The following is a 115,343-nucleotide window of genomic DNA, read 5'->3' as shown; positions in this document are numbered from 1 at the left end:
CTTGCCGGGCACGGGCGGGACGAACGGATACGAGCCGGTGGCCAGCACGAGCGTGTCGTACGCCACGGTCAGCCCGGAGCGGGCGGTCACGGTGCGGGCGGCGCGGTCGATGGACTCGGCCGGGTCGCCGAGATGCAACTCGATGCCGTGCCGCGCCATGAAGCCGTCCTCGACGAGGGAGAGTTCGTCGGGGGTGCGGCCGGAGAAGTACGAGGTCAACTGGACGCGGTCGTAGGCGTGCCGGGGCTCCTCGCAGAACACGACGACGCGGGCGGCGGTCTCGGTGACGTTCCGCTCGACGAGCGCTTCGAGAAACCGCTGGCCGACCATTCCGTGGCCGACCACCACGATGGTGGGGGCGGCGGCGGTCTCGGGCTTCGGCGTGCTCGTCGTGATCGGTGCGCTCATCGTCAGGAGCCTCCATCGTTGGTCAGCAGGTGGAGCAGGGGGGTGGCCGGGAGCGGCTCATCGCCCTCCCAGGCGCGGGCGAGCGCGCCGACGGTGCCGAGATCGCCGAGAAGGATGCCGCCGAGGAGGCGGTCGCCGCGGACCACGACTTTGCGGTACGTGTTGCGGGTGGCGTCGGTGAGGTGGATGACGTCGTCGCCGGGGGCGGGGGTGGGGTTGCCGAAGGCAGCGAGGTCCAGGGGGCCGGACGTTGACGCGAGCGTCAGGCGGGTGAGGGCACGGGTGCCTGTGTAGCGAAAATCCAGCCCCTCCGGCGATTGAGGAGCGGGGTCCGGGGTGGAGCCCCGGTGGGGGCCAGGGGGCGGAGCCCCCTTGGTTCGGGAAGGGGCGGGGTGGGGGCCAGCAACCGCGCCAGGACGTCTGCTTGCTCCTGGGCGGGGCCCGCCAGGCCGTACACGACGCCGTCGTGTTCCGCGCAGTCGCCGATCGCGAACACCCACGGGTCACTCGTCCGTAGCTCGTCGTCGACGACGATGCCGTGTGCCACCTCCAGTCCGGCCGCCCGGGCCAGCCCGACCCGTGGCCGGACCCCGCACGCGAGCACGACCAGATCGGCCTCCAGGGCGTATCCGTCGGCCAGTTCGACGGCGCGGACTGCCCGCGCCGCCCGCCCGCCGCCCCCCGGCCCCGCGACGCGGGTGCGCAGGCCCCGGACCCGGCATTCGGTGTGGACCTCCACGCCCAGCGCCGCCATATGCCGCCGCAGCAGCCGTGACGCGCCCGGGTCCAGCTGGCGCTCCATCAGATGCTCGCCCTGGTGCGCCAGGACCACCTGGGCACCTCGCTGGGCCAGCGCACGGGCGGCGGAGACGCCGAGGAGTCCGCCGCCGATGACGACGGCCCGCGTCCCGGGCCGTACGGCCGCGCCGAGGGCCAGGCAGTCGTCCATGGTGCGGAAGGCGTGGACGCCTTCCGGGAGGGCATGGAGGTCGTCGCGGCCGTCCGGCTCGAACAGGCCGCGCAGCGGCGGCAGCACCGGGTTGGAGCCGGTGGCCAGCACCAGCGCGTCGTACGGCACGCGGCGGCCGTCGTCGCACAGCACCTCCGCCGTGGGGCGGTCGACGCGGACCACCCGCACCCCGCTGAGCCGCCGCACCTCGGCCCCGGCCCCGGCGGCGGGGACGGGGAGGGCGATGACCTCCGGGGCGTACCGCCCGGCGAGGACCTCGGCGAGCAGCACCCGGTTGTACGCGGGGTGCGGCTCCTCGCCGATGACCGTGACGTCGAGGGCGACCGGGCCAGTACCCACACCCGCACTCGCGACTAGCTGCTGCGCCAGCCTGGTGCCCGCCATCCCGCCGCCGACGATCACCACCCGCCGCTGCTGCGGGCTCCCCGGCTCCCTGTTCGACTCCATGCCAGGAAGCGTGCGGGGTGCCTGTTACCCGACCGCATCCCCGCCGTTTCCCGGAGGCAACGCTGCCCTCAGCGCACCGGCTCAGGCGCTGTGAGCCGCCCCGAGCCGGATGGGGAGCCGCTGCGGGCTGTTGCCGACGAAGCTGGGGTGCGGGACCAGCTCCTCGTCCGGGACGGCCAGATCGAGGCCGGGGAAGCGGGTGAAGAGCGCCTCGAGGGCGACCACGGCCTCCATTCGGGCCAGCGGGGCGCCCAGGCAGAAGTGGGCGCCGTGGCCGAAGGACAGATGGCGGGCGCCCCGGGTGACGTCGAAGCGACCGGCGTCCGGGCCGTACGCCCGCTCGTCGCGCCCGGCGGCGGTGTACGAGACGAGCACGGGCGCGCCCTTGGGGATGACCGTGTCCCCGACCGGGAGGTCCCTGGTGGGGTAGCGGAACGGGAAGTAGCTCACCGGGCCGTCGTACCGCAGCGTCTCCTCGACCACATCGCCCCAGGTCGCGGCACCGGAGCGAACAAGATCCAGTTGGTCGCGGTGGTTGCACAGCGCCCGTACCGCGTTGGTGATCAGGTTGAGCGTGGTCTCGTGTCCGGCGATGATCGTCAGCATCAGGGTGCCGATCAGCTCTTCCTCGGCGAGCCGGTCGCCGTCCTCCTCACGGGCCGCTATCAGCGCGCTGGTCAGATCGTCCCCCGGGTCCTTCGCCCGGGCCGCCGCCACCTGGCCGAGGATCGCGACCATCTCTCGGTTGGCGGCCGGGACCCGCTCCGGGGCCGTGTGGGTGGAGACGATCTCGTTGGACAGCTCGTGCAGCCGGTCCTGGTACTCGTCGTCGACGCCCAGGAGCCGGCAGATCACGCTCATCGGCAGCGGCAGCGCGAAGTGGCGGCGCAGGTCGGCCACCCCGTCCGGATCCGCGGCGGCGGCCCCGGCCAGCCGGTCCAGCAGCGTGCCGGTCAGCTCGCGGACCACCGGGTGCAGCGCCTCCACCCGGCGCGGAGTGAACGCCCGGGTCACCAGGGACCGCAGCCGCTTGTGGTCCTCGCCGTCCGCGGTGATCATGCCCCGGACGGTGGCGAAGGTCCGCATCGGCCAGCCCGGCGGGAGCTCGTCCCGCTGCAGGGCGGCGAAGTGGCAGGCGTTCTTGGCCACGTCGGGGTGGGTGACGAAGTCCTTCAGCTCCTCGTGCCGGGTGATGGCGTACCCCGGTACGTCACCGGGCAGCAGGACCGGGACCGCGGCCCCGCGGGCGCGCAGCTCTTCGTTGACCGCGTGCTGGTGTGCCCCGGTGGGGTCCAGGCGGTGCGGTGCGAGGTCGGCGTGCGACACGGGGCATCGGCCGTCGGTCATCTGCGGTCTCCTGCGGGGGAGTCGGGGGCCGGGGAGGCGGGGGTCGTAGCCGGGGAGTGGGAGGTCGGAGGAGCCGTGGAGCGGGAGGACCGGGCCGCGGAGTGGGAGGTCGGAGGAGCCGTGAAGCCGGAGGCCCGGCCAGTGAAGCCGGAGGCCCGGCCAGTGAAGCCGGAGGCCCGGCCAGTGGAGTCGGAGGCCCGGCCCGGGGTGTCGGCCGCGAGCTGCGGCGCCGAGAACCGCACCGGCAGCTTGGCCAGCCCCTTGGACCACGGCGAGGTGATCCACGGAAGCTGCTCCTCCGGCACCGCGATCTCCATATCGGGCAGCCGGTGGCGCAGGGTGTCCACGGCGGTACGGGTGATCAGCCGGGCCGGATCGCGCGCCGGGCAGGTGTGCGGGCCCGCGCCGAAGGCGAGGTACGAGCGGTTGCCGACCACCGGCCGCCCGTCCTCGGGCAGCACCTCCGGATCGGCGTTGGCGCCCGCGAGGCCCAGGATGAGCATGTCCCCGGTGCGGATGTCCTGGCCGCCGAAGCGCAGATCGCGGGTGGCGTAGCGGCCGGGGAAGTTCTGGGTGGGCGGCTGGCGCCACAGCACCAGGTCCAGGGCGTCGTCGACGGTGAGATGGCCGTGGGTCAGCGAGGAGCGGAACGCGGGGTCGGTGAGCAGGATCTGGATCGTGGAGGCGATCCAGTTCACGGTGGTGTTGTTCCCCGCGACGATGATCACCACGAGGTTGTGCAGCACCTCCTCGTCGCTGAGCCCGACGGGGTGCTCCAGCAGCCAGGACGTCAGATCCGCGCCCGGCCGCCGCTTCTTCCCGGCGATCAGCTCCAGCAGGATCTGGCCCATCCGCTTGTTGGCGCCGGTGGCGGCCACGGTCGGGGCGACGATCGTGGTGAGCGTCTCGACCAGCCGCGCCCCGTTCTCCTCGTCGAGCCCCAGCAGTTCGGTGACGACCTGCAGCGGCAGGAGACGCGCGTAGCTCTCCACCAGATCCGCCGCGTGCCGGTCGGCGAACCCGGTGACCAGCCGCTCCGCGGTGGCCCGCACCGTACGGATCAGCTCATGGCCGTTGACCCGCCCCAGCGCGTCGGCCACCGCCGAGCGCATCCGGCGGTGCGCCGCGCCGTCGGCGAACAGCAGCGCCGGGCGCCAGCCCACCAGCGGCATCAGCGGTGAGTCGGCGGCCACCCGGCCCTCGCGCAGCGGGCTCCAGCGGCGCGGGTCATGGGAGAAGTACTGCTCGTCGCGGGTGAGATGGAGCAGCTCGCGGTGGCCGATGACCAGCCATGCCTCGACCCGGGGCGCGATCTCCACCGGGACCACCGGACCGTGGTCGCGCCGCATCCGCTCGTACAGGTCGGTCAGCGGACCGTCGAGCGCGGTTCCGTACAGCGGCACCCGGGTGCGGGCCGGGGCGGTCATGACGCCTCCGTGAGTGTCTCGATCAGATGCGAGACGAGCGAGATCAGCGCCTTGACCGAGGACTGGTGCTCACGGGCGTCACAGATGACCAGCGGGGTGTGCGGGAGCAGATCGAGCGCGGAGCGCAGATCGTCCTCGCTGTGCTGCTTGCTGTCCGGGAAGGCGTTGACCGCGACGGAGAACGGCACATCCAGGTCCTCCAGATGCCCGATGGCGTCGAAGGACGCCTCCAGATCGCGGGTGTCGACCAGTGCGAGCGCGCCCAGCGCGCCGCGCGCCAGGTCCTTCCAGGCGGGGAGGAATCGCTGCTGGCCGGGGGTGCCGAAGAGATACAGCACCAGCTCGCCGCCCAGCGTGATCCGCCCGAAGTCCAGCGCGACGGTGGTCGTGGTCTTCGACGGCCGCACCTTGGTGTCGAGCCGGGCCCCGGCCTGGCTCATCGTCGCCTCGGTGGAGAGCGGCTTGATCTCCGACACCGTGCCGATCAGCGTGGTCTTGCCGACGCCCATCGGGCCGACCACCAGGATCTTGGCGGCCCCGGCCACGCTGGACTGCACGTACATGACGGGGGTGTCGTCCATGTCGTCCATGTCGTCCGTATCGCCCGTCTCGTCCGTATCGCCTGTCTCGTTGGTGTGGTCTGTGCGGGTCGTGCGGTCCGCGTTGCCCTGGCGGGCCGCGGGGTTCGTCTGCGTTGTGCCGTCCGTACCGGCCATCGAGATCTCAGAGCTTGCTCTCAAGCCCATCGAGCACCTTCCTCAGCAAGTCCAAATCGGCACGTTTTCGCTTGACCACCCGGATCGGCGGACGCGCCACGATGTGCCCCCAGTCGATGAGATCCGCGAGCAGCACCTGCACCACGGCCGGCGGCTGACCGAGATGGGCGGCGACCTCCGCCACCGACAGCAGCCCCTGGCAGTGGTCGGCGATCCGCCGGTACTCGGGCTGCAGATGCGGCGGCAGCGCGCTCCCGGACGCCATGACGAGCGTTTCCAGCGGCAGAGCTTCCCGTGAGGAACCGGCGCGCCCCCGTGTGATCACATAGGGGCGCACCGCGGCCGTTGTGCGTTCCTCGCCGGGCGAGCTCATGACGCCGGGCGGCCCATCGGGTCCCGCGGCTGACTGCTCAGATGGGCACCGATCTTCGCGACCAGTAACTGCATCTGCTGGGCCACCAGGCCGACATCCGTCTCGGTGTCGGTGGCCACCCCCAGCGAGGCGCCCTGACCGGCCGAGGTGAACAGCACGAACCCGCTGTCGGATTCGATCATCAGCTGCCGCACCCCCGCCTCCTCGCCGAACAGCAGCGACACGGTGGACTGGCTGGTCACCGTCAGCGCGGCACAGGCGGCGGCCAGCGACTCGGCCTCGTCCACGCCGAGCCGGGACACCTCGCCGGACAGCCCCTCGGCGGAGTCGTGGCCCATGCGCAGACCGTCCTCCGAGACGACGACGGCATGCCGCACCCCGGGGATCCCTGTCAGCGGACGCAGCATCCATCCAACATCGGGCAATTTGGATATGGTTCCGGCCACTACCAGCCTCCTTCTCGGTCTTCTCGGTCCGGACTCTTTTCTTCCGTCAGTGGTACGGCCCTGTCCTCCGCCTCCGCTTCCACCCGCCCCCGGCGGGTGCCGGAGACGACGCTGGTGATGGAGGCGCGGGCGGCCTCGGGCGTCCAGGCGCCGGCCCGGGGGGTGGGCGCGGCGCGGGCCGGTGCGCCGGAGGCGGTGGCCGTGTCGGCGGTGTCGGCCAGGGCGCTTCCGGAGGCCGGGCGGCGGCGGTTGCGGCGCCGGGGCAGTCCAGTGCCGAGCGGCGCGGGGGCCTCGGGCGCGTCGGGGGTGTCCGCGGACAGGCCGTTGAGCGAGCCGCTCCCGGCCGGGCCCGCGGCGGCCGGGCCGAGGCCGGTGCCGCCCGCGTCGTGGCTCACCGTGCCGACGGTCACGGGCTCCACGACCACCGGCTTGTGGTCCGCCGCCCGGACCGTGCTCGCCGGCTCGGTCAGCAGCCGGTGCGGTACGAAGACCACCACCCGGGTACCGCCGTACGCCGACGCCGTGGACAGCTCCACCCCGAAGCCCAGCTCCCGCGACCAGCGCCCGACACAGGCGAGCCCCAGCCGCGGCACGGCGCCGAGCTGGGCCAGGTCGAGACCGTCCCGCAGTTGGCCCACGGCCTTTTCCAGCACGTCCGGCGGCATGCCGAGCCCCGCGTCGTCGATCTCGATGACCGCACCGGCCGCGACCTCCCGGACGGCGACCGCGACCTGGGTGCGGGAGGGGGAGAAGACCGTGGCGTTCTCCAGGAGTTCGGCCACCGCGTGCATCAGGCCCTCCACGGCGGGTGCCACCGCGTACAGGGTCTGGCCGCCGTGGACGTCCACCCGGCCGAATTCCACGATGCGCGACTGCGCGCCGCGCACACAGTCGAAGAGCGACACCGGCCTGGTCTCCCGCCGGGCCGGCCAGATCCCGCACATCACCAGCAGCGTCTGGGCCTTGCGGGTCATCTGGGCGGCGGCGTGGTCCGCCTTCATCACCTCGCCCATCAGCCGCGAGTCCTCGACATGCTGCTCGAGGCCGTCGAGGACCTGCTGCTGCACCATCGACATGGCGTGCATATTGCGGGCCACGGACTCGAACGACGCCTGGACGGAGTCGCGCAGCCGCCGCTCCCGGCGCGCCGCCTCGTCCAGGTCGGTCTGTACGGCGGCCAGCCGGGCGACCTCTTCGCCGCGCTCGGCCGCCAGCGCGCGCTCGTGCGCGGTATTGGCTCGTTCCCGTTCGGAAACGGCTCGTTCTCGCTCGGTCGCCGCACGCGCGTCAGCAAGCGCGCGACGGAGTCTGACCACCCAGGTGAGGCACAGCGACAGCACCAGTACCAGCACCGCGGACGCGGCCACGACGACGGCCTCCGTCCCCGACAGCACCTTTGACACCTCCATCTGGGACACGGCCAGGAAAGGGCAGATACTACTGACCAACTGATCAGTCTGGTCCGGTAGTTGCCAAACTCTCACGAGTGAGACAGCGCGTCCGCACCGGGGTCAGGGTCGGGCGACGTCCGTTCGCGGCAGACACAACAGCAGGCGAGCCCCGCCCCGCGGGCTGGTGAGCACCGTAAGGGTGCCACCGTGGGCGTGAGCGATGTCATTGGCGATGGCGAGCCCGAGGCCGGTGCCGCCGTCCTGGCGGGCCCGGGCATCATCCAGCCGGGTGAACCGCTCGAACACGCGCTCGCGGTCGGCTTCGGGGATGCCCGGACCGTCGTCGTCCACGGCCAGTTCGACCTGGCCATCGCGGACCGCCACGGTGATCGAGACGGTGGTACTGGTGTGCCGGCGGGCATTGTCGGCGAGGTTGGTGAGCAGCCGGGAAAGCTGCACTCGGCTGCCGGTCACGACGGCCGCCCGCTCCTGCTCCCCGGCCAACGTGAGCGCGCCCGGGTGGCGCCGTACCTCCTCGGCCGCCAGCGCGCCAAGATCCACGGCCGCGGTGCGCGGCGCCTCCTGCGCGTCCAGCCGGGCGAGCAGCAGCAGATCGGAGGCGACGGCCTGCAGCCGGTCGGTGTCCCGCAGCGCCTTGTGCACGGCGGCCGGCCAGTCGGTACGCGACGGGCGGGCCAGGACCAGTTCGAGCTGGGCGCGCACGGCCGCGATGGGGCTGCGCAGCTCATGCGAGGCGTCGGCCACGAACTGCCGCTGCCGGGTCATGGCCCGGTGCAGCCGGTCCAGCGTGGCGTTCATGGTCCGGGCCAGCCGGTGGATCTCGTCCCGCGCCCGGGGCACCGGCACCCGGCGATGCAGATCGCGCTCGGTGATCTCGGTGAACTCCTGCCGCATCGCGGCGACCGGGCGCAGGGCGCGCCCCACGAGCAGCCAGGTGAGCCCCGCCACGAACAGCACCAGACCGGCGGCCGCGGGGGCGGCCTGGCGCAGCAGCAGACCGGTGGCGTTGTCGACGGCGGTGGTCGAGGGGCTCACCTGCACGCTGTACGGCTGCCCGGCCTGGATGGGCTCGACGGGCTCGGCCGGAAGCATCGTGGAACCGGCCGAGTCCTGCGGGGTGGCCTCTGCCTGCCGCGAGCCGGTCTCCGTCGGCATCGTGGGGGTGACCGTCCGGCCGGAGACGTCCTTGATCGTCACCTGGCCGGGGGCGACGATGAACGCCCGCTGCGGCGCGGGGCGGGCCTGCGCCAACTGACCCTTGATCGCCACGGCGGCGTTCCTGGCGTCCGCGTCGGCGCTGGCGCGGAGGTTGTGCTGCAGGGCCAGCACCAGGGCCAGCATGCACAGCCCGATCGCGAAGGCCACGGTTCCGGCTGCCGCCAGCACGGCCTTGGCGCGCACGGTCAACCCGGACGTCAGACGCGGGCGGCGGCGTCCCGTGTCCCCTGGGTCCTCACCGTCGGCCGTGTCCCCTGGGTCCTCACCGTCGGCCGTGTGCCCGATGTCCTGCCGGACGTCCGGCCCGACGTCCTGTCCGATGTCCTGCCCGGCGTCCGCGATATGCCCCGTGTCCGCCGTGCGGCCCGCGCCCGCGCTGATGTGCCCCACCGTCTCACCCTCCGTCGCGGGCCAGCAGATAGCCCGCGCCCCGTATCGTGCGGATCGACTGCCGCCCGTACGGCACGTCGATCTTCCGGCGCAGGCTCCGGATGTAGACCTCGACCAGATTGGCCCCGCCGTCGTACGCGGTGTCCCACACGCTCTGCACGATCTCGGACTTGGAGACCACCTGGCCCGCGCGCCGGGCGAGGTACTCCAGCACGGCGAACTCCTTGGCCGTGAGCGTGACCTCCTCCTTCCCCCGCGCACAGGCCAACGCCGCGGGCTCCAGCCGCAGATCGCCCAGCTCCAGCACGTCGGGCCGGTCCAGCCCGCCGCGCCGCACCAGGGCCCGCACCCGTGCGATCAGGACGACGAAGGAGAACGGCTTGGTCAGATAGTCGTCCGCGCCCACGTCGAGCCCATCGGCCTCGTCGTACTCGCCGTCCTTGGCGGTGAGCATCAGGATCGGCGTCCAGTCGCCCTTCTCGCGCAGCCGCGAGCACAGTTGATAGCCGGAGCACCCGGGAAGCATCACATCCAGCACGATCGCCGCGTATCCGCCGGAGCGGGCGAGCGCCAGGCCGCTGGGCCCGTCCGCCGCCGTCTCGATGGTGAAACCCTCCTGCTCCAGGCCCTCGGTGAGCAGTTCGCGGAGCCGGGCGTCGTCTTCCACCACCAGTATGCGCACGCGGTCAGGATGGCATGGGCAAGCTGAGGCCCCGCTGAACCGGCACCGGTTTCAGCGGGGCCTCAGGCGGTTCAGCGAGGACTCAGCATCGGTGCGCCACGGTGAGTGCGCCGACGGATCAAGGGTCCTTCGGCAGCCGGTTCCACTCCCCGAATGAAGGAGAGCTGTGCCCATGTCTCATTTCCTGCCCCGGGCCACGACCGCGAAGCGGCGCGGTGTCGTGCTCGCCATGGCGGCCGGTGCCCTGGCGCTGGGGGCCGCGGTCCCCGCCTCGGCTTCGTCCTCGTCCCACTCCTCGGCGTCGGCCTCCGCCTCCAATGCGAAGTCGAAGCCCAGCGACACGGCCATCTGCCGGGCGGTGCCGGGCGCCAAGGCCGTCAAGCCGGCCAAGCCCGCCAACTCCGCCAAGTCCGCCAAGGCGGTCGGGCTGACCGAGGTGGGCAAGGCCACCGGGACGGTCAAGGCCGACGACAAGAAGGTCACCGTGGCGCCGAAGGACGGTGCCCGCGGGCACGGCGACGTCTGCGCCATCCCCACCATCCCCGCCTTCCCGGGCAAGCCCGGCAAGGTGTGCACGATCGTCATTATCAAGGGCAAGGCCGGGACCAAGGACGACGACTCCGCCGTTCCCGCCCGCCCCACGACGCCGACCAAGCCGGGCAAGCCGACCAGGCCCGGTGAGCCGGCCAAGCCCGGTAAGCCGTCCAAGACCTGCAAGATCGTGGTGATCAAGGAAGCGCACCGCGCCGACGACCGGTCCGCGGACGCGACGAGCGCGGCGGTCGGGGCGACCCGCTCCTGAACCACCGGCCGGCCCGTGGGGGGATCGGCCGGCGGCCCGGCGCGCATGGCGCGCCGGGCCCTCGCGCGTTCCGTGGGAAGCACACGCCGGGGCACGGTGTTCTCCCGTCATGTCGATCATTCACAAGACCACGATGAGTCCGACCAAGGTGGAGCTGCTCACGGCCTGGCTGCCCGGGCAGCCGTGGTACGCCGCCGCCCAGCGCGCGCCGGAGCTGTCCAAGGCCGGTGGCTTCCGGCTCGACGACCCCGAGGGCGAGGTGGGGATCGAGTTCATGGTGGTGCGGGACGACGCCGGTGATCGGCCCGCCTGGTACCACGTACCGATGACCTACCGCGCGGCGCCGCTCGCCGGAGCCGGGCAGGCCCTCATCGGCACGACCGAGCACGGGGTGCTGGGGCAGCGGTGGGTCTACGACGGGGCGCACGACCCGGTGCTCGTGAGCCAGTTGCTCGCGCTCCTCCAGGGCCGCGCCGAACCGCAGGCGCAGAGCCTGTCCGACACCCCCGACCCCTCCGTCACCGCCGAGGTGACCGGCGCCGGGTTCGAGGTCCCGGCCGGGGTCGCCGAGGCGTCGGCCGTCGCCAACGGGCCGGACGGCACCCGCCTGCTGGTCGGCGACGGGGTCGTTCTCCAGGTGACGCGCGTTCTGCGTCCGGAGTCCGGTGCGGAGACGGCCGGGGTCCGGGGCCATGTCAGCGCGGGCTGGCGGCTGTCGGAGGACGACGAGGTCCGCGGCCGGTTCGCCGTCCTGCACGACACGGTGTCCTGACGCACCGTCGGGCGGTTGGGCGGGGGCGGGAGCGTCGGCGTGGCCGGTGCTCCCGTCGCGCCCATGGGGTCAGCACCAGGCCGATAGATCCAATGAATTGATACCCAAGGGGCGAAGCGAGGCGGATTATGCCGCCTATATTGACGTGTTCCTCTTATAGATCCTACCTTTCCCGGGGCCACTCCACGAGTTCCAGCAGGGTTCCAACAGGGTTCCAGCAAGGTTCCGCAGGGAGGGACATGTCGGAGTACGTACGCTCACGCACCCGGACCGCCCGCAAGGCCCCCAGATTCGCCGCCGTCGCGGCCGTCCTCGCCACCCTCGGCGCCGCCTTCGGCGGCACCGCCGACGCCGTCGCACGGGCGCCTCGCCCCGCCCCCGATGTGTATGTCGCGCCGAACGGCGACGACCGCGCGCCCGGCACCCGCACCGCCCCGGTCCGCACCCCCGAGCGCGCCCGCGACCTCGTACGGCAGCGCACCGACCGGCTCGCCGCCGACCTCACGGTGCACCTCGCGCCGGGTACGTACCGCCTCGCCCGCCCGCTCGTCCTCGACTCCCGTGACTCCGGGGGCAATGGGCACCGCGTCATCTGGCAGGGCAGCAAGGGCACCGTGTTCAGCGGCGGCCGGGCCGTCCAGCACTGGAAGCCGGTCAAAGGCAGGTCCGGGCTGTGGTCGGCGCCCGCGCCCGCCGGGCTGGACAACACCCGGCAGCTGTACGTGAACGGCGTCCGCGCCCAGCGGGCGCGCGGGCCGATACCGGTGACGCTCAAGTCCACCGCCACCGGCTACACCGCGTCCGCCGACACCCTCGCCCGCTGGCGCAATCCGTCGGACATCGAGTTCGTCTACCCCAGCGGTGAGGCGCTGTGGAACATCCAGCAGTACGGCCTCGGCCCCTGGACCGAACCGCGCTGCCCGATCGGCTCGATGACCGGCACCACCGTCACCATGGCCCAGCCGTGCTGGGACAACTCCACCAAGCGCGTGGAGTTCCCCGACATCCCCGGCCGCAGCATCAACATGGTCGGCCCCGGCAAGCTCACCAGTGACGCACTGCCCGGCTATGTCGAGAACGCCTACGAGGTCCTCGACCAGCCCGGAGAGTGGTACCTCGACCGGCACACCCGCACCGTCTACTACCGCCCGCGCTCCGGGGAGAACCCGCGCACCGCGGATGTGGAGGCGCCGGTCCTGGAGAAGCTGGTCGACGGGCGGGGCACCGGAAGCGCGCCGCTGCACGACATCGCCCTGCGAGGCATCCAGTTCTCGTACGCCACCTGGCTCACCCCCTCCTCACCCGAGGGCTTCTCCGAGGTGCAGGCGGGCTACACGGTGACCGGCGCGGAGGGCTGGAAGACCCAGGGGCTGTGCGAATACACCCCGGGCGGCACCTGCCCGTACGCGTCCTGGACCAGGATGCCCGGCAACGTGGCCATCAGCCATGGCCGCGACCTGGAGTTCTCCGACAACGCCTTCGTTCACCTCGGCGCGGCCGGGCTCGAACTCGGCACCGGAACACAGAACACCACCGTGCGCGGCAACGTCTTCACCGACATCTCCGGCAACGGCATGGAGATCGGCGGGGTCGACGCCCCCCGGCCCGGCAGCGACGCCGACCTCACCCGCAAGGTGTCGGTGACGAACAACCACCTCTACGCGCTGCCCCGCGAGTACCACGGCGGTGTCGCCATCCTCAACGGCTACACCCAGAACAACACCATCGCCCACAACCAGATCGACCATGTCGGCTACTCGGCGATCTCCATGGGCTGGGGCGGCTGGCCCGACAAGATCGGCAAACCGGCCACCGCCAATGTGTCGCACGACAACTCGGTGGCCGACAACCTCATCTTCGACTACATGCAGGCCCTCGACGACGGCGCGGGCGTCTACACCCAGGGCCTCACCGGCAGTTCCCTCGACAACGGCGAGAAGATCACCGGCAATGTCATCCACGACGGGTGGGGGCTGGGCCGGACCATCTACACCGATAACGGCTGCACCTACGTCACGGTAGAGGGCAACGTCCTCTACGGCGCCCAGGCCAACGTCCTCAGCGCACATGTCGACTACCGCGACGACCTCGGCAACAACGACCCGACCCGTATCGTCGGCAACTACTGGGAGCAGGGCGACCGCGACGGCAACGACAAGGGCGTGGTGACGTCCGGCAACCACATCCTGGCCGACCCCTCGAAGGCACCGGCCGGCATCGTGGCCGCGGCCGGTCTCGAACCCCGCTACCGAGGGCTGCTCGGCCGCACGTTCGCCACCCGCTCCGTACCCGAAGCACCCACCCGCGTGGGTGACTTCGCGGCGGACGGCTCGGCGTACGTCACCTGGAACCCGTCGTACGTCGATGGCGGGTCCCCGGTCACCTCGTACACCGTCACCGCGACCAACGGCACCCATAGCGTCTCCACCACCGTCCCGGCGGCGCGCTTCAAGCGCACCGCGTACGCGGTGGTCGACGGGCTCACCAACGGCACGCCGTACACGGTGACCGTCACGGCCCGGAACCGGGTGGGGCAGAGCGAGAGGTCGCCGGCCGCCGCCCCCGTCACGCCCACCGGCGACGGCTCCGGCGCCCTGCCCGCCGTCTCCACCGGCGTGAAGGTCAACGCGGAGGCCACGGCCGCCAGGCTGTCCTGGACGCCGCCCAAGACCACCGGCGACACCCCCGTCATCGGCTACCGGATCACCGTCTCCGACGGCCGCACCGTCACCGTGACCGGCCGCGACGTCCTGGTCGCCCAGCCCCGGGCCAAGGGCATGCTGCGGGTGATCGGCAATCTGCGCCCATCCACCGCGTACACCTTCTCGATCGCGGCCCTGACGGCCACCGGCACCGGCCTGTCCGCCGAGGTGTCCGTCACGACCCCGTCCGGATAAGGGCGGGAAAGCTCAAATCCCGCTCTGAAACCACGTCGATCCGGGTTCATCACCGTTCAGAGGGACAAAACTGACGGTAAGTGAGTAGTTCGGATGGACATGGATCGACATGGATGGACGGGGGCATTCCGATGTGGGCCATATTCAGACGCCCCGCCTCGGCGGAGCCACAGGAGGCGGCGGGCCAGGCGCCGGACATCCATGACATCTATGACCTCTATGACACCGCTTATCTGGTGGGCGGGCGGCGGTGGGTGATCCAGACCCTCCTGATAGCGCTTCAGGAGCGGGACGCGATCACCCTCCGGCGCTCCCGGATACACGCCAAGGCGGGGGAGGCCGAGCACCCGGTCGAACGCGCGCTCATCGCGCTGTGCCCCCGCCCGAAGCCGGTGGACCATGTGGTCCCCACGCTGCTCCACGGGCCCGAGCTGGACGCGATCCGGGACCGGCTCGCCTCCGGTGGTCTGCTCACCCGCCTCCGGGGCCGCCCCACCCGCACGGGCCGACGCCGGGTCGAAGCGGCCGTGCGGGCGGGAGCGCTCCCCTCGTACGTCTTCTACGGACCCGTCGTCCTCCCGGAGCCGGTGCGGCGCAAGGCCGTCAGCGCGGCGATACCCATCCCGAACGGCGATCCGGCCTACTGGGAGCGGCACGTCCTCATCGCCTACGACCCCGGCTACCCCGACCACGAGTCCTTCTACGAGACGCACTCGTGGGGCGACGACCATGGCGGAGGCCACGGCGGTGGCCACGGCGGTGGCCACGGTGGTAGCCACGGCGGCGGCCACCACTCCTGCGGCGGCGGTGGTGGCGGCGGGGGAAGCGACTAGGTTGCCGTCAGGCCGTGGCCGCGTCCTCGTAGGGGGTGGGGCAGCCCTGCGTGGCGGTCACGGCGGTCAGCAGCACCACCGAGTCCTCCAAAGCCCGCAACCCGTGCCGCTCATGCGGGATCTCCTGCACCTGGCCCGCGATGAGATCCAACCGGTCACCGCCGCCGGTCAGCCGTACATGCCCGTGCAGCACCTGGAGACTGGCCGCCGGAGGAGCGTTGTGCTCATCGAGCTCGCAGCCGGAGACCATGGCGATCACGCTCTGCCGCAGCGGGCCGTCGTGCAGGAACAGATGTGCGCTGCGCCCGTGCGGATCGGCCTTGGCCTGGTCCAGATGGTGGCGCGCGAGCGTGGTGAGGTCATCCATGAGTGCCCCTCGATCGGTCCGGTCTGATCGTCGGCGGGTTCCCTCAATCCTCACCGGCTAGCGTGGTGGGCGCCAGTTCGCAGCCGCGCCGTACGACCGCGCCGTGGAGAGAGGTACCGCAGCAGTGGCCGACTACCTGACCGTACTGACCACCACCGACACCCCCGAGAAGGCCGAGGCGCTGGCCCGCGGGGCGATCGAGGCCCGGCTGGCGGCCTGTGCGCAGATCAGCCAGCCCGTGACATCCGTGTACCGGTGGGAGGGGGAGGTCGAGACGGCGGCCGAGTGGCAGGTGCTGTTCAAGACGACCGCCGCGCGCTACGACGAGCTGGAGGCGCATATCCGCGAGGCGCACGACTACGAGACGCCAGAGGTCATCGCGATGCCCATCGTGAACGGCAGTGAGGACTATCTGGCGTGGGTGGTGTCGGAGACGACGATCGGCTGACGGCGACCGGCGACCGGCGACCGGCGACCGGCGACCGGTGACAGGGGGCGAGGGCTGGGCCGACCGCTCAGCGGGAGCCGGCGGCTCCCCGCCCCGCCAGCGCCCGCTCGATCCCCCGCTCCCGCGGCCCCAGGAAGCGCGGATCCGGCTCGAACGCCGCGTCCAGGGCCGCCTTGGACGCCGCCACGACCTCCCGCGTCCCACCGAAGTACCAGGTCACATCGTGCGGCTCGTCGACCGCGACCCCGTACGCGTCGATCCCCGCCGCCCCGCACAGCGCCAGCGCCCGCCGCACATGGAACCCCTGGCTCACCAGCACCGCCTTGTGCACCCCGAAGACCCGCCGGGCCCGGCTGCAGGAGTCCCAGGTGTCGAACCCCGCGAAGTCGCTCACGATCCGCCGGTCCGGCACCCCACGCTTGACGAGATACGCGCGCATCGCGTCCGGTTCGTCGTAGTCATGGCGGCTGTTGTCCCCGGTGACCAGCAGCGCACGGACCCTGCCGTCCTTGTAGAGCCGCACGGCGGCGTCCAGCCGGTGCGCCAGATACGGCGATGGCTCCCCGTTCCACAGCCCCGCCCCGAAGACCACCCCCACCGGGGCCGAGGGCACATCGGCGACCGTATGGATCCGGTCGTCCGTGCTCAGCCGCAGCCAGGTCGCGGGGAGCAGGGCCAGTACGCAGACGAGGACGCCCCCCTGCACCAGCCGCCGCCACCCCCGCCGCGTCCGCGGCAACCGCCCCCGCACCCACCCCAGCATGCGCTCCCCCTTCCGCATCACCGATCCGGTCGCGCTGTGGGACGCCGGAGAGGGGGTGGCGGTTGCGTCGGGCTACTCGGCGGTTTCCTCCTGATCCTCTTCGGGCTCATCCACGAAATCGGTCGTCTCGAGCTCGAAATCGAACGGCGCGGGGATGGGCAGCGGCTTGCCGAACGGGACCGTCATACGGGCGAGATAGCCGTGGTCCGAAGGGTCCCAGAAAGCCGTGATCTCTTCGGTCTGCATGTCGAGCACGAGGTAGACCGGCACATGGCGACCGTAGACCTCGAGCTTCTCCTGCCAGTCGACATCCCGGGTGGAGACGGACGTGAGCTCGGCGACGAGGGACAGCGCCGCGCCGTCCACATGGCGTGCGTCACCCACGAAAGCCTTCAGGTCCGCGACGTGAAGATCCGGGCCGTAGGCGCGCTCGGATGTGGGGAAGCTGAAGAGAAGGGGGGAGGTATCGGCGTCATGGCCCTCGGGGACATGGGGCGCGAGCTGCAGGCGCAGTGACCTCATGTGCCGCTTGTAAAACGGCCTCGACCACGGCGACACGACGATCTTCCCCCTGATGAGCTCGGCCTTGTAGCCGTCCGGTGTATCCAGTTCTTCCGTGGTCCGGAGTAGTTCCTCGAACTCAGTGCGGGGCCCCTTTCGGGGCTCCTCGACTGCCGGTGCGTCTTCTGTGGTCATCGGCCGCTCCAATATCGCGGTCACCGTGTCCTCCATCTGCTACGGAGCGTACTGTCTCGCTCACCGTAGCGACGGGCCTCCGGCGGTATCCGTCTTCCGTTCGCATTACCCCCACAAGGGTGATGCATCCGCTCCCGCATAGCCTTGACCAGTCATTCCGCACCACCGAAAACCAGCAGGTGATCCCCTCCATGCCCCCGATCCCCACCGCAGAGCTCCATCTCCACATCGAGGGCACCCTGGAGCCCGATCTGGCCTTCGCGCTCGCCGAGCGCAACGGGGTCGAGCTGCCGTACGCCACCCAGGAGGAGCTGCGGGCCGCGTACTCCTTCAGCGATCTGCAGGACTTCCTGAACCTCTACTACGCGCTGATGACCGTGCTGCGCACCGAGGACGACTTCGCCGACCTCACCAACGCGTATCTCGCCCGCGCCCGTGCGCAGGGTGTGCGCCATGCCGAGATCTTCTTCGACCCGCAGGCGCACACCGCGCGCGGCGTCGAGATCGACACCGTCATCCGCGGGATCGCCCGCGCGCTGGACGCGGCGCCGGGGACGTACGGCATCACCACGCGCCTGATCATGTGCTTCCTGCGCGACGAGAGCGCCGAATCGGCCCTGGCGACCTTCGAGGCGGCCCGCCCCCACCTGGACCGGATCGCCGCCGTCGGCCTGGACTCGGCGGAGGTCGGGAATCCGCCGTCGAAGTTCCGCGAGGTGTACGCGCTCGCGCGGGAGGCCGGGCTGAAGTGCGTCGCGCACGCGGGGGAGGAGGGGCCGCCCGCGTATGTGTGGGAGGCGCTGGACATCCTCGGCGTGGACCGCGTCGACCATGGGGTGCGCTGCCTGGAGGACGAGGCGCTGGTGGCCCGGCTGGTCGCGGGCCGGACCCCGCTGACCGTCTGCCCCCTGTCGAACGTCCGGCTGCGCGTCGTGGACCGCCTGGAGGACCATCCGCTGCCCGCGATGCTGGACGCCGGTCTGCTGGTGACGGTCAACTCCGACGACCCCGCCTACTTCGGCGGGTACGTGGGCGACAACTTCACCGCCATACGGGACGCGGTCGGCCTCGACGAGGCGACCCTGCGCACCCTGGCCCGCAACTCCTTCGAGGCCGCCTTCCTGGACGAGGAGACGCGGGCGGCGTACCTGAAGGAGGTCGACGGCTGGACCCGCTGAGCCCTGGGGCGATCAGCCCTCAGTCCTCAGCCCTCGGCCAGCTCCAGCCGTACCGCGCACACCTTGAACTCCGGCATCCGCGACACCGGATCCAGCGCCGGGTTCGTCACCGTGTTGGCCCGCCCCGGCCCCGCCCAGTGGAACGGCATGAACACCGTGTCCGGCCGGATGTCCCGGCTGATGCGGGCCGGGGCCACGGCGCGGCCGCGCCGGGAGACCACCGCGATCGGTACGCCCTCTGCCGCCCCCAGCCGGTCGGCGAGCAGCGGGTGGAGCTGGACGTAGGGGCCGGGTGCGGCCTCGTTGAGTTCGGTGACGCGCCGGGTCTGGGCGCCGGACTGGTACTGGGCCAGCACCCGGCCCGTCGTCAGCAGGACCGGATACGCCGCGTCCGGCTCCTCGGCGGCCGGGCGATGGCTCACGGGGGCGAACCGGGCCCGCCCGTCGTCGGTGGCGAACCGGTCGAGGAACAGCCGTGGCGTACCGGGATGCGGACCGGCGGCTACCTCCGCGCGCTCCGAGCCGGTCTCCTCCGCCTCCTTGGAGGCCCGCTTCGTGCCCTCGGAGGCCCGCTCCATCCCCTTGGCGGCAAGCTCCGTCCCTTCCGAGTCGGTCCCCTCCGCGCCCTTACGGGCGGTCCCCTCCGCGCGCTCCGGACAGGGCCAGAACACCCCGTCCTCCTCCGCGATCCTCCGGTACGTGATGCCCGAGTAGTCCGCCGGGCCGCCGGCCGAGGCCCGCCGCAGCTCCTCGAAGACCTCCTCCGCGTCGGCCGGAAACCCCTTCTCCCAGCCGAGCCGGGCCGCGAGCCCGCTCAGCACCCACAGATCCGTCCGGACGCCCGGCGGCGGGGTGAGGGCCGCCCGGCGGAGGATGACCCGGCCCTCCAGGTTGGTCATGGTCCCGGTCTCCTCGGCCCACTGCGCCACCGGCAGGACGACATCGGCGAGCGCGGCGGTCTCCGAGAGCACGACATCGGCGACCGCGAGGAAGTCCAGCGACCGCAGCCGGGACTCCACATGGGCCGCGCGCGGGGCGGAGACCAGCGGGTTGGAGCCCATCAGCAGCAGCGCCCGGACGTCCCGCCCGAGCGCGTCCAAGAGCTCGTACGCGCTGCGCCCCGGCCCGGGGAGGGCGTCGGGTTCGACGCCCCATACGGCCGCCACGTGGGCGCGCGCGGCCGGGTCGGCCAGCTTGCGGTAGCCGGGTAGCTGGTCGGCCTTCTGGCCGTGTTCGCGACCGCCCTGGCCGTTGCCCTGGCCGGTCAGGCAGCCGTAGCCGGACAGCGGGCGGCCCGCGCGGCCGGTGGCCAGGCACAGGTTGATCCACGCGCCGACGGTGTCGGTGCCCTTGGACTGCTGCTCGGGGCCCCGGGCGGTCAGCACCATCGAGTTCTCGGCGTCGCAGAACATCGTGACCGCCTTACGGAGGTCGGGGACGGGGACGCCGGTGATCCGCTCCACCAGCTCCGGCCAGTGGGCCATCGCGGCGGCCCGCGCCTCGGGCCAGCCGCTGGTGCGCCGTTCGACGAACTCCTCGTCCACCCGGCCCTCCGCGACCACCAGGTGCAGCAGCCCCAGCGCGAGCGCGAGATCGGTGCCGGGCCGCGGCGCCAGATGCAGATCCGCCTGCTCCGCCGTACGGGTGCGCCGGGGATCGACCACGATCAGCCGGCCGCCCGCCTCCTTCAGCTCGGTCAGATAGCGCAGCGCGGGCGGCATGGTCTCGGCCAGGTTCGAGCCGACGAGGACGACGCATCCGGTGCGGGCCACGTCCGCCAGCGGGAACGGCAGCCCGCGGTCCAGCCCGAAGGCCCGCTGATGGGCGGCGGCGGCCGAGGACATGCAGAACCGGCCGTTGTAGTCGATCTGCGAGGTGCCGAGCACCACCCGGGCGAACTTCCCCAGCGCGTACGCCTTCTCGTTCGTCAGCCCGCCGCCGCCGAAGACCCCCACCGCGTCGCGGCCGTACGTCCGGCCGGTCGCCTCCAGGCCCTCGGCGATCCGGTCGAGGGCCTCCTCCCAGGTGGCCGGTTCGAGCCGACCGGAGTCAGGGCGGCGGACCAGCGGCTCGGTCAGACGCACCCGGGAGGAGAGCACGGCGGGCGCGGTGCGGCCCTTACCGCAGAGCGCGCCGCGGTTGACGGGGAAGGCGGTGCGCTCGATGACCTCGACACCGCCCGGCCGCTCGTCCGATCCGCCGCCCGGCGGCAGCGGGCGCAGCGTCATCCCGCACTGGAGCGAACAGTAAGGGCAGTGCGTGTCGACGGGGGCGGGGTCGGGGGCGGGGGAGTGCTCCCCGGGAACGTGCGCCATGCCAAGGAGCGTGCTACGGCCGTGTTACGGCCCGCGTCGCCTCGGATTACGCCTGCGGGAAGCGGACCTCAGCACGGGGCCCGGCGGCCGGTGAAATCGGCGCAACCACCCGTCACGGCCGCGCAACGGCGGTGCAATCTGCCGCTGCCACGCTCTGGTCATGACGCCCCCCTCCGGTTCTCCTGGCCCCGACGGCACGGCCGATATGGACAGCACGGCGGACTTCGACAGTGCCCAGCGGCTCATGACCCAGTTCACCGCACAGCTCACCATCCAGCTCGACCGGCTGGGCCACAGCAGCCGTCCTGGCAGCCGCCACGACGTCCGCCGGGGTGGCCGCGACCGCCCGCCGACGCTCGTCGCCGTCGCCCACGGCAGCCGGGACCCCGAGGCGCTGCGCACCGTGACCGCACTCCTGGACCGCGTCCGCGCGCTCCGCCCGGGACTGCCCGTACGTCTCGGCCATATCGAGCTCAACCAGCCGCTGCTGACCGACACGCTGGCCGCGCTGCGCGGTGAGGCCGTGCTCGTCCCGCTGCTCCTGAGCCGCGGCTACCACACCAAACAAGACATCCCGGACGCCGTCGCCGCCGCGTCCCACCTCGCCGCCCGGATCGCCGCCCCGCTCGGCCCGGACCCGCTGCTCGCCGAGGCGCTGCACGCCCGGCTGGCGGAGGCGGGCCACCGGGCCGGGGTTCCGCACGGGGCGGGCGTCGCGGCTCCGCAGGGGGCAGGCGTCGCGGGCGTCGCGGCTTCGCACGGGACAGGCGTCGCGGGCGTCGCGGCTTCGCACCGGGCGGGCGTCGTCCTGGCCGCGGCGGGCTCCCGCGACCCGGACGCGGCCGTCGACGTGGCCCGGACCGCCGCCCTGCTCAGCGCCCGGCTCGGCGGTGTGCCCGTCCTGCCCGGCTACGCCTCCGGCTCCGGGCCCACCGTGCCCGAGGCCGTACGGGCCCTGGCCGCGCTCGGCCATGACCGGATCGCGGTCGCCTCCTACTTCACCGCGCCCGGCCGCTTCGCCACCCAGTGCGCGAACGCCGCCCAAGGCGCAGGCGTCACCCAATGCGCACACGCCGCCCCCAGGATCGCGGCCGCCCCGCTCGGCGCCCACCCGGCGGTGGCGCGTCTCATACTGCGCCGGTACGAACAGACCCTCGCCTTCGCACCCTTGTCACCACCGGCGGCTACCGTCGGTGTATGAGTCGCAGCGCACCTCCTGAACCGGATCCGGCCCCTCCGACCGGTGCCCCCGAGGCCGGCACCGGCCATGTCCCCGGCTATGCCCCGGCGGACCTCGAGCGCTGGGCGCCAGAGCCCGACAAGCGGCCGGGCCGGACCGCCTTCCAGCGGGACCGGGCGCGGGTGCTGCACTCCGCCGCGCTGCGCAGACTGGCCGGGAAGACCCAGGTGGTGCCCGCCACACCGGCCGCCGACCCCGGACCGGCCGGGCGCGCCCTGGCCTACGACGCCACGCCCCGCACCCGGCTGACCCACTCCCTGGAGTGCGCCCAGGTGGGCCGTGAGCTGGGGGCCGCCCTCGGCTGCGACCCGGATCTGGTGGAGACGGCCTGCCTCGCCCATGACCTCGGCCATCCGCCGTTCGGGCACAACGGTGAGCGGGTGCTCAATGAGATCGCCGAGCCCTGCGGCGGTTTCGAGGGAAACGCGCAGTCGCTGCGGCTGCTGGCCCGGCTCGAACCGAAGCGGTTCGTGCCCGGCCCGGAGGCCGGTGAGCCGGTGAGCGTCGGCCTCAACCTCACCCGCGCCGCGCTGGACGCCGCCACCAAGTACCCCTGGCCGCGCGGCGGCCATCCGTACAGCCCCCGCTCCCCGAAGTTCGGGGTCTACGAGGACGACCTCCCGATCTTCGCGTGGTACCGGCAGGGCGCCCCCGAGGGCCGTACGACCTTCGAGGCGCAGGTCATGGACTGGGCCGACGATGTCGCGTACTCCGTCCACGATGTCGAGGACGGGCTGCACGCGGGCCATCTCGACCCCGCGAGCCTGCTCTCCGAGCCCGAGCGCCGCGAGGTCTTCGCCGTCGCCGCCGACCGCTACGCCCCGGGGGCCGAGCCCGGAGAGCTGGCCGAGGCGCTGGACCGGCTGCTGGGCCAGGAGTGGTGGCCGCACCGCTACGACGGCTCGTCCGTCGCCCAGGCCCGCCTCAAGGACGCCACCAGCCAGCTCATCGGCCGCTTCTGCCTGGCCGCCGAGGGCGCCACCCGCGCGGCGTACGGCACGGGCCGCTTCGCCCGCTACCACGCCGAGCTGGTCGTCCCCCGCGCCGCGCGCCTGGAGTGCGCGGTCCTCAAGGCGGTCGCCGACCGGTATGTCATCCAGCGCCCCGACCAGGAGCTGGTCCGGGCCGATCAGCGCGTCGTCATCGCCGAGCTGGGCGATGCCCTGATCGCCCGCGCCCCCGAGGGCCTGGACCCCCAGTTCCGCGCGCTCTTCGACGCGGCCGGGGACGACCGGGGCCGGCTGCGGGCGATCGTCGACCAGATCGCCTCCCTGACCGACACCTCGGCCCGGTGGCTCCACGCCCGGCTCACCGCGTGAACCGCGGCCCGCCGGATCCGGCTTGCGTGCACACGTCCGGCGTACGGGCCCTTCCGGACGCACTCGCCGTGCGGGAGGCTCCCCTGTGACACAGCTTTCGGCACAGGGTGCCGCACAGCTTTCGGTACAGCTTTTGGCACGGATTTTCAGCACAGCCTCTGGCACAGCCATGGGCACAGCATTTGGCACCCCTTTCGGAGAGCACGACCTGACGCGACCGGGGTAAGGCACTCATAGAGGCACTGCTCGGCACTGCTCGGCAGCGAGGAGGATACAAGTGGTCGACGCACACCAGACATTCGTCATCGTCGGAGGGGGTCTGGCCGGGGCGAAAGCCGCGGAAACCCTGCGAGCGGAGGGCTTCACCGGGCGGGTGATCCTCATCGGTGACGAGCGCGACCACCCCTATGAGCGGCCCCCGCTGTCCAAGGGCTTCCTCACCGGCGGCCAGGAGCGCGACAGCGTCTTCGTCCACGAGCCCGCCTGGTACGCCCAGGCCGACATCGAGCTCCACCTCGGCCTGCCCGCCGTCCACCTGGACCGCGCCGCCAAGGCCGTGACCCTCGGCGACGGCACCCGGGTCCACTACGACCGGCTGCTGCTGGCCACCGGCGCCGAGCCGCGCCGCCTCGACATCCCCGGCACCGATCTGGCCGGGGTCCACCATCTGCGCCGGCTCGCCCACGCGGAGCGGCTCAAGGGCGTCCTCACCACCCTCGGCCGGGACAACGGCCAGTTGGTCATCGCGGGCGCGGGCTGGATCGGCCTCGAAGTCGCCGCCGCCGCCCGCGGCTACGGCGCCGAGGTGACCATCGTCGAGCCCGAGCCCACCCCGCTCCACCCCGTCCTCGGCCCCGAGCTGGGCGCCCTCTTCGCCGACCTTCACGGCGAGCACGGCGTCCGCTTCCACTTCGGTGCCCGCCTTACCGAGATCACCGGCCAGGACGGCATGGTGCTGGCCGCCCTCACCGACGACGGCGAGGAGCACCCCGCCCACAGCGTCCTGGCCGCCATCGGCGCCGCCCCGCGCACCGCCCTCGCCGAGGCCGCGGGGCTGGAGGTGGTGGACCGCGCGGCGGGCGGCGGTATCGCGGTCGACACCTCGCTGCGCACCAGCGACCCGGACATCTTCGCGGCGGGCGACGTCGCCTCCGCCCCGCTCGGCTTCCTCGAGGGCACCCCCGTACGGGCCGCACTCCCGCGGAGTGCCCGGCTGCGCGTCGAGCACTGGGCCAACGCGCTGAACGGCGGCCCGGCGGCGGCCCGCGCCATGCTCGGCCAGGACGTCGCGTACGACCGGGTGCCGTACTTCTTCTCCGACCAGTACGACGTCGGCCTGGAGTACTCCGGCTACGCCCCGCCCGGCTCGTACGACCAGGTGCTGGTGCGCGGCGACGTCGGCAAACGGCAGTTCATCGCCTTCTGGCTGAACGACGGCCGGCTGCTCGCGGGCATGAACGTCAACGTCTGGGACGTCACCGAATCGATCCAACGGCTCATCCGCGGCGGCGACCAGCTCGACGCGGCGGCCCTGGCCGACCCGTCCGTCCCGCTGACCTCGCTGCTCCCGTAGGCCCTGGGGCACGTTCCCACCGGGGTCCGGCAGGCGACGGACAGCCGTGTCGGACCCCGGCCGTAGAATTCGGGCGTGGCAGGCAGGATCAACGATGACGACGTGAAGGCGGTCCGGGCAGCGGTCCCGATCGACGCCGTCGTGTCCGAATACCTCCAGCTGCGCAATGGGGGAGGTGGCAATCTCAAGGGCCTGTGCCCCTTCCATGACGAGAAATCCCCGTCCTTCCAGGTCAGCCCCAGTAAGGGGCTCTACTACTGCTTCGGCTGCCAGGAGGGCGGAGACACCGTCGACTTCGTCATGAAGATCGACCACCTCTCCTTCGCCGAGACCATCGAGCGGCTGGCCTCCCAGGCCGGCATCACCCTGCGCTACGAAGAGGGCGGCTACACCCCCGGCCGCCAGCAGGGCGAGCGCACCCGGCTGGTCGAGGCCCATAAGGCGGCCGCGCAGTTCTACGTGGAGCAGCTTGAGCGCCCCGAGGCGGAGATCGGCCGCACCTTCCTGGCCGAGCGCGGCTTCGACCAGGCCGCCGCGCAGCACTTCGGCGTCGGCTACAGCCCGGCCGGCTGGGACCATCTCGTCCGCTATCTGCGCGGCCGCGGTTTCACCGACAAGGAGCTGATCCTCTCCGGGCTCGTCCAGGAGGGCCGTCGCGGCCCCATCGACCGCTTCCGGGGCCGGCTGATGTGGCCGATCCGGGACATCTCCGGTGAGGTCGTCGGCTTCGGCGCCCGGAAGCTGCGCGACGACGACAACGGCCCGAAGTACCTCAACACCCCCGAGACCCCGCTCTACCGCAAGTCCCAGGTCCTCTACGGCATCGACCTCGCCAAGAAGGACATCGCCAAGGCCAGCCGGGCAGTGGTGGTCGAGGGCTATACGGACGTCATGGCCTGCCATCTCGCGGGGGTCACCACCGCCATCGCCACCTGCGGCACCGCCTTCGGCGGCGACCACATCAAGATCCTCCGACGGCTGCTGATGGACAACGCGGGCGCGGAGGTCGTCTTCACCTTCGACGGCGACGCGGCCGGGCAGAAGGCGGCCCTGCGCGCCTTCGAGGACGACCAGCGGTTCGCCGCCGAGACCTCCATCGCGATCACGCCCGACGGGATGGACCCGTGCGAACTGCGGCTGGCCCGCGGCGACGAGGCCGTGGCGTCCCTGGTCGAGAGCCGTACGCCGCTGTTCGCCTTCGCGCTGAAGTCGATCGTCTCCCGGTACAACCTGGACACCGAGGAGGGGCGCATCGCCGCGGTGGACGAGGCGGTGCCGGTCGTCGCGGCGATCAAGAATCCCGGGCTGCGGGACCGCTATGCGATCCGGCTGATCGGGATGGTCGGCATCGCCACCCAGGCGGAGGAGCAGTCGATCATCCGCCGGGTGCGCGGGCTGGCCCGCAGCAGGCAGAACGGCGGCCCGGGCGGCCCGGAGCAGGGTGGCCGCGGCGATCAGCGGGGCGGCGGCCCGGGCGGGTCCCGGTACGGCGGACGGGGTGACCAGCGCGGCGGCGGTCCGGGCGGCCATGGCGGGCCCGGAGGCCATGGCGGGCCGGGCGGGCCCGGAGGCCATGGCGCCGCGGGCGCGCCGCCGGTCCCGCGTGGTCCCGCGCTGAATCTGCGCAGCCCCGCCCACCGCGTCGAGCGCGAGCTGCTCAAGCTGGCGCTTCAGCATCCAGACCTGGTCTCCCCGGCCTTCGACGCCTATGGCATCGACGAGTTCACCGCCCCGCCGTACGCGGCAGTGCGCCGCACCATCGAGGACGCGGGCGGTACGGCCGCCGCGGACGCCGACTATCTCGCCCGGGTCCGCGAGGCGGCCCCCGACGACACGGTCCGGGCCATGGTCACCGAGCTCGCCGTCGAGCCGCCGCACACCCGCCGCGACCCGGACGAGGTGTACGCGGGCGTGCAGTTGGTGGCCGTACGGCTGGCCGCGGTGAATCAGCGCGTGACCGAGGTGCGGGGCGCCCTCCAGCGCCTGGGGCAGCACGCGGACCCCGCCCATCTCGCCACCGTGCAGAACGAGCTGTGGGTGCTGCAGCAGTACGGCCAGTCCCTCCGGGACCGGGGCGCGGCGGCGCTGTAGGCCGAGCGGGGCAGAGGGGGGCGAGGGCCGGTGGATGGGGTTCCGGCCAGCGCGTTCGTGCCTTGGCAGGCGGGCCGTAGGGGGCGCCGTAGCCGCCGGGTAGTCGTACGGTCACGGGCCGCTGAGCAAAAAATGCCCGCACGCCCCTCGTGGCAGGCCTGTGTCGTACCCCACACTGGGATGCGGTGCCTGAGTCCTCGGAGCGCGGCGGTGTTGGTCAGGTAGGGCCGGAATCCCCCGCAGATCCGCTCATGATGTACGGGACGGACGGCGGCGCGGCCGCCGTGCCGTGCCCGATCGTTCTGCCCCCTCAGCAGCGATCACCCTGGAGGTCGCCCCCGTGCAGACCCAGACCCTCACCGACGCGGCCCTCGCGGCGTCGCCGAACCCCGTGTCCGCCCGCCCGCCCGGCGCCGCACCGGTAGCGTCGGCCGTGCCCGAGGACCCGGCGGACCTCGCCCCGGAGGGTGCACCGGAGACCGACCAGGACGCCGCACCGGACGCCATGGCCGACATAGCTGCCGACCCCGATCCCGACCCCGACGGCGCCCCCGAAGCGGAATCCGCCGAGCCCGCCGAGCCGGTCGAGCCCGCCGAGCCCGTGGAGATCGTCGATACCGTCGTAGAGCCCGTCGAACCGATCGAGCCGCCCGCCCGCGCCGACACCAGCGGCCCCTCCGCCGACCTCTTCCGCCAGTACCTCCGCGAGATCGGGCGGATACCGCTGCTCTCCGCGGTCGAGGAGGTCGAGCTGGCCCGCCGGGTCGAGGCGGGTCTCTTCGCCGAGGAGAAACTCGGCAACACCCCCGACCTCGACTCTCAACTCGCCGTGGACCTCGACCGGTTGGTGGTCCTGGGCCGGATGGCCAAGCGCCGGCTGATCGAGGCCAACCTCCGGCTCGTCGTCTCCGTCGCCAAGCGCTATATCGGCCGCGGCCTGACCATGCTCGACCTGGTCCAGGAGGGCAACCTCGGCCTGATCCGCGCGGTCGAGAAGTTCGACTACGCCCGCGGGTACAAGTTCTCGACGTACGCGACCTGGTGGATCCGCCAGGCCATGTCCCGAGCCCTGGCCGACCAGGCCCGGACGATCCGGGTCCCGGTGCATGTCGTCGAGCTGATCAACCGGGTGGTCCGGGTCCAGCGCCGGATGCTCCAGGAGCGCGGCTACGAACCCACCCCCGAGGAGGTCGCCGCCCATCTCGACCTCCTCCCGGAGCGGGTGAGCGAGGTGCTGCGGCTGGCCCAGGAGCCGGTGTCGCTCCACGCCCCGGTGGGTGAGGAGGACGATGTGGCCCTCGGCGACCTCATCGAGGACGGCGACGCGGCCTCACCCGTGGAGTCCGCGGCCTTCCTGCTGCTCCGCGAGCACCTGGAGGCCGTGCTGTCGACGCTCGGCGAGCGCGAACGCAAGGTGGTGCAGCTGCGGTACGGACTGGCCGACGGCCGCCCCCGCACGCTGGAGGAGATCGGCCGGATCTTCGGGGTGACGCGGGAGCGGATCCGCCAGATCGAGTCGAAGACGCTCAACAAGCTCCGCGACCACGCCTTCGCCGATCAGCTCCGCGGCTATCTGGACTAGCGATCCGGGCACCGACCCCGCCCCAGGCAGGCCGGGCCGAGCCCCACCCGGCCCAAAACCCACGGCTCACGCCCGGCCCGAACTCGGGGCTCACGCCCGGCCCGAACCCACGGCTCACGCCCGGCCCAAAACCCAGGGCTCACGCCTGGCCCAAAACACTCCAGGGCGGCTCATGCCCGGCCAAAACCCCAGGGGCCCTCACGTCCGCCCCGCCCCCGAGACCCCAGGGCCTCACGTCGCCCCGTACCCTCCGCTCGCCCCATGATCATGACCACCCCCGGTCTCGAACCCCCCGGTCTCGAACCCCGCGGCCTCGTACCCACCCCCGCCCCATGCTCCACGGCCTCTTGGGCTCCCGGCTCGACGGTCCCGGGCTCGAAGGCTTCGGGCTCGAAGGCCCCGGGGTGGGTCTGCTCCCGCACCGCCACGTACTGCTGCCGCACCGCCTGCCCCACCGGCAGTTCCTCGCCCGGCTCGAAGACCTGGCTCGCCGCGGCCGGCCAGCGCGGCGGCTCGTGCGGCGACTGGGTGCCGTGCGAGACGCCCAGCGCCCACGCGGCCTGGCGGGCCGCGCCCAGGGCGGCGTAGTCGGCGGGTTGGGGCACCACGACCTGCACCCCCAGCAGCGCGGGCGCGATCGCGCGGACGGCCTGCAGATCGGCCGCGGGCCCGAGCAGGAAGACGCGCCGCACCTGGACGCCGCGCCCGCGCACCACGTCCAGCGCGTCCGCGAGCCCGCACAGCATCCCCTCGAACGCGGCCCGCGCCAGATGTTCGGGCTTCATCGACTCGCGTCGCAGTCCGGTCAGCGTGCCGGCCGTATGCGGCAGATGCGGGGTCCGCTCACCCTCCAAATAGGGCAGCAGTACCAGCCCGTACGACCCCGGGGTGGACTTCATCGCGAGCGCGGAGAGCCCGTCGAGATCCGTACCGAGCAGCTCCGCCGTACCGCGCAGCGTCCGTACCGCGTTGAGCGTATGCACCACCGGCAGATGCATCCCGGTGGCGTCCGCGTACGACAGGATCGTGCCGGTCGGATCGGCCAGCGCCTCATGGTGGACGGAGAAGACCGAGCCGGAGGCGCCCAGGGAGATCACCGCGTCGCCGACCCCGACCCCGAGCCCGAAGGCGGCGGCCATGGTCTCGCCCGTACCGGCGGAGATCAGCAGCCCCTCGGGGGTGTGCCCGGCGGCGTCGGCAGGGCCGATGACCTCGGGCAGCCGCACCTGGTGACCGAGGGCCAGTTGGACCAGATCGGGGCGCCAGGATCCGTTCGCCGCCGACCAGTAGCCGCTGCTGGAGGCCGTGCCGCGGTCGGTCGTACGCCGCACCGGCCGCCCCAGCAACTGCCACACCAGCCAGTCGTGCGGCTGCATCAGCTCGGCCACGCGGTGCGCCGAGTCCGGCTCGTTCCGCGCCAGCCAGCGCAGCTTGGCCACCGGCTGCGAGGCGGTCGGCACGGCGCCGACCGCCTGGGCCCACGCGGTGCGGCCGCCGAGCGCCTCGGTGAGGTCGGCGGCCGCGGACTGTGCGCGCTTGTCGTTGCCCATCAGCGCGGGGCGCACCAGCACCCCGCCCGCGTCCAGCGCCAGCAACCCGTGCTGCTGCGCCGAGACGCCGATGGCCTGGACCCCTTCGAGCAGCCCGCCCTCGGCGGCCTCGCCGAGGGACATCAGCCACGCCTGCGGATCCACATCGCCGCTGCCGCCGACCGGGTGCGGGGCGTACCCCTGTTTGATCACGGCACCCGTATCGGTGTCACAGACGACGATTCGTGTGCTCTCGGACGAACTGTCCAACCCGGCGACTATCCCCATGGATCAGATCATGCCACCGCCGCGGTTAGGTGTTGCTGGTGCCCCAGTCGTCCTCGCCCACCGCGCGGGCGTCGCGCTGCCCGATCTTCTCGCGCAGCGGCCGGACCTTGTCCAGCGCCCGCACGGCGGCCAGTCGGCCTCCCTGCGCGGCCGACTCGGCGGTATTGCGGACGGCCGGATTCCGCGCGAACTTCTGCGCACAGGCGCGCAACTGCTCGTACCGCTCATGGCCCGCTCGCGTGCCCAGCACGTAACCCACAGCCATCCCAGTGATGAACGTCAGCCGGTAGCGCATCGACCTGCCCTTCTCGCTGTCCTTCACGTCCGGACCCCGGGGTCGTGCTGCGCGCCTACCCGCCCGCGCCGCAGATCACCCACGATCACGTAGAAGATCATCCCTGGAACGGCCGCGGATCGCCCGAGGGCGGACGCGGCGAACCGATTGGCGGAGCACCCCCCTGCTTGCGCTAATGTATGTGTCGCAGCGAGCGCACGCCGTCCGGAAGCCCCGGGCGGGGTCACGGTCGCGGCACACGGAGCAATCCCCTGTAGCTCAATTGGCAGAGCAGCCGGCTGTTAACCGGCAGGTTACTGGTTCGAGTCCAGTCGGGGGAGCTCGGTCCCCTGTAGCTCAATTGGCAGAGCATTCGGCTGTTAACCGGAGGGTTACTGGTTCGAGTCCAGTCGGGGGAGCAGTGAGGAGGACCCCTTGAGGGGTCCTTTTTCATTTCCGGGCCCCTGCGGACGTGATCTACGCCATGATCGAAGCCAGGGGGCTCCCATCACCGGCCCTTCGAAGCAGCAGATCGTATGAGCGGCTATGCTGCGGCAGACGGCGCGCGCAGATGTGTACGACGCGCCGTTACGGGGCGGTAGCTCAGCCGGTTAGAGCAGCGGACTCATAATCCGTCGGCCGTGGGTTCGAGTCCCACCCGCCCCACCAGGGCACTACGCGGGCAGACCCATCCTGACCTGCGAAGACGCAGAAACGGGAGTCGCCGCGCCGATGCGGGGACTCCCGTTCATCCGTTTAGAGCAAGATCCAGTGGACACGTAGTGGACACGGAGCCGGTTCAGTGGACGGAGGGACGTCCCCTTGCCTTCCGACGCCCGTTCGGAGCTCGGCGGGCGGTCCGGGACGCCGTTGGCGGCGGCCCCATCAGTGGCGCCCAGCCGTCCAGGTCCGGGGACTCGGCCCGGGCGATGGTGAAGCGCGTGAGCGAGATGGCCGCTCGCTGCTCCTCCGGGTACCGGTCGCTGAAGTTCTCGACCCGGACCAGCTCCAGGTCGTTCGCGGTGCAGTGATCCCGTATCCACTTCACGGCCGCGTTCGCGGAGTCGTCCTGGCCGCGCCCAGCCAGGGTGATCATGCCGAGGAGATCGGAGTCGGGTTGCGTCTGCGCTCCAATGGCCCATGTGTCACCTGACCGCTGTGCGCCGTGGGCGAAGAAGACGGCGATGTCGCCTTGCCAGGCACTTTCGGGGATCACCAGCGGGGTGCGCACCTTGAAAGGAACGTCGCGGGGGACGACGGCCATGACGGATTCGGCCTCGGCCCGCATCATCTCGGGCAGCACGCTGGTGTAGGTATCGGAGGTGATCTGACGCGAGGAGTGCCCCAGCTTCTCCTGGACCACCTTGATGTCGGTACCGGCGAGCAGGGAGAGGGTGGCGGCGAGGTGACGCAGGTCGTGGAGGCGCACCGGCGGTAGGCCGGACAGCTCTACGAGGCGGGTGAAGCGGCGGGAGATCCAGTCGGGGTGCAGCGCCTCGCCGTTCTCGTGCGTCCACACGTGGCCGGTCTGGACGTAGGCGTCTCTCCACTCCTGGCGCTTCCTCTCCTGCTTCGAGCGGAAGCTGACCAGGTTGTCGGCGGACTCCAGGCTCAGGGAGAGGGTGCGTACGCTGTCGGCCTTTGGCGCTTCGCCGTAGAGCTCGTATGCGACCTCCACGATCTGCTGGGAGATCCGCAACCAGAGGGCATCGGTGCTGACCTCTGTCCAGGGCAGCGCGGCCATCTCCCCGCGGCGGGGACCGAGGAAGATGAAGGAGTGCCACAGCTCGTAGAGCCAGTCGTCCTTGACGAAGTCGAGGAACTGACCAGTCAGCTCCGGAGTCCAGACCATGACCGGGCCCGGCTTCTCGCCGGTGCGCTTCCAGTGCTCGATGCGCTCGGGCGTCCAGACGAGCGGCTTTGGCCGGGTCACCGGCGGTAGCTCCACGAGTTGAGCCCAGTTCTTGGCGAACGCCTGCTCGCGCTTTATCCCCCAGGACAGCGCCGAGCTGAGGGTGTCGTTGATGCGGTGCATGGTGGTGGCGGAGGTGACTTTCCGCAACCCTTTCTTGCCCTCACGGAGCGCGGCGTTCGCGTCGAGGAAGGCTCGGCGGGCGGCTCGGCGCGCCTCCTTCTTCCCGGCCGCCTTCACCCAGGCCCGGTGTGCCTCGTCGCGGTCCTTCTGGAGTTGGTCGACGCGGAGACGGTGGAGGGTCCGTTCGGCGTTCTCCCTCTCGATCGCGTCGTACATCTTGTCGAGGTGCCGGACCTTGAGGTCTCGGCGCTTGATGTGTCCGAGGTGAGGGAGGAGGTAGTTGTTGATGTGTTCCTCATAGCCGTGGCGGGTGGTGCGGGCGAGGGACTTCTTCGCCTGGATCCACCGGACGAAGAAGTCGCCGCATGTCTCGTCGGACAGCACGTCGGTGCCGGCCATGGCGGCGTCGTAGAGTTCTTTCGCCTTCTTCTTGGCGTCGTCCTTCTTGGCGAAGCCGCCGCGGCGTACCCGTTGGCGGTTGCCTCCTTCGCCGCGGTCGATCTCGAAGTAAAACGCCCAGGTTCCGTGCTTCGGGCCCAGCTTCGGGCACGTGGTACCGATGGACCCGATCTTGGGTTTGCCTTCGGCATCCAGGAGAGGTTCGCCCTCCTTATCCTTGAGTGGTCCCTTGCACTGGCATCGCCGGTAGTAGCTCGGCGAGAACATCTGACCCCCTGCTACTGACTGCCCACGGTCAGCTTTGCTTGTGCGTACGTATCTGTACGAGTCCGGTGTGATCTTTCTTCATCTTGCTGGGGCTGTCGGACACTGCTGTAAAGTCGTTCGCAAGTTGGCGCGGGGGAGGATGCGACCAACGACATGGCTGCTCAGGAAGCAGGCGAACAGGCTCCGTCCGGAGTGATGGGACTGGAGGAGCTGCTGGCCCTTCCGGCCACGGTGAACGTGACAACTGCTGGCCGTGCCCTCGGGATCGGCCGCGACAAGGCGTATGAACTGATCCGGTCAGGACAGTTCCCGGTTCGGACCCTCCCGCTGGGCGGCACGATCCGTGTGCCGACGGCAGAGCTGTGGAAGATCCTCGGCGTGGACGCGCGGGCTGAGCGTGAGTGATGAGCGAGATTGAGGAGTGTTGTTGCTTTGCAACAGTGTGACCTATCTTCGGTAGACTTGATGTGGTAAGGGGGTCGGCTAGGTCAAGGAGTCCAGCGCATGCCTCGGCTATATGGGTTCGACGACATGGCGTACCAGCGGGTGCGCGAGAGCGAGGCCGCGCCCTTGCGGCAGGCCGCTAGCCGCCGCCTTCAGCAGCAGACCTACGAAGCGATCACCACGTGGATGAATGCCGAGGGCTACCGGACAACCCGAGGGGGCTTCTGGCGGCCGTCCGTCCTGGCGAACGTCCTCGACCACCCGGCGATCGCCGGACTCGTTGAGGACGCGAACGGCAACCTGGTGGACTCCGGCGGACCTCGGATCATTCAGCCCGAGGAGTTCAAAACCATCCGGGCGATGCGGCCGTTGAACGATCCGGCCAACCGCCGGGCTGAACAACGCGAATACCTCATGCCGGGCGGGCTTTCTGATTGTGGCCTGTGTGGCGGCTTGTTTGGTTCATCTCCTTCGAACAGCGGGAGCCGTGGGTATCGCTGCCTCCCGAACAGGCCGCAGCATCCGGGCGGCTGCGGCAAGGTCCGCATCAATGCTGACCTGTTCGAGACCTATGTGGCCGAGCACGTAGTGGCTGAGCTGGCCAAGCCGGAGGTCAGCGCACTGATCGCGCAGGCTCGTGACGAGGTACTGGCAGAGGCAGCCGAGCTTCGTGCACAGGTGAAGACGGACAAGGCGCGGCAGAAGGAGCTTGGTGAGAGCTACGCTCGCTCGCCGGAGCTGTCCCTGAGCGCCTTTCGCGCCGCTGACAAACGGTTGGCCGACCAGATCAGGGAGAACGCGGCTCAGGCGCGCTTCCTGGAGCAGGTTCGGCACGTGCCGGTGGGAGACGTGCCGGATCTCGTTCGGTGGTGGAGGCATGCCCCGCTGGCATCGAAGCAGGGTGTGCTGACCCTCATGCTGGAGCGGGTATCGGTCTATCCGGCTGCCGCACGAGGGTCGCGCACCGTGGATGGCGATCGCGTTGCTCTGACGTGGAGGAAGTGGAACCCCTCCGCTAGCCAGGGGACCGCGCCATCACCGCAGGGTGATGGGGACCGCCTTGAGAGCGCGTGAGCGGAACGAGGTACGCCACCGCAGCTGCTGAGCGGGAACTGCGAGATCCAACTGAGGGAACCGGTGAAGCAGCGTATGGAGGGCGATCTGGATCTCCATACGAGCCAGCGGGGCACCAAGGCAGTAGTGCATACCCTGGCCGAGGGCCAGGTGTGCCTTGTCCTCGCGGTGGATGTCGAACTCGTCCGGTGAGGGGTATCGCTCAGGATCTCTGTGTGCGGAGGCCAAGCAGAGCATGACGGTGTCCCCCGCGGGGATCGGTGTGCCGCCGATCTCTATGGGTTCGGTGGGGAAGCGCCGGATGGCCATCTGGTTGGGGTGCGCGTAACGCAGCAGTTCCTCAACGGCTTCGGGCAGCAGGCTGGGCTCGGCGCGCAGCTCTGCGACCTGTTCCGGGCGCTGCAGAAGGGTGACCAGTCCGGCACTGATCAGGTGCTGGGCGTTCTCGCTCCCAGCCATAAGCAGCAGGAAGGCCAGGGAGACGAGTTCGTCTTCGGTGAGTTGATCGCCTTCGTCTCGCACGGCGATAAGCGCCGAGAGCATGTCGTCGCCGAGGGCCCCTCGCCGGGCGGCGACGAGGTCCAGGAGGAAGGCGTGGATGTTCTCCACGGCTTCCTTGATCTGTTGGCGGCTTTCGGGTGTGAGCATGTTGCTCACCCACGTGGAGAAGCGGCGTCGGTCGGCCTCGGGAACTGCGAGCAGGTCGCCGATCACCATGAGTGGCAGGGGGAGTGAGAAGGTCGAGACAAAGTCTCCGCCCCCATGGCTGGCCAGTTCATCCGCGAGACGGTCAACCGCGGTCTGGACGCTTCCACGTAGACCCTCAACCCGGCGCGCCGTGAACGCTTTTGACACCAGGCGACGCAGGCGCTGATGGTCTTCCGGATCGATGTTGAGAAGGTTGGCATCCAGGGCCGGCGGGAGGGAGAAGCCCTTGTACCCGATGCCGGAGTGCGCCTTATTCACTGACAGTCGGGCGTCGGTGAGCCCGGCACGCACATCCTCTTCTCGGAGCACGAGCCAGATCGGTGAGCCGTCGGGGAGCGCGACCCGGTGTACGGCGCTCTTCTGGCGAAGCTCTGCGTACCTCGGATACGGGTTGTCGAGGAACGCAGTGTCGAAGGGCTGAGGTAGGTGTCCTACCGGGAGGCCGGTCATCAGGTGGGCTCCTGCGCGGTCGGGCGGCTGTGAACTGTGGGGGTGAGGACGGCCGCGACGACGGGGGAAGCGTCGAAGGCGGCGGCGACCTTGCGCTGGAATGCGATCTCGGCAGCGAGGTCCTGCGGTTCGGCTGCAAGCGGAGAGCTCGGGTACTCCGCTGGTCGGATCCCTTGGTCCTTCGCCTGCATCGCTGCTGCGAGCTGGGCGGCTTCAACCGTCGCGGCAAGCTCCTCGTCCCGGAGGCCAGCAGCTACGGCCTGCTGCTGGGCCTCTTCAGCGACAGCCAGCGTCATCCAGGTGCGCAGTCTCCACTGGGCATCTCGGATCTCCACCACGAGCCGGTACAGCCGGGTTCGTATATCGACGTCGCCCGGATCGAGCACGACGTCCGGTGCGTGCGACGTCACCTGCGCGTGAAGCGGGGCGAGTTGGCGATAGGCCCGGCGGTAGTCGATCCACGCCCATGCCCTGCTGACATGGCGTCCCCAGTCCGGGATGGTCCAGCCGATGGTTTTGGTGACGGTGGAGAGTGCGACACCGATCTGGGCCGCTGGTTCCCACCCGTGCCCGGTCGTTTCGAGCAGGCCCGCGACGACATCAGCGTAACGGGATCCGATGTAGAAGAGCTGGAGTGGCAGAGACAGCGCGATCAATATAAGGCCCCGCCGAAGCCAAGGAGTCGGGGCAACCTTGGCATAGCGCCAGCCAAGAATGCCTACGTCGACCTGATTCACCGTGTGGCCCGTCAGGTAAACGATCATATAGGCGGGATAGTAGCGGGCGTTGGTTACCGCAAAGTCGGTAGGCCGTTCACCAAAGCTCGACGCCGCCCAAAACAGTGTCACCATCGTGATCAGGATGACAGCGAGAAATACCAGGCGCGGCACGGATTTTCGCCAGGCGATGCGTCGCTCGTGGCTGAGGTGGAGCAGTACAAGTTGCTGGCAGGCAGCTGACAGAATGACAGTGCTTTGTGAGAGCAGTCCCGATAAGTTGACGATGTCGGCTGCCTGGCTGATTTCCACCCAGACTGGTGGGGTGGAGATGGTGAACGTGATGGTTAAGAAGAAGAAGTTGCCGAGCAGCGCGATCTGTGTGGGGGAGTGGTCGGTGCGAAGGACTCTCAGCTTGTAGAAGAAGGCGAGCAGTGATATTGCAGCGGCTGTGGGGTATAGGTAGTTATTCACTTCAGTCTCGCTGAATGGGTTTCTCTAAGGCGGACAGTCGTGCGACCAGTTCCTCTGCCTCTGGTGGGATGTCCCAGGTGCGCTCGACGGCCCAGGTGCTGATGCGTCGACCGATGATGGACCCGACGTATTCGGCTTCCTGCTCGGCCTCTGAATTTGAATGGTCTCGGCCGAGTACGCGGCGGACCAATTCCGGGTCGAGTGAGGGAAGAAGGAGCCGAGAGGCTTCAGGGGTCATCACGGGGGTGGTCTCGTGATCGCATATGAAGTGCCCCAACTCGTGGAGCATCACTTGGTGCTGATGCACCGGGGCGAGACGATCCTCAACCACGATGAAGTCTCGGTCGTCAGCAGACACCAACAAGCCATCAGGACTGCCGCGGGGGAGGGTGAGGGGAATTACGTGAATCGGACGGCCGTACAAGCGACCGAGCCGGGCGCATAAGTCCTCAACAGTGAGTGGCTGATCACCGGTTAGGCCGATGGCTCGCACCCGCTCCTCGCATCGCCTTCGCAAGGCCCGGCTGTCTTGGCTGGTATTCCTACGTCGCCAGCGCATCACCATCACGACACTAACTATCGGTCTCGTCGGGTTGGTGGTACGGGATATCCTGCAAGGTGTCCTGGGCCTTGGCTGCGGAGTCGAGGATTCCCTTGAGCAAGCCAGTCAGCTCTTGGAGTGAACCAGACGGAAGCGCCGCTGCGCTGGACTGCCGCAATGCCACGCTTTCGACCTCTTGTTTCTGTAGTTCCTTAAGTGTGTCCAGTTCCGCATTGACCTCACGGAACACTTGCTCATCGAGGAAATACGCGTCCCGGGTGATCCCCAACGATGAGGCCACCTTGACAAGGGTTTCGATCGTCAGATTGGAACCACTGGCCGACTCGGCCTGGACGAGGGTGCGCTTGGAGACATGCGCCCGCTTAGCCAGCGCGTCTAGGGTGAGCGGCCCCTCGGGGTGGTGCTGCCGGACATAGCGCAGACGCCTGGCCACCGCTGACTTGGCCTCGTGGATCCGCTCGTCGGTCGACTGCGCTGCCGACTCCCCGGACTGGCTTGCCCTGTCCATGCCACACCTCCTCGGTGCAACACGATGCATCACCGTCGCACCATAGTGCAACATGACTACTGAACAAGTCCCTCCACTTGAAGGGTAGTCAGGTGCGGATATGGCGCTGACCTACGGGTCTTCCGTATCGCGCGGGGTTGAGTCTCCCGCGAGGCTGGGTAGCGCAGGGCGCGCTTCGCCGGTCGGACGAATATGGACAGGGTGGACGCCAGGGCTCCTGGATATGTGGAGATCTTGAAAGGGTGCCGGGTCGGGGTGGCGAGAACGTCTCGGCGCCAGGCAGGAAAGTCGTTTGCGCCTCGGGGTGGCCGGGTGTCGGGGGCCTTCGGTCCCGAGGCGAGGTGTCGGTTGCTGTGAGCGAGAGGAGCTCATGTCCGAGTTGGACGAGCGTCGGGTCGCCGAGTTGGCGAAGCGGCCTGCGCAGGTGCTCGAGGGTGGGGGGACCCAGTCGGCGGCCCGCGTTGAAGCGCGCAGGGTCCTGGAGGCTCAGGCGGCGATGCGGCCTGAGGAAGGGCCGTCTGACGGGTCGGAGGGAGCCGGTAGTTGAGTCAGTGGGTCCGCCATCTACCTGAAAGATAGGTGACAATGTTGAATGGTTGTCGTAGAGTCTGGGCACCGGCGGGTACGGCAATCGCAGAGTCCCGCCCGGTGGTGCCGCGTTCGGCGGCACCTTCCCTGCTCCTCGCGGGTGGCCGACCCCCCGCGCCCTGTCCGCGAGGAGCTGGTCGCATCGGTGCGGCCTGTGGGGTGTGTGGGGCAGGGCCCGCCACGACGGTTCGTCGTGGCGGGCTCGTTTGTTCGCGGGATGCCGAGGCATCGCACCCGCTGGAGCGGAAGTCGGGTGGGGTTCGGAATGCGGGGGAATTCGATTCTAGAAATAAAGTGAAATTCCTGAATTCAGGAGCGAATTAATACTTGCTTTAGGGGTGAATGCCATTAAGGTATAAGTACAAGAAACCAACGGAAAACAAACACAGTTTTCCTTGAATTCGGAAAGGTGCGGGAACCATGTTTGCTGACCTCAAGATTGACGAGATCGCTCCCAACCCCGACCAGCCCCGCAAGTTCTTCGATGAGGAGAAGCACCAGGAGCTGAAGGGCAGCATCGAGGAGAACGGCCTCCTTCAGCCGGTCGTTGTCCGTCCGGTCGAGGGCGCAGAGACCCCCTACATGCTGATCGCAGGTGAGCGTCGGTGGAGGGCCTGCAAGGCCATCGGCAAGACCGTCATCCAGGCCAACATCCTCAAGGACACCGACGACGAGACGGCCTATGTCCTCGGCATTGCGGAGAATGTGGGCCGCGAGAACATGACGATCATGGAAGAGGCCGGCGCTTACGCCGACTTGGCCGCCGCTGGCTGGGGCCCCCTGAGGATCGCCAAGCGGTTCGGCAAGACTGAGACCCACATCAAGTGGCGGCTGGGCCTGCTGACTCTGCGCCAGGAGGTCAGCGAGATGGTGGACAAGGGGCAGATCAAGCCCAACCTGGCCTGGCACATCGCGCAGCTCAACCCGGGCAACCAGATGGTCGCGGCTACCCGGTACGTGCGCGGCGACTTCGACAGCGAGGCGGAGGCGCAGCACTTCGCCAACGGGCTGAAGATGATGGAGAATCAGGCGTCTCTGACCGGCGAGCAGGCCCCCGACGCCGAGACGCAGGAGACTCGCAAGGCTCAGAAGGCGAAGGCTAAGGACGGACTCGGCAAGGCCGAGGAGGTGCTGCTGCCTCTCCTGGAGGAGCTGGCCGCGAAGAAGCCCGAGGACCTGGCCGTCGTTCTCGGCGATGACCTCAGCCGTCACGTGAAGGTCGTCGGCAAGCTCTACAGCCAGGTTCAGCTGGTCCGCAACCTGCTGAGCAAGGCCCAGGGTATCCAGCGTGCGATGGAGGCGGACTTCAACCGCAAGGCGCTGGAGGTCCAGAAGGAGGCCGAGGAGGCGAAGGGCGAGGCCGTGGTGGAGACCAGGACCGAAGAGAAGCCAGCCACCTCGCAGAAGAAGACCGGCGCCAAGCCCGCGGCCAAGAAGGCCACGCCTGGCACGGCACCCAAGCCCACGGCCAAGGCCCGCCCGGCAGCGCGCACCACCACTGCGCGGAAGGCGCCCGCGCAGAAGAACACCGAGGCCAAGCCGGTGGCCAAGACGTCGGAAGCCGCAGCGGAGAAGTGAGGCGGCAGGGGGCGCGGCAGGTTCGGGCCCCCTCCCTCTTCCTCTCCGTTATCGGAGGGCGCGGCCTGGGGGCACCCGGCCGCGCCCTCTGTGTCTGCGGCTCCCGGCCCGAGGTGAGCCCCACGTTCCAGGGGTACCGAATTCCGCCAGCGGAATTCAAGAAATCAATTCCGGTGGAATATGTACTAGGTCGGTGAATTCCAATAAGATATAAGCATGGAAATAAAAATCAAGAATAAGGGTGGGCGTATGGCGGAAAAGGTAGAACTGGTCTCCGTTGGCATTGACCAGATCAGGCCGGAGTACGTGGACTGGGCGTCGAAGTCGGCCAACCCCGCGATCCGTCAGATCGTCGGCCACCTCTCGTACCTCCTGGCAGGGTCGAGGGAGTTCGTGCCGGGACCGGCCTCAGAACTGGTCACAGAGGTGGAGGAAACCACGGCCTCGGCCTACGCCAATGAGACCAATCGGGTCCTCCGCGTCACGGCCGACTGTGACGGCGCGCCGGTGGCCTTCGATGTCGTTGTGCAACTCGCGGCCCCCACCACCTACACGTACCCCCACCAGTAAGAGGCGCAGCCGGCCTGGCTCACCAGCCAGGTCGGCCCGCGCTGTCGGTGTCTGCCGGGCCCGCAGGGGAAGCCTCCTGCGGGCCCGGTGCCGCTCTGGCCCGCTTGGCCCGAGCGGATGGCGCCGAGGTAATCCGGGCCCCGCCGACGGGCGTCGACGGGCGAGTCCGGCCCCTGAGCAGCCTGAAAGGAAACAGCTGCGTGCTAACCCTGTTCACCAACCGCTATCAGGCGTACCAGCCCCCGCAAGGGGTGCCGGTACGCATCACGCTGGGCGCTCCGCGCTTCAAGCTCTCCTACTCCCTCACGCACGTGGTGCGGGAGCTTGCGCCGCGAAGGGAGTACTTCTCCAAGCCTCTGCCGGAGTTCACTTCGGTCTACCGCGGGGACCTCGACCGGCTCGGCGTGACGCGGGTGGCTGATCGCCTGCGTCAGGTCGTGGAGGCCGAGGGCGACCACCGGCTGGTCCTGCTGTGCTTCGAGGACCTGGCCGATGCGGCGCAGTGGTGCCACCGCCGGATCTTCGCCACGTGGTGGAAGGACGTCACGGGCGACGAAGTCCGCGAGCTGGGCCCGCTGGCAGGCCGCTATGAGCAGGGCACTTTGATGTAAGGGCGCGGCTTGTCTTCGGATCTTGTCGCGGACCGCAGCGCCCGGCCATGCATTCGCTCGGCCGGGCGCTGCGGTGGTTGGAGACGCCTTCTCCTGCCGGGCCTGTGCCACGAAGGAGAAACGGCTGAGTTCTGGCAGGCTGTCGCCTCAGACTCGGACGCCTAACTTTAGCGACAGGAACCACGAAGCGGAGATCACCCCCGCGTTGGCAGGGAGCACAGCGCCTGCGCCGTCATCTGCGTCTGGACCATCGGATCACCCCGGGATCACCCCCGCGTCGGCGGGGAGGACCGGGCTCCTCGGGCCGGGGTGGGGTCGGTACCCGGAACACCCCCGCGTCGGCGGGGAGGACAGACCCGTGGTGACGACGTTGATGCTGACGGTCGGACCCCCCCGCATCGACGGGGAGGACCTGAGGGTTTCCCTGGCCTCCGCGTCGATGACCGGAACACCCCCGCGTCGGCGGGGAGGACCGCGTGACGGGGGCACTACGGGGCTGAGGCGGCGGAACACCCCCGCGTCGGCGGGGAGGACCTCAGCAGTGCCCTGATTCATCCCAGTCTCGCCGGAACACCCCCGCGTCGCGGGGAGGACACGCTGTCAGGCCTTACTCCGTTGACCTCCCACGGAACACCCCCGCGTCGGCGGGGAGGACCCCGATCGGCCCATGCACTGCCGGGCAGCCCGCGGAACACCCCCGCGTCGGCGGGGAGGACGGCCGATATCAGCAACCCGGCCGTGGGGATGGAGGAACACCCCCGCGTCGGCGGGGAGGACGCATTGTGCATGACTGCACGAGGGCACGCCAGCGGAACACCCCCGCGTCGGCGGGGAGGACTCTCAGGTGCCGCCCTCGACGTACCGGGGCAGCGGAACACCCCCGCGTCGGCGGGGAGGACCACATCGCGCTCGCACCCCGCACGATCAGCACCGGAACACCCCCGCGTCGGCGGGGAGGACACCAGGACCTCGGAGACTTTGGCGTTCTCCTTCGGAACACCCCCGCGTCGGCGGGGAGGACATGGGGATCTCCACGATCACCACGGGAATGTCCGGAACACCCCCGCGTCGGCGGGGAGGACGAGCGAACGGTTCCCTCTCCTCAACGTGCTGCCGGAACACCCCCGCGTCGGCGGGGAGGACCACTTCGGGTTCGGACGCGAAGCGCCCCGGCACGGAACACCCCCGCGTCGGCGGGGAGGACGCGTCCCCGAGACAATCTGGAAAGTGGTCCTGCGGAACACCCCCGCGTCGGCGGGGAGGACACGGACTGGCCGTGCAGCCGGTCGGTCATGCGCGGAACACCCCCGCGTCGGCGGGGAGGACGCGAGCTGGAGCGTGTTCTCCGGGTACACCGACGGAACACCCCCGCGTCGGCGGGGAGGACCCGGTGGGCTCGGGCCATCCGGGCGTTCCCGGCGGAACACCCCCGCGTCGGCGGGGAGGACCCGGGCGAGCCCGCATGCTCCCTCAGCTCAGACGGAACACCCCCGCGTCGGCGGGGAGGACCGCGACGGAGGCACGTAGTCGTCGTCGCCCGGCGGAACACCCCCGCGTCGGCGGGGAGGACTCCCGGATATCACCACTGAGCATCTATCACAGCGGAACACCCCCGCGTCGGCGGGGAGGACGCCTGACACCGCCCCGCATCTGCACCCGGGCTCGGAACACCCCCGCGTCGGCGGGGAGGACGGCGATGTCGTGGGTCTCCCAGGCGAGGACGGCGGAACACCCCCGCGTCGGCGGGGAGGACGGGATGAGGCTTCCTTCGTAGCCCACGAGGTCCGGAACACCCCCGCGTCGGCGGGGAGGACCCCGCCAGGTACTCGCGTCGAAAGGCCGGAGGAGACGGAACACCCCCGCGTCGGCGGGGAGGACAGCCTGCCCCCCACAGATCTGCCGATCATCTCCGGAACACCCCCGCGTCGGCGGGGAGGACATAGGGAGGGCAACGCAAAGGCCCTTCGTGGTCGGAACACCCCCGCGTCGGCGGGGAGGACGCGGCGCTCCAGCTCGGTGCGTGCGAGGTCTGCGGAACACCCCCGCGTGGGCGGGGAGGACGTGAGAGCGGCCTGGATGTGGGCGTCGATCGTCGGAACACCCCCGCGTCGGCGGGGAGGACGCCGAGCACTCGTTCATCGACGGATGCGACAGCGGAACACCCCCGCGTCGGCGGGGAGGACGGTACGAGCAGCGACGCCCACGTTGGCGTGGGCGGAACACCCCCGCGTCGGCGGGGAGGACAACCGCATGGCGTCGAGCCATGCCGTCGCCTGCGGAACACCCCCGCGTCGGCGGGGAGGACACGCGCTCGCGGTCGGCCATCCGCTGCCGGGTCGGAACACCCCCGCGTCGGCGGGGAGGACGGCTGGTCGGTGATCCGCGTTCGGGAAGACAGCGGAACACCCCCGCGTCGGCGGGGAGGACTCCTCGGCCGCCTCCGCCAGGGCTTCCTGAGCCGGAACACCCCCGCGTCGGCGGGGAGGACTCATGCCGCGTCGAACCCGCCAGCGCGCTGATCGGAACACCCCCGCGTCGGCGGGGAGGACGTACCCGGCGGCGGCGAGACCGTCCGCCATGGCGGAACACCCCCGCGTCGGCGGGGAGGACGCAGGGCCCGCATCTTCCGCATCGCAATCTGGCGGAACACCCCCGCGTCGGCGGGGAGGACTCTTCCTGACCTGCACCTTAGGAGGGGCTTTGCATTTCCTTGACTTTTGGTGGTGCGGTCATACGGATCAGGGTGAGCCCGTCGAAGTCCTCGGGGACGCGGCGCCGGGTGCCTGCGGTTCGGATTGCGTAGCCCTGTTCGGTGGGGGCCGGGTGGACGAGGACGGCAGCGCCGTTGCCGACGGTTTGGGTGACGGCTTGCCAGAGTTCGTCGCGGACGCGGGCGGAGACGCTGCCGACGAAGATGCCGGGGACGACTTCGCTGGTCCAGCGGCTGAGGGCGCCTCGGAGGTGGTCGGGGACGGCGGTGGTGGCGATCACTAGCATGGAGGCCATCAGTCGCCTCCGGCCGCGTAGTTGACGCCTGCGGGCAGGACGCCGGCTTTGGGATCCCAGAGGTGGACCATCTGGGCGTCGCGGCGTTCGGTCCGTTCCTCCTCGTCGGCCTCCCCCGCCGCGGCGTTGACGGTGTTGGTGTGGTCGGGGGCCAGTAGGTTCTGCACGTCGCGGACGATGCGTGGCAGGAGCCGCAACAGTCGGAGGTCTTCGCGGAAGCGGCGGCGGGCTTCCTGCTCGGGGTTGGTGGAGTTGTGGAGGGCGAAGGCGATGGGGAGTGTGGTCTCGGCTTTGTAGAGGTCGGCGATGTCGTAGACGAATGCGTGTTGGGTGCCGGCGTGGACGAATCCGAGGGCCGGGGAGAGGCCGAGGGCGAGCAGGGCTGCGTGGACGATGCCGTAGAGGCAGGTGTTGGCGGCAGACAAGGCCAGGTTGACGGGGTCCTGGGACTCCCATTGGTCGGGTCGGTAGTTACGGCGAAAGCGGCCGATGCCGTGCTGTTCCGCGAGGAACTTGTAGAAGGCTTTCATGCGCTGGCCTTCCATGCCGCGCAACTGGTCCAGAGTGACGGTCTGGGGGAGGTCCGCGTCCTTGAAGCGCCTCTCGTACATGCGGATGGCGATGTCGAGACGTTTTGCGGGGTCGGACCAGCAGGTGACCTGCTGCTCGAGCCAGTGGGTGGTGAGGGAGTCCGGGAGGATTCCGGCGTAGGCGCGTACACCTCCGGCGCCGACGCAGACGACGCTGGTTCCGTGCCGGGCCAGGGTGGTCAGCGCGGGCGTGGTGATGGAGACGCCGGGCCCGAGCAGGAGGCAGGAGAGGGCTGCGGTGGGTACGTAGACGAGGTCGATGCGCTGGGGATCGACCTGAATCTGGGCGCAGACTCCGGTGTCGTCCTGGACGACGCGGACCATGTCCAGGTAGAGGAAGGACAGGGAGTCGGCGACCCTGGGCAGCATGGCGAGAGTAGGGGAGGCGAGGCGTCGGCGCGCATCGCTCCCCCTTTTCGGTGCGCTCATGCGGCGGTGGCGGGGGCAAGGCTGAGGAGGCCGGCACCGTAGGGTTTTCCGCGTCCGATGCCGTTCAGCACGGCGTCGCGCAGAGCATCGGGGTTGGTGATGGTGGCTGTTCCGTCGTAGCGGACGAGGCTGTGCCTCATCCCGGGGGTGTTCTGTCCTCGGGGGCGGACCGGTTGCATGGTGGTGGGCGTCAGGATGTGCGGCTGCAGGCCGGCGTCGGTGGCGCGGCGCAGCCACCACTGGTCGGCGTCCGCGCCGGACAGCGGCACGATGCGGCCGCGTTTTCCTTTCTCCTCCAGGGAGACTCGTTCCCGTTTGGTGGGGTTGAGGACGATGCGGTAGTGCACTGCCAGCCCTTTGCGCAGCGCGGTCAACATCGGCGCCAGGCTCTTGGTGTCGGCCTGCCCGTATCCGCTGGGCAGGAGGGAGGGGGCGAGCTGGGCGGCCTGGACGAGGAGAGTGCTGGAGGTGTCGGTCTCGTCCAGGCGGTAGAGGACGCCTGCCCGTTGGCGTGGGGAGTCGCCGAGGCCGTCTGGGACCATCCGCATCACTGTCTTGTGCATCTGGGTGGCGTCGCGCAGGTCCCTCTGCACCTCGCGGCTGTAGGGGTTGAGACGGATCCGGGCGATCACCGGGTGGTCGTTCATGCGCTTTCCTCGGCGTGGGCGTATTCGATCAGGCGCGTGAGAAGGGTGTGCTGAGGGCCTGCCAGATCTCGGTGCACCGGCTCCACGGTGCGATAAAGGCGACGGCCGATGTGAGTACGTCCTTCCTGGGCGAAGCTCACCGGGACGTCGTTGATGTCGATGACATCGGCCGCCCCGTCGCGGGGCGGCTGTTCGTGGAGGAACTCCACCGCGATGGTGTCGCCTTTTTCCTGGCGGGACGAGGTGCGGCTGAGGGGGACCGCGGTGCGCAGTTCTCTCTCCGGGTCGGCGATGTGGCTGCGCAGGAGGAACGGCTCGTCCGGCGCGCAGGAGCGGCGGCCGAGGTAGGGCGCCCAGTGAGGGCGGCGCAGCGCCTGGGCGAGCTGTTCGACCGTGTCGTCGGGTGCTCTGATGGCGACGACGAACACCGCGTCGGCGAGGTAGTGGCGGCGGGTAACGACGGCCGCGCCCTTGTTGCCGCCACCGCTGGTGGCGGCGGTGCGGGCTTTGGGGAAGCCGCCGCCGACCGTGTGGTAATCCACCAGCCGCACGCCAGGACGGTCCACCCGCACAGTGAGCCGCACGTCCTGATACCGGTCCAGGCCACCGTCGCCGCGGCCGATTCCCTGGGCGGCGGCGAACATCCCGATCAGCGCCGAACGGGTCGGGAAGGCGGCGGTGTCCCGCACGGGGGTGAACACCGACCGCTCACCCCAGGACTGCAGGGGCCCGGCCAGCCGCAGCAGCAGTCCGCTCACTGCTGCCCCTCCGCGTCCGTGCCGGAGGCGGGGTACGCGGCGTCCACGGCGGCCTCGACGAGCTGGTGGTAGGAGGCGTGCGCCTGGCCGAGGCCGGTGAACTTCTCCTCGGGGTCGATGACGGTGTGTCCGTGGAAGGGCCGGTTGCGCTCGCCGGTCAGGCGGTTGATGTTGCGCGCGTAGACGTCCAGCGCGGTGCGGGAGGGCCGGGAGAAGCCGCCCTGGATGTCCGAGGTGACCGGGGTCTCGAAGGCCGCGGCCAGGGACAGCGGCCGGTGTTCGCGCACCGCGAGGTAGGCGAGGTCGGGGAGGGTGTGCGGGGCGGTGCTGTTCTTCTTGGCCTGCGGCAGGGACAGCAGGAAGTGCTCGGCGAAGGAGGCGAGCACGGTCCGGGCGGCCTTGGCATCACCCTCGAGGTTCTTCAGCAGGTCGGTGACGTTGACGGTCGCGTACCGGTAGAGGACCCCGGCGCTGAACTCTGCGGTGTCGAGGTGGCCGCTGCCGGTCTCGGCTTCACCGAGCCAGTCGTCGACCGCGGTGAAGTAGTCGCGCTGCGGCTCGGCCGCGTGGGTGGTGAAGGCATGTGCGACCTGGGCGGCGCCATCCACGTTGGCGTCGGGGAGTTCGGCGAGCATGCGGCCCAGCAGGCCGATGGAGGCGGTGCGCCGCTTGAGGATCGTCTCGATCCGGTTCGGGGGCAGCAGTTGGCCAGGGTCCTCCTTGCCCTTGGCCTTGCTCTTTTCCTTGGCCATCTCCTGAGCCTCCAAGCCCTTCTCGAGAGCCTCCCGGTGCTCGGTGCACACCACGGCGAGTTCCTCGATGGCGGCCTCGGGCAGGAACAGCAGTACCGAGGTGTGGCCGGCCTTCTCCGTGCCAATGCCCTTCTTCCCGGCGCTCGCCGCGACCTGGGCTCCGGCGAACGCGGCCAACTCTGCTGGCCAGCCCGCCTTCTGCAGGGCCTGCTGCACCTTCACGGGCACCATGCGGGTGCGGGCGGCCTTCTCTCCGAGGTCCTGCTCGACGCCGTGCCTGATGACCCGCTTCCAGGACTGGCTGGAGACTCGGATCCGCAGCGCGTTGCCGTAGCGGACCTGCTTGGGCGAGCCGAGATCATCACGGTTGAGGTTGGCGACCGGCACCGACTGGAGGGCGCTCAGGTCCAGGTAGAGGGTCATCGCTTGTTCTCCTCGGGAAGATCGGTGATGGGGTCGGCCTCACCGGTGTCGGTGCGGAAATAGCTGTCGAGCCAGCGGGTGGCGATGCGGTCGCGGTCGCGGTTCCACCAGGACAGGTCCTTCAGCAGGACCGCCCAGTCGACCGTGATGCCGCCGCCGGTGAGCTGTGCGAGCAAGGCGGGCAGGCTCCGGTGGACGGCGTCGCCGCTCTGTCGGGACATCAGGTGCAGGGCGCTCTCCGCCGTGTTCGCCTTGAAGACGCCCTTGGCGACGGCCTGACCGAGCGAGGCCCCCAGGTTGGGGCGCTGATGCCAGGCGGTGGAGCTGGTGTCCTCGGGGTTGTCCTGGCGGGCACTGCGCGGGCGCGCCGCGATCAGTGAAGCGACGCCGTAGTAGGCGCGCCGCACATCGCCGTAACCGTGGTCGTCGTTGTCACGGAGCCAGGGAACCAGGTGGCGGTGCATGTAGTTGCACCGCTCGACCGGCAGGCCCAGACCTCTGCGTAGCTCGGCCCGTTGCCTGTTGTCCTGGCACAGGCGGTGGACGAAGGAAACGAATTTGTCGTACTTGGGCGGAGCGGGGGCCGCCACAGAATCTGTCATGGGACATTCCTGGTCAGGGGCATGGTGAATGGGCTGAACTAGCCGACCACACGGTCAGTATGAAAAAGGAACTGGCGAGCCAGAACGTCAGCCGGCTGAGGCGGCCTTGGGGGCGAGCAGCGCGAGGAGGAGAGAGCGAGCCCGGTGACGGGCGCGCGCCACCCGGATGTCCGCCCGGTTCGCCGGACCGATCGCCTCGTCAAGCGCGGTCATAGCCGCGTGGACGAACGGCTTGACGACCTGGTCGGCGCACCGCTCCGGCTTGGCCAGCTGCCAGAACTCCTCTTCGGCAGTGGGCCAGTACCGGGTGAGTGCGGCGGATGCCCACGGGCCGGGCTTGCGTGCATCGAGCTTGATCTTCGCCTTGGGTGAGAGGTCGACGGCGGTATCCGTGGCGATCTTCCAGGCGATCCTCGCTGCCCAGTCCAGCCGGTCACTCACTTGCTCGGCCGAGGCGTGGCAGCGGCTGATGTGGTGTGCCATATGCGGGTCGTTCTCCTCCAGCCATCGCAGGACCGGCGGAGTCGTCGAGCGGAACCAGACGCTGTCCCTCTGCTGGCCGTCCTGGTCGAAGCCGTAGGCGCGCACCCGCAGAGCAGGCAGCAGTGTCCGCGGCAGGCCCTCCAAGGACGGCGGCCGCTGGGTGTCCTGTCGGCTGTCCTTCAGCAGCAGCGCATCCAGGTCCCGCCACAGAGCCCGGGTTCCATCGGCCTCCCGGGGCTGGAACTCCCCATCCTTCCTCCGGTCCAGAATCTGGAAGGGATCCCGCACCTGCCGGGGCGGCTCGTGCGTGGACCACGTGAGGTACGCATCGGTCACCGACCGGCCATCCGGCGACGGCACCAGCAGAACAGCGTGACGGAACCGGCCAGTCAGCACCCTGCCCGGCCACGTGACCGGCGGGAGCGGGTTCAACGGAGCGTCGAGGTCACCCTCCTCCCACGGGCAGGTGTCGTCGGACTCCCAGTCCACCTCGGCCTGTGGGCTCGGCACCGCCAGCACCAGAGTGGTGAACAGGTCCGGCGCCCAAGCGAAGTACGACACGGTCTTCCGCAGCGGAGCCGCATCCCCACTGCCCGCCCGCACACTGATGATCCGCCGCGGCGTGCACTGCCCGGACGGGCCGAAGTAAAGCTGCGCGATCAGATGCCAGGCAGCCTCCGCGGCCGGAACCGGCTCGGGAGCCGTGTCGGTAAAATGTCCGAACAACACTGCTCCGTTGATGCCCGTCGGACGGCCCATCACCAGTTTGTTCACGCCGGACGGATTCGGACCGCCCTTGGCGTCCACGCACTCTGCACGCAGCCTCGGGTCCTGCAGGAAAGGCCGTTCGGAGTCGAACAGGTCGAACCGGCCCGACGGCACCCTCTTGTCGAAGTACTCATCCACCGCATCCGGATCGAACCGGCCGGACCTCAGGACCCGCAGACGCAAGGCCCGCCAGTCATCGATGTCCTCGGCGTTCTCGGTGTCATCGAGTCGTACTTCGCCGTCTGCGGCGATCCTGGCCGCCATGACGGCCAGGATGCGCATCAGTCCAGCCGCCGCTGGCGGCACCGGCAACTCCAAGTCCGCGATCTCGTGGGCGCGCTTGAACAACCCCCGTAGCCCCAGGCGCGCCGATTCCCCGGTCAGCAGACGGGCCGGAATCCAGGGCTCATCCCTCAGGTCGAACCCCCCAGTCATGACATCCCCCTTCAGGAAACGGATCTTCACGACGCATGCACGGCAAAGCCCCCCAACTGACCGCTCGGGCGTCGTAATGGCATTCAAACAGGCACCACTGACAATCGGGGCCTGTCTCGGTAATCGCACCACTAGTAGAGCACCACTCGGAGGCGTTCGCACCCACTTCATGAAGGTCGAAAGGCAGGGGTGTGGGGAAGAGATCAACTTGCGAAGCGCGGCGGCGCTTCGGTAGAACTCAGCGCCAGCGACGGCGAGTTGGTCCGTCCGACATCGAGGGGAACCATGCAACACTCCATGCCTGTCCCGTGGGCAGTTGCCGCACCGTGGGTGCTGGTCGTAGCCATCATCGTGATCGTCATCGGCGCGAAGCCGGACCCTGCCACGGTGGGGTCCTGCAGTGCCTTGCTCCTGGGCGCTGCCGAGGCCCATCGCCGTCTCTCCCGGTAGCCTCTCCGCGGGCACGTGCCTCCGAACTTCGAGAGCGGGCATGCCTCCCCGCCGATGTGGGGGTGTACCGGTCGAGAGGCACGGGCCACGTTGTGGCCCGGCGTCTTCCCCGCCGATGTGGGGGTGTTTCGCCGGGCCACGTTCGTCAACCGCGAACCAGGCCAAGGTTCTCGTCGAGGTGCAGTGTCTTGTCGCCGACTTGCACTGCCTGGACGGTTCCTGCCTGCACCGGCTGATAAAGGACGCGCAGGTCCCCCAGCATCGGGTGTTCCGTCCAGGACCCCGGCGGGCTCATACTGTCCCCGTCCGGACTGTGAAGCCAGTCGGAACGCACAGGAATCGTGCGACGCATCACCTTGCGCACGGCCGCGGCTGGCACACGATCCCCCTCAGAGGCTGACGGCAGCGACTCCTTGCCCTCCGGGTCGAGCGTCACGCGCCCGTCCTCCTGAACGAAGGCGCACAACAGGCGGACCGAGTCGGCACCGAGCCGGGTGGACAGCTCCCACTCGTCCTCTTCGCCCTCCAGATGATGCAGGTCGACAAGCTGGGCAACCTGTCGCGCGCGGAAGACAGCCCGCAGGCCGGCCATGCTCCGCTCGGCCGTCTCCTTGCCCTTGTGGGCCACCCACGCCTTCCCCTCGGGGCCGCCGGGGTCGCCCCAGTCGAACTGCTCGCCGTCACCGTGGACAGCTTCCACGAGTGCCTGCACATCGTCCGGGACGGAAATGGTCCCGCTCTCGAGTTCCGCAAGCTTCCGGGAGGTGGCGCCGAGCAGAAACTCGGAGTACACCTCCCCCCACTGCACCGGCACCTTCCCGCCATCGGCCATCGGGTCGAGTACGACCAGGCGCGGCCCATCAGCCCACGCCGGGCGCCCACCCCCTCGGGATATCCGTAGCGGGCCCAGTGATTCTCGTGCCTCCAGCACCGGCCAGCCCGCTGCAACAGCAGGGACAGCGGCGCGAGGTCGCTGATCACAATGTCGGCGTCCAGGTCGAGCGACTGCTCGACAACTTGCGTAGCAACGACAATCCGTCGCCGTGGCCTCGGGCCCTTGCGCCCCAGACCGTCGGTGACGTCACGCGTACGTTCCTCGCGCACGTCCCCGGGGAAGCGAGCGTGGAGCAGTTGCACACTCCCTCCCTCGGCATGGGAGCGCCGGTCGAATTTTCCGCACAGCCGCTGGTACGTCTCCTGCGCGTCGCCGACCGTGTTGCACACCACCAGGGCTGTACCACCGTCTCCCTCGGCCACCGGCTGTACCAGCCGCTCGATCACCGCTATCCGGTTCCGAGGCCCTCCCTGCGAACCGTGGACGACCCGTTCCACCGTGAGGCCCAGCCTTATGCGCCGGGCGCGGGCCTGCTCCTGCCGCTGAGCCTCCGACATCTGCGCGCACCGGCCACTCTCAGCGTCCACGTACAGCCAGCCGGGGTACGGGGCCGGAAACACCCGCTTGCGCAACGCCTTTGTCGAGTGACCCGCGCCCTGCAAATACTCCTTGATCAACCGGTCGCTCACCGAAGCCGGCAGGGTCGCCGACAACAGCACCACCGGCACCCCGTACGCTCCGAGCCAGTTCAGCAACCGGCCCAATAGCACCTGCATGTACGGGTCGTAGGCGTGTGCCTCGTCCACGATGAACGTCTTGCCCGACAACGCCAGCAGGCGCAGCGCGTTGTGCCGCACCGGCAGAACCGCCATGAGCGCCTGGTCGACTGTGCCGACCGCGAACTGCGCCAGCAGCGGACGCTTGGACCCACGCAGCCACCGCTGCGGCCGCATGTCCGCCTCCCTGCGGCGGTGCCCGGCCGCAGCCTCATCGCCGTCGCAGGTCACCACCGCCTCACCCTCAAGGCCCTCATCGGCGTAGGCACTGTTGAGCCAGGCCGTACTGTGGACCAGCGTCAGCCCAGCGTCCCGACCCGACTGATTCAGCAGAGTCTTGGTGACCCGGCCATGCATCTGATCGCTCGTGGCCATCGTCGGCAGCAGAAACGCATATCCCCGCGTCCCGAACCTCTGCGACAGGACCCGCTCGGCCTCCAGCGCCGTCTCGCTCTTCCCGTCCCCCGGCGCCGCGGTCACCAGCAGGATCCCGCCACGCTCGCCCGCCCCGACCGCAGTCGGCAACTCGTCCATGACCGATTGCTGCAACGGGTTCGGCTCGCCGATGATGCCGTACGCCTCGGCGAACTCCTTGCGCTCCAGCGGCACCGGAGCCAGCCCGGCATCTCCAAGAAGTTGGGGAGCATCCGCCTGTGAACGCCGGAAATGCTCTGCCAATGACGGCTGGAGTTCCCGCTGGCGTCGCCTCAGGTAGGTCTCCTGGCTCACCAGCCAGTCTGCAAGAATCACCACACCAGTCACCAGCACCGCGGCCGGCGCCTTGAACGACTCCGGCGCTACCGGGAACCCCAACACCTCATGCACTGCGACGGCATGCGCGACTCGCTGCCGACTCCACGCGTCCCCACCGAGGAAGGCCGGACTGACACCATCCTCGGCTCGGTGGAAACGGCCGTGATGGCCACCGATGATCTCGGCCACCCGCTGCGTGGCCTTCAGCTCCTCATCCTCTTCGAACCCCAGCGCCTGCAGCACCTCTGCCGCAGCCGCCATACCAGCGACATCGTGGCCGACACGATCCGCGCTCATCTTCTCGCTGTCCGCACGCAATCCCGCGCTGAGGTGCTGGACGCCATGCCGTGAACAGAACTGGAACCCGGAGAGCTTGCCGATGTCGTGCAGCCCGGCACACAGCCCGGCCAGGGCCCGGGCGCGCTCCAGTTCGCCCCCCAGCCCCGTACCCTCGGCGATCCGGACCCGCTGGTTCTCCGACAGGTAGACGTCCCACAGGTGCAACGCCATCGCCGCCGCATCAAGAAGATGCCTCACCAGCGGATACGGAGGCCGCTCCGGATCCAGGCCCCGCGACTTCCCCCACGCGGACTCATCTAGCGCATCTTGCTTGCGCATCATGACGTTTCCTCCCACTTCAACACTGGCTTGCGCCCCGCCACACGGTGGGAGGTCACTCCACCGACTGATCCAAGCACCCACCACTGACACCTTGACCCGACTGCTGTCATCCGACGGCCTTACCACCGAGCGTCGCCCTTCCCGAACATGCCTCGGATAAAGTCGGCATCGTGCAGCCCCTGGAGCGTTTTGCCTCGCCTGATCTGGCAAAGAACAAGCAAAGTCGTTTCTAAGCCGCAGGTCAGAAAGAGGTCCTCCCCGCCGACGCGGGGGTGTTCCATCGAACCCAGGTGTCGGCTCTTCGGACCCGGCGGTCCTCCCCGCCGACGCGGGGGTGTTCCGCACCCCCAACCCCCCTCACGGGCGCCGTGAGGGGTCCTCCCCGCCGACGCGGGGGTGTTCCGAAGGGCTCTGCTCCTGCCTCGGGGTGGGTGAGGTCCTCCCCGCCGACGCGGGGGTGTTCCGCACTACAAGAACGGCCCCGGGCCCAACTGGACGTCCTCCCCGCCGACGCGGGGGTGTTCCGACGACCGAGTCGGGTACGACCGTGATGCGGTCGTCCTCCCCGCCGACGCGGGGGTGTTCCGATCCGCCACCAGCTTGGCGCTGCCGACCGTCGGTCCTCCCCGCCGAGGCGGGGGTGTTCCGGTGATCATCTCGGTGCGGAAGACGGTCACTTCGTCCTCCCCGCCGACGCGGGGGTGTTCCGTCGTCAAGGACGACGGAGGAGTCGCTCTGGCCGTCCTCCCCGCCGACGCGGGGGTGTTCCGCAGTACAGCGACGGCCTGGCCGAACTCCGCGGGTCCTCCCCGCCGACGCGGGGGTGTTCCGTCGGCGTTCGAGACCACGAGCCAGACCAGGGAGTCCTCCCCGCCGACGCGGGGGTGTTCCGCTGCCCCACGGTCAACTCGCGCAGGGTCAGGGGTCCTCCCCGCCGACGCGGGGGTGTTCCGACGATGATGGACGTCTACAGCTGGTCGCAGAAGTCCTCCCCGCCGACGCGGGGGTGTTCCGGCGCACGCCGCGCACGCGGTTCCGGCGGCTGTGTCCTCCCCGCCGACGCGGGGGTGTTTTGCCGACGAGGACCGGGTTACGGACCGCCCGCAGACGTCCTCCTCACCGACGCGGGGGTGTTCCGTGATCCCAGGCGTACTTGATCGCCACGATCAGGTCCTCCCCGTCGACGTGGCGGTGTTCCGCGGGCGCACCCCGGCATCACCCTGGAGCAGGCGTCCTCCCTGCCGACGCGGGGGTGTTCCGGACCCGGCCATCGCGCCGCGGTCCGAGATACAGCAAGCATTGGATGCGACATACGAGAGGGCGGGTCGAGGTGCAGGCCGTCGACTCCTCTGCTGGCGGATGCCGCGGAGGTGCTGGCGTCTCTGGCCGCGTCCTGGGCGCTGTCGCGGATGCCAGCGAACCCGTTCTTCATGGCCTCGGTGATGACGGCTGGTAGTTGGTCGAGTTTTTCGGATAGGCGCCCTCCAGCCGCTATGGCTGCCTCCAGGGCACCTCGACCCATCACCTATCCGGGTGGACTGCCGCATCCGAGGCCGTCCGTTTCGCCACGGGAGTCATGCTGCGGGGACGCCTGATGACCCGCACTGCTCGAAGTGCTGCCCCGTAAAGCCGCCGAAGCCAGAGGAGCCGTGGTCGGCACCGTCGGGCGTGTTTGTGTGGCTGGCGGCGCTGACTGTGGTGATGGTGGGCGGCTGGGGCCCGGTCATGTGGGGGCTGGACAGCGCCTGGCGGTGACGTGGCCAATGCCTCCCCCGCTTGGGTGATCCACGCTGCGGCCTTTGGCGGTTACACGGAGAGAGGCACGCTGGCCGGTGCAACCCGCGGAGGCGGTACCAGTCTGGCGCCGGATTGAAGGGAGGAAGGCCATGAATTGCAGATCGCGACGGTGGGCGATCGCCGCTATCGCGCCGGCCGCACCCTTGGCGTTCCTGCCTGCAGCCCCGGCCCTGGCCGAGTCCACGGGGCAGGCGCAGGTCCACTGGGTGCAGCGTGGAGCGGGGCAACACCGGGGACCCGGTATTGACCGCGCATGTGGTGGTGGACAACACGAACAGCCGGGGGCACGACTACAAGGCCGATGTGAAGTTCACGTAGGACGGCAACACTGTGGGCTGGGCAAACGACCAGTGGGTCATGGGGGTGGGGCCGGGCATGGAGAGTGGGCCGACTGACGCCACAACCTACGACGTCTCCGGGAAGTTCAACCCTCAGCCAGATTCAACTGCCAGATCACGAACGCCGAGGACGACAACGGCAACAGCATCGACTGGTGACGCCAAGCCGGGCAGCAAAAAGCCCCCGGCCAACGCGGACGCTGACTCTGTCGGGGATCTTGGCGGTCTGCTCAGTCTCTGGCGGACCGCCATGACCTCGGCCGGGGGATCCCGTGCTGGTCCAGGTAGTTCTGGCAGGCGGTCGGCGGCCGTGACGGAGGTGCTTCTCCGGTCGGCGGCTGTCGGCTGAGGCGCTCGATGTTTGCGGCGATGGCTGTGAACACGTGCTGTAAGTGGGCTTTGTGCTGTCCCCGGTAGCGACAGCGGCGCATGCCGTGTCCGTGGGCGAGCTCGTTGACGGTGCCTTCCACTCCGGAGCGGACCGCGTAGCGGGCCTGCCATTCGGATGTCTGTTGCTCGGCGCGGACGCGGAGTTGCAGGTCACGGAGTTCTCGCGGGGGAAAGCCCACGCTCCGGGCGCTGTCGGCGGTGGTCGTGCAGCGGGTGCGGACCGGGCAGGGACGGCACTGGCTCTTGGTGAACCGTGCCACGATCAGAGGTGCCGCGGTGGGTGAGGAGGCCGGATAGGGGCCGTGCCATCCCGCGCTGGTCTCGCCCTGCGGGCAGGTGACCTGCCTGCGGTCGAAGTCGATGTGGAAGTCGTCGCGGCCGAAGCCGTTGTTCCTGCGGTTCTGGCGGGTGGTGTTGACCGGCAGTGGTCCGGTGACCGTGACCCGGTGTTCGCGGGCTGTCTGTTCCAGATGGACCAGGGAGGTGTAGCCGCCGTCGACCAGATGCTCGGCGGGCAGCAGCCCGCGGCGCTTGAGCCGGGTATGGATGCCGGGCAGAGCCTTCGCGTCGTAGCCGGTGGCGTCGGTGGTCGCCACATCGGTGATCACGTTGACGCCGCAGGATCGCAGGTCTCGGTGAGATGTGCGACGAACCCTTTCCAGCGGGTGACATGTCCGCGGCGCGCGTAGCGGGCCGTCGGGTCGTAGGGCGAGACGACCGCGACGGCCGAGGGCGGCAGCCCGCCGTCCTCCACGGTGCGCCAGCGCAGGCGGCCGGCCCCGTCACGGTAGTAGTTCTGCACCATGATCTGCCGCAGGGCCTGGACGCGGGGACCGGACAGGCGATCCGCCCCATGCTCCCCGACGTGCTCCAGCAGCCGGACGGCGTCGCCTCCGGTGGCGAGGATCCTGGTCTTGGGGCGGGTGGGGTTCTTGCCCAGACGGACCGGGCGGCCATAACGGCGCCCCCACTCCTCGTCCACCAGGTCGGCCAGCAGGTGCGAAGCTGTGCAGGCCAGCTCTTCCAGCGCGGCGCGGACGGCCTCGGTGACCAGTTCCAGCCGGGTCAGGTCGCGCACCGCGGCCAGGACATGAGTGGAGTCCGTGCGCTGGGTGGTGCGCTCGCGGACGAGACCGGCCTCCTTCAGACGCGCGAGCGCGAGGTCGAGGAGACGGTCGGCTCGGCCGTCCTCGATGAGACGGTCGCGGAAGTCGGCCAGCACGCTGTGGTGGAAGCCGGGATCGTCCAGTTCCATGGCCAGCGCGTATTTGAAATCGATGCGGCAGCGAACCTCTTCGGCCGCCTGCCGGTCCGACAGACCGAGCAGGAACTGGAGCACACAGACGGTGGCCAGATGGGCGGGCGAGAGCCCTGGGCGGCCGTCGCGCGGGTACCAGTTGGCGAAGTCCTCGTCACGCCACGGCCCGCCCAGGCGGTCTCTCACCCACATCGCCGTTGTACCGCCCGGGTTGCTCGCTCGCGCCATCTGCACGGTCAGAGAAGGGACTTGCTCACCAGAACGGGGGTGGAGCGACAACGGGCACCTCGACAACTGCATCGGTCCTTGAACAGAGCCGAGCATGCCCGTTGATCATGCTGCCCCGCCGGGGATCCTCAAGATCCCCGACAGAGTCAGCGTCCGGATATGGACGGGGCTCGTGCGCTTACTCGGCGGTCGCCGCGCGGCTTTCGCGATCAATGCCCGCGACGTCGATCGACCGGTCGTCGAACGTGATCCGCCGGGAGTGGTCCGCCCGCTCGCGCCCTGCGATGTCGCGGGCGGGCGGATCACCCGTCTTTCCGTGCTGTCTCAGTGCGTCTTGGCGCGACGCTTCCGGGTCACGAAGGCGAATGTCGCGCCTGTGCCGAGCAGCAGGGCACTGAGGGAGGCGATCTTCATCAGGCCGGACGACGTACCTGTGTGGGCCAGCGAACCTGTGCCACCTGTGCCTCCGCCGGTCTGGGGGCCCGGCTGGTTGGGCGGTGCGGACGCGGGCGGCTCATGGGTTGGCGGCTCAGACGATGGCGGAGTGGGTGTCGGCGTAGGAGTCGGCGGTGTTTTTTTGGGGATGTACACGCCGGCGTCGATCGTGTGATCGACCTCGCCCGGCTTGTCCGGCGCCGTGACAGGTGCGCGTCCATTACACAGTCGCCCGGTCGTCGGCGGGGTCACATTGGAGTCATGTGCTCGGTTGGCGCCGGCCCGCGGGAGCGTGAACCGCAGTTTGGTGGCCGCCGGCTGCCTCGGCACCTTGCTGGTGTCTGCGGTGCACACATCGAACTGCACTGTGTACTTCGCACCCGGCTTGAGCTCGTAGGCGGCGCCGACTCCACCGAAGTAGTACTCGCCGGCGGCGTCGGTCGTGGTCGTGGCGACCTGCTTGCCGCTGGTGTCCAACAGGTTGATCGTCGCGTCCGGCAGCGGCACTTCGTTGGGACCCTCGGGATCCTGGATCCCATTGTGGTCGCCGTCGAACCACACCCGGTTGCCGATCTGGATCGGCGCGTTCGCCGCCTCAAAGGCGATATCGCCGAGCCCACCGGCCTTACCGAACCCATTGTCGGTCGGACTGACGAACTGGTACGCGTTGGCGGAATGGTTGTTACCGGGCCCTTGACCCGTCTGGATGTCGTAGTAACCGGTCCCGTCGGTGCTGTAGTTGTCGGTCGGGTCCAGCTGCGTGCTGATGACCCATTGCTGCTGCGGGATGTAGGCGACCGACCCTTGGGAGGCTTCGTTGTGCACCCCGCGGGGGTCGTTCGGTGCGCCGTTGTTCCGCACGTAGTCGCCCGGGAAGTATTCGACGACACCGCTGTTCTGGCCGCCGTCGGTGGCGGGGTCGGCGTGGTTGGGGCAATTCCCGGTGCCTTCCCACGCGTATCCACCGTCGGGATTGGCGCAGGCCATGTTGATGTCACCACCGGACATGCCGTTTTCCGGCGTGTCATTGCCCGGCCGGGGGTCCAGCCCGCCTCCACTGACCACGTCCATGAACCGGTCGCGGAAACCGACGATCATCGAACCGTCACGGGCGAAGGCGAGGGTCGCGAGCTCCGGCTGTGGATTGACGAGGGTACTTCCTCCGTTCACTTTGAATTGGTCCCAGGTCGCCAGGTTGGTGTTCCACGGGTTCCAGTGGTTTGCCTGGTCGTTCCCCTCGGCACCGGCATAGACGGTGCCGCGCTCGCCGGTGAGTGGCTGGGTCAGCACGGTGTCGAATTGTTCGCCGTCGTAGGTGTAGACGACGGCTTTCAGGTCTTCGCGCTTCTGCGTGCTTTCCGCGCTGCACACGCCACCGACGTAGAGCTTGTTGTCGTGTGTGGAGAGTGCGAATGGCCGCCAGTCGGTGGACGCCGCGCAGCCCGGGTCCGGGATGCGCACCGTCGCTTCGGGTGCGGATGCGGTGGTCCCGGTCGCGTCGAAGCTGACCAGGCGCCGGGTCCGCAGGTTCACCGCGTACAGCGTCGAGCCGTCCTCGGACAGGGCCAGCCCGCCGATGCTCTCCTTGCCGGGCGCGTTGGTGAACCCGGCGTCTTTGATCATGTTGGTGGCGTCGTGCGGCGTCACCGCGGCGCCCGACACCTTCGCGAACAGCTCCGGCGCGCTCCCACCGTCGGTCGGCGTGGTGTAGATCGCATCACCGCCGTCCGGCCCGTACGGGGTGTACCGCCGGGCGAACTCGCCCTGGAACAGCCGCTTCCGGTACTTGTCGTAGGCCAGTGCGAACGTCGTGCCCACTTGGTCCTGCGTGTTGATCGTGGTCGGGCACGCCGTCTGGTCGGGACACGTACCTCGTTTGTCCGTCCCGAACGCCACCAGTGCCCGGGTGTCTTTCCCGCTGGAAGCATTCTGGATCGGCACGTAATACCGCGTGTCCGGCAGTGCGTAGTCGGCCGGGTTCCAGACTCCGGTGATGACCGAGTCGTCCTTACCGCCCGACACATCCACGAACGTCGTGAAGCTGTCGAAGTGGTTTTCCGCCGTCGAGGCCGGCGCCGCCCGCAGATACTTGTTGTACGGCGCCGGGACGGTGACGTCGACGCGGTACTGGCCGCCGGTCAGCGCGGTCGACGGCGAGACCACCACCTTTCCGGCGGCATCCGTGGTGCCGGTGACCCGATGGCCGGCAGGGTCCGACACGTCGACCTTCATGCCCCGCTGCGGCACATCCATGGTCGTGTTGATCATGCCGGTGCCGAAGAAATCGCGCAGCACCTGAACTGTCAGGGTGCCATCGCCAGTCGAAGCGGCGGCCGTCCCGGCCGTCGCGCCCATGGCGCTGCCCAACAGCAAGAAACCGGATAAGCCCACTCGTGCCAGCGGGCCCGTACGTTTCCCGGCTGTCCGGCGTAGTCTTGTACACGCTCTTTTCACAGCCATCACGCTCCCCTCGTCATGTGAACGGAACACCCGATTCCAGTTGCACATCGGCTTCCCGACCCCGGGTGACACGTCGGCCATGAAAAGGGCCCACCGCAGTTTCGGTGGACCCGGTCGTTCTTAGTCATCTTGGCGGATGTGGCGAATTCAGGGACTCGGGAGTGCCTCCCCCAGGCCAGTTGCACTCGTCCTCGCTTCCCCACACGGAAACAGCACAAGAGTCTGAATAGTCATCCTGAACCGCCCCACCAGCGACGATACTGTACCGGGTGTGCGTCAAGATCGGGGGCGCAGAGTAGGAATGGGCGAAACATGTTATCAATGCGCCGCGTGCGGAGGTTGAGAATCAAACAGGGGCTCGCGCGGCGTGCGGCCGGTCGGCGCCGATGGCTGCGGCCACGCTGGGTGGCAGCCGTCATCGGGGGGGTGGCCGTCCACATACGGACGAGCCCCGTCCATATCCGGACGCTGACTCTGTCGGGGATCTTGAGGATCCCCCAGCGGATACGGAGGCCGCTCCGGATCCAGGCCCCGCGACTTCCCCCACGCGGACTCATCTAGCGCATCTTGCTTGCGCATCATGACGTTTCCTCCCACTTCAACACTGGCTTGCGCCCCGCCACACGGTGGGAGGTCGCTCCGCCGACCGATCCAAGCACCCACCACTGACACCTTGCCCCGACTGCTGTCATCCGACGGCCTTGCCACCGAGCGTCACCCTCCCCGAACGTGCCTCGGATAAAGTGGGCATCGTGCAGCCCCTGGAGCGTTTTGCCTCATCTGACGTGGCAAAGAACAAGCAAAGTCGTTTCTAAGTCGCAGGTCAGAAAGAGGTCTCCCCGCCGTCGCGGGGGTGTTCCGGCAGCCAGGACCCGGCCGCCGCCGAACGCCTCGGTCTCCCCGCCGTCGCGGGGGTGTTCCGCCGTGACGGATGACCATGGCGTCTCGGGCCGTGGTCTCCCCGCCGTCGCGGGGGTGTTCCGCTGCGCAAGGTCCTCGCCCGCAGGGCCAAGGCGGTCTCCCCGCCGTCGCGGGGGTGTTCCGGCCGGGATCAGTCCCGACCGCGCCGCGGATTTGGTCTCCCCGCCGTCGCGGGGGTGTTCCGGAGTCGAGACCCGATGGACGTCACCGCCCGCAGGTCTCCCCGCCGTCGCGGGGGTGTTCCGGCGGCCGCCCTCGCCTGCCTTCAGCAGGCCGGGGTCTCCCCGTCGTCGCGGGGGTGTTCCCGTCTGCCTCCGGACGAGCTCAGTGCTTTTGACGGTCTCCCCGCCGTCGCGGGGGTGTTCCGGAGCGATTCGTCCACCAGGTCCTGGAAGTCACGGTCTCCCCGCCGTCGCGGGGGTGTTCCGCTGGTGACGGACCAGGGGCGCGGGACGGTGCAGGTCTCCCCGCCGTCGCGGGGGTGTTCCGGCGCCCTGGACGTGATGTTCGAGCTGCTGACCGGTCTCCCCGCCGTCGCGGGGGTGTTCCGATGTGCCGGTAGGTCCCCATACCTATCGCGAAGGTCTCCCCGCCGTCGCGGGGGTGTTCCGCTCTGATCGCACGAACGATCAGGGGTCGCTGCGGTCTCCCCGCCGTCGCGGGGGTGTTCCGCCGCGCACGGAGAGGTAGGTGAGGCCGGTGGCGGTCTCCCCGCCGTCGCGGGGGTGTTCCATCTGGCCCCGCGGGCTAGAAATCTGGCCCCGCGCAGTCCTCCCCGCCGACGCGGGGCTGTTCCGCTCCCCCCGCACTTGCACCCGCCGGGCATGGTGTCCTCCCCGCCGATGCGGGGGTGTTCCGACCACCTTCGCGTTGGTCGCCCAGGACGGCACGGTCCTCCTCGCCGATGCGAGGGTGTTCCGGCGATGTCGCGGGGTAGTGCTGGGCGGAGCAGTCTTCCTCGCCGATGCGGGGGTGTTCCGAGGCTCTGCTCGTAGGGCGGCAAAGCGTCGTAGTCCTCCCCGCCGATGCGGGGGTGTTTCGGACCTGGCCACACTGTGGGCTGGGCATACGACCGGTGGGTCATGGGGGTGGGACCGGGCTTGGAGAGTGGGCCGACTGACGCGACAACCTACGACGTCTCAGGGAAGTTCAACCCTCAAGCCAGATTTCACTGCCAGATCACGAACGCCGAGGACGGCAACGGCAACAGCATCGACTGGTGATGCCAAGCCGGACAGCGAAAGGCCCCCGACCTCGTTGGCCGGGGGCTTCGAGATTCACTCAGCCGAGGTACTCGACCTGGAGGACGGTGAGCTCCTTGAGGCCGCTGCCTATGAGGAGGATCGCGAGGACGTCACCGGTGAGGATCTTGCGCATGACGCCGTCGTCCACGAGCCCGTAGGGCTTGGTTGCCGCGATGGGGTCCTCGCACGCGTCGGCGAGGGCAAGGGTGAGTTGTTCCCTCGCTTCGGGCGGCAGCGCGTTGTGGACGGCCTCGGCGGCAGCGTCGTACTTGAGGCGATACACCGGTGTTGTGGTCCTTCGCGTCCATGCGCATGTGATGCGCGTTATCGATCCGCCAGCCCCCTTTGGGAAGCGTAGTCGATCTGACGCGGAGCGTAACCTGATTGTGGGATTAGGTGGCGCCGTGGCCCCGGATCTGCTCGGCTTCCCGCTGAATGCGCTCTGTCGCGTCCACCCATTCCCCCGGGGGCTGTTCGCCGCGGGCATCATGCTCTGCCAGCTCACGGGCTCGCTGGACAGTCGCAAGGGTGTTCTTGGCGATGCGTTCCCAGCGCGCGAATGTCGACAGCAACTCGTGGACCGGCGCTCGGTTGATCTCGCTGAGGAACCGCTGGGCTAGGTCAGGGTCACCGAGAGCATCGCGAATACGTTCGATCGTCCAGGGCGCGTCGCTGCTCATCGTAGATCGCCTTCTGCTCGCCTCGTCGCTTCATCTGTGACGGCTCCACCGTAGCGAAGTGATATCGCCCTTACAGTGCTTCCTGTGCGCTAACTCACCAAGAATCCTTGTGGGGATTGCTATTCGACTTCGAATCGAGCAGCTCACACCGTAATCACTACGTCTCACAACCGGACAGCAGTGCGCCCCGCGACCGGAACGGGTACAACCGAGTGGCGGGGCGAGGCACAGTGTCACGTGCAGGTCTGGGCTGTCTGCTGCTCCTGGCCTGCTGGGGTGGGGTCCTGCTGTTCAGGGCTGAGCGTCCATGTGGCGGCCCGTGCGCGGAGCAGGTCGTAGACGAGACCGGCTTCGACCGGGAGCCGGGCACGCTGCTCGCGGAGCTCGGCCGGGGGGTGGGGCGATCGGTCACGGGTGGACCTCCTTGTCGCTGTAGCTGACGGTCATGGCGTCGGGCCCGGGTCGGCTCTTGCCGTCCTGCTCGCGCGCCCAGTCGTGCAGGGCATCGGATCGCCAGCAGACGAGTCGGTCCTCGGGCCTCTGGTGCCACACGTTGGCGTAGCGGTCGGGGTCGGCGAGGAGGTGCTCGGCGGCCTCGGCTTCGGTGCCGAAGTGGGGAACGCTACCGTCGGCGTCTTGGCTGTTGTCCTCCCCGTCGACGCGGGGGTGGACCGCTCGCCACCTGTGCCCTCATCGCAGCCAGGACGTGCTCCCCGCCGCTGGGGGTAAACCGGCGATGTTCGTTAGGTTCCGTTCACGATCGTGGTGCTCCTCGCCGACGTGGGGGTGGACCCGCTTTCGTGGTGTCGGGCGAGGGATCATAGATAGATGACATTCTTGATAGATGCAAATTGCTCGTTGTGTTAGGTTCCAGCGCGGCGCCCGGCCCGGCATTTGCCGGGGCGGGCGTTGGCGTTCCTCGTTATCGCAGTACCCAGGAGGCGAGAGATGTTCCAGGGCACCATCCCGGGCCCCATGCGCGCCATCGTGCGCGAGACCGCCGGAAGTTGGCCGCGTGGAGAGGTCTACGTTCCATGCTGTGGAAACTTCACCATTGAGCGCAGCGTGGCGGGCATGGGCTTCGCGCTCCACTCCTCGGACGTCTCGATCTACACCACGGCCATCGGCCGGTGGCTCACCCGTCAGCCCGTAGGCATCCGGCTGCGCGAGGAGAGCACAGAACACCTCGGCTGGCTGGCTGGCTTCCTGGATGACGGCGTGGGAACGGTCGCCACGCTCATGCTTGGTACCCGCTTCCTCGCCAGCGTGGGACGCGAAGGACTGTGGCACGAGCGGGTGGTGCGTTCATACCGGGAGCAGTGGGAGGTCAAGCATGCGGAGACGGTGCAACGGCTCTCCGGTTCCGATGTCGAGCTGGCCTCCTACGAGGTCGAAGATGTTCGCTCGTGGCTCCAGAAGGTGCCCCGCGACGCTCCCGTGTGCTCTTTCCCCCCTTTCTACGGAGGGGGTTACGAGAAGTTGTACGAGCCGCTGAACGAGCACTTCGTCTGGGACGCCCAGGAGTACGAGCCGCTTTCGGACGCTGATGTGGTGGACGTCCTCGGCGCGATCACCGACCGGCCCTACTGGCTGACCGCCTCCAACCACGACGTGCCCGACCTGCATCCCTACCTGCGCGGCGTCATCAAGGCGACCCCGCGTGCTGCTCCCTTTTACGTTTACGCCAGTGAGGCGCCCACCCGGATCGTCGCGCCGCGCCAGCCCGTCGAGCCGGTCAAGGCGCCCCGGCTGCGCCGTGGTGACGAACTGGTTGGACCGATCAAGCTGGCGATGCTCAAGCCCGGCCAGTTCAACGCGCTGCGTTCCCGGTACCTGAACCCGCGCATCGCACCAGGGGCAGCGAACCTCGCGGTCGCGGTCAAGGATGGGGTCGGGCGCATCCTGGGGGTGTTCGCGTTGTCCCCCAGCAGTTACACGCCGGACGAGGCGTACTTGCTGAGCGATTTCGCTGTCGCGCCAACCGACTACCCGCGCCTGTCGAAGCTGGTGGTGCTCGCCGCCACGAGCTCGGAGGCGCAGCTCATGTGCCAGCGGGCGTTCTCGCGCCGTATCCGGGCGGTGTCCACGACGGCGTTCAGCAACAACCCGGTGTCCATGAAGTACCGCGGGTTGCTGCGGCTGACCAAGCGCGGTCCCTCGAACGAGGACGGCTGGAAGTTCCAGCTCCAGTACCAGGGGGCGATGGGTGAGCACTCGCTCGCCGAGGCCCTGGAGAAGTGGGCGAAGCGGTGGGGCACCCGGACGACGCAGACGGAGGTCTGATCATGGAGGAGACGACGCCGCTTGCCCCGCCGCAGATGGTGCAGGGCGACCCGCGCACGCTGACATTGCTGGACCTGAACGCGCGGTTCCTTCCGCACGAGCAGTTCCGGCAGCTTGTTGCGAACATCCAGCGCGACGGGTGCCTGACTTCGACGCCGCTGGTGTGGAACGACGTGGACAGCGGCCGCCTCATCGTGCTGTCGGGCAACCATCGCACGCTCGCTGCGATTGAGGCCGGCCTGGAGGCGATCTGGTGGATGCAGATAGACGAGCCGCTGCCCCGCCAGCGGCAGATCGCGCTCCAGCTCTCGCACAACGCGATTGCGGGCCAGGACGACCCGGCCATCCTCAAGGAGCTGTACGAAGAGCTGGAGGCGGTGGAATGGCGGCAGTACACGGGCCTGGACGACAAGACGCTGGATCTCCTGGAGAACGTGGATGTCGCCTCTTTGGGTGAGGCCAACCTCGACTTCGCCAGCGTGCAGTTGATGTTTCTGCCCGACGAGCTGGAGCGCGCCGAGGCGGCCTTCGACGCGGCCCGGGCCACCGGCGCAGCCGATCAGCGGTGGGTGGCTGGATTGGAGCAGTACGAGCCAGTGCTGGACGCGCTGGAGACGTCCCGCGCGGCGTACAAGATCGGCAACAGCGCAACCGCGCTCGGCGTGATCCTCGCAGTGTTCGAGCGGCACCTGGGCGAGCTGGCCGAGGGCTGGTTCGACGCGGCCTCGGGTGAAGCTCACCGGGGCGGAACGGCGCCGCTGGAGACGGTGTTCGGCGTGCGGGAGGTGCCGGTGGAGACGGCGGCCGCGGTCCGGGCCGCGATCGACCGGCTGGTGCGCGAGGGCAGCGTGCCGGAGAACGAACCGTGGCGGGCGCTGGATGTCCTCGCTGCACGGGAGCACTAGAGACGGCCGCTGGTGAGGAGGTGAGCGGTGGCTGAGAGCCCGGTGGAGCCCTGGGAGCGGCAGAGCGGGGAGTCGCCTCAGGCGTTCGAGGCGTTCGCGGCCTACCGCGATCTGGGAGCGGCGCGGAGTGTTGCGAAGGTTGCGGGAGAGTTGGGTAAAAGCCGCACGCTGCTGTTCCGCTGGTCGCGGCAGTACGCATGGGTGATGCGGGCGGCGGCGTACGACCGCGAGCAGGACAGGGTGTTCCTGGCAGAGCAGCGGCAGGCACGACGTGACGTCGCCCGTCGGCACGCCAAGATCGCGCAGGCGGTGCTGGGGAAGGCAGTGGCGCGGCTCCAGGCTCTCGACCCGCGCGAGCTGTCTGTGTCCGAGTTGCTGCGTTACTTCCAGGTGGCGGCCGAGATCGAGCGGCGGGCGATCGGCGAGGAACCAGTGGGAGCTGGCATGAGCGTGGGCGAACAGGGCGCGGATGTTGCTGCCTTGACGGATGAGGAGCGCCGGGCCCGGATGGATCAGTTGCGGCGGGAGCTGGAGCGTCGGCTGTCGGAGGGAGCGTAGTGAGCCGGGGTCGGGCCAAGCGGCAGATGATCGCCGACCTCGCGGACCCGGGGGTCATGAGCCTGGAGCAGCTGAAGGCTGAGGTGGCCGAGCTGGTCCAGGCCGATGAGCTGTCGGCGCGCCGGTGGGCGTGTGAGGTGCCGGACTGCGACGGGCTGCCGCATGAAGGGTGGTTGCACCATCACGCGCGGGCGGCACAGCGGCGGCCGTCGTGGCTGTGGACGGTGTGGATGCTGCTTACCGGCCGCGGCTGGGGGAAGTCGCGGACGGCTGCGGAGGCGGTGCGGGAGTGGGCGAAGACGCCGGGATTGCAGATCGCGGTGGTGGCGAAGAACGCGACGCTGGTGCGGGACATCTGCTTCGACTCCCCGAAGTCAGGGCTGCTGTCGGTGTTCCCGCCGGAGGAGGTGGCGAAGTACAACTCCTCGCTTGGGGAGACGACGCTGCGGTTGGTGAACGGCACACTGATCCGGGGGTTCGGTGCGGAGACGCCGGACAACCTGCGTGGCTGGGCGTTCGACAAGGCGTGGTGCGACGAGTACGCGGCCTGGTCGCGGCACACCGCGCAAGAGGTGTACGACATGCTGTGGTTCTGCCTGCGTGAGGCGGACACTCCGCAGGTTGTGATCTCCACGACGCCGAAGCCGCTCCCTCATGTCAAGCGGCTCGTCGAGCGCGGCCGGTTGCAGGAGAAGGCATATCGGGAGGGCGGGGAGCCGCCCAGGGTGGTGCTGACCCGCGGGCACATGCGGGAGAACGACGCAAACCTGAGTATGGCGGCGCGCGAGGAGCTGGAGGCGGAGTACGCCGGCACACGGCTGGGGCGGCAGGAGCTGTCCGGCGAGTTGCTCGAGGACGTGGAGGGCGCACTGTGGAAGGGCTGGATGCTGGAGGTCGAGGGCTTCCGGCCTCGGCCCGAGCACCTGCCGGACCTCCAGCGCGTGGTCGTGGCCGTGGACCCGGCCACGAAGTCGCACGAGAACGCCGATATGACGGCGTTCACGGTGGCTGGGCGCGGGTTCCCGGTGGAGACGATGTTCGGGGACGACCGGCCTCGTGGGTATCTGCTGCACTGCGAGCAGGCCCGGTACACGCCGACACAGGCAATGAAGCGGGCTGCCACGCTGTACCACGAGCACCGGGCGGACTGCGTGGTCATCGAGGCGAACAACGGCGGTGACTACCTGCCCGCGCTCCTGGGGCAGGTGGACCCGACGGTGAACTGGCGCATTGTTCATGCCACGAGAGGGAAGCGGGCGCGGGCGGCCCCGGCCGCCCAGTTGTACGAGCAGGTCCGGGTGTCGCATGTCGGTTCGGCTCGGCTGTTCGCGGAGCTGGAGGAGCAGATGACGACCTTCGTCGGCCAGGGGGAGACGGAGGACTCTCCGGACCTGTTGGACTCGGCCGTGTGGGCCCTGTGGGACCTGTTCCTTGACCCGACGATGCCGCCCCCGCGCGGCGGGGACGATCAGCGACTCAGCGGCCGTCGATGAGTTCTGTGTCGTAGGTGCACATACGAGTTGCCGCCGTTGCATATTCTTATTTCGCTGTGTACTTTGATCCCTTACTGTGGGGCCAGTTATGGGCGAGGGACGCCCCCTGATTTTGCGGTCTCGGAGCGCCCCTCGCGCGTTTAGTTGTTGCCGCTACATGAGCGGGCGATGGCGTAGATCAAGGCGGCAACCTTGATCGCGAGCATCGTCCGCTCGCGGCGTTCTTTCATCTTCTCCTTGTCGTTCCTACGTGGTCGAGCATGCTTGGCCAATTGTTCCTCCTTCCGGACATGGCCGAAGAGTGGATCACCGGGCTATGCCCAGCAAGAGGAGATCCTAGACAAGTCCGCGGCAGTGAAAGGCCGTTGAGGGCTGGACAATGCCCTTTGCTCAGCCTGACGGAAACGATCTCGGCAGCGGGTCCGCCGGGCGAACCCGCCTCAGCCGTGTGGGTGCTGTCGTGCTTCTCTTGATCTGGCCATGCCATCTCCGGGCGTTCGGGGGACGATCGGCGATTGGATGGTCGGAGGTAGGGATAGCTAGGGCACGCATCGGTTGGGCGGTGAGGCTAGAGCGTTGTGTCGTTACGAGGGGCGCACGCAGCAGCCAACTCGCAGAGTTCCGCTCGTGCCTGAGAAACGAACAAGGTTCCTTGCGGAGTGTCTACGAGGGCCATGTTCACCAGGGCTTGGAGCCGATGCCGGTTCGGGGCCGGAAGTAGTGCAGTGCTGTGCAGCGGAAGTCCGGTCTCGATGCGACCGTCAAGCATTTGACTCAGCTTTAGCCACTCGCGTCGGGCGTTGTCGGCGTGGGAGTTGGCTTGATCGGCTGTTGTGGACGTCAGAGAGTCCAGGGCCAGAATCAAAGATCGTGCTTGCCCGTTGATTTGCGTGCACAGCTTTCTTGCACGGGAGTGGACCTTCAGGGAGGTGGCGCCCGCCGTGAGGAAGATCCCCATCACGAAGTTGAAGTTGGTGTTTTGCTGATCGGGTGCTGTCCGGGTGGTGGTGAGGAAGAGGGCGAGAGCCAGTGTTGCCGCGGCGATGGCGATGATGCGAAACGCAACCCGCTGGGTGATACGGGCATGCAGTTGTGTTAGCCGAATGAGCTGTTCGGTGGCCCCTCCAGCGATGAAGTAGTTGGCGAAGGCGACGAGGACGAAGAGGACCATCCCCGCTGTTCGGTCAAAGGTCAGCGCCCATACGGCGAATGCGGTGAGCCCCAGGTATCCGGCTACCGATATGACGTTCCGGAGGGTGAACAATCGGCTTCTGGTGCGAGGAGTAAGGCGGGTACTCGCTTCGTTTACTAGCACGACGAAGGTCGCCAAGGAGGTGAACCAACCGACGAACAAGCCCCACGCCCACGCTGGTGACATTCCGAGTCGGGCGATGGCCAGCCCGCACAGCAAGTAGATGGTGCCGGTCCCGCCGATTGACCAGATTCGTAGCCTGATCGGAATGCGTTCAACCCGGCTCTGTAGGCGCTTAACCGTGTCCATGGCTTGATAAACGACCAAATGGCCGGGCTTGGTTCCATAGCCGCTGCGGGGGCGCAGTAATGTGCCTCCATGGCGCGGGGCCGACGTCCTGGAGGACCCGTGGGCCTGCGCCAACTCGTGATCGACGCCTGGTCGTGGCTGAACTACAAACCGGTTATGGCCGACGCCGGGCGCCCGGGCAGCCGTGCGTTTCCGGAGCTGGCCAAGACGTGGGTGCCGCCGCACGAGCTGCGGCGGCTGGCCGCGTACAAGGTGCTGGCGTCGTACGACAACAACCAGGCAGGGCAGCTTGCGGCGGTCGGCGGCGATGAGAGCGCGTTGGAGCGGCGGGAGCTGGGCGATGCGTCGAAGCTCGTGGACACCGCGCTCGGCTACCTCCTCGGTTCGGAGCAGAAGGTTGCCGTTGAAGGGGCGGAGCACGCCGACGAGGAGACTCCGACGCCGGGTTCGGCGGAGTCGGCCGCGGTGCAGGACCGGTTGCGGAAGTGGGCGGACAAGGAGCTGCTGACGTTCCGGGTCCAGCAAGCCGAGCGGGCGGCGGTGCTGCTCGGGGACAGCGTGATGGTGCTGGCCTGGAACCCGGCGAAGCAGCGGCCGACGCTGCGCATCTATGATCCGGGGTTCTTCTTCCCGCAGTGGGGTGACGAGGACGAGGACTTCCCGAGCCGGGTGCATCTGGCGTGGGAGCTGCCGGCGGATGACGAGGCCGGGTTGAAGGCCAGGGTGCGTCGGGTGACGTACGAGCTGGGGCCGATCTTCGAGGACGGGGAGCCCGGTGACGATGGTGCTGCGGTTGGTGGGCGGCAGTACCCGTGGGAACAGGGCCGGGCGTCCAACGTGACGTGCTACCTCACCGATGCGGAGTGGCTGCTGGAGGACCTGAAGAACGGCGAGACGCTGGACCGGCTGCCGGAGGGCAAGGCGAGCTTCCGGGTGCGGCCGGACGGCACGGAGCTGAACCGACTGGATCTGATGATCGACTTCGTTCCGGTGGTGCACATCGCGAACACGATCCCGGACGGCGGGGAGCACTGGGGCCGGTCGGTCTTGGCGCGCGTGCTGCAGGCGCTCGATGAGCTCGCGGCCACGGACTCGGACAGCTCGGCGGCATCCGCGACGACGGGTACGCCGATCATCGGGCTTGCGGGTGCGCGGCTGCCGGTGGACCGGGCGACGGGCAGGCCGCAGGAGCTTGAGGTGAAGGCCGGTGCGGTGTGGCAGCTCGGCGAGACCGGGCGGATGGACGCGTTGGACACGTCGCCGCAGTTGGCGGAGCTGAGGGCGCGGGTGGATCACCTCCTGGAGCGGATCGCGGCCAATTCGCGGGTGACGGCGGCCGGGCTCGGCACGCTGGACGCCACGGAGGTGCCGTCGGGGTACGCGCTGAAGCTGGCGCTGGGGCCGCTGGACGCGCTGATCGGCATGATGCGGCTGGCCAGGGAGCACAAGTACCGGCTGCTGTTCAAGATGGTGCAGCGGCTGTATCAGGCCGGACGGGGAGAGGGATGGGCGGCCGGAGAGACGCTGCGGGCGCGGCTGGCGTGGGCACCGCACACGCCGACTGACCGGGCTGCGGTGCTTGAGGAGGTCGTCCAGGCGTACGGCGCCGGGGTCATCTCGCTGGAGACGGCGGTGGCGATGCTGATTGACGCGGGCTACCGGATCAAGGACGCGGCGGAGGAAGTGGAGCGCATCCGCGCGAAAGCGCAGGAGGAGGCGGCAGCGCGGATGGCGGAGGCGGCGGCCCGTCGCGGGGACGCGGATGAAGAGTCGAAGGACGAGGAGCAGCCGGTAAAGAGCGACGCTGGTGGAGATGGAGAGCCGTCGAAGGGCAGCGGCGAGCGGCCTGGGGCATTTGGGTTCGCGTCTGCCAGCGGGCGGCAGTAGTGGGCAGATGGTAAGCGGTAGTGCTGTCGGCGGCCATGACTACACTGATCCGCAGCGCGGGGGCGCGCACCTGGAGGAGTTGTATGGTTCCGCCCCTACCGCCTCGGCACCCTGTCGGCTTTCGCCGTGACGGGCAGCCGATTTTCCCGATACTCGGGGCCTCGTCAGAGGACGAGACGAACGAGCGCCTGGACGACGCTGAGGAAGGCGGCCAGGAGCACCAAGTCACCGTCACCCAGGACCGCTTGGGCAAGATGCTCACGCGGGAGAAGGCTCAGGGGGAACGTGCTGCGATCAAGCGGCTGCTCTCGACGCTGGGGTTCGATACCCCGAAGGCGTTGACGGAGTTCGTTACCGAGCAGCGGGAGGCTGAGCAGGCCGCGCTGTCGGAGGTCGAGCGTCGGGAGCAGGCGGCGGCCGAACGGGAGTTGCAGGCCGCCCGTCGTGAGGAACTGGCCGCTGAGCGGGAGCGTGCGGCGATCCGCCGGGCGGCGCTGGTGGCCCTTGGCGCGGAAGGCGACGACCTTACCGACGCTGAGCGGCTGCTGGCCGTCGACGAGGAGGACGCCGACGATGCGCAGATCCAGGCGGCGGCCGAGGCCCTGCGTTCCCGACGGCCGGAGCTGTTCGGCGAGGTGCGCGGCCCGGTGCCGGCAGCTCCGGCGGGCGCTCCGGCCGGACGAGCCCCGTCGCGGACAGCCCCCCGGCAGAATCCGGGCGCGGCCGGGCTGGAGATGGCCCAGCGCCGTGGCCTGATCCCGGAGTTCAGCAACGCCGCGAGCTGACCGGTGTACAGGGGACCACGCCCCTTCTCCCCGTGGACGGCACTGCCCTGGCGGGCGGTGTGCGGAAGCTGACCGCATCGTCCAATGGAGACAGAGCATGTCCATTCAGCCCGTTGAGTCCTCGCAGTACCTGACCGCCAACCGGGAGTGGCTGGCGTCGCTGCACGGCACCGACCAGACCGACACGATCACCCTCGACCTGCCGCTGTTCACCGAAGGAGTGCACTACGAGTGCGGGGATGGCTGTGACCCGTACGGCCGGGTCTTCTCGGGTGTGCCGGTCGGCAAGGTCACCGAGTCGGGCCTGTACGGGCCGTACGACCCGGAGGCGCACTGCGGGCGTCAGGCGCTGCGCGGCTTCGTGATCGCGGAGGCGCCGTTCGCGCCGGGGCAGACGCGGGTTCCGGCCGCGCTGCTGTGGCACGGGGCGGTCAAGGCGTCCAAGGTGCCCGGCGGTATCGACCTGTCGCAGTTGGCCTGGCACCCGCGGGCTGCGCTGATCCGGTTCGTGTGAGCGGGGTCTGACCTGTGTCGATTCAGGACCTGTTGAAAGACGTGGGCGTTGTCGATCTGACAGCGTTCGCGCGGGCGATCCCTTCTCCGAAGGACTTCCTTCTCACACAGAGCATCTTCCCGACGCTGGTGCTGCGGGAGGTCAAGTGGCGGGTGAAGGATTCAGGCCGGTACGTGAACGTGGCGAAGTACCGGGCGTTCAACGCGAGCGTGCCGTTCGCCACCCGTGAGGCGTGGCAGACCTCCCGTGAGGGGGCGCTGCCCGCGCTGGGGCAGAAGCTGATGGTTTCCGAGCAGGAGCAGATCCTGCTGGAAGCCTCGCATGGTTCGGACCAGGACCGGCTGATCGAGCTGCTGTATGACGATGTCGAGCGGCACGTGGAGGCGATCCAGTCGCGTCTGGAGATGGCTGCCGGCGACGTGCTGGCGGACGGCAAGTTCTCGCTGGTGCAGGAGAACGGGCTGACGCTGGAGGTCGACTGGAACGTCCCTGCGGCGAACATGCCGGTTGCGCAGCGGCCGTGGTGGGACCCGGAGTCGGATCCGATCGCGGATGAGTTGCGGTGGATCCAGTACCTGGACGACGTCGGCGCACCGGAACCGGAACTGGTGGTCACCAGTCGGAAGGCGTTCTCCTACCTCGCGGCGAACAACTCCTACAGGGCGGCCTACTACGGGTCGGTGAACCCGTCCACGACGCCGACGGCGACACTCACCCCGCAGCAGATCAACGTGGTGCGCGGCAACTATTCATTGCCACCGATCACCTTCTACAAGGCGCAGGTGCGGGTGGACGGCAAGCCGCGCAAGGTGCTTCCGGAGGATCTGTGGTGCCTGATCCCGCCGGACCGGGAGAAATGGGCGCAGACCCAGATCGGGGTGACGGCCGAGGCGCTCGTGCTCTCGCGGGGCACCAACCCGGAGATCATCCGCGAGGACGCGCCGGGCATCATCATCACCCGCGGGGTCCAGGACGACCCGGTGCAGATCTACACCAAGGGCGCGGCGGTCGGCATGCCGGTCATGCACACTCCGGACGCGCACATCGTGGCGAAGGTCCTGTGATGCCGGTGCCTCGACTGAAAGCCGCCGTGTACGTGCAGGACCCAGCCACGCGCGAGGAGCTGATCCTCCTGCCCGGCGAGGAGCCCGAACCGCGCCTCGCTGCCCTGGTGGTGAACCCCGATGCGTGGGAAGTCCCGCCCGAGGGGCGCGGGTCGCTGCCGATCGCGGTCGGCGAGCCGGACCCGACCGCAGAGAAGACGGTCGACCCGGAGCCCGGGGAGGCAGGAGGCAGTGCGAAGAAGTCGCCGCCGCGCCGCTCGCGGCCCGCTTCGGCGGCACCGTGACCCATGGCCCGCCACCGGGGACGCCTGGTGGCGGGCCGCTCCCGTACAGATGAGAAAGGGCAGGCTGGTGGATGAGTTCCAGCGGTCGTGGCTGCTGGCGCAGCTTGGACCGGACACGGACCCGGCCGACCTGGAGCGCCGGTTCTTCCGGCTGCGGTCGGCTCGTGCGGTGGCGCTGGAGGTGCTGGGGGAGCGGCGAGCGAAGCTGCTTGGCGACCCGCTGAAGGTCACCGTCGATGGTGTCGTGACCATGGATCTGCAAGAGAACTTGCGCGGCATCGAGCGGCAGATCGAAGCCGTACGTCAGGCTTCGGCTCCCGATGACCCTGAGGACGAGGGCGAGGAGGGGAAGGCTTTGGCGACGTCATTTATGGTGCCGACTCGCAGATACCGATAGCCGGGTCAGGGTGAAGCCGACGTCGCGTCAGGCTGGGGCGAGTAGCCGTCGAGCTGGGTGCTCAGCGGACGGTGACATCACAGAATGCCTTTCCACACCCAGGGACGAGGGCCGGATCGACCACGTAGGCAGTCGATCCGGTACTGGGCTTGCCCGATCCACTCAGGGTTGCTGGCCGCGTGCTGAAGGGCGTAGGTCACCATACGGAGCTCCCGGATACCTGCGAGGGTCTGGTAGCCGTCCCACTCCGTCACGTCAGCTCCGTACGCCTCGCAGAATTCGTCATACTCCTCGGCGGTGACGGCCCCCATCGTCATCCTGCCCACTGCGGTGGATACGAGGTCCCACTCCGGCGGCCCCACGGAGAACCGCTCCAAGTCCATCATCAACCGGCCAGTGGCAGTACGCACGAGGTTGCCAGGCCACGCGTCGCCGTGAACGGCACAATCGGGCAGCCCGGTTGGCCGTTCAGCCCACGCTGCAGCCAGGTCCTGGTGCAGCCCATGGAGCCACTGAGCGTCGTCTTGGCTGATGGCGGTCGCCGCGGCCATTCGTTCGCTTATCCGAACGAATGGGTCGAGGTAGCCGAGCGCGATATCTGGCTTCGGGAGGCTGTGGAGGCTCTTCAGCAGGGCCGCCACGTCCGTTGCCGTACCGTGCTCGTGCTCAGGAAGCTCAGCCCAGAAAGTAATAGGCCGCTCCGCGGCCAAGACAGGCTGATCAATGTCCAGAGGGCGCACGGCCGGGACGTCGTTGTCCGCGAGCCAGCGCGCAACGCGTACCTCTCGACTGGCCGTATCGAGTTGGCCGACCCTGGCCACACGCAGGATCACTCCTTGGCCAGGGAGTCTCCATGTCTGGTTCTCGGCGAGGCGCACGGGCTCAGCCGCTGCGGCGTCCAGTCCGACGCTGGCGCACGCCTGGATCACGGCTTGGCGGGCGGGCGTGGCTGCCGATGTCGTCATACCGAGACCGTAGCGCCGATCCGTTCGCGTAGGGCGTTCGCCTCCTGAATCTTGCGGTGCTTGGCAGCGAACGACCGTAGCTGTCGGAGATCGTCAATGGCTCTCTGCGAGGTGAGTCGGCCGACCTCGTCGAGGGCGTCATGCCCGATCTGAGCGGCCCGCCGGGGGTCTCCCCTGGCCATGAGCAGCGCGGCCAGCTTGGTGCGAGAGATGGCGCGGGAACGCTTAAAGGCATCGGTATGCCCCTGTACGGCAGCTGAGAAGCGACGGGCTGCTCGCCCAGGATCTTGGTCCGCGAGGATGGCAAGGTCAAAGAGGGCATGCGCGGTGTCACCGTTGTGCTGTGCGGCGTCGTAGTACGCCATCCACGCAGGGTCTTCTGCTGGCCGGGCTTGCGTGAAGGCGTCGTCAGCCTGGCCGACTGCGGCCATCGTCTCTCGTACGTTACCCATCTTGCCGAAAGCTCGAGCTCGGGCGGTGTGCAACATGGCTTGCTCGGTGGCGGTGAGGCGGTCGGACCGAACGAGGCCCTTCTCCGCATAGGTCAGCCCGTCGTCAGGTGCACCGATCCAGACCGCCTGTCGGGCCAACCACGAGTAGGTACTGGCCCGGAGGTGCCAGTCGCCAGCCTCTTCGGCGCAGTCCGCAGCGAACTTGAAGGTCCGCCGGGCGTCATCGTGCGCGTAGGCGTCGAACTCCGAGGCGCCCACCACCATGCCCAGTCGTGAGACAGCAGCGAAGAGTTCGGAACGGAGGGAGTCGGGGCACTCTGCTTGCAGGAGGCCGGCCGACCATTGCATGGCTCGGCTGCCTAGGCCGCGGACTATGCCCCCACCGCCGAACCTGTTGTCCCAGCCGCTGACGGCCGTAGCTACGTCGCTGACCTGGGCAATGTCGCTGGGGCGGATGGCGGTTGGAATTGCGAGGTCGGAGGGGGCGAACAGTTGTGTGAGGTCGAAGGGGGCTATGGCAGCGATGCCGCCGACTTGGAAGAACGAGCGTCGGTGCATGGGATCACGGCTCCCAGAGGGGGTTGGTAGTTCGTCACTGCTCAGAATGCGGCCTGACCGCACCTGAACAGGTACATCCCCGCTCTCCGCCCTCGTCCTATCGGCATCACGCCGTCTTTTATCGGCATCACGGCTGCCGAAGACCATGGGCCAGGCCCGCTGGAAGAGCCCGCCTGTCTTCAAGACATCGTCCAGACGCTTGGCCAGGTCCTCCCGGCAGCTGGGGTACTTGCCCTTCTCGATGGCAAGGATCATGTCGTCGCTGACCTGCACTAACCGGCCCAGCTCGCGGGCCGACATCTTCTCTGCGATACGCAGCTGACGCAGCTCGTTGCCGAACCACTCCCGAGGGGAGGCCCCGGGGTCAAGCTGCTTCATCGGTTGCGGCATTCCCTGTCCCTGTGACTCGTGATGCCGAACTTTCAGGCTCTCGGCATCAAGCCCTGCACGTTCCCTGCTTGCTCTGCGTGAATAGTTGCTGACCGATGCGCTTCCAGTACACACCGCAACCGTGCCCTGCTGAAGGGCTTCGGCAGAACGGACGGAGCAGCGATGAAATCACTACTTGAGCCCCCCGCTCAGGATGCTTCTTCGCGAGCCATGACCAGAAGCGTGCATGGCCAGCTCGACATGGGCCTCAACATGAAGTCCGAGTATCTGGCAGCCGTACGTGGCATCGTCCGCGAGCACTTGCGCCTCTGGGAAGTGGGCGACGAGGCGAGTGAGCGCATGCTCATCGCTGTCAATGAACTGCTGACGAACGTGTGTCAGCACACCGATCCGGACCAAAACGGATGGCAGATGGTCAGTCTTCTCGTTCAGCGCGTCCCTGGCGGGGTTACGGCGATCGTCAGTGACCGAGACGTCCGCGTCCCCGTGCAGGTGGTCCCCGCTCAGCTAGCTGAGAACGGTCGAGGTTGGCGGCTTGTACGGGACTTGGTCGACGACGTCTCTGTGTCCGTGACCGGCGCCGGAAAGGACGTGTGGGTCTACGTAGGGGAGACGACCTAGCGGAAGAACACCCGATGTCCAGGCCCGTCTCCTTGACGAACCACCCTTCTTACCGCTGCGGTCGGGAGTTAGTGATGAACCGGACGGGGCTGCCGCATCGTTCACTGGCGAGCCGAACTATCCAGAGGTGGGAACCTCCTTTGGGCGTGGACACCCTCGCGTACGTCCTGGCCAAATTGCAGGATTGGGAGCCGCTTCGGGACTCAATCTATGAGGACTTGGCCGACGCTCTGGACGTCCAGGCACCTCCGCGTGACGCGATCGATGGACTTGTCGAGCGGATACAGGGCAGCCTCACACAACTCGTCACGATCGCTCTTGCGGGCCATGCAGGCAGAACAGACCGTGAGGCAGCCCTGCTGATCGAGCGTGCAAACGACCTGCATTCTGAAACCGTCCCGGGCAGTTACTGGAAGGCGGTCGGCCACCTTCGTCAGCTGGGTTGGGTCACCAACGAGCTGCTGGAACGCCTTTCCCGGACCGGGTACATCGATGTCGCCTCATGACCGCTTCAACTGGACCACCCTCACGTCTGGTGGGGGCCGGCCGCCGCCCCTGCTCCAACTGCCAGGAAGGGAGGGGCGGCGGCAAAACCAGGCGTGACACGAACTCACTACTCCCTCTTCGGCACCTACTTCCCGTTCCCCCGCGGAGTCACAAGGCCGCCGAAGAGGGGCTCTACTCGCAAAGCACATTCCGAAAGGATTGAACATGCGTCGGGACCAGCACTTTTCCTCTGTTGGCGGGATGCTACCGGACTACTCCAGTGCTGTCCTTAGGCGTCCACGACCGCGTCAGTACTTCGCGGGCACCGTGCGCGTGCCGTATATCGCTCCCTGGACGGGAGAAAACGCGCCACCGGCCGCGATCACGACGCGACTCGGCCGCGGCGGAATGGGGATCGGCTACGCGGACGAATACGGCATTGCTGAGCGAAGGCGGGGCGCGCTGTGGATCCGGGTGCCGGTCAAGCCTGGGGCTGGTGCACCACTGCTCGACCGTGTGCACGCCTTGCGCCAGCGGCAGGCGATGAATTTCATGCTGTGTCAGTGCTGCGGCCGACCCACTGATGACCGACGCGATGGACGGCGTCTCTTCCTGCTGCACGCAGGGACCGGCAGGCCGATCACAGATGGAGAGAGGACCACCGCGCCACCTGTATGCGAAGGCTGCGTGGTCGAGGCATGGGGCCATCCCTCGGCGCGGAGGGGGTGTGTAGCGGTGTTGGTGGAGGAGGCCACGGCCTGGGGTGTGGCTGGTGTTGGGTACGCACCCGCGACCCTCAGGCCGGTGCCCGGCGAGCACGGCGAGCGGTTCACGTTCGTGGCCTACGGCGACCCGCGGCTTCGTTGGACACTCGCCTGCCGCGAAGTCGTCGCGCTCCACGGCTGCACGGTCGTGGACCTTGAAGACCTGAGGGAACGCACCGCCGTCTGAGCCGTCCATCCCCCGTTGCTATCGAGCCCATACGTATCCGAATCGGGAAGGGTCATGGTGACCAGCCAACCGCGTAAATCGCCGGGCCGTTTGAGGTTGTCTGCTCGCGAGCGGGAAGCCCTCCAACTCACAGCGAGCGGTATGACACCGGCGGAAGCGGCCGCGGAGATGGGTGTGTGTACCTCCAGGGTGAACGACTGCCTGCGGTACGCCTCAGCGAAGCTCTGCTCACCCGAGCGGCCGGGTGCCGTACATCGGGCCTACCTGCTGGAAGAAATCTCCCCGCCCGAGCACACAAACGACGGTGTGAACCTCGTGCTGAGTATGGGGCAGCTCGATGTTCTCCGCGGTTTGGCGGGAGGCCAGGATCCGGGATGGATCGCTGCGAACGGCGGAGTGTCCGCGGACATTGTGCGTAGGGATGTGCGTGAGCTAATGGCGCTGATGGACGCCAGAACCACGGTGCATCTTATTCGCCGTGGCTGGGAGCTCGGCCTGCTTGGACCGGCACGGGATGAAGTATCCAGGCCCGCGCCTGTCCGGAGTCCTGGGTGAAATCCGGACAGGACTAGTGCGCGCAGCTACTCACAGGTAGTTCGCCCTCGGCTCTGAGAAACTCAACTCAGTCGCTCATCCATCACCATCGTAGCCGGAGCTTCTTCGGCGACCGTCATTAAGTATGAGACAGCGTCTTTTAGGAATTCAGCCATGACTGCCAAGTTGGAAGGCATCCCTCGTGTGCCGCGAGGGAAGAGGCTTCTCGGGAATGACCGTGAACGCGTCCGCGAGATCGTTAGCGTCGTCTATAAAAGCAACCCCAAGGTGAGTATTCGGGATATAAGTGAGGCTACGGGACGCTCATTCGGGTTTATTCACGAGCTACTCATCGAAGCAGGTGTAGAGCTGCGCTCACGCGGCGGATCATACGCTTTGCGAAAAGGTGCTGGAGATTGAGAAAGTCGGCAAACCGAGAGCAATGCGGTCATGAGACCGAGGGCACTCCGTGCGCTCGAATGGCTGGCCTGTCGAGGGGAGATGGCGACGATTACTGCTCCGAGTATGGTGCAGAGCCGAGTCGGTGTGCTCAACAAGGCTTGTGCGATTCTCGCTGTGCTGGAAGAGGGGCCGACGTGTCTGGGGACTGTGGTTTCAGAAACCGGCCTGAAGCGTTCCACGGTGCACCGACTGGTTCTCGCTATGGAGGAGCTGGGCCTGGTCGAAGTCGACCCGCAGGGGCAGTTCATCGTCGGTCCGAGGCTGATCCGTCTGGCAATGGCGGCGCAACGGGCGATCGCTGACCTTGAACTGCGGCAGGAACTCAGCGCACTGCGGGCCACAACCGGCGTACGGTCCGTCCGTCTTGAACAGCGTTGCGGCGATCAGCGGATCTGCATCGCCGACGACCAGCGACTCAAGTCGGCGGCCAGTGGACGTAATCCATCCAGGGCGGTGGCGATGGGGGAAGACCCCGTCTCACGGGTCTTCCTCGCATGGCGGGGGCTCGGCCAGGGCCATGCAGTGTGGAGCGATGCCGCTGCGTGTTCCGGGACGCGGTGTCGCGGCTGGGTGCAGGGTGTTGCCGACGGGTGCCTGGTTCTGGCGGTGGCAGTGGAAGGCGGCGATGGGGACTTGCCCGCTGTCCTGTCGCTGTCCAGTCCCTTGCAGCGGACACGCCGCCAAGCCTCGTACGGCCGCGAGGTGATCACGGTGGCGATGGAGGCTGCGGCCCGCATCTCTGGGCGCCTCCGTGCCAAGGAGGCGGCCGGTCTGGTCAAGGGGCTGGAGGACCGCGCCCGGGGAGTCGGACCACAGCCCGTCCAATAGACCCCGCTCGGGGCACCGGTCGACACCGGTCCCGGTGCCTCGAGCGGTATCGAATCTCCCGGCGCGGAATAGGTGGAGCCGACGTACCGCGCTGGGTTCATGTAAGAGTTCAGGCACTCACAGAAGGAGAAGTAAGTGACAGTTCTCGCCTCCGAGCCGCTGGTGGAGCAGCAGGCGAATCTGATGCGGCACCTGGCCGAGGTGCTCAAACAGTATGAGATCGGCGGGTCTTTCCGACTCATGTTCGTGCCGTCGGGGCTGGAGATTTCCGATGACGAGGTCCTGGTGCAGGATGTGAATGCGGAGGAGCGTGTGGTCGAGATTCGTCCTCGCAAGCTGACCGATCTCAGTCTCGGGGAGGTTCTCCACGCAACGCAGGTCATCGATCCGTCGGATGAATCGCTTATCGTCCATGCGGGCAACTCGTCTGGGTGGGACTGCAAGTCGTACACGAGGCCGAATGGCAGCACGGGACATCTGTACGCGACCTAGGAGTATTGGCGCGATGGGTGCCCTTGCACACCAAGAAGTGGGCTTCAGATTTCTCGGGCGCCTTGGCCCGGCAGTTTGGCCGAGGCTCACGGCGAGCCAGCCGGTACACGTCCAGCAGGTATTTGATGCTGCGTGGATCGAGAGCGTCTTCCTGCCGTTGGCGGAACAGAAGGCAACAGGTCAGACCGTTGCGCTCGTTGACGGTCTGGACTTCCATCGAAGGTCCCACAGGGATGCGGTTGCGCGTGCTTATCAAGAGCGGCAACGCACACGTGTCTACGAGAGCTTGGACGTTCGCAGCGACGGATGGTTCAGTACAGTCACTCTGCAACTGACTGCGATGATGCACCGTCACGTCGTCTGCTCGGCCTACGAGTCACACGCGGGGGACCGCAACCTCGGGGCGCACGATGACGAATGGCTCGGCGTGATCATCCAAATGCGTGGTGCGAAACACTGGCTCGTCTGGCCGGAGGCAACCGGTGCAGCCGAGGAGATAGTCACCAGGGTTGGAGATGTGCTGATCCTGCCGCAGGGGGTGAAACATGAGGTGAGCACTCCGGACCTTCCGGGATATTCGGTGCATCTGGTGTTTGCCATTACGGACGAACCGGTGTGACACCCAAAGGCAAGGTGACGGTCAACACCTCGCGGGCACCGACAGATAGGTTGCCCCGGCCGAGCCGTGGCTGGCCGGGGCAGCCGACAGAAGCCCTCTCGCGGCAAACGCACGGAGCGCCAGCAGCTCACTCACCTCGCCAAATTCTTATCCCGCTCCCATAGGGAGACCCCTAATGGGCTGCGGGGCAGTTTTCCGCTACTAGTCACTACGAAAGGTGTGGGATGAAGACCTCATACGTCGTTCTCGCCATCGCCGCAGTCGGCATTGCGCGGCTTGTGCAGTCCGAGAGGCAGACCCGGCAGCGGCTCGCCCTTCATGCCGAGGAAATACATCAGGAGCTGATCTCCGATGCGGTGTCCAATCCCGAGCTGCGGGTGATGCGGACAGCCCCCGGCGAGCTGCCCGACGAGGAGTACAGGGACATCCTGCACTGCAATCGGCTGATCAGCCTCCTGTCGGTCAAATTCCGGGCAGGACTGCTCAATAGGGCCTCCTTGAGGGTCCAAGCAAGGTGGCTGATGGCACGCGAGGTTGGCCGGACGTATTGGGCGACGCTCGGGAGCTTCCGTGAGGAGGAGGCGGCGGACCGCATCGATCGCACCTTCAACGCGATCATGGCCGATGAGTACACGGCCATGGTGGCCGTTGACGCAGTAGCGACCTGAGAATTGCGGCCCCGCCGCCATCCTGTACGGCTGGGTTGTTGCTCGGCCCACGGCCGCTTCTTGGCGAGAACAAGGGCTGGCCGGGGCCAGCATCCCAGCCGACGAGGGCGGTCATGGCTGCACATCGAAGGAGGGGGCATCGCGCCCCGTGAATGACGGTGAACACGGTGTTCGCGCACCTGGCTGCATGCTGCATGACGGCAGCCGGATGCGGGGGCCCCGTGCTCCCCTGCTCGCGCGTTGCGCGAGCAGTATCGCCCAGCACTTCGGAGGTTCTGCGATGAGCGTTCAGATAGCCGAGTCAGCCGCCCCGCCCATCGGGCCGACCACCGCGTTCTCGGGCGAGGATGCTCCGCCCATCGGGCCGTCCGCCGCCATTCTCCCGTTCTCGGGCGAGGACTGGGAGCTCGAGGTGTCGGTTACGGACACCCCGCGTCCTGTGGCGTCGGACGACTGCGACACCAGCGACGGTTGCGAGTCGTCGTGCGCTTCCTCCTGCACCAGCGACTGATCTGACGCCCGGCAGTATCTGTGCTCCGCGGGCCGGGGAACTTTCCCCGGCCCGCGGAGCCGCCTCAGCCAAGTGAGGACGAATGATGACGCGGACCAGACTTCTCCAGCGCGGTGACGTGCTCCTCCTGCGCGCTGCTGTTGCTCCTTTCAATGTGCAGCACATGCGGTGGCCCTCGCCGAATGACCCGGGTGACTGCCGACGGTGGCTGGCCGAGGTCTGGGCCGAACCGGAGTTCGCCACCGCGGTGCGTGCCGCGACGCCGCGCCTTGTCCGCGCGGTGGAGCAGGCCGTGAATGATCCAATGGGGTCACCGAGGAAGGTCCGCAGGGCGGTCACCGCCACAGCCCGCTATCTGTTGCGCGCCACCGGACGCCCGACTCCGTTCGGCCTCTTCGCCGGGGTGGCTACCGCGTACTGCGGCCCCGCCCTGGTCCGGTTCGGCGTCGGGCACCGTCCGGTAGCCCGTCCGGACGCCCTCTGGCTCGACCACGTCCGTCGCGATCTCCAGTCTCGCCCCGATGTTCTTCCCCACCTGAGCGTGGCAGCTGACGACCTGACGGTACGGCGGGGGAACACGCTCGAACGGCCGTTGCCCGGGGGCCGTACCGCGGCCGTCCGCCTCACCCGGCCGCTGGCAGCCATCCTGGAGATGGCCGCCGAGCCGGTGCTGTATCGGCAGGTCGTGGAGCGACTTATCGCGATGGGTGGCTCCGCTGCCCAGGCGGTGCACCTCCTGGACGCGGCGCTCGGTGCGGGGTTGCTGACCACTCAACTCCACGCGCCGATCACAGATGTGGACCCGCTCGGCCATCTTCTTCGGGTGCTGGAGCCGGTTACGGCGCATCTGGAGCCCGAGACGGTTGATGTCCTGCGTGAGCTGAGGGACATACACCGGCTGCTCGGTAGCCACAACACGGCCTGGGACCAGTCGACAGCGCGGGAGATCCGGGATGGGGTCGAGCGGAGGATGACCGCGATCAACGATGCCGGTCGCGTGCGGCTGAGCGTGGATCTTCGTCTCGATGCCACCGTGCAGATTCCCGCGCCCGTCTTGGACGAGGCCGAAGCCGCGGCCCATGCCCTGCTCCGGCTCACCCGCCACCAAGGCGAGCGGCCCGCTTGGGCCTCGTACCACAGCGTGTTCTGGGACCGGTACGGCGCAGGCACTCTGGTTCCCGTCCGCGACGCCGTCGATCTCGCTGCCGGAGTGGGACTGCCCGCTGGCTTCCCCACCTCGCCGTGGCCCGAGCCGTCGACCAAGGCGCTGCCCCGGGACGAGCTGCTGATGCACCGGGCGTGGCAGGCGGCCGTGACCGGAGAGCGGGAAATCCGCCTCTCGGACGCCGACATCGAGGAGCTGAGCCCCACATCGCACAGCGGCGCCGACGAAGCAGTGGTCGCGCCGCACGTCGAGATGGGAGTGCGGGTGTACGCCCAGAGCCAGCAGGCTCTGGACCGCGGAGACTTCACCGTGTCCGTCCGCCCTGCGTGGAGCACCGGAAACCTCACCGGCCGGTTCGCGGCCACCCTGCGCGATGGCAGGCTGCGCGAGGCGTACGGGAAGCTGCCCACCCTGGTCGACGGGGCGCTCGCCGCCCAACTGTCCTTCACCCCGATCTACCCGCACGCCGAGAACGTCGCTCGCACGCCGGTGTCCCTGCCGTACGTGATCCCCTTGGGTGAGCACCGCCCGCCCAGCGCAGACCTCATCCCGCTGGACGACCTCGCTGTGCTGTCCACCGGCAAGCGGCTGCACCTGGTCAGCCTCTCCCGCCGCCGAGTCGTCGAGCCCGTCGTCCTGCACCCGCTCGCCCTGGAGAAACAGGCACCGCCGCTCGCCCGGTTCCTCGCCCAACTCGGGCGGGGCTTCGCCACCGCCTGGACCCAGTTCGACTGGGGCCCGTTCGCTACCGGAATGCCGTTTCTGCCCCGCGTCCGGTACCGCAAGGCCCTGCTCACCCCTGCCCGCTGGCGGCTGGCAACCAACGACCTCCCGACTGGATCCTTCGACCGCGCCTGGCGCGAGGCCCTGACCAACTGGGCCCGGACCTGGAGATGCCCCCGGTCCCTTGAACTGCGGGAAAACGACCGCACCTTGCGCCTGGACCTGCGTATGGCCCTGCACACGCGGCTGCTGTTCGACCACCTACGGCGGCACGAGAGCGCCGACCTGTACGAAGCCCCTGGAGAAGACGACCTGGGCTGGATCGGGCACGCGCACGAGATCGTTCTGCCACTCACGTCCACCCGGCCGCCCCTGCCGGCCCCGGACATCCAGGACGCGCCCGTGGTCACCAACCGGACGCTGTCCGACCCCGGCAGCGACCAGCCGTGGGTGCAGGCCAAGCTGTTCACCGCCCCCGCCGCCATGGACCAGATCCTCGCCCGCCCGCTCCCCGGCTCCCTGGAACAGCTCGACATCTGGTTCGTCCGCTACCGCTCGCTGCTGGAGGAGTACCACCTGCGGCTCCGTATCGCCGCCTCTGACTCCGCTGCCCACGCCACGATCACGCAGACCATCGTGAGCTGGGCACGGCAACTGCAAGACGACGCCCTCGCCTCGCGCCTCGTCTTCGACGGCTACCGGCCCGAAACAGGCCGGTACAGGACCGGAGCCGCGATGTCGGCCGCCGAGAAGGTCTTCACCGCCGACAGCAACGCCGTCCGCTACGCACTGGCAGACCTGCCGCGAACCGAGCGGCGCGTGCTGTGCGCCCTCGGAATGATCGACATAGCCCTCGGTCTCCTCGGCGAGGACGACGGCATCCACTGGATGGCCACGAACCCTGCCCCGGGTATCGGCCTGCCAGCCGTCACCCGAGCCGTCACACAGCAGACCCGCACTGGGCTCCAGACACGACCGTCCGGCTGGACACCACGGCTCGACGCTGCGAGCGCCGCCCGGCACGGCGCCCTGCACCGCTACCGCAAGCATCTCGCCGATGAGCAGGTCACCAACGTGCTGGAGTCTCTTCTGCACATGCACCACAACCGGTGCATCGGACCGGACCGCGAGTCCGAGGCCGTCTGCCGCCACGCTGCCCGCCAGGCGTGCCGCACCGTGTGGGTACGGGGGACCGATCAGTGACCACACCTGCCCACCACCTGGGCACGGGACAGGCCGGGACGCTCCTGCGCCGAGCCGTCCTGGCCCGCAGTGACAGCGCGTGGGAGGCGGCACACCGCACAGCCCGCGTCATCTCCACGCAGCCTGCTACCGCCCACCCCGACCACGCGAGCCTGTACCGCGGGGCACCCGCCCTCGCCTACGCCCTGCACACCGCCAGACACCCGGCCTACCGCTCCGCCCTGGAAACTCTGGACAAGACGGTCGCCGGGCTGGTGAGGGTGAAGCTCACGGCCGCACGTGAGCGGATGACAACCGGTCGGCCGCCGCGGATGCGGGAGTACGACCTGATCAACGGCCTCACCGGACTGGGTGCCTACCTCCTGCACCGTCGGACGCGCCCGGAGCTGCTGGAGTACGTGCTGCGCTACATCGTCCGGCTGCTCCTCCAGCCCGTCACGGTCGACGGCCGCGCGGCCCCGGGCTGGTGGACCTCTGACAGCCCCAACGGCCGCCCCGATCAGGCGTGGCCGTACGGCCATGGCAACTTCGGGCTCGCGCACGGAGTCGCGGGCCCTGTCGCCCTCCTCGCGCTGTGCGTCCGCGCCGGGTACCGGGTGCCCCGCCAGCAGCAGGCGTTGGTGCACGCCTGCCGACTGCTGGAGCAGTGGTCGTCTTCCGTTTCGGCCGGAGGCACGGCCTGGCCCGAGACCATCACTGCTGAGCGGTGGCACCAGGGGCCGCCCCCCTCCACGACTCCGGGCAGGCCCTCGTGGTGCTACGGCACCCCGGGCATCGCCCGCGCCCTGCAACTGGCCGCCCTCGCCTGTGACCGCCCCTCCGGGCGGCGCCACGCCGAACACGCTCTGGCCGCCTGCCTCACCGACTCCAGCCAACTCGACTCACTGGGCGACGCGACGGTCTGCCACGGCTGGGCAGGGCTCGCTCTGGTCGTCGCCACGACGGCCGCCGACGCCGCTCCCGGCAGCCCGCTCCCAGGACAGGTGCCGCTCCTGCGTGACCGGCTGGCCGCCCACGTCGACCAGCATCCGATGACGGACACAGCCGGTCTGCTCACCGGCTCGGACGGCGTCCTCCTCACCCTGCACACCCTCACCCCCGCCCGACCCGTTGCACCTACGTGGACCACGTGCCTCCTCCTCAACTGATAAGGATTCCAGCGTGAACAACACCCCGACCGTCGATGACCTCCGCAACGCACTCGTTGACCAGATTGTGGCCAAGCGGCCACTTCCTCCCCGCGTCGAACGGGCCATGCGCACCGTTCACCGGGAAGTCCACCTTCCTGGAGTCGGCCCGGCCGTGGCCTACAGCAACAAGGCCGTCACCATCAAGGACAACCCCCAAGGGCCGCTCGCCCTCTCCTGTGCCTCCGTGCCCTCCACCGTGGCGATGATGCTCGGCCAGCTCGACGCGCAACCCGGCGATCAGATCCTGGAAATCGGCGCGGGCACCGGCTACAACGCCGCCCTTCTCTCCGAGATCGTCGGTGAGGACGGCGAGGTCACCACCATCGACATCGACGCCGACGTCACCCAGCACGCCCGCGATGCCCTCAACAAGACCGGATACCAGCAGGTACGGGTCATGGAGCGCGACGGTCTGAAGGGCGCGCCCGAGTACGGCCCCTACACCCGCATGATCGGCACTGTGGGCTTCTGGGACATCCCCGCCGCACTTCGCGCCCAGCTCATCGACGGCGGCCGGTTCGTCCTCCCCCTGCGCTGGCGCGGACAGACCCGCTCCGTCGTCCTCAACCGCCAGGGCGAGGCGCTGCTCTGCAGCGACATGGAACTGTGCGGCTTCGTCCCCATCGTCGGCCAGGACGGCGAGCGCACCCTCGACCTGGCCGACGGCACCGTCCGCGTCCACCACGACCAGGACCAGGACATGGACCCCGCCCGGCTGAACGACGCGCTCACCCAGCCGACTGCCGAGACGTGGTCGGACGTCCGGATCGCCGGGGAGGAGTCCTTCGACGGGATCTGGCTGCGGGCGACGGCGTTCGAGGACACCGTTTGCCGACTTGAAGCCACCCGTACCGCCGTGGAGAACGGCCTGCGCCGTCCCGTGATCATCGGACGAAGCCCCGCGCTCGTTGCCGGGGGCTCCTTGGCGTACCTGATCTCCAAGCGCGACGACACGGACCCCGAACGGCCCTCACTCCTCGGAGCCGCCCACCTCGGCCCCGACGGCGCCGACCTGGCCAAGCGCCTCGTCGCACACATCACGGCATGGGCAGCCGACCGTACCGCCGTGCCCAACCTGGCCATCTACCCGGCGGGTACACCCGACAACGAACTCCCCGCGGGCCACGTCATCGAAAAGGCTCACTCCCGCGTCGTCCTCTCGTTCGCGTAGAACGACCGGCGGGTCAGCCTGCACGCAGTCCGATGGACCGGTCTTCCGGAGGGGGCTGTACTGTCCGACAGCCCTCATACCGTCGGCTGAATGGATCAGACGAACGACACCGACACCACCCGGCGCGTTGCGATCACCGCGCGGGGCGGTCGGGCTGACATCGAGATCGACGGTGCTCGGATCGATCCGAGCACCGTCAAGGCGTACTCCGTCAGTCACCTCGCCGGGGAACAGCCCGAACTCCTGCTGCACGTAGCGGACCGCGGCGCCACTCAGTGGTCCGGGATGGCCCGCGTTGCGGTGGCCGACCTGTCCGATCCCGGTCCGGCAGCGGCCGTGTTCCTTGAGGCGATCGACCCAGAGGCGCTGGAGCGTGCCGCGCTGGCCCGCTCTGACCTCGGCGCCGAGCCGTACTCGCTGACGAATGCGATGCTCACCCAGCTCGGGGAGTGGGCCCGTGGCCATTGACGTGGACGGTGTGCGTCGGGTCGTCGCCCGCATCCTGGACGACAAGCTGGAGGTGTGGCGGGATAGCGCGGGCCGTACGGACGACGAGCTGGACGAGGCCACGGGCAGGCTGGTGCCTCCTGTGCCGGACGAGGAGCTGGTCTGGGATGGCCTCGGCGCGGTGATGCCGATCGGCCGCCCCGCCATCACGAAGCCCGTGAGTGGGTCGGTCGCCGTCGAGCCACCGACCACCGACTACCAGGCCGTGCTGCCGGCCGACGCCCCGGCGCTGCGTCGTGACGACGTGGTGCGCGTCGCCGGTTCCGTCCGGCGCGGAGGCCCACGCGACCCGCATCTGGTCGGCCGCCGATTCCGCTTCTCCGACGGAGCGGTGGGCACCTACAGCGTGGTGCGGATCGTCCGAGTTCAGGTGATCGACTGATGGCCCCGGCGAACCCGCACCCCAACGCCCACCCGGACGCGACCGCCTTCCGCGACCCGATCGCGTTGGCCGCCGCGCTGGCCCGGATGGGTCCGGCCGTCCGCGCCCGTACGCGGACGATCACTCGGCACCACGCCATGCTGCTGCGGGTCCGCATCCAGCGAAACGCGAGCGGAAGGCCCGGCCCGAATGTGATCACGGGGCAGTACCGCGCCTCGTGGGACGTTCGGATGCGCACCGGAGGCGGCGAGGTGACCGCCGAGGTGTTTTCCGACGCGCCGCAGGCCCAGCGGCTGGAGTACGGGTTCGTCGGCGTGGACTCGATCGGCAGGCACTACCGGCAGCCGCCATTCCCGCACGTCGAACCCGCCTTCAGGCAGACCGAGCCCGCGTTCGTACATGCCTTGGCGGACGGAGTGCTGCCGTGACTGCCCGCCTGCCGGTGACTCGTGCGCTCGCCGCCCTCGTGGAGCACGTCACCGGCCGCCCGTGCGGCATCGGTGAACTCCCACGTGTGCGGAGGAAGTCCGGGTGGGATGCGGCGTCCACGCCGTACACGGTCCTCGACTCGCTGCCCGCCGAGTTCGACGGACCGCCCTTGTGGGACTGGCACGCGGACGCGGCCTGGTCCTACCAAGTCACCTCGGTCGGAGAACGGGTCGATCAGGTCGAATGGCTGGCCGATCGCGTCCGTGCCGGTGTCGTCGGCCGCACCGACGGCCAGTGGACCCACGACCTGCACGTTCCCCAAGCGCGGGTCATGGACCGAGAGTTGACCTACGACGCCGGAGGAGAATCTTCGGAGTCGGCGGCAGGCGCTATCGTGTCCTACGTGCAACGGGTGACGATCACCGTGACCTCTGCATGAAGGAACGTCTCTTCTGAACCTCACCGCGGAGGCCCGCGCGGACGCTAGGCCCCAGGCCAGGCGAATCCCCTTTGAACCTCAAGGGGCAGGGCCTCGGCACGGGACGCTGCCCCAGAAGTGGGAGCGGACCTGTGTCCACGAGCACGAAGAAGACCCAGACCCGATTTCTGCGACGCGGCATCTCCAAGATCCTCTGGGTGCCGGACCTCAACGATCCGAAGTACCCCAGCCGCCGGGAGATCACCGACGCCTTCGGCCTGACCGACGCCGTCAGTGACATCGAGGGCTGGGCCCTGGAGAACGATCCGATCGAGACCCCCGACATGGGCTCGACGTTCAATTCCTCGATCCCGGGCAACGACAAGGCAGAGAACTCCAGCCTGACGTTCTACGAGGACCGGTTTTCCGACGCGATCGAGCAGCAGCTCCCCAAGGGCGCGAAGGGCTATGTGGTCCTCTTGCGCAAGGGCGACCTGCCCGGCTCCCGCTCGGTCGACGTCTTCCCCGTCCAGGTGGCCACCCGCGCCGCCACCTACAGCACCGGTAATGAAGCCGCGAAGTTCAAGGTGGACTTCACGATCACCGACGAGCCGTCCCTGGACCGCCCGGTGCCGCAGGCGCAGCACCGCCCGCTGCCGGACGAGGACTGCGACGACGGCCACGGGCACGATCACCACGACGCGGGCCACGACGGTGACCACGTCGACGTGACCGTGGTCAGCACCACCAAGAGCAAGACCGAGGCGACGGTCCGCGAGCACGACGTCGACGAGGGCTGATCGTGTCGCGCCCCGCACAGGCCAAACGCCCGTCCCCTCCCCGCGAGACATCGGTGGAGGGGGCCTGGGCGGCCAAGATGGACCGCTTGCGTCGCCGCGCCCGCGCTCAGAGCAAACTCCGCATCTGCGACGACGATCAGCTGCGCCAGCGGTTCGATGAGGCCGAACAGGCCGCGCAGCGAGCCCGCTTCCTGGCCGAGGCCAACCCTGATGACGAGTCGGCCTCGCGGCAGGCAGCCGAGGCCGCTACCGCGTTGGAGGAAGCCCGTACCGCGCTGGACAGCGCCTCGGACTTCCTGACCTTCCTCGCCTTGCCGCGTCCCGTGCTGGAGGATCTGATCTCCGAGCACCCGCCGACCGACCAGCAGGCCCGGGACGGGGCCGTGTTCAACCCGGACACGTTCCCTGCGGCGCTTGTCTCGGCGGCTTCTCTCGACGGCATGAGCTGGGAGGAGGCCGAGGAACTGCTGCACACGTGGTCGGCGCCGGACGCCAACGCCCTATGGGAAGCGGCCTGGCAGGTCCAGCAGGAGAGCAGGGTGGAGCTGGGAAAAGGCTGAGTCGTGACGCTCAACTGAGGTCCGAGCTGGAGCTGTGCGCCACGTACGCCATTCCCCACTCGCAGTTCCTCGGCGGGGATGGCCGGTGGACCGAGCTGGACCGAGTCAAGGCGCTGGCCTGGGCGGAGTGGCAGCGGGCGGTGTGCCCCGAGTGCCACACGCGGCTGGAGGAGTGGGACGCCAAGCGCGGTGGAGACCCGCACGCCTACGTCACCGACACTCTGCGCTGCCCCGGCTGCGAGCTGATCGAGCAGGAGCGTGACCACGTGCCGGGGGACCGCTCCGGTTACGGCGTGAAGATCCAGCTTCTCCCTCGCGAGCTGCACCGCGACCACACCTGATCAACCGCGTATTACGGAAGGAGGCCCAGGGCGGTGGCCGGGTTCACCCTGACCGTGGCGATGCGCGCCGAGGTCCGCGACCTGATCGCGGGTTTTCGTGCTGCTTCTGGTCAGGCACGCACCTTCGCCGACCGCACCGACGCCGCCAATCGCTCGCTGGCCCGCCTGGACGCCAATGGCGCACGTCTGGCGAGCCAGTTCGCTGCGCTGAACCGCTCCAGCCGTGCAGCCGTCGGCGAGCTGAACCGCATTGCCGTCCGCGCCGCGGCCGCCCGCGCCAGTCTGCGGGCGGCCGGGGACGACGGGGCCCGCTCCATGTCCCGCCTCCAGCGCGCCACGGCCGGCGCGGGCAGGCGCGGCATGTCCGCCACCAACATGCTCGCGGGCGGCAGCCTGCTCCTGGGGGCGGGCGAGATGGTCCAAGAGGGCAACCGCTACCAGAAGCAGATGAATTTGTTCCGGGCGGTCACCTCGGCCACCGCCGGACAAATGAAGCGCGCCGCCGTCGTGGCGCAGGAACTCGGCAACGACCTGTCGCTTCCGGGCTCCACGGCGGCCGACGCCGCCGAGGGCATGGTCGAGCTGAGCAAGGCGGGCTTCCGCGCGGATCAGTCCATCGACGCCGTACGTGCCTCGCTCCAGCTCGCCTCGGCAGCCGACGTCAACGCCGCCACCTCTGCTCGGTACTTGGGCGACATCATGGATCAGTACGGTCTCAGTGCTGATCAGGCGTCGCGGTCCGCGGACACGCTGGCCGCCACGGCGAACAACGCCTCCGGCTCCATCACCGACATCTACTACTCGATGCGGTACGCCGGACCGGTCGCCAACGCGCTCGGCGTCTCGCTGCAGGACACCGCCGCGGCGGTCGGCATGCTCGGCAAGAGCGGCATTTTGGGGCAGACGGCCGGAACGAGCTTGCGGGGGATGTTCGCGAACCTTGCGGCGCCGACCCCGCAGATGAAGGGCGCCCTGAAGGACTTGGGGATCGACGCCTGGCACGCGCAGGGCCGTTTTAGGGGGCTGCGCGTCGTGATCGATGGTCTGGCGAAGGCCGAGCACAACCTGTCGCAGAGAGATTTCACCGCCGGGGTCACCGAGGCGTTCGGCAAGCCCGCGCTCAGTGGAGCGGCGGCGCTGGCTCACCAGGGCACCGAGAGTTTCGACGCCCTGTCGGTGGCGGTGCGGCAGACCGGCGCCGCCGCGACCATCACCGCCTCACGCGGACAGGGCCTGACCGGTGCGATGACCCAGCTGCGGACCCAGGCACGGCAGACCGGGCTGGCGCTGTACGAGGGCATGGCGCCCGGGCTTGAGTGGGTGACGCGGCTGTTGACGCGTGGGATGGCCGGGGCGACGCCGTACCTGACTACCGCGCTGGAGTACGGCCGCAACCTTGCCGTTCTGTACGGACCGGAGCTGAAGGCGAAGACGAGTGCCGGTCTGGGCGGGCTTATCGATGAGGCGAAACGACTCGTCGGACCGCTCAAGGAGCTGGGCGAGCACACTCTCGCCACCGGCCTGAACCTGCTGATCAACGCGGCCCGCACCCTGGGTGAGGTCTTGCGAAATGCGGCGGATGGCGCGGAGCCCATCGCGAAGGCGTTCACCAGTTTGGGCGAAGGCGGTGGCGCGGCGGCCGGCACGCTCGACATCATCGCCACCGTCGCGAACGTGGCCATGGACGCCGTGTCGGGCCTGTCCGCCGTGCTGGTCCCGGTCGGCCACGTCGTCGGCGGATTGGTCAGCGCCTTCGGCGCCCTGCCCGCTCCCATCCAGTCGGCAGCCTTGGCGATGTTGCTGTTCCGCCGGGCGCAGCCAGGCCTGACCAGTCTCGCGAACACCGTCACCGGGCCGGTGCGCACCGGGTTCGCGAACTTCAACCAGCAGATGCGGGTGCAGCAGACCCTGGCCGCAACCGCTGGGGTGTCGCTGTCCCGGTACGGGGCGGCCTGGGCGGCTGTGCAGGCCAGGGTCGGGTTCCTCGGCAACATGACCGCCGCGTTCCGCAGCGCCAACGGGGCGGGCGTGACGTTCATGGGGACGATGAACGGAGTCACCCGCGCGGCCGGTTCGGGCCTGCGCTCAGCCATGTCGGGTATCTCTGGGGCCCTGGGCGGGCCCTTCGGTATCGCCATGGCCGGTGTCTCGGTCGGCCTTGGGTTGCTCGCCACGCGTCAGCAGCGTGCGGCGCAAGCGGCGGCCGAGCATCAGCAGCGCATCTCCTCTCTGACCTCGGCACTCAGGGAGTCGAACGGGCAGATCACCGGCGATGTACGCGGGCAGGCCGCTCAGGTCCTGATGGACACCAAGGTCTCGCAGGGGCAGCTGACGAAGGTCATGGACGAGGCCGGGGTACCGATCTCCTCCCTAACCGACGCCTACCTCGGCCAGGGCACTTCCCTGGACGCGCTGCAGAAGAAGCTCCAGGCCACTGCCGACAGCCACAAGGTGTGGAAGGACGTGGCTGGCGGCAAGTCGACCGTCCAGGACTACTCGCCCGTCGGTCAGCGGTATAAGGACGCCGCGGACGCCCTCAGCAGCGTCAAGGGCGAGATGTCCGAGTCCATCAAGAACGCCAAGGAGCTGGCCAAGGCCACCCAGGGCGCTGGCGACGGCACCTCCGCCTACGACCGGCTCAAGGGCGCCGTCGGCGGTCTGGCCGACGAGACCGCCGATGCCGACACCCGCACCCGCTCCCTCAAGAGCGCCCTCGACCTGCTCTCGGGCGGCCAGATCTCCCTCCAGGCCGCGAAGGCGAAGGTCAACAGCGCCGTCCTGGACCTGAAGGAGGGCGGCAAGAACGTCAACCAGAAGGAGGGCTACGGCGGCAAGCAGCTGGTCAACCAGGACAAGACCCTCAACACCACGACGAGGAACGGACAGCAGCTTTACACCCAGCTCACCGCTCTGTCCGATGCGGCGTCCGACGCCTCGGTCGCCACCTATGACCTGGCCAAGCGCAACGGCGAAGCCCTGCCCGCAGCACTCGCCAAGGCCCGCGGGGAGATGAGCCGGGCGCGCACCGAGGCGATCAGGGCCGCACGCAGCTACGGGCTCACTAAGAACCAGGCCGAGGGCGTCGCCGACAGCCTGGGCCTGCTGCCCTCGAAGGTCTCGCTGTTGCTTCAGACCAAGGGCATGGACTCCACCCTGGCGAACCTCATCGCGGTGCAGGCGGAGTTCCACCGGCTGCCGAAGGCCAAGACGATCAAGGTCGACTCGTTGAGCGACGGTGCGCAGAAGAAGCTGCGCAGCCTCGGCTTCACGGTCAAGACGGTGCCGGGCACCCGCCAGATCAGGATCACGGCGCCAACGGCGGCGGCACGGAAAAACCTGGACGGGCTCATCGACAAGCTCGGTCGAACCCCGAACAGCAAGAACGTCCACGTCTCCGCGCCGACCGCAGCGGCCATCAAGAGTTTGTCGGCGGTCCAGGTCAAGATCAGGGCCACCCCCGGAGCGAAGTCGGTCACCGTGCGGGCTCCTACGGCTCGCGCTCGGAAGGAGTTGCAGGCGCTCGGCTTCCGGATCGAAAAGGTCCCCGGCTCCAAGAACGTCAGGGTCATCGTGCCGACCAGCGGACCCCGTAAGGCGGCCGACTCGATCCAGCACAGGATCGACGCACTGCGCGGCAAGTCGGTGACCGTCACCACTCGGCACGTGAGCGTTCTGGAGACAATCCGCAAAGCACCGTCCGACACGGCCGATGCTCTACGCCGACAGGCCGAGAACCTGACCAACCACGCTCGGGGCGGTGTCGTCGACTACTACGCGGACGGCGGCATCACCGGCGGACCGCGCCGGGAGAATCACGTCGCCCAGATCGCACCGGCCGGGAGCTACCGCATATGGGCGGAGCGGGAGACCGGCGGGGAGGCATACGTGCCTATGGCCGCCGCCAAGCGCGAGCGGAGCAAGGCCATCGTCGAGACCGTGGTCGACCGGTTCGGCGGCCAGGTCGAGTGGTACGCCAACGGTGGCGTCCGGGGAGCCCGCGGCCGCGACTACACCCCGATGCTCGCCAGCTCCTTCAAGCAGGCCCGCAGCGTAGCGGCGATGGCGGGCGTCGTGCGCGCCTTCGACCTCCGCACCGGCAGCGACCGCGCCCGCACCCGCGTGGTCGACGCCCGCGCCGGCGGCCGGGTCCAGGTCGTCGTCGTGCGCGAACAGCAGCCGCTGATCGGCTCCATGCCGGTCACCGTCTCCGACAGCGGAGCCACCCCCGAGCAGATCGGCACCGAGATGATGCGCACCCTGCGCAACGCGCAGCGGGGCGGGAGAGTGTGATGACCACAGCACCCAACAAGAACCCCGAACTGGCCCCGTGGCAGTACGAGATCGGCGGCGTCGTCCTCGGCACCGGCAGCCTCGTCCCGATCGGGAACATCGAAGGACTCGGCTCCCCGGCCACCCGGCCGCAGGACGCTGACAACGCCAGCAGCGACGGCTCCTCGCCCGGCCGCGACTTCTACGGTCCGCGCCCTCTGCGCTTCGAGGCGGGCATCAAGACGCCCGGCGACCCGGTGAAGGCGGCCGGGATTCTCGCCCGGCTGGAACAGGCCGTGGACAACCCCGCCGCCCGGACCAGCCCGGACGGCCGCCACATCCTGCGCGGCCGGTGGCCCGGTCACACAACGCGCCGCATGTACGGGCGACTTCGCCGTATGGAGGCCACCAGCACCGCCACCGCCGTGCACGGGTGGATACCCCTGGACATCGAATTCGTCGGCCTGGACAACCCCCGCTGGTACGACGACGAGCTGTCGAAGCTGACCCTCGGCCTCGACCAGGCCGCCCACGCGACCAGCGCCGACCGCACCGTTAACGAGGCGATGGGCCGACCCGCCGCCTGCCGCCGACCCGCCGACCCGGAGCACCGCCCGGCCGACGACCGGCCCGGCTGGGTCACCAACCACGGGGACGCATCGACGTACCCGAGCCTGCGCGTCCACGGACCGGTCGCCGGACCTCGGATCTGGAACACCGTCACCCGCCGTGTCCTCGAACTCGACGTGTCGCTGCGCGAGGGCGAGTGGGTGGAGCTGGAGACCCGCCCCAATACCTGCTGGGCCCTGCGCAACGGCACCGTCAACGTCGCCAACGACCTGAGCCCTGCGAGCCGTCTCGATCTGTTCACCCTGCCGCCCGGCCGGTCCGAGATCGCGTGGACCGCGGCCGACCCGTCCGGCACCGCGCGCCTCGAGGTGGCGTGGCGGTCCGCGTACACCACGCTGTGAACGGAGAGCACTCGTGACGTTGGAACCCCCGATGATGGTGCGCGGGGCCGACCACTCCGCCCGCGCGCTGCGCCTGATGATCCGCGACCTCGCCCGGGGCCGGCAGGGCGTTGCGGAGAGCGAGGACCTGAAGGTCCGCCCGCTGGAGACCCCCGGCCCCGGCGTCCGCGTCGGTGACGGCTCGGCCCTCATCCACGGCGCCCGTCCGTGGCAGGGGGCCTACACGCAGAGCAACATCGGTGATGCCGTGGTGGCCGTCGAGCCGACCGGCCCGTTCGCGCGCACCGACTTGATCGTCCTGCGGATCGAGGACCCCGAGTGGGAAGGGGAACGTGACCCCCGTACGCAGGAGATCGGCTACTTCCACGTCGTCAAGGGCGTGACCCATGATGCCTCCGCCGTTCCCGAGGGGATGACCGGCGTCGCCCTGGCCCGCATCGCCCTGCCGCGCAACACCGCGGCGATCACCGCCGACATGATCACGGACTTGCGGCAGATCGCGAACCCGCGCACCGATCGCATCCTGCGCACCGTGCACCCGACGAAGACGGAAGAGGTGCCTGGCAAGCACGGCCAGTGGGCGGCATGGCCCGAAGAGGCTGCCTGGGACCTCGACGTCCCGGCCTGGGCGACGACGGCCACCATCGTCGTCACACTGAGCGGGATGCGCGCGGAGGCGGGCTCCGTGTACGCCGAGCTGCGGACCCGGCTCGGGGAGCGCACCGCGAAGCCGACCGTCGTGGACGACGACGGGACGACGACCCGCCGCTCCAGCGCGACCCTGGCCGACACCCTCGCCGTGCCGCCCGCTTACCGGGGCACCCGCCAGCACTTGGCCGTCGAGATCAACCAGACCGACAAGTACGGCGACGGCGAGTTGACGGTGGCCAAAGGCACGACGGTCACGCTCGACGTCGCCTTCACGGAAGGGCCTGCCTGACGATGGCCGACTACCGCTACATCGTCGCGCGGGCGGCGACCGGTGAAGTCCTGCACTGGAACCTTCCGCTGGCCGAGGTCGAGTACGGCCCGGAGATAGCCGGGCCCGGCTCGCTGAAGGCGTCCCTGCAGACCGCATTCCGCCGTTCGCTCAGCGACATGCTCGACGCTGGTGACACGGTGCTCCTGGTCGAGCGCAAGGCCCGCCTCGACTGGGGCGGTGTCCTGTGGCGCGCCGAGCCGGAGGGCAACACCCTGCCCGTCGAAGCCTCCGGCTTCACGAGCTACCTCCACCGCCGCTTCGACCTGCACGGCAACCTCGACGGTCGCGGCCCGTACATCGAGGCCGACCCATGCCAGGTGATCCGCGATGTATGGGCCTACGCCCAGGCCCAGCCGGACGGCGACCTCGGCGTGAGCGTGGACGACACGAAGTCGAAGGCGAAGACCGGCACCGCGAAAGACCCGTACACCACCGTGGAGACCGACCCGCGCAACCTCGGCGAGATGGTGGACGAGATGGCCGAGATCGATGACGGCCTGGAGTGGTCGGAGACGGTGGCCTGGCACGGGCGCCGCGCCGAGCGGCGCGTCATCCTCGGCGCGCCCCATCTCGGTAAGCGCCGGGAGGACCTGACGTTCACCACCGGCGCGAACGTCGTCGGCACCCCGCACGTCATCAAGGACGCCGACTCCTACGCCCAGTGGGTTATCGGGCTCGGCGCGGGCGAGGGCAAGAAGCGCAAGGTCGTCGTGGACGGCGTCCGCAACGGCAGGCTTCGCCTGGAGCACCGGCTGGAGACCAGCGAGAAGGACGAAGCGAAGCTGAAGCAGCGGACCCGCCGGGAGCGGCTGGCCCGCCAGGTCCTGCCCTCGCTGCCCGAACTGGAGATCATCGACCACCCGGCGGCCCCGATCCACGCACTGCGCATTGGGGACGACGTACGGGTCCGCCTGTTCGAGCCCCACACCGAGTTCGACGGCTGGTGCCGGATCGTCGGCTGGACCGTGCGCCCTGGTGAGGGCGAGACCGCCGAGCGTGTGACGCTGAAGCTGGAGCGCACGAACAAGCCCGAGGACGAGGCAGGCGAGGGAGAGGAGCTCTAGATGCCGGACACGATCGCCACCCTCGGCCGCCGACTGGCCAGACTGGAAAGGCGGGTCACCACGCTGGAGCGCGCCCGCCGCGCCCCGTACCCGGAATGGCGGGACCTCCCGCTCACCGGCGACACCACCGTCCCCGACGAGGAGCAGCCACCGCAGTTCCGCGCCAACCCCTGGGACACGACGGAGCTCTGCGGTCGGATCGGGCTGACCGGCGACCGCGCGACGGACGAACAGCTGGTCGCGCTGCTCCCCGAGGGGTACTGGCCGGAAGCACCGCGCACGGTCGACGTCGCCTCCGACGCAGCCCGGCGCGCCCTCCAGCTCGACGTTGACCTCAAGGGCCTGGTGCGGCTGCGCGTCCAGGGCGGGGGAAGCGTCCGCGCGTCCTGGATCAGCCTCGACAGTGCGTCGTTCCGCACCGACCGCGACGACACCTGACCGGCGGCGCCCGGCTACTGGCCGGTGCTCCGCCGGTAGCATGACGCCTGGGTGACCCTCCACCCGCTTCGCACTCCCGAGGGACCGGACCGCTGCGGCGGCCACGGCAGATCGCCATCAGGCGCAGGGGAGAAGGACGAAGCGCGTGGCTACACCGCTGAGCGCGGACAGGTTTCTGTCTGTGCTGAAGGGCGCCGGGCTCGGCGTGGTCGAGCACGGCAAGTGGCGCACCCACAACCGGAACACTCACGGCAACTGGGGTCCGGCGAATGGCGTCATGATCCACCACACGGGGTCGTACACCTCCGAGAAGGACATGGTGGAGCTGTGCCGGACCGGCTACCAGGACTTGCCCGGACCGCTCTGCCACGGCGTGATCGACCGCTCCGGCACCGTCCACCTCGTCGGCTACGGGCGCTGCAACCACGCCGGGATGGGCGACACCGACGTTCTTCTCGCAGTCATCGCGGAGAAGAAAACCCTCCCGCGCGACAACGAGGCGGACACCGACGGGAACAGGCACTTCTACGGCTTCGAGTGCATCAGCACCGGGAGCCATCCGTGGCCGGCGGCCCAGCTCGACGCGATGGCGCGGGCGGCGGCGGCCATCTGCCATGCGCACGGCTGGAACGAGCACTCCGTCATAGGCCATAAGGAGTGGCGACCAGGGAAGCCGGACCCGGGCGGCATCGACATGGACGCCTTCCGCGCCCGGGTCGCCCGGCACCTGAAGGACGGCGGTAAGCCGAAGCCCGACCCCAAGCCGCACCCGAAGCCGAAGCCGCACCCGAAGCCGCACCCGAAGCCCAAGCCGACGCCGAAGTACGCGGCATACCCAGGCAAGCAGTTCTTCCGCGACGGGCGCTCCTCGCCGGTGATCTCCGCGATGGCGAAGCGGCTGATCGCAGAGGGCTGCGACAGCTACGACACGCCGCCCGGCCAGGTGTGGAACGACACGCACCGCCGCTCGTACGCCGCCTACCAGATCAAGCGCGGCCACCACGGTGCGGACGCCGACGGCATACCCGGGCCCGAGACCTGGGCAGACCTCCGCGTCCCGCACCAGGCCGGTGCCCCCGAACCGAATCCGACCACCCCGGACCAGGAGCACGATTCCATGCCGCAGGCCCTCGCCGACATCGCTGAGCGCACCGTTGCCACCTACCTCCAGTCGTTGCTGGGCCTGATGGTCGCCGCCAGCACGACGGACATGGTGTCCCTGTCGGCGTGGCAGGCCGCCGCGGTCTCCGCGATACCGGCCGCGCTCAGCGCGCTGAAGTCCACGCTCGGCACTGCCCTGGGCAGGCCCGGAACGGCGTCGTGGCTGCCGGTGAAGCGCGACCCCGCCACGCCGAAGCAGTGACCTGGCGGTGACGAGAGAACAGGAGGAAGCCGTGCCCGAAGGGCAGATCGCTCTCGCCCTGGCCGAGCTCCGTTCGGCGCTGGAGGTCGGGTTGGCCCGCATCGACGGCCAGTTGGCTCTGCTCGTCCAGCGCAGCGACCAGACGGACAAGGCGCTGGAGGAGTTGGAGGAGCGGGTCGCCGCACTGGAGAAAGCGCGGTGGCCGCTTCCGACCCTGGCCGTGCTCGCCAGCGTCACCGCCGTGGCGCTCGCCATCTTCGAAGCTGTGAGCAACTGACCGCTCTGGCACCATGATGACCCAGCGGAAATGAGAGAAGGCCCCGTCTCGCGACGGGGCCTTCGGGCCTCTTGGAAGACCAAGGCGATGGTACCAAGGGTTAGATGGCCAAGCGTGGCGTGCGACGCCACGGCTACTCTTCCGTCGTCACTGTGAGGCGCCGAGCGGAGGATGGGGCATGGTTGGCCGTAAGCCGTACCTGGTCGGGCACCAGGAGTTCGCCGCGCTGTACCGCGTCGATCCGAAGCAGGTGGCGCAGTGGCTGGCACCGAGCCGCGGTGTGCTGGACCCGTCGACCGCCTTGGTCGTCAGCGGGGTGCGGTACTGGCCGCTCGGCTTCGCGGCTGGGTGGGGCGCGACGACCGCGCGAGTCCGTCAGGTCGATCTCGATGCCAAGGCCCGGATCATCGCGGACCAGGGCGAGGGCTGGGAGCCGGGCCTCGGGGACGAGCTGCCTCCGATCGTCGGCCAGCAGGAGATCATCGAGCTGTTCCATCTGCCCGCTCAGGGCAACCTGGCCACGACGATCGCAACCGGGCGGTTCGCGGAGCACGACTGGCTGCTGTCCGGATCGAAGCTCTGGATGCTGGAGACCGTCCTCGACGCCGTACCGACGCTGCGCAAGAGCGCGCGGAGCCTGCCCTGGGACGTGGACGAGGTGGTCGTCACCGCCTTGCGTGAGGGCACCTACGACGGTCCGGGCAGCCGCGTCCTCACCCGGGGCCGCCACGCCCGAAAAGCCCTCTGACCTGCACAAAAACTGTACTAGGTCCCGAATTGCGAATAAGATATACGTAATCCCCTTTATGGGGCCGCAGTTCACCAAGGAGGCAGTAGTGCAGTTCATCGCCGCACCGGGAGGCGAGGAGGTCGCGGTCACGAATGTCCGCGAGGCCCTGATCGTCGAGGGGCCCTTTCGCTCTGCGTCATACAGAACCCCGACTCCAACATCGCCGTCCGCGCCCTGCGGGAGGTCTCGTCGGCCAACGAGTCCCGCCAGGCGCGCATGGACGAGGCGGCCGAGCGGACCTTTGCCTGAACGGAGTTGAGAGTGCGAAGTCGCGCCTACCCTCGGTGGGGTTGATCAACCGACCGCCAGCCCCCAAGATAGGTGACATTCTTGAAGTCGGTCACCAGGGGGTGGGTATGGCAGCCGTCCAGGACGAGATACCGGGTCTGGTCATCCACACCGTGCGTCAGCCGGAGGACCAGCCCGCGTCGATCCAGGCTCAGTTCGAGACGTTCCACCAGCTCAACCCTTGGGTGCTCCGTGCCCTGGAGGCTTTGACCGCCGACTACTTGAAGCGCGGCGCGCGCCGGGTCGGGATCGGGATGCTCTTCGAGGTCCTGCGCTGGCGGTACGTCACAGCGACCGAGGGCGAAGACGAGTTCCGCCTCAACAACAACTTCCGCAGCAGGTACGTCCGGCTGCTCATCGAGCGCCACCCCGAATGGGCACCCGCTTTCGAAGTCCGCAGCCTGCGGACCGACTGAACCAATCCTCTTGGAGATGAACGACCGATGAAGCAACCAACCGAGCAACAGGGCGTCGATACGGCGTCCGCTGCCCCGGTGCCGACCAGCCCCGAGGGGTTGCCCGACCGCAGCGTCTCCCAGAGCGCCGTCGTGCTGCGCGCCGACCAGATGGAGTTCGACGCGCGTCAGGTGGCCGCACTGTCTCTGATCAGCCCCGGTCTCACTCAGGCACCGCGCGCACAACTGGCCATCTTCTTCCACTTCTGCGTGAGGTCTGGGCTCGATCCTTTCGCGCGCCAGATCTACATGATCGGCCGCACCAACTGGAAGGCGGCCGACGACCCGGACGAGCCCGAGAAGACCTGGACCATCCAGACCGGCATCGACGGCTTCCGCACCGTCGCCCACCGCGCGGCGACGAAGGCCGGGGAGTCCATCTCCTACGAGGACACCATCTACTACGACTCCGAGGGCAACGCCCACGAGGTCTGGCTGTTCAAGGAGTACCCGGCCGCCGTCAAGGTCACCGTTCTGCGCGGCACCAGCCGGTTCCCGTTCATCGCCCGATGGGACGAGTTCGCCCCGACGTACTACGACCGCAAGCAGAGCGCGTACGTCGTCGCGAAGATGTGGCGGCAGATGCCCGCCCACATGCTCCGCAAGTGCGCTGAGGCCGGCGGCCTGCGGATGGCCGCTCCCCAGGACCTGTCCGGCGTGTACGTGGACGAGGAGATGGCGCGGGCCGACGCCGAAGCCGTCGTCCGCGAAGCGGATGAGGCGACCCTGGCCTTGCGGAAGGCCGCCGGACTTGAGGCGGGCGACGACAAGAGCAAGGACGCGAACAAGGCGTCCGCCGACGCCCCCGGGGCCGGGGCCAAGGACGAGGACACGGAGAAGCCCACGCCGAAGAAGCGGGCTCGGGCCGCGAAGAAGGCCGCCGTGAAGTCCGAGCCGGACCCCGAAGCCGACAAGGCCCCGGCCCCGGCGAAGCGTGCCCCGCGAAAGCGGACGGCCTCCCCGCGCCGCGCCGCCTCCTGAACTCTGCCGACACCGGTGCCGCCCACCGTCGGCGGGCGGCACCCCCATTCTCTTGGAGACCATCGTGACCACCCTGGCCATCGCGCCGAAGCGGCCGGTCAGCCTGTGGCCCGCCGCTCACGCGGCGGACGCGCGCCGTCCCCGCTCCCAGCAGACCAAGCTCGGCGCCAGCGACACCGTGTGCGCACGGCGGGCCGGATACCTCCTGCACGGCCGCACCCCGACCGACACCGGCGAGAAGCGTAAGGCGATCCTCGGGACCTGGCTGCACGACGGGATGCTCGACGCCGCCCGCGAAGAGTACGGCTGGCTCGTCGAGCGCCGCGTCGAGGACGAGACCGTCCGGGGCCATATCGACGCCGTCCAGCTCGACAGCACGATCGCCGCCCGGCTACCGAAGCGGCTGCGTCCTACGCTCCCCGCGGAGGAGACGACCGTCGAGGACGTGAAGTCCAAGAGCACGTACCAGTGGGACAGCATCGTGCGGTACGGAGCGAGCGAGGCCGAGCTGCGGCAGGTGTACCTGTACGCCGACCTGCTCGGTACCGAGGGCTTCGCCAGCGTCCGGGGGCAGCGCCAGCTCGCCCGTCTCGGCCCCGTGCCGGTCGCCCGCATCCGCTTCCGGTTCATCAACCGTGACAATGGCGACGACCACATTCAGGAGATCGCCTACGAGGCCGACCGCGCCCGTCGCGCCCGATGGTGGGTCCAGCAGGTTCGCACGGCCGCCTCGCCCGAGGAGCTGCCGCGCACCTTCCAGGGGCCGGGCATCTCCACGATCTGCGACCACTGCCCGTTCCGCACCGCGTGCTGGGGTCCGCTCGTCGCCGGGCGCTCCCCGCAGAGCCAGCTCATCCACGACGACGAGGAACGGGGGAGGGCGCTGGCCGAGTACGCCGAGGTATCCAAGCAGATCAAGCCGCTCAAGGACCGGCAGAAGTACCTCCGCGCCCAGCTCGACGGCTCCGAGCCGGGCGTCTACGGCGACAACGTCCTGAAGTGGAGCGGCGGCAACCCGACCAAGGTCGATGACGTTGGGGCGATGGTCTCGCTGTACCGCCGCGCCGGACTGGCGGTGCCGATGGCGCCGGACGCGGCGGCGATGAAGGCCACGCTTGAGGGGGTGGGCATCCCGGTGCCCACGCGCCTCGACCACGACCGGCGGACTGCGGTGAGCATCAACGTCACCGCCAGCAAGAAGCCCTGAGCGTGCCAGACGGCGGGGCCGGGGCCGGTGCGCCCTGTCCCCGCCCCGGAACGGCGCGAACGGGACGCGACACGGAGAGTGCCGGTGAGCATTCAACTGATGGTGGTGGCCGCTTACTTGCCGAAGGAGGTGATCAACACGACGCAGAAGCTGGTCCTCATGAAGATCGCGGACTCGGCCGATGACCAGACCAGGCTGGCCCGGCCCGGCCTGGAGCGGATGATGGCCTGGGCTGGCGTGGGGGAGAAGCAGGTCATCACGGTGGTGACGCAACTCGTCGGGCTCGGCCTGGTCGAGCGGGTCACGATCGGCCGTGTCGGGCGCCGTGCCGAGTACCGGGTGTTCCCGCACGGTGTGCCGCCGATCCCGTCGACGGAGGAGCTGATCGAGCGGCGCCGGGCGGCGCAGCGTGCCCCGACGAACCCCCGGCTGGCCCGGAAGGCTCCGCGCCGCAAGCCGTCGTCAGCGGCCCGCACACAGCGGGACGTTGCCGCACGGGAAGAGACGCGGGCCTCTGCCGAGCCGGGTCCGGAGCCAGGGTTGCCCCAGGGAAACCCTGATTCGGCTCGGGGCAGGGTTGCCGCGGGGAAACCCAGTGGGTTGCCGCAGGGAAACCGGGCGGGTTCCCCCGGGGAAACCCCTTCTCTTCCTTCTTCTTCCTCTTCTCTTCCTTACCCCCCTACCCCCACGGCTGACGCCGCAGGGGAGCCGGGGGCGGGGCGCGGGGCGCAGCAGCGGGCGGGCTGCCCGAAGCACGCCGAGCCCGTGGCGAACTGCCGAGGGTGCGGCACGAACCCGCGTGCGGGGCGCGAGGAGGCGCGGCGCGAGGCGGCCGACCGCGAGCATCGCGCCCAGCAGGACTGGCTACGGGAGTTCTTCGCCGAGCAGGAGCGTCGCGTGGCTGAGACCGACCCCCAGGCCCTGGAGATGGCGCGCCAGCGGGTGCGCGACCTGGCCCGCATGGGACGCGAGAAGGGAGGCAACTCCCGCCGCAGACAGGGGCGTTAGCGAGATCGGCAACATTGACGCCCTGGTATACGCCATTAAGATATAAGCATGAGTTCGGAACTGGCCGAACTCACCAACCTCTTGGAGGCCGCCTTGACCGACACACTCACTCCCGCCCCTGACGCATACGTCGTGGTTGCTGAAGTGATCCATGGCCCGCACCTCGCTCCGCGACTCGGCGACGGCCTGTTCTGCTCGGCCAAGTGTGCCGAGTACGGCGTCCGCAAGCTCGTTCGCGAACTGAGGAGGGAGGAGGGCGGCAGCGGCTTCGTCCTGCCTCATGAGGGCCGCCTGATCGGATGTGTCGTCACCCGTGGGAGTCGGATGTGGTCCGTGCAGATCCTCGCCCGCAGTGAGCTGCCCACCGTCTGACGCCCTCTTGGTGTCAGATAGGTGACATTTTTCAATGGCGGGCGCACCTTCTGTGCGCCCGCCGTGCACACCCTCTTGGAGACCAGACCATGACCATCACCATCGCGGCTCTGCCCGACCACGACCGCACCACCGACCCGCTGTGGCAGCGGCTGTTCTACGGCTACAGGCACGTCATCACCCCGCTGCGCTACGCGGGCTGGGTCACCGACATCGAGACCAGCGGCGGCGAGTTCTTCGTCCGCGCCGACCTGCGGGACGGCACGGAGCTGATCATCGCCTCAGAGCACAGCCTGCCCGCCGACCCCGCCGAGGTGACCGGCTGGACCGCCATCCGCCAGGACGCGCAGGGCGCGAGCAGGCACACCGTTCTGTACGACTCGACTCCGAACGGCCCTCAGCGTCACCACGGCAACAGCCTGGTCCCGCTGATGGCCCGCATCGACGGCCTTGACCTCCCCGGCCACGCGTCCCGGCTGATCGTCTCGGCTACGCACACCGCGCCGTACGGAGCGAACCACAACTCGACCGCCGGGATCGAAGGTGCGGCGAGCGCCCTCGTCCGATTCGCGGAGTGGTCGCGACAGCTCACCGACCTTGAGGGGTACCACCGCGTCTGGCAACGGCCCGAGCGGGACGGCTACCCGCTGGCGCTGTTCGAGAGGGCCGGACACATCACGACCGTCCGCGTCACCCGCAGCGATGACTGACCGGTCGTGCCGTGCGCCGCGCCCCACCGGGGGCGCGGACCGGTGATCTGGCTGCTGATCGTGTGTGTCCTCGGCCTGACAGCGTTCACCGCACTCGGCATCGAGGACAACCGCTACCTCCGCGCATTTCGCGCCTCCGATCAGTCCTGACCACAGCCGCCCGGCCCGCGAACCGGGCCGGGCGGCCCCACCTCTTGGAGACCACCACCGTGTCCCGATCTATCCACCTGCTCTGCGGAGCGGGGGGAGATGGCCAAGGTGCGCTCGAAGCCGGGTTTGAGCCGATCCTCGGGATCAATCACTGGCAGACCGCCGTCGACACCTTCGAGCTCAACCACCCGACCGCTGCGGCGCGTTGCGCCGACATCCAGAACTACCCCATGCGTTGGCTACCGAAGGCCCTCTTGCTGTGGGCCTCGGTCATCTGCAGGGAGGTCAGCCCCGCTGGCGGGAAGAAGCGCCCCGACCCCGTGCAGGAGGCCCTTTTCGAGGAAGAGGAGCAGTGGCGCGAACTGCCGCCTGAAGCGTTCGAGATGACCCGCGTGACCGCGTGGTGCGTGCTGCGAGCCGCTGAGGCGAAGCGGTTCCCGTGCGTCGTCGTGGAGAACGTCGTCGAGTTCATCACCGACTGGCTCTTGTTCCCCGAGTGGATCCGCGCGATGAAGAAGCTCGGTTACCGGGTTCAGATCGTCTCGGTGTCCTCCGCGCACATCGGCTCGGAGACCAACCCGCGCGCCCCGCAGTGGCGCGACCGGGTGTACATCGTCTTCACCCTCTCTGGCATCCGCCGCCCCGACCTCGCGCCGCGCCCGCTGGCCCACTGCTTTGAGTGCGGGCGGGACGTCAAGGCGCGCCAGAGCTGGCGCGACCCGCGGGTGAAGGTCGGCAAATATCAGCAGCAGTACGACTACCGGTGCCCGCACAGCCGCTGCGGTCACGCGCTGGTGGAGCCGTACGTCCGCCCCGCCTCCGACGTGATCATGTGGGACAACATCGGCCAGCGGATCGGGGACCGCGCCAAGCCGCTGGTGCCCAACACGATGCGCCGCATCGAAGCTGGGCTGGCGAAGTTCCCCTACGAGCCGTCTGTCGTCACCCTCACCCACGGCAAGGACGGCACCGACCGCGCCTTCGCCCCGCACACACGGCCGCTGCCCACCCGCACGGCCAAGCTCGGCGAAGCCCTGCTTGTGCCGGTCGGCGGCTCTTGGAACGACACGGCCTCGCCCATCGAGGAGCCGATGCGCACCCGGACCACCCGCGAGAGCGAAGCCCTCGTCACCGTGGACCCGTTCATCGTGGAGTTCCGCAAGAACTGCGACGCCGCGCCGATCGACGCCCCGCTCAGCACTATCGCCACCGCCCGGCATCACGGGCTGGTCGTGCCCGACGGGGATGTCCGCACCCGGGCGCGCAACACCTTGGTGATCCCGTACCGGCGGGCCGCGCCGAAGACCGCGGGCGTGCCCCTGCACACCCTGTCGACCCGCGATTCGGCAGCCGTCGTGCGCAGCGCGCCTGCCATCGAGGACTGCTACTTCCGGATGCTCCAGCCCAGAGAGCAGTTGTCGGGCCAGCGGTTCCCCGAGACGTACGAGGTCGTCGGCACCAAGGCCGCCCAGACCCAGCAGGCCGGCAACGCCGTGAGCGTCAACGTCGCCCACTGGCTCGGCGAACGCCTTAAGCCCGTCCTCGCCTGACCTGCCCCCCGAAGAAGAAGGGACACCCCTGCCATGACACCAGCAACCCACGATGCAGTGGCCATCCTCGCCCAGCAGCGAGAGGACCTGGCTCTCGCGCTCCGCCGAGCCGAACAGGCCCACTGCCTGAGCATCATCGACCACCTTGCCGCCAAGGTCCGTGCCCGCTGCCCCGAGGCCGTCTACGTGGCGTTCGACCGTAGCGGCGAAGACCGCACCGTCACCGTGTACGGCGTGCTCGGCGAGCAGCCGAGCCCGCTCGCGGCGTGTCCCTGGCTGTGGGACGGAACTGAGACCGGGCATCCGCTCAATGAGATCGACTCGGACATCATCCTGGACATCGAGTACGCGCTCCTGCCCCCGACTTCACCGGCGTGGGCGCTTGTGCGGCGCAGCACGGGCATGGACGGCAGCTGGCTTCTGGAGCTGCCCCCGGCCGACCGCGCTGCCCGCGTAGCTGAGCTGATACGCGGGCACCACCCTGCGGCGACGGCGGTCATCGTGGACAGCCGCGCAGGTGGGGGCCGCGTCGTTGGGGTCATCGAGGAGCAGACGGACGGCAAGGTTCCCGCCCCCGTGGCCCGGCCCCGGCTTAGCAGGGAGTGTGACGACGCCCTCACTCGCCTCGTGGCGCAGGTCTTCCTTCTCCCGCCGCTGGCCGACCGTCACCTGAGGGCGATACCGCGCGACTTCACCCATCCCTACGGCTCCAGCGTCAGCGATCAGGTCCGCCTGCTGCTGCTGCCAACCGCCTAGCGAACGGGAGGAGGAGCAGATGAGCGGCAATGGGTGGGTCGGTGAGGCCCCCTGCGCCGGGGACGCCCGCTTCACGTCCGAGGAGACGGCGGCCGAAGCCTCGACGGAGCCGCTGGTCCTCTCCCTCCTCGCTGCCTGCCAGGGCTGCCCGTTCCGGTCGCGGTGCATCGACCTGGTCATGCCGAGCATGAGCCTGTTCGACGGCGTCTGCGGAGGGCGGCTCTGGCGGAACGGCCAGGTCCTCGCGACCTGCGAGGGTGCGCGGCCCGCCGAACTACGCGAGCGCGGTCGACGCCCGATCACCCACGGCACCGAAGCCGGGGCCCGTGCCCACAACCGGCGCGGGGAGAGCGCCTGCGCCCTGTGCCGGGAAGCCGGACGGCTCGCCCAGCAGGCCCGCCGGGCTCGCAAGCTTGCCACCGGCGCCTGATCACCATCCCTACAACTCCTGCGGAGAAAAGCATGTTCACCATCAAGGCCCGCGACCTGGCGGCCATCCTCGATCGAGTTGCCCCGCACCGGTTCCGGGCGGACGACGCCGCCAACGACCTCGACGCTCTGATCCTCGACTGCACCCCTGGTCACCTCCATGCGGTCGCATGCAGTGACCGGACGCTTGCCGTCGCTCGTACTTCCGTCGCGGGCGGCGTGTGGACGGCCCCGGTCGGTTACGGCGATGCCGCCGCGCTGCGCGCCTGGCTGGAGTCCTCCAAGCGCGTCACCGTCGAGCACGTCACCAGCGACCGCCACCAGCAGCTCCGCTTCACCGAAGGTCCCGCGCAGATCACGGTCCCTGCCGCGCCCCACGTCGGCCGCCTGGCCTGGCGTGCGCTGCTGGGCCTCGTGCTCGATGCCCGCGACCACTCACTGGCCGTCGGCCGCCCCCTGCAGCTCAGTGCCGACGACCTCGCGCTGTGGGGGAGCGCCTGCAAGGACGGTGAGGCGATCGAGTTCCGCTCCCTGGGGCCCGTGGGGACGCTGGTGACCGCCGGGCCGGACTTCCTCGGCCTTCAGGCCCCTCACACCTGGGAAGGCCCGACGCCGGGCGAGGGGTGGTCCTCCTCGCTGCGCACCCGCTTGTTTCTCTTCGCTGGGGCCTTCCTCGAGGTCGGGGCGCGGTACGCGGACTGCACGCGGACGGTGTGGGTCGTGCCCGCCCGGCCCGGCCCCGGCGAGGAGCCGACGTTGGTCTCCGCCGACTACGCGGCCGTCACCCTGCCGATCTCCCAGGTGCTCGCGGTCGGGAAGTTCCTGACCCGGCTTCCCGGCTGACAAGAGATAGATGACATTTATGAACGATTCCCTGCACTCTCCTGCCGCGGGGTGCGACCACGACGCGGACCCCGGCTTCGGGCTCAGCACTCTGCCTGCCGCGTGGCGCGCCCGCCCATCAACTCCTCCGGCACAACCAGCGATCCGAAAGGAATGCCCAGTGAACAAGGCCCAGCTCATCAACGTCGTGGCTAAGGCGACTGGTGACCGCGCTACGGCAAGGCTCGCCGTGGAATCCGTGCTCGACGCCATAGTCCGCGCCGTCGCCGCCGGGGAGGTCGTCTCCGTCACCGGATTCGGAAGCCTGACCCGGGAGGAGCGCCCGGCCCACACCGCACGCAACCCGCAGACCGGCGAGCGGGTGCAGGTCGGCGCGACCCACGTCGTGAAGTTCCGGCCCGGCGCGCGGTTCAAGGCCCTCGCCGCAGGCCGCCGCGCGATGCCCGAGAGCGGCAACTGCATTCAGAAGGACCCGAAGACGCCCAAGGTCGCCCGCCCGTAACTCGCCGCACATCAGGGGCCGTCCCGGCGCACGCCGGGACGGCCCTGCCGAAGGAGCACGACATGAACGACCATTCCGTGGGCGTAGAGGTCGACGCGACCGCGAAGTGGCTGGAGGAGCGGGGGCTGTCCGGTGCGGCCCGTCTGCTGCGGCGCGTTGCCCGCCAGAGGGACGACGCCGTGAGCCAGCTCGGCCTTCGCCCCGCCGCAGGACCCGCGTACCCGGCGGGCGGCACCGAGCACACCGCGCCGCGCGATCTGGACGCCGCCGCCGAAGCGGCGATGCTGCGCACCGACGTGGCCCGCCTCCAGGCCCTGGCCGAGCGGGCCGGTTGGGTACCCGACCGGGACGCGAAGCGCCTGTGGCGCTGGCGCGACGGTTGGTGGGAGCTGAGCTACCACCGCAGGAATCCGAAGGACGGCTACCACGACACGGGCTGGTACCTGTGGGGACCGGTCGGCAGTTACGAGGGCGAGTACGCCGACCGGCGCAAGGGCCCGGCCTTGGACGACGCTGAACGCCTGATCACCCTGTACCGCGCCGCGATGGGGGAGGGCCAGCGGTGAGTGGCCAGATGGAACTGGTCAGCGCCCGCGCCCTGCAAGGCCCAGATCCAGTTCCCGACCTGGCCGCCGCCGACCGCATCGTGTTCAGCAACAGTGGCGGCAAGGACAGCATCGCCGCGATGGACGAGGGCGTACGGCTGGCCGACGCCGCTGGCGTCCGCGACCGCATCGTGGTCCTGCACATCGACCTCGGCCGCACCCCGCGCGGCCACAGCGTTGAGTGGCCCGAGACCGCCGACCTGGCGCGACGCCAGGCCGACCACTACGGGCTACCGTTCGCGGTCCGCCGCATGGCCAAGTGGCCGTCCCTGTTCCACCGCATCCGAGCGCGGGGCCAGTTTCCGCATCTCATGACCCGGTTTTGCACATCGGAGAAGCGAGCCGTGGCGCACCGGTTCATCACCGAGCAGGTGAACGCCCTTGGCGTCACCGGCCGCCCGGCACGGATCGTGCACGTCATGGGGTTCCGCGCGGAGGAGTCCCGCGCCCGTGCTCGGCGCCCCGCCCTTGAGGTCGACCGCCGCGCCAGCAGCGGGCGGCGCACCGTGACCCAGTGGTACCCCGTGCTGCGCTGGAGCACCGCCGAGGTGTGGCAGCGCATCTGGGAACGCGGCCTGCCCTACCACTGGGCGTACGACGCCGGGATGTCCCGCCTCTCGTGCAGCCTGTGCGTCCTCGCCTCCGTCCCGGACCTGACGTGCGCTGCTGGGCTCCGGCCCGAGCTGGCGCGCGAATACGCCGATCTGGAGGAGGAGATGGGCGTCCCGTTCCGGCGGGAGCTTCCGATGGCCGAGGTGATCCGGCGCGCGGGAGGTGCCGCGTGACCGCCGATCTCCGGCGCGCCCCGGTGACCCTGCCGAGGGTGGCCACGATCCTCGCCGCGATGGGGCTCGACTGGCTCGGCTACCCGACGATCCCGGTCCCCGACGCACGCCGCCGGGCGTGGTGTCGGTTCCGATGGCCCGATCTCATTCCCGCAGCCGCAAATTAGGGAATTGAATTGCGGAAAGTGAATTTGCATTCCACTGGGCATTTCTTGCTCTTGGGGTATTTGCCATTAAGATATAAGTAAGAAATTCGGGAAATGCCCGAATGGGGAGGGGGTTGGGAGTGGAAACCCGGAACCACGGATGCGGCTGCGAGTGCAACAGCGGCGGCTTCTGCGGTGGTTGCGGCCACGCCGGATGTGGCGGACGCCGCTAACCGCCCCCAAACCCCGACAACATCCCGCGCCCCCAGCCCATGCCGGGGGCGCGCCCAAAGGCAAAACCTCTTGGAGACCGTCACCATGAACTACAGCCGAGGAGTTCACCTCCTGGCAGGGCTGATCGGCGTGGACCCCCATCACGTCGCCCGCGCGGTGCGCACCGCAGCACGAGCCCACAGGACCATCCACGAAAGCGGCATTGACGAGCTGACCGGCGAACAGCTCCGGCGCCTTGTCGAACGCGATCGCTTCGCCGTCGCCATCGTCGCGAACCTCGCCATGCGCTTCGCGGGCCGCAGTGAGGACGCCCTGCTCCTGATGGACATCTACCGCGCGAGCGTAGGCACACCAGCTCACCCCATGCCGATCCGCAAGGGCGTCGGCGCACTGCCCGAGCACCACGACCACCCCTACGTCCAGCGGGCGATCCGCATCCTCCAGGCCGGTGGCTTGCCGCCCCTCCATACCGACGGCATGCACGCCCTGCGCTGGGGCTTCCAGGTGCAACCGGCAGTCGAGGGCCTACCCGGCTGGATCTTCATCAACCCCGACCCCGACTGCGACGAGCGCACCGGCTTCGCCGGAGGCCGACTCGGCTACCTCGCCGTCATGCGCTGGGCCGGGTGGGGCGTGATCACCGAACCCGTGTACGAGGGTCTGCTCGCCGCCGTCCACCCCGACCACCAGGACAACCCCTTCCCCGCCCCCTCGAACTCCTGAGCCCCGCCCGTGCCTGGGGCCGCATCACGCGGCCGGCACGGCCATCCAGAAAGGCACCAGCCCGTGAAGCTCCCCGTCGACGACGCCACCCTGGCGTCCTGGGCCAATCTGCTCAACCTCACTGACGAGCAGGCCACCGCGACCCTCGCCGAGATCGAGATGACCCTGCGCGTCGCCTACGAGCACCGCCCTGACGAGCTGCGCGACACCAGTTTCGACCAGCTCATGAGCGACATGGACGCCGACGAGGCGGCCCTGTTCTTCCTCATCAGCGGCCTACGCCAGTCCGGACACGCCGAAGCCGCGTACGCGGTCGAGGTCCGCAGCATCCTCGCCGCCCCCCAGGACCTCCAGCAGACCGGCTGACCTCGCACCCAAACCCATCCACACGCCGCCCCGGCCGCGCACCGCGCACCGGGGCGGCCCCATGCGCGCCCGCAGAAAGGAATCCGCGGCCATGTCCGACGACTTCTTGCCCCGCG

At 69.2% G+C, this 115,343-nt stretch carries 107 protein-coding genes, 3 tRNA genes, 2 pseudogenes and 3 CRISPR repeat arrays (2 of these 115 running past the window's edge); of the genes and pseudogenes, 73 read left to right on the top strand and 39 right to left on the bottom strand.

What is annotated here, in order from left to right:
* The 10 genes and pseudogenes from nirB to CGL27_RS17085 form a co-directional block, all read right to left on the bottom strand.
* Positions 1-408: the beginning of a nitrite reductase large subunit NirB gene (gene nirB, locus CGL27_RS17130; RefSeq protein WP_119988116.1), read on the bottom strand. 2,226 nt of this gene lie to the left of the window's left edge; the window shows 408 of its 2,634 coding nt (coding positions 1-408); it begins with the start codon at positions 406-408; its stop codon lies off the left edge, out of view.
* 2 nt (positions 409-410) lie between these two features.
* Positions 411-1,825: pseudogene (locus CGL27_RS17125) on the bottom strand (FAD-dependent oxidoreductase).
* An 81-nt stretch (positions 1,826-1,906) separates the two neighbouring features.
* Complete coding sequence (locus tag CGL27_RS17120) at positions 1,907-3,172, bottom strand: cytochrome P450 (protein WP_119988113.1); 1,266 nt, start codon at positions 3,170-3,172, stop codon at positions 1,907-1,909.
* Positions 3,169-4,599: a cytochrome P450 gene (locus CGL27_RS17115; RefSeq protein ID WP_240450531.1), complete on the bottom strand. Its 1,431-nt coding sequence runs from the start codon at positions 4,597-4,599 to the stop codon at positions 3,169-3,171. Before CGL27_RS17115 ends, CGL27_RS17120 begins: the two co-directional genes overlap by 4 nt.
* On the bottom strand, positions 4,596-5,339 hold the full coding sequence (locus CGL27_RS17110; RefSeq protein ID WP_346345734.1) for an ATP/GTP-binding protein: 744 nt from the start codon (positions 5,337-5,339) through the stop codon (positions 4,596-4,598). Before CGL27_RS17110 ends, CGL27_RS17115 begins: the two co-directional genes overlap by 4 nt.
* Positions 5,323-5,688 (bottom strand): DUF742 domain-containing protein, encoded by a 366-nt coding sequence (locus tag CGL27_RS17105; protein WP_119988110.1) that lies wholly within the window; start codon positions 5,686-5,688, stop codon positions 5,323-5,325. Before CGL27_RS17105 ends, CGL27_RS17110 begins: the two co-directional genes overlap by 17 nt.
* Positions 5,685-6,134 carry a roadblock/LC7 domain-containing protein gene (locus CGL27_RS17100; protein WP_078641264.1) on the bottom strand — a complete coding sequence of 150 codons (450 nt, stop codon included), beginning with the start codon at positions 6,132-6,134 and terminating at the stop codon, positions 5,685-5,687. The genes CGL27_RS17105 and CGL27_RS17100 overlap by 4 nt, the downstream gene beginning before the upstream one ends.
* Positions 6,134-7,528, bottom strand: coding sequence for an ATP-binding protein (locus CGL27_RS17095; RefSeq protein WP_119988108.1), 1,395 nt, complete (start codon positions 7,526-7,528; stop codon positions 6,134-6,136). The genes CGL27_RS17100 and CGL27_RS17095 overlap by 1 nt, the downstream gene beginning before the upstream one ends.
* Positions 7,529-7,645: 117 nt before the next feature.
* Positions 7,646-9,154: a HAMP domain-containing sensor histidine kinase gene (locus CGL27_RS17090; RefSeq protein WP_240450530.1), complete on the bottom strand. Its 1,509-nt coding sequence runs from the start codon at positions 9,152-9,154 to the stop codon at positions 7,646-7,648.
* 4 nt (positions 9,155-9,158) lie between these two features.
* On the bottom strand, positions 9,159-9,836 hold the full coding sequence (locus CGL27_RS17085; RefSeq protein ID WP_078641262.1) for a response regulator transcription factor: 678 nt from the start codon (positions 9,834-9,836) through the stop codon (positions 9,159-9,161).
* A gap of 172 nt (positions 9,837-10,008) precedes the next feature.
* Here CGL27_RS17085 and CGL27_RS50080 point away from each other — a divergent pair, with 172 nt between their 5' ends.
* The 4 genes from CGL27_RS50080 (at position 10,009) to CGL27_RS17065 (ending at position 15,140) form a co-directional block, all read left to right on the top strand.
* A complete protein-coding gene (locus tag CGL27_RS50080; protein WP_162953013.1) occupies positions 10,009-10,638 on the top strand; it encodes a hypothetical protein in 630 nt (209 codons plus the stop codon).
* Positions 10,639-10,747: 109 nt separating this feature from the next.
* Positions 10,748-11,410, top strand: a complete 663-nt coding sequence (locus CGL27_RS17075) for a 1,4-alpha-glucan branching protein (protein ID WP_119988105.1) — start codon at positions 10,748-10,750, stop codon at positions 11,408-11,410.
* 239 nt (positions 11,411-11,649) lie between these two features.
* Positions 11,650-14,307: a fibronectin type III domain-containing protein gene (locus tag CGL27_RS53155; protein ID WP_119988102.1), complete on the top strand. Its 2,658-nt coding sequence runs from the start codon at positions 11,650-11,652 to the stop codon at positions 14,305-14,307.
* 113 nt (positions 14,308-14,420) lie between these two features.
* Positions 14,421-15,140 (top strand): TIGR04222 domain-containing membrane protein, encoded by a 720-nt coding sequence (locus CGL27_RS17065; protein ID WP_119988099.1) that lies wholly within the window; start codon positions 14,421-14,423, stop codon positions 15,138-15,140.
* 7 nt (positions 15,141-15,147) lie between these two features.
* On the opposite strand, the gene CGL27_RS17060 is transcribed toward CGL27_RS17065, so the two are convergent.
* Positions 15,148-15,507, bottom strand: a complete 360-nt coding sequence (locus CGL27_RS17060) for a cupin (RefSeq protein WP_078641257.1) — start codon at positions 15,505-15,507, stop codon at positions 15,148-15,150.
* Positions 15,508-15,631: 124 nt separating this feature from the next.
* Here CGL27_RS17060 and cutA point away from each other — a divergent pair, with 124 nt between their 5' ends.
* Positions 15,632-15,955, top strand: a complete 324-nt coding sequence (gene cutA, locus CGL27_RS17055; RefSeq protein WP_078641256.1) for a divalent-cation tolerance protein CutA — start codon at positions 15,632-15,634, stop codon at positions 15,953-15,955.
* Positions 15,956-16,022: 67 nt separating this feature from the next.
* On the opposite strand, the gene CGL27_RS17050 is transcribed toward cutA, so the two are convergent.
* Positions 16,023-16,718 (bottom strand): ElyC/SanA/YdcF family protein, encoded by a 696-nt coding sequence (locus CGL27_RS17050; protein ID WP_119994424.1) that lies wholly within the window; start codon positions 16,716-16,718, stop codon positions 16,023-16,025.
* A gap of 72 nt (positions 16,719-16,790) precedes the next feature.
* Positions 16,791-17,450 carry a Uma2 family endonuclease gene (locus tag CGL27_RS17045; protein ID WP_162953011.1) on the bottom strand — a complete coding sequence of 220 codons (660 nt, stop codon included), beginning with the start codon at positions 17,448-17,450 and terminating at the stop codon, positions 16,791-16,793.
* A 155-nt stretch (positions 17,451-17,605) separates the two neighbouring features.
* On the opposite strand from CGL27_RS17045, the gene CGL27_RS17040 reads away from it, so the two are divergent.
* Positions 17,606-18,592, top strand: coding sequence for an adenosine deaminase (locus CGL27_RS17040; protein WP_119988096.1), 987 nt, complete (start codon positions 17,606-17,608; stop codon positions 18,590-18,592).
* Positions 18,593-18,618: 26 nt separating this feature from the next.
* On the opposite strand, the gene CGL27_RS17035 is transcribed toward CGL27_RS17040, so the two are convergent.
* Entirely contained in the window at positions 18,619-20,907 is a 2,289-nt protein-coding gene (locus CGL27_RS17035; RefSeq protein WP_119988093.1) for a molybdopterin oxidoreductase family protein, read from the bottom strand.
* Positions 20,908-21,112: 205 nt separating this feature from the next.
* Here CGL27_RS17035 and CGL27_RS17030 point away from each other — a divergent pair, with 205 nt between their 5' ends.
* From CGL27_RS17030 to CGL27_RS17010, 5 genes are all read left to right on the top strand, one after another.
* Positions 21,113-22,108, top strand: a complete 996-nt coding sequence (locus CGL27_RS17030; RefSeq protein WP_240450985.1) for a sirohydrochlorin chelatase — start codon at positions 21,113-21,115, stop codon at positions 22,106-22,108.
* Positions 22,105-23,466: a deoxyguanosinetriphosphate triphosphohydrolase gene (locus CGL27_RS17025; protein ID WP_119988090.1), complete on the top strand. Its 1,362-nt coding sequence runs from the start codon at positions 22,105-22,107 to the stop codon at positions 23,464-23,466. Before CGL27_RS17030 ends, CGL27_RS17025 begins: the two co-directional genes overlap by 4 nt.
* 277 nt (positions 23,467-23,743) lie before the next feature.
* Complete coding sequence (locus tag CGL27_RS17020) at positions 23,744-25,039, top strand: FAD-dependent oxidoreductase (RefSeq protein ID WP_078641251.1); 1,296 nt, start codon at positions 23,744-23,746, stop codon at positions 25,037-25,039.
* 75 nt (positions 25,040-25,114) lie between these two features.
* The gene (gene dnaG, locus CGL27_RS17015) at positions 25,115-27,130 is read left to right on the top strand and encodes a DNA primase (RefSeq protein WP_119988088.1); all 2,016 of its coding nucleotides are present in this window, start codon (positions 25,115-25,117) and stop codon (positions 27,128-27,130) included.
* 340 nt (positions 27,131-27,470) lie between these two features.
* Positions 27,471-28,712 carry an RNA polymerase sigma factor gene (locus CGL27_RS17010; protein ID WP_119994422.1) on the top strand — a complete coding sequence of 414 codons (1,242 nt, stop codon included), beginning with the start codon at positions 27,471-27,473 and terminating at the stop codon, positions 28,710-28,712.
* A 170-nt stretch (positions 28,713-28,882) separates the two neighbouring features.
* Here the strand turns inward: CGL27_RS17010 and CGL27_RS17005 are convergent, their stop codons facing one another.
* Positions 28,883-30,529, bottom strand: coding sequence for an FGGY family carbohydrate kinase (locus CGL27_RS17005; RefSeq protein WP_240450529.1), 1,647 nt, complete (start codon positions 30,527-30,529; stop codon positions 28,883-28,885).
* Between the two features lie 25 nt (positions 30,530-30,554).
* Positions 30,555-30,824: a hypothetical protein gene (locus CGL27_RS17000; protein WP_014060441.1), complete on the bottom strand. Its 270-nt coding sequence runs from the start codon at positions 30,822-30,824 to the stop codon at positions 30,555-30,557.
* 247 nt (positions 30,825-31,071) lie between these two features.
* Here CGL27_RS17000 and CGL27_RS16995 point away from each other — a divergent pair.
* The 3 genes from CGL27_RS16995 (at position 31,072) to CGL27_RS16985 (ending at position 31,472) form a co-directional block, all read left to right on the top strand.
* A tRNA-Asn gene (locus CGL27_RS16995) sits at positions 31,072-31,144 on the top strand.
* Between the two features lie 5 nt (positions 31,145-31,149).
* Positions 31,150-31,222 (top strand) — tRNA-Asn (locus CGL27_RS16990).
* 173 nt (positions 31,223-31,395) lie between these two features.
* Positions 31,396-31,472 (top strand) — tRNA-Ile (locus CGL27_RS16985).
* A 130-nt stretch (positions 31,473-31,602) separates the two neighbouring features.
* On the opposite strand, the gene CGL27_RS16980 is transcribed toward CGL27_RS16985, so the two are convergent.
* The gene (locus tag CGL27_RS16980; RefSeq protein ID WP_119988085.1) at positions 31,603-33,504 is read right to left on the bottom strand and encodes a tyrosine-type recombinase/integrase; all 1,902 of its coding nucleotides are present in this window, start codon (positions 33,502-33,504) and stop codon (positions 31,603-31,605) included.
* A gap of 153 nt (positions 33,505-33,657) precedes the next feature.
* Here CGL27_RS16980 and CGL27_RS16975 point away from each other — a divergent pair, with 153 nt between their 5' ends.
* The gene (locus CGL27_RS16975; RefSeq protein WP_346345733.1) at positions 33,658-33,909 is read left to right on the top strand and encodes a DNA-binding protein; all 252 of its coding nucleotides are present in this window, start codon (positions 33,658-33,660) and stop codon (positions 33,907-33,909) included.
* Between the two features lie 99 nt (positions 33,910-34,008).
* The gene (locus CGL27_RS16970; protein ID WP_119988079.1) at positions 34,009-35,022 is read left to right on the top strand and encodes a recombinase family protein; all 1,014 of its coding nucleotides are present in this window, start codon (positions 34,009-34,011) and stop codon (positions 35,020-35,022) included.
* On the opposite strand, the gene CGL27_RS16965 is transcribed toward CGL27_RS16970, so the two are convergent.
* From CGL27_RS16965 to CGL27_RS16950, 4 genes are read right to left on the bottom strand one after another with little or no spacing between them, the layout of a single operon-like run.
* The gene (locus CGL27_RS16965) at positions 34,984-36,180 is read right to left on the bottom strand and encodes a cytochrome P450 (protein WP_119988076.1); all 1,197 of its coding nucleotides are present in this window, start codon (positions 36,178-36,180) and stop codon (positions 34,984-34,986) included. The two genes, CGL27_RS16970 and CGL27_RS16965, sit on opposite strands and share 39 nt — an antisense overlap.
* On the bottom strand, positions 36,180-37,370 hold the full coding sequence (locus CGL27_RS16960) for an MAB_1171c family putative transporter (RefSeq protein ID WP_119988073.1): 1,191 nt from the start codon (positions 37,368-37,370) through the stop codon (positions 36,180-36,182). The genes CGL27_RS16965 and CGL27_RS16960 overlap by 1 nt, the downstream gene beginning before the upstream one ends.
* A 1-nt stretch (position 37,371) precedes the next feature.
* On the bottom strand, positions 37,372-37,929 hold the full coding sequence (locus CGL27_RS53150; protein ID WP_276147931.1) for an ImmA/IrrE family metallo-endopeptidase: 558 nt from the start codon (positions 37,927-37,929) through the stop codon (positions 37,372-37,374).
* Positions 37,930-37,942: 13 nt separating this feature from the next.
* Positions 37,943-38,440 (bottom strand): helix-turn-helix domain-containing protein, encoded by a 498-nt coding sequence (locus CGL27_RS16950; RefSeq protein ID WP_119988066.1) that lies wholly within the window; start codon positions 38,438-38,440, stop codon positions 37,943-37,945.
* A gap of 1,008 nt (positions 38,441-39,448) precedes the next feature.
* Between CGL27_RS16950 and CGL27_RS16945 the strand changes: the two genes are divergently transcribed.
* From CGL27_RS16945 to CGL27_RS16935, 3 genes are all read left to right on the top strand, one after another.
* Positions 39,449-40,606, top strand: coding sequence for a ParB/RepB/Spo0J family partition protein (locus tag CGL27_RS16945; RefSeq protein ID WP_119988063.1), 1,158 nt, complete (start codon positions 39,449-39,451; stop codon positions 40,604-40,606).
* A gap of 216 nt (positions 40,607-40,822) precedes the next feature.
* Positions 40,823-41,176 (top strand): hypothetical protein, encoded by a 354-nt coding sequence (locus CGL27_RS16940; RefSeq protein WP_162953009.1) that lies wholly within the window; start codon positions 40,823-40,825, stop codon positions 41,174-41,176.
* 200 nt (positions 41,177-41,376) lie between these two features.
* Entirely contained in the window at positions 41,377-41,787 is a 411-nt protein-coding gene (locus CGL27_RS16935; protein WP_119988058.1) for a hypothetical protein, read from the top strand.
* A gap of 190 nt (positions 41,788-41,977) precedes the next feature.
* Positions 41,978-44,458: direct repeats of the CRISPR family, unit length 29 nt; unit sequence CGGAACACCCCCGCGTCGGCGGGGAGGAC.
* Between the two features lie 17 nt (positions 44,459-44,475).
* Here CGL27_RS16935 and cas2e read toward each other — a convergent pair.
* From cas2e to CGL27_RS50075, 15 genes are all read right to left on the bottom strand, one after another.
* Complete coding sequence (gene cas2e, locus CGL27_RS16930) at positions 44,476-44,793, bottom strand: type I-E CRISPR-associated endoribonuclease Cas2e (RefSeq protein ID WP_119988055.1); 318 nt, start codon at positions 44,791-44,793, stop codon at positions 44,476-44,478.
* Positions 44,793-45,752 (bottom strand): type I-E CRISPR-associated endonuclease Cas1e, encoded by a 960-nt coding sequence (gene cas1e, locus CGL27_RS16925; protein ID WP_119988052.1) that lies wholly within the window; start codon positions 45,750-45,752, stop codon positions 44,793-44,795. The genes cas2e and cas1e overlap by 1 nt, the downstream gene beginning before the upstream one ends.
* Before the next feature lie 56 nt (positions 45,753-45,808).
* Entirely contained in the window at positions 45,809-46,459 is a 651-nt protein-coding gene (gene cas6e, locus CGL27_RS16920) for a type I-E CRISPR-associated protein Cas6/Cse3/CasE (protein ID WP_119988050.1), read from the bottom strand.
* Positions 46,456-47,217: a type I-E CRISPR-associated protein Cas5/CasD gene (gene cas5e / locus CGL27_RS16915; protein WP_119988047.1), complete on the bottom strand. Its 762-nt coding sequence runs from the start codon at positions 47,215-47,217 to the stop codon at positions 46,456-46,458. The genes cas6e and cas5e overlap by 4 nt, the downstream gene beginning before the upstream one ends.
* On the bottom strand, positions 47,214-48,392 hold the full coding sequence (gene cas7e, locus CGL27_RS16910) for a type I-E CRISPR-associated protein Cas7/Cse4/CasC (RefSeq protein WP_119988044.1): 1,179 nt from the start codon (positions 48,390-48,392) through the stop codon (positions 47,214-47,216). Before cas7e ends, cas5e begins: the two co-directional genes overlap by 4 nt.
* Positions 48,389-48,994 (bottom strand): type I-E CRISPR-associated protein Cse2/CasB, encoded by a 606-nt coding sequence (gene casB, locus CGL27_RS16905; protein WP_240450527.1) that lies wholly within the window; start codon positions 48,992-48,994, stop codon positions 48,389-48,391. Before casB ends, cas7e begins: the two co-directional genes overlap by 4 nt.
* An 87-nt stretch (positions 48,995-49,081) precedes the next feature.
* Positions 49,082-50,809 carry a type I-E CRISPR-associated protein Cse1/CasA gene (casA, locus tag CGL27_RS16900; protein WP_240450526.1) on the bottom strand — a complete coding sequence of 576 codons (1,728 nt, stop codon included), beginning with the start codon at positions 50,807-50,809 and terminating at the stop codon, positions 49,082-49,084.
* A 466-nt stretch (positions 50,810-51,275) separates the two neighbouring features.
* Entirely contained in the window at positions 51,276-51,566 is a 291-nt protein-coding gene (locus CGL27_RS52030; RefSeq protein WP_240450525.1) for a hypothetical protein, read from the bottom strand.
* A complete protein-coding gene (gene cas3, locus CGL27_RS16895) occupies positions 51,563-54,115 on the bottom strand; it encodes a CRISPR-associated helicase Cas3' (protein WP_240450524.1) in 2,553 nt (850 codons plus the stop codon). The genes CGL27_RS52030 and cas3 overlap by 4 nt, the downstream gene beginning before the upstream one ends.
* 251 nt (positions 54,116-54,366) lie before the next feature.
* Positions 54,367-55,375: a CRISPR direct-repeat array (repeat unit 26 nt; unit sequence GTCCTCCCCGCCGACGCGGGGGTGTT).
* A gap of 1,105 nt (positions 55,376-56,480) precedes the next feature.
* The gene (locus CGL27_RS52025) at positions 56,481-57,248 is read right to left on the bottom strand and encodes a transposase (protein WP_240450523.1); all 768 of its coding nucleotides are present in this window, start codon (positions 57,246-57,248) and stop codon (positions 56,481-56,483) included.
* Complete coding sequence (locus tag CGL27_RS52020) at positions 57,245-58,084, bottom strand: transposase (protein WP_240450522.1); 840 nt, start codon at positions 58,082-58,084, stop codon at positions 57,245-57,247. Before CGL27_RS52020 ends, CGL27_RS52025 begins: the two co-directional genes overlap by 4 nt.
* Before the next feature lie 366 nt (positions 58,085-58,450).
* On the bottom strand, positions 58,451-60,916 hold the full coding sequence (locus CGL27_RS16885; RefSeq protein ID WP_119994419.1) for an SdrD B-like domain-containing protein: 2,466 nt from the start codon (positions 60,914-60,916) through the stop codon (positions 58,451-58,453).
* 937 nt (positions 60,917-61,853) lie between these two features.
* Positions 61,854-62,983: direct repeats of the CRISPR family, unit length 21 nt; unit sequence CGCCGTCGCGGGGGTGTTCCG.
* A 240-nt stretch (positions 62,984-63,223) separates the two neighbouring features.
* On the bottom strand, positions 63,224-63,469 hold the full coding sequence (locus CGL27_RS16880; protein ID WP_119988042.1) for a hypothetical protein: 246 nt from the start codon (positions 63,467-63,469) through the stop codon (positions 63,224-63,226).
* A 109-nt stretch (positions 63,470-63,578) separates the two neighbouring features.
* The gene (locus tag CGL27_RS16875) at positions 63,579-63,866 is read right to left on the bottom strand and encodes a hypothetical protein (RefSeq protein ID WP_119988039.1); all 288 of its coding nucleotides are present in this window, start codon (positions 63,864-63,866) and stop codon (positions 63,579-63,581) included.
* A 408-nt stretch (positions 63,867-64,274) separates the two neighbouring features.
* Positions 64,275-64,418, bottom strand: a complete 144-nt coding sequence (locus CGL27_RS50075) for a hypothetical protein (protein WP_162953008.1) — start codon at positions 64,416-64,418, stop codon at positions 64,275-64,277.
* 396 nt (positions 64,419-64,814) lie between these two features.
* On the opposite strand from CGL27_RS50075, the gene CGL27_RS16870 reads away from it, so the two are divergent.
* Genes CGL27_RS16870 through CGL27_RS16855 form a run of 4 tightly spaced genes read left to right on the top strand, consistent with a single transcriptional unit; the run spans position 64,815 to position 69,105 of the window.
* Positions 64,815-66,149 carry a hypothetical protein gene (locus tag CGL27_RS16870; RefSeq protein WP_119988036.1) on the top strand — a complete coding sequence of 445 codons (1,335 nt, stop codon included), beginning with the start codon at positions 64,815-64,817 and terminating at the stop codon, positions 66,147-66,149.
* Positions 66,150-66,151: 2 nt separating this feature from the next.
* The gene (locus CGL27_RS16865) at positions 66,152-67,054 is read left to right on the top strand and encodes a ParB N-terminal domain-containing protein (RefSeq protein WP_162953007.1); all 903 of its coding nucleotides are present in this window, start codon (positions 66,152-66,154) and stop codon (positions 67,052-67,054) included.
* 27 nt (positions 67,055-67,081) lie between these two features.
* On the top strand, positions 67,082-67,612 hold the full coding sequence (locus CGL27_RS16860) for a hypothetical protein (protein ID WP_119988031.1): 531 nt from the start codon (positions 67,082-67,084) through the stop codon (positions 67,610-67,612).
* Positions 67,612-69,105, top strand: a complete 1,494-nt coding sequence (locus CGL27_RS16855; RefSeq protein ID WP_119988029.1) for a terminase family protein — start codon at positions 67,612-67,614, stop codon at positions 69,103-69,105. Before CGL27_RS16860 ends, CGL27_RS16855 begins: the two co-directional genes overlap by 1 nt.
* 568 nt (positions 69,106-69,673) lie before the next feature.
* Here CGL27_RS16855 and CGL27_RS16850 read toward each other — a convergent pair.
* Positions 69,674-70,606, bottom strand: coding sequence for a hypothetical protein (locus CGL27_RS16850; RefSeq protein WP_119988026.1), 933 nt, complete (start codon positions 70,604-70,606; stop codon positions 69,674-69,676).
* A 99-nt stretch (positions 70,607-70,705) separates the two neighbouring features.
* Here CGL27_RS16850 and CGL27_RS16845 point away from each other — a divergent pair, with 99 nt between their 5' ends.
* From CGL27_RS16845 to CGL27_RS16820, 6 genes are all read left to right on the top strand, one after another.
* The gene (locus CGL27_RS16845; protein WP_119988023.1) at positions 70,706-72,493 is read left to right on the top strand and encodes a hypothetical protein; all 1,788 of its coding nucleotides are present in this window, start codon (positions 70,706-70,708) and stop codon (positions 72,491-72,493) included.
* A gap of 245 nt (positions 72,494-72,738) precedes the next feature.
* Positions 72,739-73,278: a hypothetical protein gene (locus tag CGL27_RS16840; RefSeq protein WP_162953006.1), complete on the top strand. Its 540-nt coding sequence runs from the start codon at positions 72,739-72,741 to the stop codon at positions 73,276-73,278.
* 97 nt (positions 73,279-73,375) lie between these two features.
* Positions 73,376-73,792: a head decoration protein gene (locus CGL27_RS16835; protein ID WP_119988017.1), complete on the top strand. Its 417-nt coding sequence runs from the start codon at positions 73,376-73,378 to the stop codon at positions 73,790-73,792.
* 14 nt (positions 73,793-73,806) lie between these two features.
* Positions 73,807-74,856 (top strand): major capsid protein, encoded by a 1,050-nt coding sequence (locus tag CGL27_RS16830; protein ID WP_119988015.1) that lies wholly within the window; start codon positions 73,807-73,809, stop codon positions 74,854-74,856.
* A 5-nt stretch (positions 74,857-74,861) separates the two neighbouring features.
* The gene (locus CGL27_RS16825) at positions 74,862-75,140 is read left to right on the top strand and encodes a hypothetical protein (RefSeq protein WP_125755689.1); all 279 of its coding nucleotides are present in this window, start codon (positions 74,862-74,864) and stop codon (positions 75,138-75,140) included.
* 67 nt (positions 75,141-75,207) lie between these two features.
* Positions 75,208-75,537 (top strand): hypothetical protein, encoded by a 330-nt coding sequence (locus CGL27_RS16820; RefSeq protein ID WP_119988010.1) that lies wholly within the window; start codon positions 75,208-75,210, stop codon positions 75,535-75,537.
* A 77-nt stretch (positions 75,538-75,614) separates the two neighbouring features.
* On the opposite strand, the gene CGL27_RS16815 is transcribed toward CGL27_RS16820, so the two are convergent.
* Positions 75,615-76,502 (bottom strand): aminoglycoside phosphotransferase family protein, encoded by an 888-nt coding sequence (locus CGL27_RS16815; RefSeq protein WP_119988007.1) that lies wholly within the window; start codon positions 76,500-76,502, stop codon positions 75,615-75,617.
* Positions 76,499-77,890, bottom strand: a complete 1,392-nt coding sequence (locus CGL27_RS16810; RefSeq protein ID WP_240450521.1) for a helix-turn-helix transcriptional regulator — start codon at positions 77,888-77,890, stop codon at positions 76,499-76,501. The genes CGL27_RS16815 and CGL27_RS16810 overlap by 4 nt, the downstream gene beginning before the upstream one ends.
* A 222-nt stretch (positions 77,891-78,112) precedes the next feature.
* Here CGL27_RS16810 and CGL27_RS16805 point away from each other — a divergent pair, with 222 nt between their 5' ends.
* The 44 genes and pseudogenes from CGL27_RS16805 to CGL27_RS16600 all read left to right on the top strand — a co-directional run.
* Entirely contained in the window at positions 78,113-78,523 is a 411-nt protein-coding gene (locus CGL27_RS16805; protein WP_162953005.1) for an ATP-binding protein, read from the top strand.
* Positions 78,524-78,669: 146 nt separating this feature from the next.
* Positions 78,670-79,029 carry a DUF6415 family natural product biosynthesis protein gene (locus CGL27_RS16800; protein WP_162953004.1) on the top strand — a complete coding sequence of 120 codons (360 nt, stop codon included), beginning with the start codon at positions 78,670-78,672 and terminating at the stop codon, positions 79,027-79,029.
* Between the two features lie 784 nt (positions 79,030-79,813).
* Positions 79,814-79,960, top strand: coding sequence for a hypothetical protein (locus tag CGL27_RS16795; RefSeq protein WP_162953003.1), 147 nt, complete (start codon positions 79,814-79,816; stop codon positions 79,958-79,960).
* Between the two features lie 708 nt (positions 79,961-80,668).
* Positions 80,669-80,914 carry a helix-turn-helix domain-containing protein gene (locus tag CGL27_RS52015; RefSeq protein ID WP_240450520.1) on the top strand — a complete coding sequence of 82 codons (246 nt, stop codon included), beginning with the start codon at positions 80,669-80,671 and terminating at the stop codon, positions 80,912-80,914.
* A gap of 105 nt (positions 80,915-81,019) precedes the next feature.
* Positions 81,020-81,784, top strand: a complete 765-nt coding sequence (locus CGL27_RS16790; protein WP_162953002.1) for a helix-turn-helix domain-containing protein — start codon at positions 81,020-81,022, stop codon at positions 81,782-81,784.
* A 135-nt stretch (positions 81,785-81,919) separates the two neighbouring features.
* Positions 81,920-82,276, top strand: coding sequence for a hypothetical protein (locus CGL27_RS50070; protein ID WP_125755674.1), 357 nt, complete (start codon positions 81,920-81,922; stop codon positions 82,274-82,276).
* Positions 82,277-82,289: 13 nt separating this feature from the next.
* A complete protein-coding gene (locus CGL27_RS16780) occupies positions 82,290-82,895 on the top strand; it encodes a cupin domain-containing protein (protein ID WP_162953001.1) in 606 nt (201 codons plus the stop codon).
* Positions 82,896-83,119: 224 nt separating this feature from the next.
* Complete coding sequence (locus tag CGL27_RS16775; RefSeq protein ID WP_119987986.1) at positions 83,120-83,563, top strand: DUF6082 family protein; 444 nt, start codon at positions 83,120-83,122, stop codon at positions 83,561-83,563.
* Between the two features lie 280 nt (positions 83,564-83,843).
* Complete coding sequence (locus CGL27_RS16770) at positions 83,844-84,074, top strand: FxLD family lanthipeptide (RefSeq protein WP_119994418.1); 231 nt, start codon at positions 83,844-83,846, stop codon at positions 84,072-84,074.
* An 82-nt stretch (positions 84,075-84,156) separates the two neighbouring features.
* On the top strand, positions 84,157-87,165 hold the full coding sequence (locus CGL27_RS16765; RefSeq protein WP_119987983.1) for a lantibiotic dehydratase: 3,009 nt from the start codon (positions 84,157-84,159) through the stop codon (positions 87,163-87,165).
* Positions 87,162-88,313 carry a lanthionine synthetase C family protein gene (locus CGL27_RS16760; RefSeq protein WP_162952999.1) on the top strand — a complete coding sequence of 384 codons (1,152 nt, stop codon included), beginning with the start codon at positions 87,162-87,164 and terminating at the stop codon, positions 88,311-88,313. Before CGL27_RS16765 ends, CGL27_RS16760 begins: the two co-directional genes overlap by 4 nt.
* Before the next feature lie 13 nt (positions 88,314-88,326).
* A complete protein-coding gene (fxlM, locus tag CGL27_RS16755; RefSeq protein ID WP_162952998.1) occupies positions 88,327-89,526 on the top strand; it encodes a methyltransferase, FxLD system in 1,200 nt (399 codons plus the stop codon).
* 90 nt (positions 89,527-89,616) lie between these two features.
* A complete protein-coding gene (locus tag CGL27_RS16750; protein ID WP_119987974.1) occupies positions 89,617-89,994 on the top strand; it encodes a hypothetical protein in 378 nt (125 codons plus the stop codon).
* Positions 89,984-90,415: a DUF6093 family protein gene (locus CGL27_RS16745; protein ID WP_119987971.1), complete on the top strand. Its 432-nt coding sequence runs from the start codon at positions 89,984-89,986 to the stop codon at positions 90,413-90,415. Before CGL27_RS16750 ends, CGL27_RS16745 begins: the two co-directional genes overlap by 11 nt.
* Positions 90,415-90,843 carry an HK97 gp10 family phage protein gene (locus CGL27_RS16740; protein ID WP_119987969.1) on the top strand — a complete coding sequence of 143 codons (429 nt, stop codon included), beginning with the start codon at positions 90,415-90,417 and terminating at the stop codon, positions 90,841-90,843. The genes CGL27_RS16745 and CGL27_RS16740 overlap by 1 nt, the downstream gene beginning before the upstream one ends.
* Entirely contained in the window at positions 90,840-91,283 is a 444-nt protein-coding gene (locus CGL27_RS16735) for a hypothetical protein (protein WP_119987966.1), read from the top strand. The genes CGL27_RS16740 and CGL27_RS16735 overlap by 4 nt, the downstream gene beginning before the upstream one ends.
* A 131-nt stretch (positions 91,284-91,414) precedes the next feature.
* Positions 91,415-92,062, top strand: coding sequence for a hypothetical protein (locus CGL27_RS16730; protein ID WP_119987963.1), 648 nt, complete (start codon positions 91,415-91,417; stop codon positions 92,060-92,062).
* Between the two features lie 2 nt (positions 92,063-92,064).
* Positions 92,065-92,622, top strand: coding sequence for a hypothetical protein (locus tag CGL27_RS16725; protein ID WP_162952997.1), 558 nt, complete (start codon positions 92,065-92,067; stop codon positions 92,620-92,622).
* A complete protein-coding gene (locus tag CGL27_RS16720) occupies positions 92,565-92,963 on the top strand; it encodes a TFIIB-type zinc ribbon-containing protein (RefSeq protein ID WP_119987957.1) in 399 nt (132 codons plus the stop codon). The genes CGL27_RS16725 and CGL27_RS16720 overlap by 58 nt, the downstream gene beginning before the upstream one ends.
* 33 nt (positions 92,964-92,996) lie before the next feature.
* On the top strand, positions 92,997-97,253 hold the full coding sequence (locus tag CGL27_RS16715; RefSeq protein WP_119987954.1) for a phage tail tape measure protein: 4,257 nt from the start codon (positions 92,997-92,999) through the stop codon (positions 97,251-97,253).
* Positions 97,253-98,203 (top strand): phage tail domain-containing protein, encoded by a 951-nt coding sequence (locus CGL27_RS16710; protein ID WP_119987951.1) that lies wholly within the window; start codon positions 97,253-97,255, stop codon positions 98,201-98,203. The genes CGL27_RS16715 and CGL27_RS16710 overlap by 1 nt, the downstream gene beginning before the upstream one ends.
* A gap of 13 nt (positions 98,204-98,216) precedes the next feature.
* Positions 98,217-99,143 (top strand): hypothetical protein, encoded by a 927-nt coding sequence (locus tag CGL27_RS16705; RefSeq protein WP_162952996.1) that lies wholly within the window; start codon positions 98,217-98,219, stop codon positions 99,141-99,143.
* A 2-nt stretch (positions 99,144-99,145) separates the two neighbouring features.
* Positions 99,146-100,249 (top strand): hypothetical protein, encoded by a 1,104-nt coding sequence (locus tag CGL27_RS16700; protein ID WP_119987946.1) that lies wholly within the window; start codon positions 99,146-99,148, stop codon positions 100,247-100,249.
* Positions 100,250-100,687: a hypothetical protein gene (locus tag CGL27_RS16695; protein WP_119987943.1), complete on the top strand. Its 438-nt coding sequence runs from the start codon at positions 100,250-100,252 to the stop codon at positions 100,685-100,687.
* 145 nt (positions 100,688-100,832) lie between these two features.
* Positions 100,833-101,750 (top strand): annotated as a pseudogene (locus CGL27_RS16690) (peptidoglycan-binding protein); the annotation flags it as partial.
* Positions 101,751-102,081: 331 nt separating this feature from the next.
* The gene (locus tag CGL27_RS16685) at positions 102,082-102,327 is read left to right on the top strand and encodes a hypothetical protein (protein ID WP_119987937.1); all 246 of its coding nucleotides are present in this window, start codon (positions 102,082-102,084) and stop codon (positions 102,325-102,327) included.
* Between the two features lie 178 nt (positions 102,328-102,505).
* Positions 102,506-103,075 carry a hypothetical protein gene (locus tag CGL27_RS16680; RefSeq protein ID WP_119987935.1) on the top strand — a complete coding sequence of 190 codons (570 nt, stop codon included), beginning with the start codon at positions 102,506-102,508 and terminating at the stop codon, positions 103,073-103,075.
* Between the two features lie 398 nt (positions 103,076-103,473).
* On the top strand, positions 103,474-103,821 hold the full coding sequence (locus tag CGL27_RS16675; RefSeq protein ID WP_119987933.1) for a hypothetical protein: 348 nt from the start codon (positions 103,474-103,476) through the stop codon (positions 103,819-103,821).
* Positions 103,822-103,848: 27 nt separating this feature from the next.
* Positions 103,849-104,841 carry a recombinase RecT gene (locus CGL27_RS16670; RefSeq protein ID WP_119987930.1) on the top strand — a complete coding sequence of 331 codons (993 nt, stop codon included), beginning with the start codon at positions 103,849-103,851 and terminating at the stop codon, positions 104,839-104,841.
* Between the two features lie 64 nt (positions 104,842-104,905).
* The gene (locus CGL27_RS16665; RefSeq protein WP_240450519.1) at positions 104,906-106,048 is read left to right on the top strand and encodes a PD-(D/E)XK nuclease family protein; all 1,143 of its coding nucleotides are present in this window, start codon (positions 104,906-104,908) and stop codon (positions 106,046-106,048) included.
* An 84-nt stretch (positions 106,049-106,132) separates the two neighbouring features.
* Complete coding sequence (locus CGL27_RS16660) at positions 106,133-107,056, top strand: helix-turn-helix domain-containing protein (protein WP_119987927.1); 924 nt, start codon at positions 106,133-106,135, stop codon at positions 107,054-107,056.
* Between the two features lie 48 nt (positions 107,057-107,104).
* Positions 107,105-107,428 (top strand): hypothetical protein, encoded by a 324-nt coding sequence (locus CGL27_RS16655; protein ID WP_119987924.1) that lies wholly within the window; start codon positions 107,105-107,107, stop codon positions 107,426-107,428.
* A gap of 89 nt (positions 107,429-107,517) precedes the next feature.
* Positions 107,518-108,138 carry a hypothetical protein gene (locus tag CGL27_RS16650; protein WP_119987921.1) on the top strand — a complete coding sequence of 207 codons (621 nt, stop codon included), beginning with the start codon at positions 107,518-107,520 and terminating at the stop codon, positions 108,136-108,138.
* Positions 108,139-108,347: 209 nt separating this feature from the next.
* On the top strand, positions 108,348-109,838 hold the full coding sequence (locus CGL27_RS16645) for a DNA cytosine methyltransferase (RefSeq protein ID WP_119994416.1): 1,491 nt from the start codon (positions 108,348-108,350) through the stop codon (positions 109,836-109,838).
* A gap of 33 nt (positions 109,839-109,871) precedes the next feature.
* On the top strand, positions 109,872-110,594 hold the full coding sequence (locus CGL27_RS16640; RefSeq protein WP_162952995.1) for a hypothetical protein: 723 nt from the start codon (positions 109,872-109,874) through the stop codon (positions 110,592-110,594).
* Between the two features lie 19 nt (positions 110,595-110,613).
* Entirely contained in the window at positions 110,614-111,024 is a 411-nt protein-coding gene (locus CGL27_RS16635) for a hypothetical protein (RefSeq protein WP_119987916.1), read from the top strand.
* A 32-nt stretch (positions 111,025-111,056) separates the two neighbouring features.
* Positions 111,057-111,866 carry a hypothetical protein gene (locus tag CGL27_RS16630; protein ID WP_119987913.1) on the top strand — a complete coding sequence of 270 codons (810 nt, stop codon included), beginning with the start codon at positions 111,057-111,059 and terminating at the stop codon, positions 111,864-111,866.
* A gap of 160 nt (positions 111,867-112,026) precedes the next feature.
* The gene (locus tag CGL27_RS16625; RefSeq protein ID WP_162952994.1) at positions 112,027-112,368 is read left to right on the top strand and encodes an HU family DNA-binding protein; all 342 of its coding nucleotides are present in this window, start codon (positions 112,027-112,029) and stop codon (positions 112,366-112,368) included.
* 62 nt (positions 112,369-112,430) lie between these two features.
* Positions 112,431-112,934, top strand: coding sequence for a hypothetical protein (locus tag CGL27_RS16620; protein WP_119987907.1), 504 nt, complete (start codon positions 112,431-112,433; stop codon positions 112,932-112,934).
* Positions 112,931-113,758, top strand: a complete 828-nt coding sequence (locus tag CGL27_RS16615; protein WP_240450518.1) for a phosphoadenosine phosphosulfate reductase family protein — start codon at positions 112,931-112,933, stop codon at positions 113,756-113,758. The genes CGL27_RS16620 and CGL27_RS16615 overlap by 4 nt, the downstream gene beginning before the upstream one ends.
* Entirely contained in the window at positions 113,755-113,925 is a 171-nt protein-coding gene (locus CGL27_RS50065; protein ID WP_162952993.1) for a hypothetical protein, read from the top strand. Before CGL27_RS16615 ends, CGL27_RS50065 begins: the two co-directional genes overlap by 4 nt.
* Positions 113,926-114,222: 297 nt before the next feature.
* The gene (locus CGL27_RS16610; protein WP_119987901.1) at positions 114,223-114,861 is read left to right on the top strand and encodes a hypothetical protein; all 639 of its coding nucleotides are present in this window, start codon (positions 114,223-114,225) and stop codon (positions 114,859-114,861) included.
* Positions 114,862-114,924: 63 nt separating this feature from the next.
* Entirely contained in the window at positions 114,925-115,227 is a 303-nt protein-coding gene (locus tag CGL27_RS16605) for a hypothetical protein (protein ID WP_119987898.1), read from the top strand.
* A gap of 91 nt (positions 115,228-115,318) precedes the next feature.
* Positions 115,319-115,343 carry the beginning of an N-6 DNA methylase gene (locus CGL27_RS16600; RefSeq protein ID WP_119987895.1) on the top strand. 986 nt of this gene lie beyond the right edge of the window, so 25 of the gene's 1,011 nt are visible here — the first part of the coding sequence; it begins with the start codon at positions 115,319-115,321; its stop codon lies beyond the right edge, outside the window.

Origin of the sequence: Streptomyces sp. 11-1-2 (assembly GCF_003595545.1) — a bacterium.
In the GTDB taxonomy this organism is placed as follows: domain Bacteria; phylum Actinomycetota; class Actinomycetes; order Streptomycetales; family Streptomycetaceae; genus Streptomyces; species Streptomyces hygroscopicus_B.
Note: the sequence above shows the minus strand (reverse complement) of the source record. Positions and strands in the feature narration are given on the sequence as shown.

Bases quoted from the DNA above. Each gene is read 5' to 3' on its own strand.
- CGL27_RS17050 (WP_119994424.1), bottom strand. From the start codon at position 16,718: ATGCTGGGGTGGGTGCGGGGGCGGTTGCCGCGGACGCGGCGGGGGTGG.
- CGL27_RS16775 (WP_119987986.1), top strand. From the start codon at position 83,120: ATGAAGACCTCATACGTCGTTCTCGCCATCGCCGCAGTCGGCATTGCG.
- CGL27_RS16835 (WP_119988017.1), top strand. From the start codon at position 73,376: ATGTCCATTCAGCCCGTTGAGTCCTCGCAGTACCTGACCGCCAACCGG.
- CGL27_RS16655 (WP_119987924.1), top strand. From the start codon at position 107,105: ATGAGTTCGGAACTGGCCGAACTCACCAACCTCTTGGAGGCCGCCTTG.
- CGL27_RS16815 (WP_119988007.1), bottom strand. From the start codon at position 76,502: ATGACGACATCGGCAGCCACGCCCGCCCGCCAAGCCGTGATCCAGGCG.
- CGL27_RS16635 (WP_119987916.1), top strand. From the start codon at position 110,614: ATGAGCGGCAATGGGTGGGTCGGTGAGGCCCCCTGCGCCGGGGACGCC.
- CGL27_RS16610 (WP_119987901.1), top strand. From the start codon at position 114,223: ATGAACTACAGCCGAGGAGTTCACCTCCTGGCAGGGCTGATCGGCGTG.
- CGL27_RS16885 (WP_119994419.1), bottom strand. From the start codon at position 60,916: ATGGGCGCGACGGCCGGGACGGCCGCCGCTTCGACTGGCGATGGCACC.
- CGL27_RS16695 (WP_119987943.1), top strand. From the start codon at position 100,250: ATGCCGGACACGATCGCCACCCTCGGCCGCCGACTGGCCAGACTGGAA.
- CGL27_RS16630 (WP_119987913.1), top strand. From the start codon at position 111,057: ATGTTCACCATCAAGGCCCGCGACCTGGCGGCCATCCTCGATCGAGTT.
- CGL27_RS16710 (WP_119987951.1), top strand. From the start codon at position 97,253: ATGACCACAGCACCCAACAAGAACCCCGAACTGGCCCCGTGGCAGTAC.
- CGL27_RS17075 (WP_119988105.1), top strand. From the start codon at position 10,748: ATGTCGATCATTCACAAGACCACGATGAGTCCGACCAAGGTGGAGCTG.
- CGL27_RS16740 (WP_119987969.1), top strand. From the start codon at position 90,415: ATGGCCCCGGCGAACCCGCACCCCAACGCCCACCCGGACGCGACCGCC.
- CGL27_RS50080 (WP_162953013.1), top strand. From the start codon at position 10,009: ATGTCTCATTTCCTGCCCCGGGCCACGACCGCGAAGCGGCGCGGTGTC.
- CGL27_RS17000 (WP_014060441.1), bottom strand. From the start codon at position 30,824: ATGCGCTACCGGCTGACGTTCATCACTGGGATGGCTGTGGGTTACGTG.
- CGL27_RS16640 (WP_162952995.1), top strand. From the start codon at position 109,872: ATGACACCAGCAACCCACGATGCAGTGGCCATCCTCGCCCAGCAGCGA.
- CGL27_RS16810 (WP_240450521.1), bottom strand. From the start codon at position 77,890: ATGAAGCAGCTTGACCCCGGGGCCTCCCCTCGGGAGTGGTTCGGCAAC.
- CGL27_RS16980 (WP_119988085.1), bottom strand. From the start codon at position 33,504: ATGTTCTCGCCGAGCTACTACCGGCGATGCCAGTGCAAGGGACCACTC.
- CGL27_RS17035 (WP_119988093.1), bottom strand. From the start codon at position 20,907: ATGGCGCACGTTCCCGGGGAGCACTCCCCCGCCCCCGACCCCGCCCCC.
- CGL27_RS16865 (WP_162953007.1), top strand. From the start codon at position 66,152: ATGGAGGAGACGACGCCGCTTGCCCCGCCGCAGATGGTGCAGGGCGAC.
- CGL27_RS17120 (WP_119988113.1), bottom strand. From the start codon at position 3,172: ATGACCGACGGCCGATGCCCCGTGTCGCACGCCGACCTCGCACCGCAC.
- CGL27_RS16675 (WP_119987933.1), top strand. From the start codon at position 103,474: ATGGCAGCCGTCCAGGACGAGATACCGGGTCTGGTCATCCACACCGTG.
- CGL27_RS16720 (WP_119987957.1), top strand. From the start codon at position 92,565: ATGGGAAGCGGCCTGGCAGGTCCAGCAGGAGAGCAGGGTGGAGCTGGG.
- CGL27_RS16975 (WP_346345733.1), top strand. From the start codon at position 33,658: ATGGCTGCTCAGGAAGCAGGCGAACAGGCTCCGTCCGGAGTGATGGGA.
- CGL27_RS16945 (WP_119988063.1), top strand. From the start codon at position 39,449: ATGTTTGCTGACCTCAAGATTGACGAGATCGCTCCCAACCCCGACCAG.
- CGL27_RS17115 (WP_240450531.1), bottom strand. From the start codon at position 4,599: ATGACCGCCCCGGCCCGCACCCGGGTGCCGCTGTACGGAACCGCGCTC.
- CGL27_RS17060 (WP_078641257.1), bottom strand. From the start codon at position 15,507: ATGGATGACCTCACCACGCTCGCGCGCCACCATCTGGACCAGGCCAAG.
- cas1e (WP_119988052.1), bottom strand. From the start codon at position 45,752: ATGCTGCCCAGGGTCGCCGACTCCCTGTCCTTCCTCTACCTGGACATG.
- cas7e (WP_119988044.1), bottom strand. From the start codon at position 48,392: ATGACCCTCTACCTGGACCTGAGCGCCCTCCAGTCGGTGCCGGTCGCC.
- CGL27_RS16875 (WP_119988039.1), bottom strand. From the start codon at position 63,866: ATGAGCAGCGACGCGCCCTGGACGATCGAACGTATTCGCGATGCTCTC.
- cas3 (WP_240450524.1), bottom strand. From the start codon at position 54,115: ATGATGCGCAAGCAAGATGCGCTAGATGAGTCCGCGTGGGGGAAGTCG.
- CGL27_RS16765 (WP_119987983.1), top strand. From the start codon at position 84,157: ATGATGACGCGGACCAGACTTCTCCAGCGCGGTGACGTGCTCCTCCTG.
- cas6e (WP_119988050.1), bottom strand. From the start codon at position 46,459: ATGAACGACCACCCGGTGATCGCCCGGATCCGTCTCAACCCCTACAGC.
- CGL27_RS16790 (WP_162953002.1), top strand. From the start codon at position 81,020: ATGGTGCAGAGCCGAGTCGGTGTGCTCAACAAGGCTTGTGCGATTCTC.
- CGL27_RS16700 (WP_119987946.1), top strand. From the start codon at position 99,146: ATGGCCGACTACCGCTACATCGTCGCGCGGGCGGCGACCGGTGAAGTC.
- CGL27_RS16650 (WP_119987921.1), top strand. From the start codon at position 107,518: ATGACCATCACCATCGCGGCTCTGCCCGACCACGACCGCACCACCGAC.
- CGL27_RS53150 (WP_276147931.1), bottom strand. From the start codon at position 37,929: ATGCGCTGGCGACGTAGGAATACCAGCCAAGACAGCCGGGCCTTGCGA.
- casB (WP_240450527.1), bottom strand. From the start codon at position 48,994: ATGACAGATTCTGTGGCGGCCCCCGCTCCGCCCAAGTACGACAAATTC.
- CGL27_RS16670 (WP_119987930.1), top strand. From the start codon at position 103,849: ATGAAGCAACCAACCGAGCAACAGGGCGTCGATACGGCGTCCGCTGCC.
- CGL27_RS53155 (WP_119988102.1), top strand. From the start codon at position 11,650: ATGTCGGAGTACGTACGCTCACGCACCCGGACCGCCCGCAAGGCCCCC.
- CGL27_RS17065 (WP_119988099.1), top strand. From the start codon at position 14,421: ATGGACGGGGGCATTCCGATGTGGGCCATATTCAGACGCCCCGCCTCG.
- CGL27_RS17005 (WP_240450529.1), bottom strand. From the start codon at position 30,529: ATGGGGATAGTCGCCGGGTTGGACAGTTCGTCCGAGAGCACACGAATC.
- CGL27_RS17030 (WP_240450985.1), top strand. From the start codon at position 21,113: ATGGACAGCACGGCGGACTTCGACAGTGCCCAGCGGCTCATGACCCAG.
- CGL27_RS52015 (WP_240450520.1), top strand. From the start codon at position 80,669: ATGACTGCCAAGTTGGAAGGCATCCCTCGTGTGCCGCGAGGGAAGAGG.
- CGL27_RS16780 (WP_162953001.1), top strand. From the start codon at position 82,290: ATGGGTGCCCTTGCACACCAAGAAGTGGGCTTCAGATTTCTCGGGCGC.
- CGL27_RS16750 (WP_119987974.1), top strand. From the start codon at position 89,617: ATGGATCAGACGAACGACACCGACACCACCCGGCGCGTTGCGATCACC.
- CGL27_RS16940 (WP_162953009.1), top strand. From the start codon at position 40,823: ATGGAAATAAAAATCAAGAATAAGGGTGGGCGTATGGCGGAAAAGGTA.
- CGL27_RS17025 (WP_119988090.1), top strand. From the start codon at position 22,105: ATGAGTCGCAGCGCACCTCCTGAACCGGATCCGGCCCCTCCGACCGGT.
- CGL27_RS16850 (WP_119988026.1), bottom strand. From the start codon at position 70,606: ATGGACACGGTTAAGCGCCTACAGAGCCGGGTTGAACGCATTCCGATC.
- CGL27_RS16965 (WP_119988076.1), bottom strand. From the start codon at position 36,180: ATGACCGGCCTCCCGGTAGGACACCTACCTCAGCCCTTCGACACTGCG.
- CGL27_RS16870 (WP_119988036.1), top strand. From the start codon at position 64,815: ATGTTCCAGGGCACCATCCCGGGCCCCATGCGCGCCATCGTGCGCGAG.
- CGL27_RS16770 (WP_119994418.1), top strand. From the start codon at position 83,844: ATGAGCGTTCAGATAGCCGAGTCAGCCGCCCCGCCCATCGGGCCGACC.
- CGL27_RS16970 (WP_119988079.1), top strand. From the start codon at position 34,009: ATGCCTCGGCTATATGGGTTCGACGACATGGCGTACCAGCGGGTGCGC.
- CGL27_RS17105 (WP_119988110.1), bottom strand. From the start codon at position 5,688: ATGAGCTCGCCCGGCGAGGAACGCACAACGGCCGCGGTGCGCCCCTAT.
- CGL27_RS17045 (WP_162953011.1), bottom strand. From the start codon at position 17,450: ATGGAGGACACGGTGACCGCGATATTGGAGCGGCCGATGACCACAGAA.
- cas2e (WP_119988055.1), bottom strand. From the start codon at position 44,793: ATGGCCTCCATGCTAGTGATCGCCACCACCGCCGTCCCCGACCACCTC.
- CGL27_RS16620 (WP_119987907.1), top strand. From the start codon at position 112,431: ATGAACGACCATTCCGTGGGCGTAGAGGTCGACGCGACCGCGAAGTGG.
- CGL27_RS16680 (WP_119987935.1), top strand. From the start codon at position 102,506: ATGGTTGGCCGTAAGCCGTACCTGGTCGGGCACCAGGAGTTCGCCGCG.
- CGL27_RS16805 (WP_162953005.1), top strand. From the start codon at position 78,113: ATGACCAGAAGCGTGCATGGCCAGCTCGACATGGGCCTCAACATGAAG.
- CGL27_RS16950 (WP_119988066.1), bottom strand. From the start codon at position 38,440: ATGGACAGGGCAAGCCAGTCCGGGGAGTCGGCAGCGCAGTCGACCGAC.
- CGL27_RS17040 (WP_119988096.1), top strand. From the start codon at position 17,606: ATGCCCCCGATCCCCACCGCAGAGCTCCATCTCCACATCGAGGGCACC.